At 68.5% G+C, this 110012-nt stretch carries 121 protein-coding genes, 2 tRNA genes, 1 pseudogene and 1 riboswitch (1 of these 125 running past the window's edge); of the genes and pseudogenes, 59 read left to right on the top strand and 65 right to left on the bottom strand.

Going from position 1 to position 110012, the window contains the following annotated elements; all coding sequences use genetic code 11:
• Together E0H50_RS34410 and E0H50_RS34405 are read right to left on the bottom strand one after the other, a co-directional pair.
• Positions 1-257, bottom strand: the 5' portion of a protein-coding gene (locus E0H50_RS34410; protein WP_202868463.1) for a class I SAM-dependent methyltransferase. It extends 436 nt beyond the left edge of the window; 257 of the gene's 693 nt are visible here — the first part of the coding sequence; the start codon lies at positions 255-257; its stop codon lies off the left edge, out of view.
• A complete protein-coding gene (locus E0H50_RS34405; protein WP_131295185.1) occupies positions 254-1456 on the bottom strand; it encodes a 3,4-dihydroxy-2-butanone-4-phosphate synthase in 1203 nt (400 codons plus the stop codon). Before E0H50_RS34405 ends, E0H50_RS34410 begins: the two co-directional genes overlap by 4 nt.
• A gap of 268 nt (positions 1457-1724) precedes the next feature.
• Here E0H50_RS34405 and E0H50_RS34400 point away from each other — a divergent pair, with 268 nt between their 5' ends.
• Positions 1725-3284, top strand: coding sequence for a DUF4185 domain-containing protein (locus E0H50_RS34400; RefSeq protein WP_131295184.1), 1560 nt, complete (start codon positions 1725-1727; stop codon positions 3282-3284).
• On the opposite strand, the gene E0H50_RS34395 is transcribed toward E0H50_RS34400, so the two are convergent.
• From E0H50_RS34395 to E0H50_RS44575, 4 genes and pseudogenes are all read right to left on the bottom strand, one after another.
• Entirely contained in the window at positions 3281-4624 is a 1344-nt protein-coding gene (locus E0H50_RS34395; protein ID WP_131295183.1) for a threonine/serine exporter family protein, read from the bottom strand. The two genes, E0H50_RS34400 and E0H50_RS34395, sit on opposite strands and share 4 nt — an antisense overlap.
• The gene (locus E0H50_RS34390; RefSeq protein ID WP_202868462.1) at positions 4625-5599 is read right to left on the bottom strand and encodes a sugar-binding transcriptional regulator; all 975 of its coding nucleotides are present in this window, start codon (positions 5597-5599) and stop codon (positions 4625-4627) included.
• 30 nt (positions 5600-5629) lie between these two features.
• Complete coding sequence (locus tag E0H50_RS44315; RefSeq protein WP_202868461.1) at positions 5630-6103, bottom strand: apiosidase-like domain-containing protein; 474 nt, start codon at positions 6101-6103, stop codon at positions 5630-5632.
• A gap of 76 nt (positions 6104-6179) precedes the next feature.
• A pseudogene (locus E0H50_RS44575) lies at positions 6180-6824 on the bottom strand (apiosidase-like domain-containing protein); the annotation flags it as partial.
• Positions 6825-7129: 305 nt separating this feature from the next.
• Positions 7130-7263, top strand: a riboswitch (FMN riboswitch).
• An 83-nt stretch (positions 7264-7346) separates the two neighbouring features.
• On the opposite strand from E0H50_RS44575, the gene ribB reads away from it, so the two are divergent.
• A complete protein-coding gene (gene ribB, locus E0H50_RS34380) occupies positions 7347-7961 on the top strand; it encodes a 3,4-dihydroxy-2-butanone-4-phosphate synthase (protein WP_131295182.1) in 615 nt (204 codons plus the stop codon).
• Here the strand turns inward: ribB and E0H50_RS34375 are convergent.
• From E0H50_RS34375 to E0H50_RS34345, 7 genes are read right to left on the bottom strand one after another with little or no spacing between them, the layout of a single operon-like run.
• On the bottom strand, positions 7945-8913 hold the full coding sequence (locus E0H50_RS34375) for a transketolase family protein (RefSeq protein WP_131295181.1): 969 nt from the start codon (positions 8911-8913) through the stop codon (positions 7945-7947). The genes ribB and E0H50_RS34375 overlap by 17 nt on opposite strands.
• Positions 8910-9788 (bottom strand): transketolase, encoded by an 879-nt coding sequence (locus E0H50_RS34370; RefSeq protein WP_131295180.1) that lies wholly within the window; start codon positions 9786-9788, stop codon positions 8910-8912. The genes E0H50_RS34375 and E0H50_RS34370 overlap by 4 nt, the downstream gene beginning before the upstream one ends.
• The gene (locus E0H50_RS34365) at positions 9785-10780 is read right to left on the bottom strand and encodes a sugar phosphate isomerase/epimerase family protein (protein ID WP_131295179.1); all 996 of its coding nucleotides are present in this window, start codon (positions 10778-10780) and stop codon (positions 9785-9787) included. The genes E0H50_RS34370 and E0H50_RS34365 overlap by 4 nt, the downstream gene beginning before the upstream one ends.
• A 9-nt stretch (positions 10781-10789) precedes the next feature.
• Positions 10790-11680: a carbohydrate ABC transporter permease gene (locus tag E0H50_RS34360; protein ID WP_131295178.1), complete on the bottom strand. Its 891-nt coding sequence runs from the start codon at positions 11678-11680 to the stop codon at positions 10790-10792.
• Entirely contained in the window at positions 11677-12576 is a 900-nt protein-coding gene (locus tag E0H50_RS34355; RefSeq protein WP_131295177.1) for a carbohydrate ABC transporter permease, read from the bottom strand. The genes E0H50_RS34360 and E0H50_RS34355 overlap by 4 nt, the downstream gene beginning before the upstream one ends.
• Before the next feature lie 3 nt (positions 12577-12579).
• Positions 12580-13875 carry an ABC transporter substrate-binding protein gene (locus tag E0H50_RS34350; protein ID WP_131295176.1) on the bottom strand — a complete coding sequence of 432 codons (1296 nt, stop codon included), beginning with the start codon at positions 13873-13875 and terminating at the stop codon, positions 12580-12582.
• On the bottom strand, positions 13872-14765 hold the full coding sequence (locus tag E0H50_RS34345) for a nucleoside hydrolase (RefSeq protein WP_202868460.1): 894 nt from the start codon (positions 14763-14765) through the stop codon (positions 13872-13874). The genes E0H50_RS34350 and E0H50_RS34345 overlap by 4 nt, the downstream gene beginning before the upstream one ends.
• Before the next feature lie 118 nt (positions 14766-14883).
• Here E0H50_RS34345 and E0H50_RS34340 point away from each other — a divergent pair, with 118 nt between their 5' ends.
• Positions 14884-16293, top strand: coding sequence for an FGGY family carbohydrate kinase (locus tag E0H50_RS34340; RefSeq protein ID WP_131295174.1), 1410 nt, complete (start codon positions 14884-14886; stop codon positions 16291-16293).
• Here the strand turns inward: E0H50_RS34340 and E0H50_RS34335 are convergent.
• Positions 16280-17110, bottom strand: a complete 831-nt coding sequence (locus E0H50_RS34335; RefSeq protein WP_131295173.1) for a hypothetical protein — start codon at positions 17108-17110, stop codon at positions 16280-16282. The two genes, E0H50_RS34340 and E0H50_RS34335, sit on opposite strands and share 14 nt — an antisense overlap.
• Positions 17111-17311: 201 nt before the next feature.
• Between E0H50_RS34335 and E0H50_RS34330 the strand changes: the two genes are divergently transcribed.
• From E0H50_RS34330 to E0H50_RS43580, 7 genes are all read left to right on the top strand, one after another.
• Complete coding sequence (locus E0H50_RS34330) at positions 17312-18061, top strand: cupin domain-containing protein (protein WP_131295172.1); 750 nt, start codon at positions 17312-17314, stop codon at positions 18059-18061.
• Complete coding sequence (locus E0H50_RS34325; protein ID WP_131295171.1) at positions 18058-19218, top strand: Gfo/Idh/MocA family protein; 1161 nt, start codon at positions 18058-18060, stop codon at positions 19216-19218. Before E0H50_RS34330 ends, E0H50_RS34325 begins: the two co-directional genes overlap by 4 nt.
• Complete coding sequence (locus E0H50_RS34320) at positions 19218-20366, top strand: dihydrodipicolinate synthase family protein (protein ID WP_131295170.1); 1149 nt, start codon at positions 19218-19220, stop codon at positions 20364-20366. Before E0H50_RS34325 ends, E0H50_RS34320 begins: the two co-directional genes overlap by 1 nt.
• Complete coding sequence (locus tag E0H50_RS34315; protein ID WP_131295169.1) at positions 20363-21178, top strand: sugar phosphate isomerase/epimerase family protein; 816 nt, start codon at positions 20363-20365, stop codon at positions 21176-21178. Before E0H50_RS34320 ends, E0H50_RS34315 begins: the two co-directional genes overlap by 4 nt.
• Positions 21179-21193: 15 nt before the next feature.
• Entirely contained in the window at positions 21194-21949 is a 756-nt protein-coding gene (locus E0H50_RS34310) for a sugar phosphate isomerase/epimerase family protein (RefSeq protein ID WP_131295168.1), read from the top strand.
• An 83-nt stretch (positions 21950-22032) separates the two neighbouring features.
• The gene (locus E0H50_RS34305; protein WP_131295167.1) at positions 22033-23472 is read left to right on the top strand and encodes a diguanylate cyclase domain-containing protein; all 1440 of its coding nucleotides are present in this window, start codon (positions 22033-22035) and stop codon (positions 23470-23472) included.
• A gap of 64 nt (positions 23473-23536) precedes the next feature.
• Entirely contained in the window at positions 23537-24610 is a 1074-nt protein-coding gene (locus E0H50_RS43580) for a hypothetical protein (RefSeq protein ID WP_202868459.1), read from the top strand.
• A gap of 208 nt (positions 24611-24818) precedes the next feature.
• Here E0H50_RS43580 and E0H50_RS34295 read toward each other — a convergent pair whose 3' ends face one another.
• The 3 genes from E0H50_RS34295 to E0H50_RS34285 are packed head-to-tail and all read right to left on the bottom strand — an operon-like array spanning position 24819 to position 26394.
• Complete coding sequence (locus tag E0H50_RS34295; protein WP_131295166.1) at positions 24819-25301, bottom strand: GNAT family N-acetyltransferase; 483 nt, start codon at positions 25299-25301, stop codon at positions 24819-24821.
• Positions 25302-25345: 44 nt separating this feature from the next.
• The gene (locus E0H50_RS34290; RefSeq protein ID WP_131295165.1) at positions 25346-26167 is read right to left on the bottom strand and encodes a Fic/DOC family protein; all 822 of its coding nucleotides are present in this window, start codon (positions 26165-26167) and stop codon (positions 25346-25348) included.
• Positions 26164-26394 carry an antitoxin VbhA family protein gene (locus E0H50_RS34285; RefSeq protein ID WP_131295164.1) on the bottom strand — a complete coding sequence of 77 codons (231 nt, stop codon included), beginning with the start codon at positions 26392-26394 and terminating at the stop codon, positions 26164-26166. Before E0H50_RS34285 ends, E0H50_RS34290 begins: the two co-directional genes overlap by 4 nt.
• A gap of 175 nt (positions 26395-26569) precedes the next feature.
• On the opposite strand from E0H50_RS34285, the gene E0H50_RS34280 reads away from it, so the two are divergent.
• The gene (locus tag E0H50_RS34280) at positions 26570-28150 is read left to right on the top strand and encodes an alkaline phosphatase D family protein (RefSeq protein ID WP_131295163.1); all 1581 of its coding nucleotides are present in this window, start codon (positions 26570-26572) and stop codon (positions 28148-28150) included.
• Here the strand turns inward: E0H50_RS34280 and E0H50_RS34275 are convergent, their stop codons facing one another.
• On the bottom strand, positions 28151-28897 hold the full coding sequence (locus E0H50_RS34275) for an SDR family NAD(P)-dependent oxidoreductase (protein ID WP_131295162.1): 747 nt from the start codon (positions 28895-28897) through the stop codon (positions 28151-28153).
• Between the two features lie 86 nt (positions 28898-28983).
• Between E0H50_RS34275 and E0H50_RS34270 the strand changes: the two genes are divergently transcribed.
• A complete protein-coding gene (locus E0H50_RS34270) occupies positions 28984-29826 on the top strand; it encodes a helix-turn-helix transcriptional regulator (protein ID WP_131295161.1) in 843 nt (280 codons plus the stop codon).
• Here the strand turns inward: E0H50_RS34270 and E0H50_RS34265 are convergent, their stop codons facing one another.
• Entirely contained in the window at positions 29827-30633 is an 807-nt protein-coding gene (locus E0H50_RS34265) for a polysaccharide lyase family protein (protein ID WP_131295160.1), read from the bottom strand.
• Complete coding sequence (locus E0H50_RS34260; protein ID WP_131295159.1) at positions 30633-32156, bottom strand: alkaline phosphatase D family protein; 1524 nt, start codon at positions 32154-32156, stop codon at positions 30633-30635. The genes E0H50_RS34265 and E0H50_RS34260 overlap by 1 nt, the downstream gene beginning before the upstream one ends.
• 151 nt (positions 32157-32307) lie before the next feature.
• Here E0H50_RS34260 and E0H50_RS34255 point away from each other — a divergent pair, with 151 nt between their 5' ends.
• From E0H50_RS34255 to E0H50_RS34240, 4 genes are all read left to right on the top strand, one after another.
• Complete coding sequence (locus E0H50_RS34255) at positions 32308-33183, top strand: aldo/keto reductase (protein ID WP_131295158.1); 876 nt, start codon at positions 32308-32310, stop codon at positions 33181-33183.
• A 39-nt stretch (positions 33184-33222) separates the two neighbouring features.
• Complete coding sequence (locus E0H50_RS34250; protein WP_131295157.1) at positions 33223-33567, top strand: tetratricopeptide repeat protein; 345 nt, start codon at positions 33223-33225, stop codon at positions 33565-33567.
• Between the two features lie 112 nt (positions 33568-33679).
• The gene (locus E0H50_RS34245) at positions 33680-34792 is read left to right on the top strand and encodes an LLM class flavin-dependent oxidoreductase (RefSeq protein WP_131295156.1); all 1113 of its coding nucleotides are present in this window, start codon (positions 33680-33682) and stop codon (positions 34790-34792) included.
• Positions 34789-35391, top strand: a complete 603-nt coding sequence (locus E0H50_RS34240; RefSeq protein ID WP_131295155.1) for an FMN reductase — start codon at positions 34789-34791, stop codon at positions 35389-35391. The genes E0H50_RS34245 and E0H50_RS34240 overlap by 4 nt, the downstream gene beginning before the upstream one ends.
• Here E0H50_RS34240 and E0H50_RS34235 read toward each other — a convergent pair.
• Positions 35377-36150, bottom strand: a complete 774-nt coding sequence (locus tag E0H50_RS34235) for a TetR/AcrR family transcriptional regulator (RefSeq protein ID WP_202868458.1) — start codon at positions 36148-36150, stop codon at positions 35377-35379. The genes E0H50_RS34240 and E0H50_RS34235 overlap by 15 nt on opposite strands.
• A gap of 96 nt (positions 36151-36246) precedes the next feature.
• Between E0H50_RS34235 and E0H50_RS34230 the strand changes: the two genes are divergently transcribed.
• Together E0H50_RS34230 and E0H50_RS34225 are read left to right on the top strand one after the other, a co-directional pair.
• Positions 36247-37188 (top strand): ATP-binding cassette domain-containing protein, encoded by a 942-nt coding sequence (locus E0H50_RS34230; protein ID WP_202868457.1) that lies wholly within the window; start codon positions 36247-36249, stop codon positions 37186-37188.
• Positions 37185-37979, top strand: a complete 795-nt coding sequence (locus E0H50_RS34225; protein ID WP_131295153.1) for an ABC transporter permease — start codon at positions 37185-37187, stop codon at positions 37977-37979. The genes E0H50_RS34230 and E0H50_RS34225 overlap by 4 nt, the downstream gene beginning before the upstream one ends.
• Before the next feature lie 72 nt (positions 37980-38051).
• Here E0H50_RS34225 and E0H50_RS34220 read toward each other — a convergent pair whose 3' ends face one another.
• Complete coding sequence (locus tag E0H50_RS34220) at positions 38052-38819, bottom strand: SDR family NAD(P)-dependent oxidoreductase (RefSeq protein WP_131295152.1); 768 nt, start codon at positions 38817-38819, stop codon at positions 38052-38054.
• Between the two features lie 80 nt (positions 38820-38899).
• On the opposite strand from E0H50_RS34220, the gene E0H50_RS34215 reads away from it, so the two are divergent.
• Positions 38900-39439 carry a GNAT family N-acetyltransferase gene (locus E0H50_RS34215; RefSeq protein WP_131295151.1) on the top strand — a complete coding sequence of 180 codons (540 nt, stop codon included), beginning with the start codon at positions 38900-38902 and terminating at the stop codon, positions 39437-39439.
• 27 nt (positions 39440-39466) lie between these two features.
• Here the strand turns inward: E0H50_RS34215 and E0H50_RS34210 are convergent, their stop codons facing one another.
• Genes E0H50_RS34210 through E0H50_RS34185 form a run of 6 tightly spaced genes read right to left on the bottom strand, consistent with a single transcriptional unit; the run spans position 39467 to position 46235 of the window.
• Complete coding sequence (locus E0H50_RS34210; protein WP_131295150.1) at positions 39467-40282, bottom strand: bifunctional allantoicase/(S)-ureidoglycine aminohydrolase; 816 nt, start codon at positions 40280-40282, stop codon at positions 39467-39469.
• Complete coding sequence (allB, locus tag E0H50_RS34205; RefSeq protein WP_202868456.1) at positions 40279-41619, bottom strand: allantoinase AllB; 1341 nt, start codon at positions 41617-41619, stop codon at positions 40279-40281. Before allB ends, E0H50_RS34210 begins: the two co-directional genes overlap by 4 nt.
• A complete protein-coding gene (locus tag E0H50_RS34200; protein ID WP_131295149.1) occupies positions 41616-42749 on the bottom strand; it encodes a glycerate kinase in 1134 nt (377 codons plus the stop codon). The genes allB and E0H50_RS34200 overlap by 4 nt, the downstream gene beginning before the upstream one ends.
• The gene (gene gcl, locus E0H50_RS34195) at positions 42749-44518 is read right to left on the bottom strand and encodes a glyoxylate carboligase (protein WP_131295148.1); all 1770 of its coding nucleotides are present in this window, start codon (positions 44516-44518) and stop codon (positions 42749-42751) included. Before gcl ends, E0H50_RS34200 begins: the two co-directional genes overlap by 1 nt.
• Entirely contained in the window at positions 44518-45402 is an 885-nt protein-coding gene (locus E0H50_RS34190) for a 2-hydroxy-3-oxopropionate reductase (RefSeq protein WP_131295147.1), read from the bottom strand. Before E0H50_RS34190 ends, gcl begins: the two co-directional genes overlap by 1 nt.
• A 20-nt stretch (positions 45403-45422) precedes the next feature.
• Positions 45423-46235 (bottom strand): hydroxypyruvate isomerase family protein, encoded by an 813-nt coding sequence (locus E0H50_RS34185; protein ID WP_131295146.1) that lies wholly within the window; start codon positions 46233-46235, stop codon positions 45423-45425.
• 167 nt (positions 46236-46402) lie between these two features.
• Between E0H50_RS34185 and E0H50_RS34180 the strand changes: the two genes are divergently transcribed.
• From E0H50_RS34180 to guaD, 6 genes are all read left to right on the top strand, one after another.
• A complete protein-coding gene (locus tag E0H50_RS34180; RefSeq protein WP_131295145.1) occupies positions 46403-47935 on the top strand; it encodes a PucR family transcriptional regulator in 1533 nt (510 codons plus the stop codon).
• Positions 47936-48074: 139 nt separating this feature from the next.
• The gene (gene uraD / locus E0H50_RS34175; RefSeq protein ID WP_131295144.1) at positions 48075-50000 is read left to right on the top strand and encodes a 2-oxo-4-hydroxy-4-carboxy-5-ureidoimidazoline decarboxylase; all 1926 of its coding nucleotides are present in this window, start codon (positions 48075-48077) and stop codon (positions 49998-50000) included.
• Positions 49997-51433 (top strand): xanthine dehydrogenase small subunit, encoded by a 1437-nt coding sequence (locus tag E0H50_RS34170; RefSeq protein ID WP_131295143.1) that lies wholly within the window; start codon positions 49997-49999, stop codon positions 51431-51433. The genes uraD (E0H50_RS34175) and E0H50_RS34170 overlap by 4 nt, the downstream gene beginning before the upstream one ends.
• Positions 51430-53769, top strand: a complete 2340-nt coding sequence (xdhB, locus tag E0H50_RS34165) for a xanthine dehydrogenase molybdopterin binding subunit (RefSeq protein ID WP_131295142.1) — start codon at positions 51430-51432, stop codon at positions 53767-53769. Before E0H50_RS34170 ends, xdhB begins: the two co-directional genes overlap by 4 nt.
• Positions 53766-54650 carry a xanthine dehydrogenase accessory protein XdhC gene (gene xdhC, locus E0H50_RS34160; RefSeq protein ID WP_165547400.1) on the top strand — a complete coding sequence of 295 codons (885 nt, stop codon included), beginning with the start codon at positions 53766-53768 and terminating at the stop codon, positions 54648-54650. The genes xdhB and xdhC overlap by 4 nt, the downstream gene beginning before the upstream one ends.
• Positions 54647-55924 carry a guanine deaminase gene (guaD, locus tag E0H50_RS34155; RefSeq protein WP_131295140.1) on the top strand — a complete coding sequence of 426 codons (1278 nt, stop codon included), beginning with the start codon at positions 54647-54649 and terminating at the stop codon, positions 55922-55924. The genes xdhC and guaD overlap by 4 nt, the downstream gene beginning before the upstream one ends.
• Here the strand turns inward: guaD and E0H50_RS34150 are convergent, their stop codons facing one another.
• The 8 genes from E0H50_RS34150 to E0H50_RS34115 form a co-directional block, all read right to left on the bottom strand.
• Positions 55925-56899, bottom strand: coding sequence for a type IV toxin-antitoxin system AbiEi family antitoxin domain-containing protein (locus tag E0H50_RS34150; protein ID WP_131295139.1), 975 nt, complete (start codon positions 56897-56899; stop codon positions 55925-55927).
• Positions 56900-57016: 117 nt separating this feature from the next.
• Positions 57017-58345, bottom strand: a complete 1329-nt coding sequence (locus tag E0H50_RS34145; RefSeq protein WP_131295138.1) for an 8-oxoguanine deaminase — start codon at positions 58343-58345, stop codon at positions 57017-57019.
• 2 nt (positions 58346-58347) lie between these two features.
• Entirely contained in the window at positions 58348-59268 is a 921-nt protein-coding gene (pucL, locus tag E0H50_RS34140) for a factor-independent urate hydroxylase (protein WP_131295137.1), read from the bottom strand.
• A gap of 6 nt (positions 59269-59274) precedes the next feature.
• Positions 59275-59592 (bottom strand): hydroxyisourate hydrolase, encoded by a 318-nt coding sequence (uraH, locus tag E0H50_RS34135; protein WP_131295136.1) that lies wholly within the window; start codon positions 59590-59592, stop codon positions 59275-59277.
• The gene (gene uraD, locus E0H50_RS34130; RefSeq protein WP_131295135.1) at positions 59589-60080 is read right to left on the bottom strand and encodes a 2-oxo-4-hydroxy-4-carboxy-5-ureidoimidazoline decarboxylase; all 492 of its coding nucleotides are present in this window, start codon (positions 60078-60080) and stop codon (positions 59589-59591) included. Before uraD (E0H50_RS34130) ends, uraH begins: the two co-directional genes overlap by 4 nt.
• Before the next feature lie 86 nt (positions 60081-60166).
• A complete protein-coding gene (locus E0H50_RS34125; protein ID WP_131295134.1) occupies positions 60167-60547 on the bottom strand; it encodes a helix-turn-helix domain-containing protein in 381 nt (126 codons plus the stop codon).
• Positions 60540-60779 (bottom strand): thiamine-binding protein, encoded by a 240-nt coding sequence (locus tag E0H50_RS34120; RefSeq protein ID WP_131295133.1) that lies wholly within the window; start codon positions 60777-60779, stop codon positions 60540-60542. Before E0H50_RS34120 ends, E0H50_RS34125 begins: the two co-directional genes overlap by 8 nt.
• Before the next feature lie 9 nt (positions 60780-60788).
• The gene (locus tag E0H50_RS34115; RefSeq protein ID WP_238151561.1) at positions 60789-61988 is read right to left on the bottom strand and encodes a DUF6986 family protein; all 1200 of its coding nucleotides are present in this window, start codon (positions 61986-61988) and stop codon (positions 60789-60791) included.
• A 112-nt stretch (positions 61989-62100) separates the two neighbouring features.
• Between E0H50_RS34115 and E0H50_RS34110 the strand changes: the two genes are divergently transcribed.
• Positions 62101-62865: an IclR family transcriptional regulator gene (locus E0H50_RS34110; RefSeq protein WP_131295131.1), complete on the top strand. Its 765-nt coding sequence runs from the start codon at positions 62101-62103 to the stop codon at positions 62863-62865.
• 37 nt (positions 62866-62902) lie between these two features.
• Here the strand turns inward: E0H50_RS34110 and E0H50_RS34105 are convergent, their stop codons facing one another.
• Genes E0H50_RS34105 through fgd form a run of 3 tightly spaced genes read right to left on the bottom strand, consistent with a single transcriptional unit; the run spans position 62903 to position 64895 of the window.
• Positions 62903-63283 carry a VOC family protein gene (locus tag E0H50_RS34105; protein ID WP_131295130.1) on the bottom strand — a complete coding sequence of 127 codons (381 nt, stop codon included), beginning with the start codon at positions 63281-63283 and terminating at the stop codon, positions 62903-62905.
• A gap of 21 nt (positions 63284-63304) precedes the next feature.
• Positions 63305-63880: a GNAT family N-acetyltransferase gene (locus E0H50_RS34100; protein WP_131295129.1), complete on the bottom strand. Its 576-nt coding sequence runs from the start codon at positions 63878-63880 to the stop codon at positions 63305-63307.
• 10 nt (positions 63881-63890) lie between these two features.
• The gene (gene fgd, locus E0H50_RS34095) at positions 63891-64895 is read right to left on the bottom strand and encodes a glucose-6-phosphate dehydrogenase (coenzyme-F420) (RefSeq protein WP_131295128.1); all 1005 of its coding nucleotides are present in this window, start codon (positions 64893-64895) and stop codon (positions 63891-63893) included.
• A 92-nt stretch (positions 64896-64987) separates the two neighbouring features.
• Here fgd and E0H50_RS34090 point away from each other — a divergent pair, with 92 nt between their 5' ends.
• From E0H50_RS34090 to E0H50_RS44305, 3 genes are all read left to right on the top strand, one after another.
• Entirely contained in the window at positions 64988-65311 is a 324-nt protein-coding gene (locus tag E0H50_RS34090) for a hypothetical protein (protein ID WP_131295127.1), read from the top strand.
• A gap of 315 nt (positions 65312-65626) precedes the next feature.
• A complete protein-coding gene (locus E0H50_RS34085) occupies positions 65627-66466 on the top strand; it encodes a carbon-nitrogen hydrolase family protein (protein ID WP_131295126.1) in 840 nt (279 codons plus the stop codon).
• Positions 66467-66502: 36 nt separating this feature from the next.
• Positions 66503-67006, top strand: coding sequence for a methylated-DNA--[protein]-cysteine S-methyltransferase (locus E0H50_RS44305; RefSeq protein WP_131295125.1), 504 nt, complete (start codon positions 66503-66505; stop codon positions 67004-67006).
• A gap of 11 nt (positions 67007-67017) precedes the next feature.
• Here the strand turns inward: E0H50_RS44305 and E0H50_RS34075 are convergent, their stop codons facing one another.
• Together E0H50_RS34075 and E0H50_RS34070 are read right to left on the bottom strand one after the other, a co-directional pair.
• Positions 67018-67473, bottom strand: a complete 456-nt coding sequence (locus E0H50_RS34075; protein ID WP_131295124.1) for a hypothetical protein — start codon at positions 67471-67473, stop codon at positions 67018-67020.
• Positions 67474-67492: 19 nt separating this feature from the next.
• A complete protein-coding gene (locus E0H50_RS34070; protein ID WP_131295123.1) occupies positions 67493-68335 on the bottom strand; it encodes a DUF72 domain-containing protein in 843 nt (280 codons plus the stop codon).
• A gap of 20 nt (positions 68336-68355) precedes the next feature.
• Between E0H50_RS34070 and E0H50_RS34065 the strand changes: the two genes are divergently transcribed.
• Complete coding sequence (locus E0H50_RS34065) at positions 68356-69294, top strand: phosphotransferase (protein WP_131295122.1); 939 nt, start codon at positions 68356-68358, stop codon at positions 69292-69294.
• A gap of 4 nt (positions 69295-69298) precedes the next feature.
• Here the strand turns inward: E0H50_RS34065 and E0H50_RS34060 are convergent, their stop codons facing one another.
• The 3 genes from E0H50_RS34060 to E0H50_RS34050 are packed head-to-tail and all read right to left on the bottom strand — an operon-like array spanning position 69299 to position 70335.
• On the bottom strand, positions 69299-69673 hold the full coding sequence (locus tag E0H50_RS34060) for a hypothetical protein (protein ID WP_131295121.1): 375 nt from the start codon (positions 69671-69673) through the stop codon (positions 69299-69301).
• 32 nt (positions 69674-69705) lie between these two features.
• Positions 69706-69915 carry a hypothetical protein gene (locus tag E0H50_RS34055; protein ID WP_131295120.1) on the bottom strand — a complete coding sequence of 70 codons (210 nt, stop codon included), beginning with the start codon at positions 69913-69915 and terminating at the stop codon, positions 69706-69708.
• A 3-nt stretch (positions 69916-69918) separates the two neighbouring features.
• Positions 69919-70335 (bottom strand): hypothetical protein, encoded by a 417-nt coding sequence (locus tag E0H50_RS34050; RefSeq protein WP_202868455.1) that lies wholly within the window; start codon positions 70333-70335, stop codon positions 69919-69921.
• A gap of 85 nt (positions 70336-70420) precedes the next feature.
• On the opposite strand from E0H50_RS34050, the gene E0H50_RS34045 reads away from it, so the two are divergent.
• Both E0H50_RS34045 and E0H50_RS34040 read left to right on the top strand, forming a co-directional pair.
• Positions 70421-70765 (top strand): ClpX C4-type zinc finger protein, encoded by a 345-nt coding sequence (locus E0H50_RS34045; protein WP_131295118.1) that lies wholly within the window; start codon positions 70421-70423, stop codon positions 70763-70765.
• A gap of 13 nt (positions 70766-70778) precedes the next feature.
• Complete coding sequence (locus E0H50_RS34040; protein WP_238151564.1) at positions 70779-71354, top strand: histidine phosphatase family protein; 576 nt, start codon at positions 70779-70781, stop codon at positions 71352-71354.
• Here the strand turns inward: E0H50_RS34040 and E0H50_RS34035 are convergent.
• Entirely contained in the window at positions 71342-72184 is an 843-nt protein-coding gene (locus tag E0H50_RS34035; protein ID WP_165547396.1) for an alpha/beta fold hydrolase, read from the bottom strand. The genes E0H50_RS34040 and E0H50_RS34035 overlap by 13 nt on opposite strands.
• Positions 72185-72245: 61 nt before the next feature.
• Here E0H50_RS34035 and E0H50_RS34030 point away from each other — a divergent pair, with 61 nt between their 5' ends.
• Positions 72246-72644 (top strand): cytidine deaminase family protein, encoded by a 399-nt coding sequence (locus tag E0H50_RS34030; RefSeq protein WP_131295115.1) that lies wholly within the window; start codon positions 72246-72248, stop codon positions 72642-72644.
• Here the strand turns inward: E0H50_RS34030 and E0H50_RS43220 are convergent.
• Together E0H50_RS43220 and E0H50_RS34025 are read right to left on the bottom strand one after the other, a co-directional pair.
• Positions 72641-72805 carry a hypothetical protein gene (locus tag E0H50_RS43220; protein WP_165547395.1) on the bottom strand — a complete coding sequence of 55 codons (165 nt, stop codon included), beginning with the start codon at positions 72803-72805 and terminating at the stop codon, positions 72641-72643. The genes E0H50_RS34030 and E0H50_RS43220 overlap by 4 nt on opposite strands.
• A 143-nt stretch (positions 72806-72948) precedes the next feature.
• A complete protein-coding gene (locus E0H50_RS34025; protein ID WP_202868454.1) occupies positions 72949-73698 on the bottom strand; it encodes a phosphotransferase enzyme family protein in 750 nt (249 codons plus the stop codon).
• Positions 73699-73769: 71 nt separating this feature from the next.
• On the opposite strand from E0H50_RS34025, the gene E0H50_RS34020 reads away from it, so the two are divergent.
• Positions 73770-74204, top strand: a complete 435-nt coding sequence (locus tag E0H50_RS34020) for a VOC family protein (protein WP_131295113.1) — start codon at positions 73770-73772, stop codon at positions 74202-74204.
• 21 nt (positions 74205-74225) lie between these two features.
• On the opposite strand, the gene E0H50_RS44570 is transcribed toward E0H50_RS34020, so the two are convergent.
• Positions 74226-74675 carry a nucleotidyltransferase domain-containing protein gene (locus tag E0H50_RS44570; protein WP_420323269.1) on the bottom strand — a complete coding sequence of 150 codons (450 nt, stop codon included), beginning with the start codon at positions 74673-74675 and terminating at the stop codon, positions 74226-74228.
• Positions 74676-74772: 97 nt separating this feature from the next.
• On the opposite strand from E0H50_RS44570, the gene E0H50_RS34010 reads away from it, so the two are divergent.
• Positions 74773-75354: a helix-turn-helix domain-containing protein gene (locus tag E0H50_RS34010; protein ID WP_131295111.1), complete on the top strand. Its 582-nt coding sequence runs from the start codon at positions 74773-74775 to the stop codon at positions 75352-75354.
• Entirely contained in the window at positions 75351-76013 is a 663-nt protein-coding gene (locus E0H50_RS34005; protein ID WP_131295110.1) for a DUF6036 family nucleotidyltransferase, read from the top strand. Before E0H50_RS34010 ends, E0H50_RS34005 begins: the two co-directional genes overlap by 4 nt.
• Before the next feature lie 11 nt (positions 76014-76024).
• On the opposite strand, the gene E0H50_RS34000 is transcribed toward E0H50_RS34005, so the two are convergent.
• Positions 76025-76690, bottom strand: a complete 666-nt coding sequence (locus E0H50_RS34000) for a Type 1 glutamine amidotransferase-like domain-containing protein (protein ID WP_131295109.1) — start codon at positions 76688-76690, stop codon at positions 76025-76027.
• 141 nt (positions 76691-76831) lie between these two features.
• Between E0H50_RS34000 and E0H50_RS33995 the strand changes: the two genes are divergently transcribed.
• The 3 genes from E0H50_RS33995 to E0H50_RS33985 are packed head-to-tail and all read left to right on the top strand — an operon-like array spanning position 76832 to position 79377.
• On the top strand, positions 76832-77866 hold the full coding sequence (locus E0H50_RS33995) for a hypothetical protein (RefSeq protein ID WP_131295108.1): 1035 nt from the start codon (positions 76832-76834) through the stop codon (positions 77864-77866).
• A 29-nt stretch (positions 77867-77895) separates the two neighbouring features.
• The gene (locus tag E0H50_RS33990) at positions 77896-78783 is read left to right on the top strand and encodes an aminoglycoside phosphotransferase family protein (RefSeq protein ID WP_131295107.1); all 888 of its coding nucleotides are present in this window, start codon (positions 77896-77898) and stop codon (positions 78781-78783) included.
• 15 nt (positions 78784-78798) lie between these two features.
• Positions 78799-79377: a DinB family protein gene (locus E0H50_RS33985; protein WP_131295106.1), complete on the top strand. Its 579-nt coding sequence runs from the start codon at positions 78799-78801 to the stop codon at positions 79375-79377.
• Here E0H50_RS33985 and E0H50_RS33980 read toward each other — a convergent pair.
• A complete protein-coding gene (locus tag E0H50_RS33980; protein WP_131295105.1) occupies positions 79374-79691 on the bottom strand; it encodes a hypothetical protein in 318 nt (105 codons plus the stop codon). The two genes, E0H50_RS33985 and E0H50_RS33980, sit on opposite strands and share 4 nt — an antisense overlap.
• A 332-nt stretch (positions 79692-80023) precedes the next feature.
• Between E0H50_RS33980 and E0H50_RS33975 the strand changes: the two genes are divergently transcribed.
• Positions 80024-80839 carry a bacteriocin fulvocin C-related protein gene (locus E0H50_RS33975; RefSeq protein WP_131295104.1) on the top strand — a complete coding sequence of 272 codons (816 nt, stop codon included), beginning with the start codon at positions 80024-80026 and terminating at the stop codon, positions 80837-80839.
• 105 nt (positions 80840-80944) lie between these two features.
• Here E0H50_RS33975 and E0H50_RS33970 read toward each other — a convergent pair.
• Positions 80945-81017: transfer RNA gene (locus E0H50_RS33970), tRNA-Arg, on the bottom strand.
• An 80-nt stretch (positions 81018-81097) separates the two neighbouring features.
• On the opposite strand from E0H50_RS33970, the gene E0H50_RS33965 reads away from it, so the two are divergent.
• From E0H50_RS33965 to E0H50_RS33950, 4 genes are all read left to right on the top strand, one after another.
• Positions 81098-81652, top strand: coding sequence for a hypothetical protein (locus E0H50_RS33965; protein WP_131295103.1), 555 nt, complete (start codon positions 81098-81100; stop codon positions 81650-81652).
• Positions 81653-81858: 206 nt separating this feature from the next.
• Positions 81859-82452 (top strand): hypothetical protein, encoded by a 594-nt coding sequence (locus E0H50_RS33960; protein ID WP_238151558.1) that lies wholly within the window; start codon positions 81859-81861, stop codon positions 82450-82452.
• A complete protein-coding gene (locus tag E0H50_RS33955; RefSeq protein ID WP_131295101.1) occupies positions 82452-83672 on the top strand; it encodes a hypothetical protein in 1221 nt (406 codons plus the stop codon). The genes E0H50_RS33960 and E0H50_RS33955 overlap by 1 nt, the downstream gene beginning before the upstream one ends.
• A gap of 322 nt (positions 83673-83994) precedes the next feature.
• Positions 83995-85875, top strand: a complete 1881-nt coding sequence (locus E0H50_RS33950) for a phosphoenolpyruvate carboxykinase (GTP) (RefSeq protein ID WP_131295100.1) — start codon at positions 83995-83997, stop codon at positions 85873-85875.
• Positions 85876-85963: 88 nt separating this feature from the next.
• Here the strand turns inward: E0H50_RS33950 and E0H50_RS33945 are convergent, their stop codons facing one another.
• A complete protein-coding gene (locus tag E0H50_RS33945) occupies positions 85964-86620 on the bottom strand; it encodes a phosphoribosyltransferase (RefSeq protein WP_238151557.1) in 657 nt (218 codons plus the stop codon).
• Positions 86621-86649: 29 nt separating this feature from the next.
• On the opposite strand from E0H50_RS33945, the gene E0H50_RS33940 reads away from it, so the two are divergent.
• On the top strand, positions 86650-87549 hold the full coding sequence (locus tag E0H50_RS33940) for an LLM class flavin-dependent oxidoreductase (RefSeq protein WP_131295098.1): 900 nt from the start codon (positions 86650-86652) through the stop codon (positions 87547-87549).
• A 57-nt stretch (positions 87550-87606) separates the two neighbouring features.
• Here the strand turns inward: E0H50_RS33940 and E0H50_RS33935 are convergent.
• A tRNA-Ser gene (locus E0H50_RS33935) sits at positions 87607-87696 on the bottom strand.
• A gap of 278 nt (positions 87697-87974) precedes the next feature.
• Here E0H50_RS33935 and E0H50_RS33930 point away from each other — a divergent pair.
• From E0H50_RS33930 to E0H50_RS33900, 7 genes are all read left to right on the top strand, one after another.
• Positions 87975-89567 carry an LCP family protein gene (locus E0H50_RS33930; RefSeq protein ID WP_131295097.1) on the top strand — a complete coding sequence of 531 codons (1593 nt, stop codon included), beginning with the start codon at positions 87975-87977 and terminating at the stop codon, positions 89565-89567.
• Between the two features lie 263 nt (positions 89568-89830).
• Positions 89831-90610, top strand: a complete 780-nt coding sequence (locus tag E0H50_RS33925; RefSeq protein WP_131295096.1) for a hypothetical protein — start codon at positions 89831-89833, stop codon at positions 90608-90610.
• A gap of 34 nt (positions 90611-90644) precedes the next feature.
• Positions 90645-91103, top strand: a complete 459-nt coding sequence (locus E0H50_RS33920; protein ID WP_131295095.1) for a hypothetical protein — start codon at positions 90645-90647, stop codon at positions 91101-91103.
• Between the two features lie 4 nt (positions 91104-91107).
• Positions 91108-92067, top strand: coding sequence for an acetylxylan esterase (locus E0H50_RS33915; RefSeq protein ID WP_131295094.1), 960 nt, complete (start codon positions 91108-91110; stop codon positions 92065-92067).
• Between the two features lie 574 nt (positions 92068-92641).
• The gene (locus tag E0H50_RS33910; RefSeq protein WP_131295093.1) at positions 92642-92959 is read left to right on the top strand and encodes an ArsR/SmtB family transcription factor; all 318 of its coding nucleotides are present in this window, start codon (positions 92642-92644) and stop codon (positions 92957-92959) included.
• Positions 92956-93477: an SRPBCC domain-containing protein gene (locus tag E0H50_RS33905; protein WP_131295092.1), complete on the top strand. Its 522-nt coding sequence runs from the start codon at positions 92956-92958 to the stop codon at positions 93475-93477. Before E0H50_RS33910 ends, E0H50_RS33905 begins: the two co-directional genes overlap by 4 nt.
• Complete coding sequence (locus E0H50_RS33900; RefSeq protein ID WP_131295091.1) at positions 93470-93865, top strand: VOC family protein; 396 nt, start codon at positions 93470-93472, stop codon at positions 93863-93865. Before E0H50_RS33905 ends, E0H50_RS33900 begins: the two co-directional genes overlap by 8 nt.
• Here the strand turns inward: E0H50_RS33900 and E0H50_RS33895 are convergent.
• The 4 genes from E0H50_RS33895 to E0H50_RS33880 all read right to left on the bottom strand — a co-directional run bounded on the left by E0H50_RS33895 (position 93843) and on the right by E0H50_RS33880 (position 96056).
• Positions 93843-94244 (bottom strand): GNAT family N-acetyltransferase, encoded by a 402-nt coding sequence (locus tag E0H50_RS33895; RefSeq protein ID WP_131295090.1) that lies wholly within the window; start codon positions 94242-94244, stop codon positions 93843-93845. The genes E0H50_RS33900 and E0H50_RS33895 overlap by 23 nt on opposite strands.
• Positions 94245-94823, bottom strand: coding sequence for a class I SAM-dependent methyltransferase (locus E0H50_RS33890; protein WP_131295089.1), 579 nt, complete (start codon positions 94821-94823; stop codon positions 94245-94247).
• The gene (locus E0H50_RS33885; protein ID WP_131295088.1) at positions 94820-95050 is read right to left on the bottom strand and encodes a hypothetical protein; all 231 of its coding nucleotides are present in this window, start codon (positions 95048-95050) and stop codon (positions 94820-94822) included. The genes E0H50_RS33890 and E0H50_RS33885 overlap by 4 nt, the downstream gene beginning before the upstream one ends.
• A 139-nt stretch (positions 95051-95189) precedes the next feature.
• Positions 95190-96056, bottom strand: coding sequence for an HIRAN domain-containing protein (locus E0H50_RS33880; RefSeq protein WP_131295087.1), 867 nt, complete (start codon positions 96054-96056; stop codon positions 95190-95192).
• A gap of 230 nt (positions 96057-96286) precedes the next feature.
• On the opposite strand from E0H50_RS33880, the gene ilvA reads away from it, so the two are divergent.
• Complete coding sequence (gene ilvA, locus E0H50_RS33875; protein ID WP_131295086.1) at positions 96287-97558, top strand: threonine ammonia-lyase IlvA; 1272 nt, start codon at positions 96287-96289, stop codon at positions 97556-97558.
• 6 nt (positions 97559-97564) lie between these two features.
• Here ilvA and E0H50_RS33870 read toward each other — a convergent pair whose 3' ends face one another.
• The 7 genes from E0H50_RS33870 to E0H50_RS33840 all read right to left on the bottom strand — a co-directional run bounded on the left by E0H50_RS33870 (position 97565) and on the right by E0H50_RS33840 (position 103533).
• On the bottom strand, positions 97565-98008 hold the full coding sequence (locus E0H50_RS33870) for a hypothetical protein (protein WP_131295085.1): 444 nt from the start codon (positions 98006-98008) through the stop codon (positions 97565-97567).
• Between the two features lie 76 nt (positions 98009-98084).
• Positions 98085-98327 carry a helix-turn-helix domain-containing protein gene (locus E0H50_RS33865; protein ID WP_130386717.1) on the bottom strand — a complete coding sequence of 81 codons (243 nt, stop codon included), beginning with the start codon at positions 98325-98327 and terminating at the stop codon, positions 98085-98087.
• A gap of 5 nt (positions 98328-98332) precedes the next feature.
• The gene (locus E0H50_RS33860; RefSeq protein ID WP_131295084.1) at positions 98333-99754 is read right to left on the bottom strand and encodes a rhamnulokinase; all 1422 of its coding nucleotides are present in this window, start codon (positions 99752-99754) and stop codon (positions 98333-98335) included.
• 8 nt (positions 99755-99762) lie between these two features.
• Positions 99763-101802, bottom strand: a complete 2040-nt coding sequence (locus E0H50_RS33855) for a bifunctional aldolase/short-chain dehydrogenase (protein ID WP_131295083.1) — start codon at positions 101800-101802, stop codon at positions 99763-99765.
• Positions 101799-102962, bottom strand: coding sequence for an L-rhamnose isomerase (gene rhaI / locus E0H50_RS33850; RefSeq protein WP_131295082.1), 1164 nt, complete (start codon positions 102960-102962; stop codon positions 101799-101801). The genes E0H50_RS33855 and rhaI overlap by 4 nt, the downstream gene beginning before the upstream one ends.
• A 3-nt stretch (positions 102963-102965) precedes the next feature.
• The gene (locus E0H50_RS33845) at positions 102966-103292 is read right to left on the bottom strand and encodes an L-rhamnose mutarotase (protein WP_131295081.1); all 327 of its coding nucleotides are present in this window, start codon (positions 103290-103292) and stop codon (positions 102966-102968) included.
• Positions 103293-103302: 10 nt separating this feature from the next.
• Complete coding sequence (locus E0H50_RS33840; RefSeq protein ID WP_238151556.1) at positions 103303-103533, bottom strand: hypothetical protein; 231 nt, start codon at positions 103531-103533, stop codon at positions 103303-103305.
• 236 nt (positions 103534-103769) lie between these two features.
• Here E0H50_RS33840 and E0H50_RS33835 point away from each other — a divergent pair, with 236 nt between their 5' ends.
• Positions 103770-104846, top strand: coding sequence for a LacI family DNA-binding transcriptional regulator (locus E0H50_RS33835; RefSeq protein ID WP_238151555.1), 1077 nt, complete (start codon positions 103770-103772; stop codon positions 104844-104846).
• Here the strand turns inward: E0H50_RS33835 and E0H50_RS33830 are convergent.
• Positions 104843-105487, bottom strand: coding sequence for a TetR/AcrR family transcriptional regulator (locus E0H50_RS33830; protein ID WP_131295080.1), 645 nt, complete (start codon positions 105485-105487; stop codon positions 104843-104845). The genes E0H50_RS33835 and E0H50_RS33830 overlap by 4 nt on opposite strands.
• Positions 105488-105565: 78 nt before the next feature.
• Between E0H50_RS33830 and E0H50_RS33825 the strand changes: the two genes are divergently transcribed.
• The 5 genes from E0H50_RS33825 to E0H50_RS33805 all read left to right on the top strand — a co-directional run.
• A complete protein-coding gene (locus tag E0H50_RS33825) occupies positions 105566-106384 on the top strand; it encodes an alpha/beta fold hydrolase (protein ID WP_202868453.1) in 819 nt (272 codons plus the stop codon).
• Positions 106385-106413: 29 nt separating this feature from the next.
• Positions 106414-107358, top strand: a complete 945-nt coding sequence (locus tag E0H50_RS33820; protein ID WP_202868452.1) for an aldo/keto reductase — start codon at positions 106414-106416, stop codon at positions 107356-107358.
• A 127-nt stretch (positions 107359-107485) separates the two neighbouring features.
• A complete protein-coding gene (locus E0H50_RS33815; protein ID WP_202868451.1) occupies positions 107486-108973 on the top strand; it encodes a hypothetical protein in 1488 nt (495 codons plus the stop codon).
• A gap of 56 nt (positions 108974-109029) precedes the next feature.
• Entirely contained in the window at positions 109030-109581 is a 552-nt protein-coding gene (locus E0H50_RS33810) for a DUF4240 domain-containing protein (RefSeq protein ID WP_131295077.1), read from the top strand.
• A 107-nt stretch (positions 109582-109688) separates the two neighbouring features.
• Positions 109689-110012 (top strand): hypothetical protein (locus E0H50_RS33805; RefSeq protein ID WP_131295076.1); only part of this gene is annotated, 324 nt, incomplete at its 3' end.

Here is a 110012-nt window from a genome sequence, read left to right as displayed (position 1 = left end):
ACCGCGGGGTGCAGCCGCGCCGCCGCGAGCATCTGTTCCGACACATCCACAGCCAGGACCTCAGCCGCGCCGGCCTCGGCCAGCCGAACAGCCAGACCACCTTCACCACAACCGAGATCCACCACCCGCGCTCCGGCGACCGGTGGGAGCGCCGCGTTCATCGCGGGGATCTCCAGCGGCTCGTTGAGCGCCTGCCCTGACTGGCGCAAGCGCCGGTAGCCGTCGAGGAACTCCGGATCGTCGTAGAGCGCGTTCACAGCCAGCGCTCCAGGTCGTGGATGTCGATCATCGGAAGCTCCCAGCGGAGAGCGAACTGTTCGAGGTCCGCGGCGCCGGCCATCACGCCGTCCGCGCGCATCACCTCGCAGCAGACGCCGACCGGGGCGAGACCGGCCGCCTTGCACAGGGCAACGGTCGCCTCGGTGTGGCCTTGACGTTCGGCCAGCAGCCCTGGACGCGCCGCGAGCGGGAACACGTGGCCCGGACGGAGGAAGTCCTCAGGTACCGCATCCGGCGCCGCGAGCCGTCGTACGGTCGCCGCTCGCTCCGCTGCGGACACACCGGTCCCGGGTGCCGACGCGAGGTCGATGGGCACGTGCATCGCCGTGCCCTGCCGGTCGCCCGCGCCGGGGATCGGATCGATCTTCAGCCGGCGCAGTACGTCGGCGTCGCACGGGATCGTGGTGTGGCCGCAGGCCTGGGTCAGCAGGAAGCGCATGGCCTCCGGGCGGAAGCGTTCGCCGGCGAAGACCACGTCGCCTTCGCCTTCCGCGGTCGGATCCCAGACGACGACCCCGCCGCCGGCGGCGATCTGCGCGACCACCTTCTGTACGCCGATCTCGCCGCTGAGCTGCCTCGCCCACGGCAGCCGTGCCACCGCGCGCATCAACTCGGGCCCGTTCCCGTCGCGAGCCATCCGCACCAGCAGGTCGCTCTCGAGGTTGACCCGATCCCCGGCCGCCAGGGCACCCAGCGTCGTCTTCACCAGCGTGTTCGGCACGAGCACGACGGAGAACCGGTCCTTGAGCACCTCTGCGACCGTGATGCTCACGCCGTCGATCGCGACCGACGTCTTCGCCACCAACCGCGCCAGCAACCGCTCCGGCGGCTTGATCCAGACCCGGTGCCCGGCCGGCTCCACGTCGACCCGCAGCACCTTGCCGACGCCCTCGACGTGGCCCTGGATCAGGTGCCCGTCGATCCGGTCGCCGATCGCCACCGGCAGCTCGACGTGCAGCGTCGTACCGACGGCGACCCGGTCCAGCGTCGTACGGCGCCTGGTCTCGTCGGTCACCACCACGCGGATCTCACCGGGCGGACCCGTTTCCGCGGTGAACCTGATCCCGTCGAGACACACCGCGCCACCCGGCGCGACCGCCACGTCCGAGGTCACCCGCAGCAACTCGCCGGGAACCTCCGCGACGGTGCCTACGTGCTCGATACGTCCTGTGAACATGCTTCGCTCTCCACCACTAGCTGATGGCCAGGGACACTCAGTCCGAGCTGAAGCGGGGTATCACCGCGTGGCCCCGGTCGCACCGGGTCACTCCGCCTTCCGGCAGAGCCGACGGGCCTGGCTCAACGTCCAACCGTCACACCGTGGAATCGCACCACTCGGCAGTAAACCACACGCCACCCGTTGACCGTCCCGACAGCCCGCGGTTACGGTCGTTCGGCAATCGATTTCTCGACCCAGCTCTCTGCAACCGCCCGAGGAGCCCCTGATGCGGAAACGATGGTTGCTCGTCCTGCCTGCCCTGATCGGAGCGGCCATCGTGCCTGCCGACCAGTCCCAACCCGCCCGAGCTGTGCCATCACTGACCCCACGCCACCACCCCGGTCAGGCAGCCGTACCGTCGGCCGTCGAGCGGATCGCCAAACTCACCGGTCCGGAGTCGATCAACGACACCGAGGCGCGTTTCGCCCTGAAGGCGACCGATCTCGGCATCCTCTGGGACAACGGATCCGGCGAGATCCTGACCGCGTTCGGCGACAGCTACGGCAGCGGCTGGACCGGACCGGGCGGCGGCGCGGGCGATCAGGCGACGATCGACTGGCGGTGCAACCTGCTGTTCCGCAGCAAGGACCGCGACCTGGCCGACGGGATGACGCTCGACTCGGCCGCCGAGGACCGGCCCGGTCACGCCAAGGAGTTCCTGCCCTGCAAGAAGATCGACCGCGACGAGCACACGGTGATCCCGACCGCGGGCATCTCGGTCGGCAACCGCCAGTACGTGCAGTACATGTCGGTCAACTACTGGGGTCCGGCCGGCAGCTGGTACACGAACTACTCCGGCTTCGCGTACTCCGACGACAACGGCGAGAACTGGACCAAGGATCCGAACGCCCGCTGGCAGAACACGAAGGCCTGGGGCGAAGACTTCCAGATGGTTGCCCTGGTCAAGGACAAGGGCTACGTCTACATGATCGGTACGCCGAACGGCCGGTTCGGCAACGCGCACCTGGCCAGGGTCCCCGAGCAGCAGGTACTGCAGAAGAAGGCCTGGCGGTACTGGGACGGCCGGATCTGGTCACCGCAGGAGTCGGCCGCCGTACCGGTCGCGGCCGGTCCGATCAGCGAGGTGTCGGTGCAGTGGAACGCGTACACCGGCAAGTGGTTGATGATGTACCTCGACGAACGCCGTGCCGCGATCGTGCTGCGCTCCGCGAAGGACCTCACCGGCCCGTGGAGCGGTGAACAGGTCGTTGTCAAAGGCACCGAATACCCGGGCCTGTACGGAGCGTTCATACATCCCTGGTCGTCCGGCCAGGATCTGTACTTCACGATGTCGCAGTGGGATCCGTACAACGTCTACCTGATGCGCACCAAGCTCACCGAGGACGGCCAGACCACCAACCTGGTCACGGATCCCGGCTTCGAGAGCCAAACCAGCGGTACGCCGTCCGCGCCCTGGCAACTGAGCGGCACCGGCGGCATCGACCGCACGAATCTCGGCCACACCGGCACCAACAACGCCTTCGTCCGGGACTCGATCGGCACCCACCAACTGCAGCAAACCGTTGCCGTACGCCCCAACCACCGGTACCGCCTGTCCGCCTGGATCCGGACGGCGGAGTACAACTCCGAAACGATGCTCGGCGTCCGCACGTTGCGCGGGCGCACGATCGCGCAACACACCGGCGGCGCGCACCCGCAGTACACGAAGGTCAGCGTCGACTTCGACTCCGGTCGGGAGTCGTTGATCCAGCTGTACGGCGGATTCTTCGGTCATGGTCACGACGTGTGGCTGCAGCTCGACGACGTCGTACTGGAAGAGCTTTAGGCGGCGCGGCGTCGGCGACGGGTGCGTGTCGTACGGCGCCGTACCGGGCGGCGAGGGCCGACGAGACGAGGGCCGGCCAGGCGGTCCTCGAGACGGCGGGCCTCGCGGCGGATGGGCTGGGCGACGTACTCGCCGAGGATCAGGCCCGAGGCGAGTGCGACGCCGATCGCGACCGCGGTCGTGAGGCTGACGATGCCGATCAGCTGTCCGCCGGCCGTCAGTTCGTAGAGCCCCTTGTAGATCGTCAGACCAGGCAGCAGCGGGATCGAACCGGCGACAACCACGACCAGCGGCGGTACGCCGGTCCGCCGGCCGCTGGAGTAGCCGCACAGACCGACGACGAAGGCAGCGGCAGCCGTTGACCAGGCCGGCCCGAAGGACGCCCTGGTCATCAACGTGAAGATCAGCGAGGCCAGTGCACCCATGACAGCGACCGGCAGCAACGCGCGGAGCGGCGCATACGACGCGTAGGCGAACGCGACGGCCATCACCGCACCGGAGATCACCATGATCGGGAGGTTCGCCAGCTGGATCGTCTGGGGTTCGATGCCGACCTTCAGACCGAACCTCAGACCGAGCCCGAGCCCGAGCGAGACACCGGCGATGATCCCGCCGGTGAGCAGCATCGCCTCCAGGCTCCGCGCGGCGGCGGTCACGTAGTAGCCGGTGATCGCGTCCTGCACGGCACCGGTGAGTGCGATCCCGGCCAGCAGCATGATGATGCCCGCGGCAACGACCAGCGACGGTTTCACCGGCGCGTGCACGGCGTACAGGACCAGGGCGACCGCGGTCGCCACGAACGCTCCGGCGACCTGCTGGTAGAACGCGGGCAGTCGCTGCCGGTTGAACCACCGGTTGTTCAGGTCGATCACGATCGCGGTCAGCACCGCCACCAACGTGATCAGCCAGCCGCCGCCGAGCAGCAGCGTCGCGCCACCGGCCATCACGCCCCAGGCGAGGACCGCGGTCCAGCGCGGGTACGGCGGACCGGCGGACGTCAGCCGGGCGAGTTCCCGGGACGCCTCCTCGCGGGTCACATCGCCGCGGGCGAACCGTCGTACCAGCCGGTCGACGTCGGTCAGCCGGGAGAAGTCCTGGGACCGGTAGCGGACCAGCCGGATGTGCGTCTCGGGCGCGACGTCCGGTGCGGCCTGGTACGAGACCGCCATCGACGTGAACGTGATGTCGACCTCGCAGCCGCGCAGTCCGCCGGCCGCGGTGACACCGAGGATCGTCGCGGTCGCGTCCGCCGTACCGGCGCCGCTGGACAGCAGCACCTCACCGACCCGCAAGGCCAGGTCGATGGTGGCGTAGACCTCCCGCTGCTCGTCAGGCTCCATCTACTGCTCGAGCAGCCGGTGGGCCATCGCGAGGTCGGTGATCAGGATGTTGACCCAGCCGCCGAGCATCGCGGCGCGGATCGCGGAGTACTTGCGGTCGCCGCCGGCCACCCCGATCCGGCGCGGCACCGCCAGCAACTCCTTCGCGGTCACCCCGATGACCCGCTGGTCGAACGTCGAGCGCACGAGCTTTCCCTCTTCGTCGAAGAACCGGAAACACACGTCCCCGACGGCACCGAGCCGGCGCAGCTCGTCCTGGTCGGCCTCCGCGACCGCGTTCCCACTGCGCTGCAGCAGCGGGGAGGGCTCGAGGCTGCCGATCCCGACCAGGGCGTCGGTGAGTTGTCCCCACGTGCCCAGAACGTCCCGAACCGACACGTCGTTCATCATCGCCCGGCGGACGGCGGGCGTCCCGACCAGCCCGGGAGCAGGCAGGTAGACCGGCATCCCACCGGTCAGCTCGGCGAACCGCGCGGTCAGCCGGGTCGCCTGCATCTGCACCGCCGCGTCGCCCAGACCGCCGACGATCTGGACCACCTTGTCCACCACCGGAACGCTCTTGCGCGGCATCCGGTCGACCGCGCTGATCAGCGTCTCGCTCCAGGACGAGATCCCGACCACGTGCCCGCCGGTGAGCGTCATGTCGAGGTACGCCGCCGCGCCGGAGCCCAGCGCGGGCAGTACGTCGTCCCCGACGCCGAGGGTGTCGACGACGACCGCGTCCCGCAGCCCGTACCGGCCCTGCAGCTCGTCCTCGAGGTCGCTGTGCACGCCGCTCGGCATGGTCACCACGGTGTGCACGATGCCGACCTCGACGGCCTGCTTCAGCATCCGGGAGACCCGCGCCTGGGACAGGTTCAGCTCGGCGGCGATCTGCGGCTGGCGGATGCCCTTCTCGTGGTACATCCGCGCCACCTTCGCGAGCAGCCGCAGCTCGTCCAGCCCCGGCTGGCGCACCGCGCGGTTGCTGTTCACGACACCACCTCTCGAGACGATCAAACTGGACTATAGGCAGATGTAGACCCTCGGTGCGCCACCGGCCTCAGGCAATGGACTCTCCGGCGTGTCCCGAGTGCCGGTGGCGACCACCGAGCCGTCCCGCGGGTCGACGATCGTGTACGCCAGCGAGACGGTCTCGTCGAACACCATCACCGGCCCGCCGTTCTCGCGGTACACGATCAGGCCGCCGCCGGTCGTGCTCAGCGCCCGCCCCGAGATCGTCCGGGTCCAGTCCGGCGCCATGTCGGTGGTCGGCAACCCGTTCAGGATCTTCCCGAGCATCCCGACGTACGTCGACCCTTCGAAGCCGATCGCCTCGCGCCAGCCCGCGCCCGGCGCAAGGAAGAACTCGGAGTGCCCCGGCTCCTCCGCGTGCAGTCGCCACTGCCACAGGCTGCCCGCGCCGTAGACCACGCCCATCGTGCCGCCCGCGCACAGGTTGCTCCACGCCTCGTGACCCTGCCACCAGCCCTCGGCCACGCCGGTCCGGCCGGTGTGCTCGTACGTACGTCGGTTCGCCGTTCGCGACTGCCTTGACCGGGTCGTTGCGCCACATGTCCGCGACCCGTTCCGGTACGTGCTCCCCGGTGTGCCCGGTCTGGCACCACTGGAAGTCCAGCCAGTCCGCGTCCTGATGGGCGTTCGCGCGGATGTGCGGGCGGTAGTGGATGCCGGTCGGCTGCTCGTAACAGTCCACGTCGTGCACCTCCGCGCCGCCCGCTGCGGTCTGTGCTTCGGTGCCGGATCCGTCGCCGCCGACCAGGTAGATCGCCGGCCGGGCGCCGTACCGCGCGACGAGATAGCGGCAGTAGGCGGCGTACTCCGGCTCCGGAACCACCGTGCCCGCGACATCCAGGCCTTTCCAGCCGAACCCTTGGAAGACGGGTTGCAGCACCGGGACGATCCCGTGCTCGACAAGAATCGTCAGCAGCTCGTCGAGGTACTGGAAGTACTCGTCGTTCAGCTGATTGAGATGGCCGTCCGGCAGGTCTTCGAACCCGACGTCGAAGCCCTCGTCCTGCGTGCGGTCCCGCGGGCCGACCGCGCGCATGTCCGGTTGCACCGTCATCAGCAGGACCGCGTTGAAACCCTTGGACTGTCTGTCCAGGGCGTACTCACGTACTTGCTCGGGGGTGGCGCGCCAGGGCAGAGCCCAGGCGGTGTCGGCCACCAGTACCGCAGGTGTGCCGTCGGCGTGCATGAGGCTGCGGCCGCCGGGGGACATCCGCCAGAAGCCGTGCGCGTAGAACGGATTGACCTCGTCCGCAGCCACGGGCTGTACGTCGAACTCTCCCTCCGCCCACTGCCACCGCCCAGCCAAAGGCGCCGCAAACCGCACCTTTCGGACCTGCCCATCCCGGAACGTTGGCCGGCGGAGTGCGAGACCGCTCTCGTGCTCGAATTCGACCCATTCGCCGGTCGCCGGCAGTTCGAGTTCTCGCCAGACGGATGAGATGGACATGACACTCCCGGGGTGCTGGTTGCCGTTAAGCTACTGGTGAGAACACACGTGCTCTGGGGTCGGTGAAATTCCGAGCCGGCGGTGACAGTCCGCGACCCGTGACTCCACAAGGAGGAGCGGTTGACCTGGTGGAACTCCGGGACCGACGGTGAAAGTCCGGATGGGAAGACGCACGTGGCAGCTGCACGTCCCTGCGAAGGGGCGTGGAGCTTGTCGTTGCCCCGGAGTGCTCACGAATGCATTTCCGAGAGGACAACGATCGTGAACACCGTGACCAGCCTGGACACCATCGACCACGCGGTCGCCGAGCTCGCCGCCGGACGGCCGGTCGTGGTCGTCGACGACGAGGACCGCGAGAACGAAGGCGACCTGACCTTCGCCGCGAGCCTCGCGACCCCCGAACTGATGGCTCTGCTCGTTCGTCACACCAGCGGCTACGTCTGCGCGCCCGCGGCAGCGGAGATCCTGGACCAGCTCGAGCTGCCGTTGATGGTCCCGAACAACCAGGACAGCCTGCGGACGGCGTACACCGTGTCGGTGGACGCGGCGACCGGTGTCGGGACCGGCATCTCGGCCGCGGACCGGGCGCGGACCGTCCGCGTGCTGGCCGATCCCTCGGCGCAGCCCGCGGACCTGATCCGGCCCGGTCACATCCTGCCGTTGCGCGCCGTCGACGGCGGAGTGCGGCAGCGACCCGGTCACACCGAGGCCACCGTCGAACTCGTCCGGCTGGCCGGACTGCCGCCGGTCGGCGTGATCGGCGAACTCATGAACGACGACGGCACACTCATGGCCGGTGCCGACCTGCGCGCGTTCGCCGACGCTCATGGCTTCGCGATGATCTCGATCGCCGACCTGGTCACTTACCTGTCGTGATGAGCTTGCGGGCGGCGTCGGCGATGCCCTCCGCGGACAGGCCGTACCGGTCCAGGAGGTAGCCGGCCGACCCCGTGGGCGCGAACTCGGGGAAGCCGAGGATTTTCACCCGCGCCGGATGGTGCTGGACGACGGTCTCGGCGACGGCACCGCCGAGGCCGCCGCCGGACACCGCCTCCTCGGCGGTCACGATGCCGGCCGTCTCCCGCGCGGCCGCGACCACGGCTTCGGTGTCCAGCGGCTTCACCGTCGGCATCGACAGCACCCGCGCCGAGATCCCGTCCTCGGCGAGCCGTTCGGCGGCGGCCAGCGCCCGCCACAGCACGGTCCCGTTGCTGATCACCGTGACGTCGTTGCCCTCGCGGACCGTGATCGCCTTGCCGAGCTCAAAGGAGTAGTCGTCGGCGTACACCTTCGGCACGCTCATCCGGCTGACCCGGATGAACACCGGTCCCTCCGAGGCGGCGGCCCAGCGCAGGGCAGCCGCGGTCTCGATCGGGTCGGCGGGCACGATCACCGTCATGTTGGCGATGGCCCGCAGCCAGGCGATGTCCTCGATCGAGTGGTGTGTCGGCCCGAGTTCGCCGTACGCGACGCCGGGGCTCATCCCGCAGAGCTTCACGTTGGTGTTGGAGTACGCGACGTCGGCCTTGATCTGCTCGAGCGCGCGGCCGGTGAGGAAGCAGGACGCCGCCGACACGAACGGGATCCGGCCGCCGTTGGCCAGCCCGGACGCGACGCCGACCATGTCCTGCTCGGCGATCCCGACGTTGATCAGCCGGTCCGGGAACGCCTTCCGGAAGCTGTTCAGCTTGCTCGACCCGACCGAGTCGTTGACAACGCCAACGATCCGGTGATCGGCCTCGGCCAGCTCGGCGAGTGTCTCGACGTACGCGTCCCGGCAGTCGTACCGCGGCTGGTCCGCGATCGAACGGGTCTCGAGCACTGTCATGCCAGCTCCTTCAGGGCTTGCTGGTACTCCGCGGCGTCGGGCACCCGGTGGTGCCAGGCGACGTTGTTGCTCATGAACGAGATCGGGTGCCCCTTGTGCGTGTGGGCGATCACGAACGTCGGCTTGCCCGGCCGGAACGGTACGGCGGACAGGACGTCGAGCAGCTCGCCGTGATCGTGACCGTTCACCTCGACCACCGCGAACCCGAACGCGGCCGCCTTCTCCGGCAACGGGTCCAGGTCGTTGGTCTCCTTGGTGGTCGCGCCCTGCTGCAGCCGGTTCCGGTCGACGATCACGGTCAGCCGGTCGAGCTGGTACTGCGAGGCCGCCATCATCGCCTCCCAGTTCGAGCCTTCCTGCAGCTCGCCGTCACCGACCAGCACATAGGTACGGCGCATCGAGACGTCGAGCTTCGCCGACAGGGCATGACCGACCGCGACGGGCAGCCCGTGCCCGAGCGGACCGGTGTTGGCCTCGACGCCGGCGACCTTGTTCCGGTTCGGGTGCCCGTTCAGCGCGGACAGCGGCTTGAGGAACGTCGCGAGCTCCTCGACCGGCAGGAACCCGAACGCGGCCAGCGTGGTGTAGAGCGCGCCCGCGACATGTCCCTTGCTCAGGATGAACCGGTCTCGCTCGGGGTCGTTCACCGTCGCGGGCGTGATGTCGAGCACGGCGCCGTACAGCGTGGCCAGGATGTCGATCGCGGAGAAGTCGCCGCCGATGTGCCCGGCGCCGGCGTGGTGGACCAGCTTGAGGTCCTGGATCCGGATCTGCTTCGCGGCCTCGGCGATGTGCGCGACCTGCTCGGCGCGACTGGAGTGGATCGGTAGTCGTCCGAGCACCGGCATCGTGGCGTGCTCGACTGTGAGCGTCATACGATCTCCGCCATCGAACTCAGCAGCACCTTCTGGACCAGCTTCTGCGCGGCGAGCGCGTCGTGCGAGGCCTGAGCGGCGGCCAGGGCGTCCTCGTCCAGTACGTCGAGCGCGTGGTGGATCGCCTTGAGGAAGGTGATCGCCTGCTTCGCGGCCTGGACGCTGTCCTCGCGGAACGGGAACTGGTCGAGCTGCCAGACGCCTTCCCAGTTGTTCTTGCGCAGGGTGTGGAAGAACTCGAACGTCTCCACCAGGTGCACCGAGCCGACGACCATGTCGTCGTCCCAGCCGCGCAGGTTGTCGTTGACGTCGATCGCGAAGAGCCGGCCGTAGTCGATCGCCAGCTGCGCCGCGTCGGCCGGGGTCTCCTGGCCGTACAGCGAGTGGCCGAAGTCGAGCAGGATGCCCAGGTTGGGCAGGCCGATCTTCTCGATCCCGAGCAACGTGCGGGCGACGTTCGGGAAGATGATCTTCACCCGCGGCTCACGCGGCTTGTACTCGATCACGAAGTTGATGTCCGGGTGCGCGGACACCAGTTCCTTCAGGCCGTCCAGCGCCAGGTTCCAGATGTCGTGGTAGTTCACCTGGAACGGGTAGTCCCAGCCGTCCTGCCCCGGCCACAGCTTCACGTACGAACAGCCCAGGTCCTTGGCGAGCTCGGTTGCCTGGTGCAACAGCTCCAGCGCCTGTTTGCGGACGGCCGGGTCGGGGTTCGTCAGCGATCCCTTGACGAAGTCGCGGGTGTAGATCTCCGGCGTGATCGCGATCGCCTTGAGGTTGTTCCGCTGCAGCGCGTCCTTGACCTCGTCGAGCGTCCCGTCGTACCCGGCGAACGGCCAGTTCAGGTCGACGACGGACAGGTCGCCGACCGCTCCGGCGCGGTCGATCTGTTCGAGCAGTCCGACCGGTTCGCCGTACCCGTCCGTCGCGTAACGGTCCTTGTAGGTGGCGAAGTGCCAGATACCCGCGCCGAAGACCGGCATGTCAGTCATATGGGATTCCTATCCTTTGAGCGAGCCGGCGGTGAGGCCGCCGACGATCCAGCGCTGCAGCAGCGTGTAGGCGATGAGAATCGGCACCACGGCAATCAGGATGCCTGCCGCGAGACCGGTGTTGTTGTTGGCGAACTGGCCCTGGAAGTTCAGCAGACCGACCGGGATGGTCTTGTGCGCGTCCGAGTTCAGCAGGATCAGCGCGAACAGGAACTCGTTCCAGGTCGCGACCGCGTCCAGGATCGCCACGGTCACCAGGGCCGGGACCGAGAGCGGCAGGATCATCGTGAAGAACACCCGCCAGTCGCCGGCGCCGTCCACCCGGGCGGCTTCGATGATCTCGTCCGGGAGCTGCCGGAAGAACGACTGCAGCACCAGGACCTCGAACGGGATGCCGAACGCCAGGTACGGCCCGATCAGCCCGAAGATGCTGTCGGTCGCACCGGCCGATCGCATCATGATGAAGACCGGGACGATCGTGATGTAGATCGGGATGGTCAGCCCGAGGAACACGGTGAACATCACCGTCCGGCGGAACTTCATCCGCAGCTTGGCCAGCGCGAACCCGAGCATCGCCGACACCAGCACCCCGAGCGGCACCTTGATCAGGGCCAGGATCGCGCTGTTCTTGTACGTCGTGGCGAAGTTGCCGATCCCCCACGCGTCCTTGAAGTTGGTCCACGTCAGCTGGTCGGGCCAGGAGAGCGGACCGTTGCCGACGAAGTCCGCGAGCGGGCGTACGGCGGTGATCACCAGGAGCGCCAGCGGTGAGATCCAGAACAGGGCGATCACCGCCAGAACCAGCGTCATCACCAGGCCGCGACGCCCCTTGGGTCCAGGACTCTCGGATGGAGTGGACTCGAGCGGCAGCTCTACCGGGGCTTGGGCGGTGAGGGTCATGAGGCCTCCCTGGTCTGGGAGCGGACGTACGGGATGCCGACCGCGATGGCGACGAGCGTGATCACGACGGCGATCGCGGTGCCGTAACCTGCCTGGTAGTACTGGAAGACGTTGAAGTACATCCACGTCCCCATCACCTGCGTCGACGTACCGGGACCGCCGTACGTCATCGCGTAGATCATGTCGAAGACCTTGAACGAATCGATCAGCGACAGCGCCAGCACGATGTAGTGCGCCGGCCGCAGGCTCGGCATCGTCACGTGCCAGAACTGCTGCCACTTCGTCGCGCCGTCGACGGTCGCCGCCTCGTACAGCTCGTTCGGGATGCCCTGCAGCGCGGCCAGGTAGAGCAGCATCGGGAATCCGGTCCGCAACCAGATCGCCGGCACCATCACGGCCCACAGGGCGGTCGAGTCCTGCCCGAGCCAGGCCTGGGCCAGTCCGTCCAGCCCGATCATCCGCAGGAACGAGTTGATCGCGCCGTACTGCGGGTTGTAGAGCCAGCCCCAGATGCTCGCGATCGACACCAGCGGCAGGACGGCGGGCGTGTAGAAGATCAGCCGCAGGATCGGCTTGCCGTGCACCTTCCCGTTCAGCGCGATCGCCAGCAGCAGACCGATGACGGTCGGTACGGCGATCGTCACCACGGTCCAGATCAGGTTGTTCCGGACCGCCTCCACCACGACCGGGTCCTGAGGCAGCTTGAAGTAGTTGTCCAGGCCAACGAACTTGTACGTCGCGCTCAGGCCGTCCCAGTTGGTCAGGCTGAACCACAGTGACGACAACGCCGGGTACACCAGGAACCCGACGTACACCGCCAGCGCGGGGATGGCGAACAACCACGGGGACCAACGGCCGCCACGCTTGGGTTTGACCAGTGTTGCTGTCGTTGCCATCCGCTAGCTCTTCGCCCAGGCGGAGACGATCTCCTGCATCTTCTTCGCGGCGGCGTCCGGGGCGACCTTGCCCTGCAGCAGGTCGCTCTGCACGCTGAAGTACTGGTCGGCCTGCTTCTTCGGGAACGCCTGGTCCTGGATCGTGTAGAACGGGTTGCTGCCGTACTTCTGCGCCCACTCGGCCGCCAGCGGCAGCGTCTTCGGGTCGGGCTCCGCGCCCTTGACCGTGGAGGCGGTGACCTGCAGCGCCTTCTGGGTCGCCGGCTGGACGATGAAGTCGATCAGCGCCGCGGCCTTGTCCGCGTTCCCGGACTTCGCGTTGATCATGTAGCCCTCGACGAAACCGGAGTGCCGGGCCGGGGTCTTGTCGGTCGGCAGCTCGAAGTTGCCGAACGCGGACGAGCTCTTCTTGGCCGACAGGATCGCCGCCGCCTCGGTCCAGGGCCCGGTGATCGTGTACGCCGTCTTGCCCTGGACGTACGCCGGCTCGATATCGGCCGGGTCGAGGCCGAGCGCACCCTGCGGCAGCCACTTCTTGTCCTGCCACTTCTTGAACAGGGAAAACGCCTCGACCACCTCGGGCCGGTCCCAGCTCTCGGCCCCGGTCAGCAGCTTGTCGTGCAGCTCGGGTCCCGCGGTGTGCTCCAGCAGGTACTCGAACAGGCGCATGATGTCCCAGCCGTACTTCCCACCGAGACCGGCCGGCGTCACGCCGACCGCGACCAGCTTGTCGTTGATCGCCTCCAGCTCGGCATAGGTCTTCGGCGGAGCGCTCACGCCGGCCTTCGCGAACAGGGACTTGTTGTACCAGGCACCGATTCCGAGGGACACGAACGGCACCCCGGCCTTCATCCCCTCGAACGTCATCCCGCCGATCGCCTGGGTGTTGATCTTCGCGTCCCAGCCGTACTTCGAGTAGTACGGCGACAGGTCCAGCGCCTGCTTCGCCTTCGCGAACGGTGCTCCGATCTGGCCGCCCCAGATCCGCCAGACATCCGGGCCCTTGCCGCCGAGCAGCTCGGTGCGCAGCTTGTCCGGGTACACCGCGGCCCCCGAACCGGGCAGGCTGTCGACGGTGGTCGTCGTACCGTTCTGCTCGTCGAACTTCTTGACCTGTGCCTTCAGCAGCCCGATCGTCTCGTCCCCCTCGTAGGTGAACAGGCGGAGGTTGTTCGACGCCGCCTGAGTGGCTCCCCCGCCGCTCGACGCACCGCCGCCGGTACAGGCGGACAGACCGGCGCCGAGTGCGGCGGCGGACGTGAGACCGAGAAATCCCCGGCGGGTGTACGACGTGCTCATGAGGTGCTCCTTTGGCGGGCAAAACGGCGGATCTTGGCGAACATGTCCTCCAGCAGGAAGCGGACGTCGACCTGCTCGCAGACCTGGATGGGGTTGTCGGTGCCGGGCAGGTACCAGCCGTCGACACCGAAGCGCGGCGCCGGACGGGTCCGGAAGTTGCCGCTGTGCGGGTAGAGCATCAGGGAGATGGCAGGCGAGTCGCCGAGGGAGCGGGACTCGATCGGCTCGCCGTGGTACGTCGCGTTCCACTCGATCAGCTGCTCGATGAGGTACTTCCCCAGCGGACCGGCGTCGCCGATCTTCTCCTCGAGCTCGGCGTAGCTGACCGAGACCTTCGTGTAGACGTCGCTCGGGACCTGCCAGACGGTGATCCCGGAGCCGAACACCACGTTGGCGGCGTGGATGTCGTTGGACAGGTTGAACTCCAGCCGGTGATCGGCCGCGTAGCCGTTGTAGCCGCGACCGCCGATCCAGACCACGATCACCTCGCGGTCGACGATCTCCGGGTCGAGCAGGATCGCCGACGCCATGTCGGTGAGCGGGCCGAGGAAGCTGACGAACAGCGGGTCGCCCTTCGACGCGAGCTTGGACTCCTGGACGATCAGCTGCGCGCCCGGGGAGTCCAGCGGCGTCTGCTCGTCGGCGATTCCGGTGGGCGCGCCGTTCGCGACCGGGACCTTCCCGGTCAGGTCGAGGAGGTCCAGCAGCAGGTCGATCTCCTCGCGGGACTCCTCCATGCTGCGCTCCGACCGGTGGGTGCCGAAGTGCGCGGGGATCAGGCCGCGGACGTCGAAGGTCGGCGACAGCAGCCCGTGCACGATCGCGAACTGGTCGTCCGCCTCGTTCTTGGCATCGGTGTTGATGATCACCCGGCGTCTACTCGGCCTCACGCGCGCTCCTCGATCCCTTGATGTTTGAATAGATATTCAGTAGTGCATAGCCTGTCGCCACGAGTGTCACCACGCGGCTAGAGTCACGTCAAGAGCTCAGTTGAAACTTGGAGGGGCGATGGTCCAGGCGGTACTCGCGATCGACCAGGGCACGACCAACTCCAAAGCCGCCCTGGTCACCGCCGGAGGAGACCTCCTCGCCACCGGCTCCGCCCCCGTCGGCCTCTCCACCCCGCACCCCGGCTGGGTCGAACAGGACCCCGAAAACCTCTGGCAGAGCGTCTTGCACGCGATCTCCACAGCAACCTCGTTCGAGGGCGGTCGCGTGGAGGTGGTCGGGATCGCACTTTCCACCCAACGGGAGTCCGTCGTGGGCTGGAACCGGTCGGGCGAACCCGTCGGACCCGTCCTCGGCTGGCAGGACGTGCGGACCGCCGAATGGTGCGCGCAGCTCCCGTCGTACGTCGACGACCTGGTACGCCGACGTACCGGCCTCCGCGTCGACGCGATGTTCTCCGCCCCGAAGATGCGCTGGCTCCTCGACCGATCCGACGCGTACGTCGGCACCGTCGACGCCTGGCTGATCCATCGCCTGACCGGTTGCCAAGAGCACCTGACCGAAGCCGGCAACGCGTCCCGCACGCTGCTCTACGACACCGTCGCCCTCGACTGGTCGCCAGAACTACTCGAAGCGTTCGACATCCCCCGAGCCGCACTCCCCGACGTACGACCGTCGAACGCCGGCTTCGGAGTCACGAAAGATGTACCAGGACTCGCCGACGGCATCCCCATCGTCGCCGTACTGGCCGACTCACATGCCGCGATGTACGGCCAGGGCTGCACGCAGGCGGGGACGGCGAAGGCGACGTACGGGACCGGATCGTCGGTGATGACGCCGATCGCCGGTTTCGAGCCGAGCGGATGCACGCTCGCCTGGCTGACCGACCGCCCGATGTACGCACTGGAAGGCAACATCGTGTCGTCCGGGGCCGCGCTCGCCTGGACGGCCAACCTCCTCGGCCTGCCGGATGTCGGCGCATTGACGACGCTCGCGGCGACCGTCGAGTCGGCCGAAGACGTCGTACTCGTACCGGCTTTCGCAGGGCTCGGAGCACCGCACTGGGACCGTGAAGCGCGGGCGGCGCTGACCGGGATGAGCAGCTCGACCACGCGGGCGCACATCGCCCGGGCGGCGGTCGACGCGGTCGCTCACCAGATCTGCGACATCACGGACACCATCCCGGGCACGCTCAGCAGCCTCCGCGCGGACGGCGGCGCGACGGTGTCCGGCCTGCTCATGCAGACGCAGGCGGATCTGCTCGGTCATCCGGTCGAGGCTGCCGACGTACCGGAGATCTCCGCGTTGGGTGTGGCCGAGCTGGCCTGGACCACACTCGGGGAGACGACCGACTGGGCCGGCAAGCGGTCCTTCCGGACCTTCGATCCCGGTATCGACGCCGGCGATCGTGACCGGCGGCGCGCCGAATGGGCCCAGGCGGTCGCCTCGGTACGGGTCAGGCCAGCTTGATCCGGAACACGGCCAGCCGCGCGTCGTGGCCGTCGACGTTCATCGGGATCGCCTTCGTCCCGACGAGGTCCAGGCGGACCGTACCGTCGCCGGGCAGCCAGTTGATCCGGTCGATGCCCTTGGCAAACACCTTGCGCTCGGCGTTCTGGCCGGTCGCGCGGTCGTAGCCGGGGTTGTTGGTGTCGGCGGTCCAGATCACCAGGTGACCGTTGTTGTGGTGGGCCATCACGCGTTCGCGGTGGAGCTTCTTGTGCAGCTGCCATTCGTCGCGCAGGTTCGGGTTGTCGTTGCCGTTGTAGGCGCCGGCGATGTAGTGCGAGTTGATCAGCGCGAACTTCAGCCCCGGGTGCGCGGTGTGCTCGACCACGACCTCGTTGATGAAGCGCGGCGGGGTCACGTGAGCGATACCGCCGTGCACGAACGTCCGCTTGGAGTTCACGATCTTCCACGGCACCGGCACCGAGATCGGCACCCGGAAGGACTTGGGGTCGCGCAGGAACGCGTTGTGGTACTTGGGCCCGAAGTGCCGCGTGATCATCGGCGGCTCACCCGAGTCCCCCTCACTGATCTCCTGCCAGCCGACGAACGGCCGGTGCCCCGGATCGCCGCCGCGGACGGCCCGGATCGCCGCCTCGCGGGCTCCGAGGCGCTTCCGTCCGATGTTGGCGGTCACCACCGGTAGCCGGAACCACCCGGTCGCCGACTCCCGGGCCGCTTCGTTCGGTAGTGCCGCCTGGGCTGCACCCGCGGTGCCGAGCGCGGCCAGCGCTCCACCTCCGAGCACCAGCACCTGTCGCCGGCTGAATCTGTCGACCATGAACACCTCCACAAGAGTCCGGCCGAGCGGGCCGGAGGGCGAATGTCTTGCTGACGGGCTACGACGTAGCCAACCTCACAGCCGTTCCACCAGAGTGTTGGAGATCGCTTTCCGTTACAGGTTGACGTGGGGTTTTCGCCCACCTATGGTTACGGTCACAAGCTCTGGAAAGCCCTTTCCCAGGCTCGGAGGGAGGTGTACATGTGTGAGTTCGAGCCCGGATCGGCGGTGGCGCTGCCCGGCGGTATCGGCATCTCGAAGCTGGCGGTGTACGACATCGAGGCTCCCGACGGCCTGGTCGGCGGTACGCCGCACGTGCACCTGGCCTGCTCCGAGGGGTACTACGTGGTCGCCGGCACCGGCGCCGTACAGACCCTGAACACGAAGGGTTACGCCGAGACCCCGCTGCAGGCCGGCGCCGTGGTCTGGTTCGACCCGGGCACGATCCACCGGCTGGTCAACGGCGGCGATCTGCAGATCCTCACCCTGATGTCGAACTCGGGACTCCCCGAGGCCGGCGACGCCGTCCTGACGTTGCCGCCCGAGCACCTCACCGACCGCGAGACCTACCAGCGAGCGACCGCCCTCACCGGCGAGGGCGAGGACCGTACGGCGTCCGCGATGGCCCGGCGCGACCTCGCACTGCAGGGGTACGCCGTACTGCGGGAGCGGTACGAAGCCGAAGGCCCCGCGGCGCTGGACGACTTCTTCGCGGCGGCGATCCGGATCGTGCGGCCGCAGCTCGCGGACTGGCGCGAACGCTGGGAACAGGGCGCCCGCCGGCTCGCGGACGAGACCGGCGCCGCGCTCGACGCACTCGAGGCCGGCACCGCGCCGCACCTGCAGTCCGCCGAGCTCCACCGACTCTCCACCCCCACCGAGTCCGGCCGGCACGGCATGTGCGGCCGCCTCGACGTTTATGACACTCAAGCGCGAGAGGTACGACTGTGAACGAGCGACGCATCGGCATCGTGATGAACGGCGTCACCGGCCGGATGGGCCTGCGCCAGCACCTCGAGCGCTCCATCGTGGCGATCCGGGAGCAGGGCGGAATCCCCGCCGCCGACGGCACCATGATCATCCCCGAACCGATCCTGGTCGGCCGCAACGAGCTGAAGCTGCGCCGGATCGCCGAGCAGTACGGCCTGGAGCGGTACACCACCGACCTGGCCGAGGCGCTGGCCGCGCCGGACGTGGAGATCTACTTCGACTCGCAGCTCACCCAGCTGCGCGAGAAGGGCGTCCGGGCCGCGGTCGAGGCCGGCAAGGCGATCTACTGCGAGAAGCCGATCGCCGAGAGCCTGGACGCGGCCGTCGACCTGGCCAGGCTGGTCGTCGACTCCGGCCTGAAGAACGGCGTCGTGATGGACAAGCTGTCGCTGCCCGGCCTGCGGAAGCTGAAGCGGCTGGTCGACGGCGGGTTCTTCGGCCGGATCCTGTCGGTGCGCGGCGAGTTCGGCTACTGGGTCTTCGAAGGCGACTGGCAGGAGGCGCAGCGGCCGTCCTGGAACTACAAGTCCGAAGAGGGCGGCGGCATCATCCTGGACATGTTCTGCCACTGGCGGTACGTGCTCGACCAGACGTTCGGTGCGGTGAAGTCCGTGTACTGCCAGGGCGCGACGCACATCCCGACCCGGGTCGACGAGAACGGTGACTCGTACACCGCGACGGCGGACGACGCGGCGTACGGCGTGTTCGAGCTCGAGGGCGGGATCGTCGCGCAGCTGAACTCGTCCTGGGCCACGCGGGTGTTCCGCGACGAACTGGTCGAGTTCCACGTCGACGGGACCGAGGGGTCGGCGGTCGCCGGTCTGCGGAACTGCCGCGCCCAGCACCGGTCCGCGACACCGAAGCCGGTGTGGAACCCGGACCTGCCGGTCACCGAGAAGTTCCGCGACCAGTGGGCGACGGTGCCGGACAACGAGCCGATGGACAACGGGTTCAAGGTCCAGTGGGAGATGTTCCTGCGGCACGTGGTCGACGACACCCCGTTCACCTGGGACTTCGTCGAGGCCGCCAAGGGCGTCCAGCTGGCCGAACTCGGCCTCAAGTCCTGGCACGAGGGGCGCAAGCTCGACGTACCCGCGCTCGATCTCGGGGCCAAGTGATGGACCTGAAGCTTCCTGCCGAGGGTGGGCTGGAGAGCTATCGGCTGGTTGGCGAACCGGTTGCTCAGGGCACCTACTCTCCGGCGAGTTCGCGGTTGGCGTTCGCGGCCGCGCATGTTGTCGCGGATCCGTTGGGAGACAACTCGCCGGGCGCGCCCGCGGTGATCGACTGGGAGCACACGCTGGAGTTCCGGCGGCACCTGTGGTCGCTCGGCCTGTCGGTCGCTGAGGCGATGGACACCGCACAGCGCGGCATGGGCCTCGACTGGCAGGCCACCCAGGAACTGATCCGCCGCTCAGCAGCAGAAGCCCCCGACGGCCGAATCGCCGTCGGCGTAGGCACCGACCAACTCACCGGGGGTGGTTCCTCGCTCGACGTGGTGATTGCGGCCTACGAAGAGCAGCTGGCTGTGGCCGAGGACGTCGGCGCGCAGCCGATCATGATGGCCAGCCGGGCGTTGTGTGCCGCGGCGCAGTCCCCCGACGACTACCGGAAGGTGTACGACCGACTGCTGAGCCAGTCGTCCCGCCCGGTCATCCTGCACTGGCTCGGCCCCATGTTCGACCCAGCCCTGGAAGGCTACTGGGGCAGCGGATCGTTCGACTCCGCCGTGGACACCGTCGTCGAACTGATCAACGACAACGTGGACCACGTCGACGGCATCAAGATCTCGCTCCTCGACGCCTCGAAGGAAGTTGCCCTGCGCAACCGCCTCCCCGAGGGTGTCCGGCTCTACACCGGCGACGACTTCAACTACCCGGAACTGATCCGCGGTGACGGCGAACGGCACAGCGACGCGCTGCTCGGGATCTTCGCCGCGATCGCTCCGGCGGCAGCAGCCGCACTGAGCGCCCTGGACCGCGGTGACTTGGACGAATACGAACGCGTGTTCGCGCCCACGGTTCCGTTGGCTCGGCAGATCTTCTCCGCGCCGACGTACTACTACAAGACCGGTATCGCCTTCCTGGCCTGGCTGAACGGGTTCCAGCCCGGGTTCACGATGGTCGGCGGCCTGCAGACCGGACGGTCGCTGCCGCATCTCGCGGACACATTCCGGCTCGCGGACCAGGCCGGCGTACTGACGAACCCCGAGCTGGCCGTCGACCGGTTCCGGCAACTGTTGCGCGTCGGCGGGATCGACGCGTGAACAGGTACAGCCTCAACCAGGCGACCACGAAGTACTGGCCGCTCGAGGACGTCGTCGGGGCGAGCGCGAACGCCGGCCTCGAGTGGATCGGGCTGTGGCGCGAGCCGATCCAGGAGTACGGCGTGGAGAAGGCTGCTCGTCTCGTCGCGGACGCCGGCCTGAAGGTCTCGTCCTTGTGCCGCAGCGGGTTCTTCACCGCGGCCGACCCGGCCGAACGGAAAGCGAAGATCGAGGACAACCGGCGCGCGATCGACGAGGCCGCCACGGTCGGTACGTCGGTCCTCGTCCTGGTCAGCGGCGGGCTCCCGGCCGGATCGCGTGATCTCGACGGGGCCCGCGGCATGGTGCGCGACGGGCTCGCCGAGCTGGCGCCGTACGCCTCCGAACGCGGTGTGAAGCTTGCGGTCGAGGCGCTGCACCCGATGTTCTGCTCGGACCGGTGCGTGGTGTCGTCGCTCGGCGGTGCGCTCGATCTGGCCGAGCAGTTCCCGGCGTCGCAGGTCGGCGTGATCGTCGACGCGTACCACCTGTGGTGGGACGCGGACGTGTACCAGCAGATCGAGCGGGCCGGCGAACGGATCCTGTCGTACCAGGTCAGCGACTGGGTGGTCCCGCTGCCCGCGGACACACTGCTCGGGCGCGGGATGATGGGCGACGGTTCGATCGAGCTGCGCCGGCTGCGCGCGGCCTGCGACGCGGCCGGGTACGCCGGGCCGATCGAGGTCGAGATCTTCAACCAGCAACTGTGGGACGCGCCGGGACAGGAGGTTTTCGACCTGGCGCTGGCGAGGTATCAGGAACACGTTCTCTGACAAGGAGCTACCTGTATGACTGACCGGACCATTCCTGCCGACGGAATCGGCATGCACCTCTACACGATGCGGGACGTGCTGGCCGAGGACTACCCGGGGACGCTGAAGCGGCTCGCGGGGATCGGGTACCGCACGGTGGGGGTGAGTGGGCGGTTCGGCCACAGTGCGCCGGAGATCCGGGGGTTCGCGGACGACGCGGGGCTGTCGATCGTGCTGGAGCATGTCGGGTACGCGCGGATGAGCGACGACTGGGCGGGCGCGCTGGCCGACGTACAGACGCTCGGGGCGCAGTGGGCCGTCGTACCGTCGATTCCTTCCGAACTGCACTCGGTCGAGGGGTTCAAGACCGCCGCGGCCGCGTTCACCGAGGCCGGGAAGGCGGCGCGGGACGCCGGGCTGAAGCTGCTGTTCCACAACCACGGCCGGGACTTCGACGAGGTCGACGGGCAGGTGCTGTACGACATTCTGCTCGACGTGGACCCGGAGTTGCTTGGCTTCGAGCTGGACCTGTACTGGGCGGTCGACGGCGGGCACGACCCGGCGAAGCTGTTCCAGGAGCACCCGGGCAGGTTCCCGGCACTGCACGTCAAGGACATGGCCGAGGACGGGTCCTGGGAGGACGTCGGGGCCGGGAAACTCGATTTCGGCGCGATGTTCGCGCACGCGGAGTCGGGTGGCGTGGAGCAGTACCTGGTCGAGCACGACAAGCCCACGGACGCCTGGCACTCGGCCGAGCGCAGCTACCGGGGCCTGACCGAGCTCAGGTACTGATTTCGCTGTGACAACAAACGCTTAACCGGGTCAGCTGTGGATACGACTGCTCACGCCTGGTGAAATCGGCCTATTCTCAACGGGTGCAGAACGAGCCCGCGGTCCGGCTGTCCGCCGTCCGTCGCCTGTACGAGGTGAGTGCGCGGATGGGCGCCGGGCGCAGCCTTGCCGAGACGCTGCAGGCGGTCGTCGACGGTGTCGTGAACGGGCTCGGATTCGGGATCGCCGTCCTGAACCTGCGGCACCCGGACGGGAAGTTCGAGGTGATCGCGGTCGCCGGGTCGCCGGAGGCCCGGGCGGCGCTGCTCGGGAAGGTGAGCGCGTCCGACCTGTTCGACGCCGAGTTCGCGATCGCGGACGCCTGGGGCAAGCTCCGGTTCGTGCCGCACGAGCGGCTCCCCGAGGGCGAGGTGACCGGCTGGGTGCCCGACGTACCGGTGTCCGACGCACCGGACGCCTGGCACCCGCTGGACGCGTTGTTCGCGCCGCTGTACTCCTCCGACGGCGACCTGGTCGGGATGCTGTCGGTCGACCTGCCGGAGGACCAGCGGCGGCCCGGTCCGATCCACCGGGAGCTGCTGGAGATCTTCGCGACCCAGGCCGGGCTGGCGATCGACAAGGCGCGGCTCACGGATCGGCTGCTGGCCGAGAAGACCCGGCTGGAGGCGAGCGAGGCGACGTTCCGGCTGGTCTTCGAGGGCGCCGGGAACGGGATGGCGACGGTCGCGTTCGACGGACCCGAGCTGGGCCGGATCCTGCGCGTGAACGACGCGTTCTGCCGGATCACCGGCTACCCGCCGGATCAGCTGCTCGGGACGCGGCTGGTGACCTTCCTGCGGGACGAGGAGCCGGAGCAGACCCGGGCCGAACTGGAAGAGGTTGCTGCCAGCAACGGTACGTACCGGTTCGAGAGGGTGTTCACCCAGCCCACCGGCAACGCGATCTGGCTCGCCGGTACGGCGGCGCTCGTCACCCAAGGCGCCGGGCTGCCGCGGATCCTGCTGGTCCAGATCGACGACGTGACCGCCCGCAAGGACGCCGAACGCGAACTCCGGCACCACGCCGCGCACGACCCACTCACCGGCCTGCCGAACCGCCGCCTCCTGCAGCACCGGTTCACGAAAGTCCTCGAGCAGACCCGCGCCACCGGCCGCCCCGGCGCCCTGCTGTTCTGCGACCTCAACCACTTCAAACTCGTCAACGACAGCTACGGGCACGAGGCCGGCGACCGCGCCCTCCGCGAGATCGCCACCCGCCTGAGCACAGCAGTCCGCCACGGCGACACCGTCGCGAGGCTAGGCGGCGACGAGTTCGCCGTACTGGCCGAAGACATCGCCGGCGACGACCTCACCACCCTCATAACCCGCCTCGAAACCGCCGTCAGCCGCCCCCTCCCCAACATCGCCGTCCAAGTCACCACCAGCGTCGGCACAGTCCCCATCACCCCCACCACCACAGACCTGGACACCCTCCTCCACGAAGCCGACCAAGCCATGTACACCGCCAAGAACCGCCGCATGTAGGCCCCCGCGTCTAATGTGATCGAAGGTCGCAGTCGTACTACCTGGGGGCATCATGCGAACGGTTATGACGGGACGGGCGTGGGTCGCGTACGGCCAGATTTATGTGGAGAGCGCGGAGAACTACGCCGACCTCGGGGAGTGTTTCGCCGGGCAGCGGAATGGGCTGTGCGGGGCGGCCGTGGCAGGGAAGTTGTTTCTGATCACCGGGCTGCATACCGGCAAGGTCGGTTTTACGGTCGAGGTGCACGAGAGGATGCCCTCGGTCGAGTACAGCGCGGAGGACGTTGTCGAAGCGGCGTACCGGCCGATCGGTGACGCGGCCTTGGTCACCTGGGGAGGAGACGGCGGATCGTGGCCGCTGGAGCTTGAGCCCGGGGTGGACTACCGCGTGCGGTACTCCGCTTGGAACATGGACGCTGGCCACCAGGCCGGTCCGCCGATGGACGGCGAGCCGCTCGTCGACCGTTATCTGTTGCAGTTCTGGCCGGCTCGGCCTGCGCCGGATCGGGTGGTGAAGGAGACCAGCAAGCAGGCGGCGTACTGGCACAAGTTCGCGCGTGAGCAGCCGACACCTGCCCAGTTCGCCGAGATGAAGCTGGAGAAGGCGCGGCAGGCCGAGGAGCAACGACGCGCAGAGCGCGCGGCGGCTTGGGGTGGGGCTATGCCGAGCGAGCGGATGGAGCGCGCGCCATTCTGCCGGGAGTTGGCGGCGCTCGACCGAGCCTTGGTGGATGCGCTCGAACAAACTGACCCGCAGACCTTACGCGCGATCGCGCGGTGGGCAGCGCGTCGCGCGTGCGAGGAAGCGGGGTACGGCGGCGACGAGCGGATCTCCGGCGTCCTCGATCGCATGGACCGCGGCGCCGGCTGGCTCGAAACCCTCAACGGGCCGCCACCGCAGATCCAGCCCGGGGCGGCGGCGGTCCCGATCGTCCATCAGCTCGTCGCCCGCGTTCATGGGTGGTTCGACCACCGCGCCCCCTTCGAGAACGCCGAGACGGTCGTCACCGCCACGTTCAATGAGGACCCGTTCCACGCAGCAGTCGGAACGGTCTGGCTGTCCACAGGCCCGTTCGCCGACAAAAGCCGGTTGCCGGGCGAGCTGCGTGAGGTGTTCCTCAGCAGCTCAGCTTCGTGAGCGGTTGGTCGAACCCCCGCTGCGGGGCCCGTGAGACAGGTTCTGGTGGGGTAGGACCCGATATAACCTGTCCGCCGCCCCCGGCGGGTGTCGCTTCCCCCGACAACCGGCCGACCGCGCGGCGCATGCGCCGAACCGGGGCGGTCGGCTCGCCCGGGATGGTGCGCCTAGTGCGGGGAAGCAGTTCGGGGTGGTTGGGAGCGTCTTGTTATGAGCCCAGGTTTTTCAGGGGTTGATCCGTCAGGCGGTAGACGGTCCATTCTTCTTGGGGGTTGGCGCCTAGGGACTTGTAGAAGTCGATGGCGGGGGTGTTCCAGTTGAGGACGGACCACTCGAGGCGTTCGTAGTTGTTGTTGACGCATTCCTGGGCGAGTGCGGTGAGGAGGGCTTTGCCTAGGCCGGTGCCGCGGGTTTCGGGGCGGACGAAGAGGTCTTCGAGGTAGATGCCGTGGACGCCGCGCCAGGTGGAGAAGCTCAGGAACCAGAGGGCGCAGCCGGCTACCTGGCCTTCGTGTTCGGCGACGTGGCAGAAGAGCGCGGGTTTGTCTCCGAAGAGGGCGGTCTGCAGCTGGTCGGCGGTCAGGTGGCACTCTTCGCGGGCCCGTTCGTACTCCGCGAGGGCGTACACCAGCTCCACGATCGCTGGTACGTCGTCCGGCCGGGCACGGCGAATCCGTTCGTCGGTGTGCATACGGCCTATCCTGCACCGACGACCGGATCCGTCCGCCCGAGAGGTCAGTTCTGGTGCTGTTCGGCTTCCGCCTCGGATTCCAGTTCGACGGCGTGGGTGCCTGGGCGTTTGTCGTCGATGTCGATGTGCTCGGACTCTTCGACGCCGGCGTACGTCGAGTTCTGGAGTGCGAGGGCGGCCGCGAGTTCCGGGTCGGCGCGCAGTACGGCGCCGCGTTCGACGGTCATCTTGTCGAAGACGGCGTACATCTGGCGCGGGTCCGGGTCGGTGCTCTTCTCCAGGTCCGGCGGGTACGACGCGCTCGACGCCGCGTTCCACTCGTCCCGCTCGACGCGGTCGAAGTCGAGGCGGTACGGCGACATCTCGGACACGTGGCTGATGAACTGCTTGGCGGTCGCGCCGTTTCCTTCGCGGAACGGGTGGGTGAGGTTCTGGTAGCTGTACACCTCGGCGATGCTCTGCACGAACTCCTCGCGCGACATCGTCGACCAGTCCTTCTCGTTGACCTTCGCGCTGACCTTGCCGGTCCACTTGTCCAGGTGTTCAGGAGGTACGAACGGGTTGCCCTGCTTGGAGATGTTGACGTCCCGGAACTTCCCGGCCCAGTCGTACACGTCCTGGAACATGTGCTTGTGGATCGCCTGCAGGTGCGCCTTGTCGTACGTGCGCGGGATGTCGACCTCACCGCGGTCCATCTCGCCCTGCCGGACGGCGCGCAGACTGTACTCCGCGAAGTGCAGCTCGATCGGGTTCTTGATGTCGAGCTTGTTCTTCAGGCAGCTGCCGGGTTCCCACAGGTAGGCGTTCCAGCGCTCTTTCCGCGCGGCGGCCTCGGCGGCTTCCTCCGGAGAGACCTCCTCGGTCACGCGGGTCCGCCGCCGGTCACCTTCGACAGGGTCCGGCGGATGTACTCCGCGGTGTCGATCCGGCCCAGTTCGCGATCGATCAGATCGGCGACGTCGTCCCGCCCGGGCTCCCAGCCCTCGAGGCGGTTGTTCGCCAGCGCGTCACTGACCCGCTGCTTCTGCTCGTCGTCGAGTTGGTCGAACAGGTCCGGCCACCGGCGCGCGTAGCGGCACGGTTCGTACGGCATCTGTCAGCTCCCCGTGTAGTCGGCAATTCGGGCCAGCCTAGCGAAGCCCCGGATCGTACCGTTCGCTCTCGTTAATTTACCGAGCATGACCGTTAACCTCCGCGACAAGCGACCGCCACCCACCGGCTGAACACTGACAAGCGCTCCGAACCCGCCCTTCCCCTGGAGGAATCACATGCCTGTCTCCCGCCGTCGCTTCCTCGGGTACGGGGGTGCGGGCGCCGGCGCCGTACTGCTCGGCACCGGGGCCTGGGACGCCTCGACCACGTACGCGGCGCCGTCCGGCACCGGCAACCCGTTCACGCTCGGGGTCGCCTCGGGCGATCCGCAGTACGACGGGGTCGTGCTGTGGACCCGTCTGGCCACCGATCCGTACGCCGTCGACGGGAAGGGCGGCATGCCCGCGCGCCCGGTCCGGGTCGAGTACGAGGTCGCGTACGACGAGAACTTCCGCCACGTGGTACGTCGCTCCAGCGTCGTCGCGACCCCCGAACTCGGGCACAGCGTCCACCCCGAGGTCCGCGGCCTGCTGCCGGACCACGTGTACTACTACCGCTTCCGCACCGGTCACGAGGTCTCGCCGACCGGCCGGACCCGGACCGCGCCGCACCCGCTGGCGAACCCGCGCGAGCTGCGGTTCGCGTTCGCGTCCTGCAACGCCTGGCAGGACGGGTACTTCACGGCGTACGACCACCTGGCGAACGAGGACCTCGACCTGGTCGTGCACCTCGGCGACTACCTGTACGAGTCCGGCGTGAAGACGAACAAGCGCGGCGTGACCACCGACCCGCGGTTCCACACCGAGACGTTCGACCTGGCGCGGTACCGGCTGCAGTACTCGCTGTACAAGACCGAGGCCCCGCTGCAGGCGGCGCACGCCGCGCACCCGTGGATCCACACGTTCGACGACCACGAGGTGGAGAACAACTGGGCCGGCGACATCTCCCAGATCGACACCGAGCCGGACCAGGACCCGGCCGTCTTCCGGGCCCGCCGCGCCCAGGCGTTCCAGGCGATGTACGAGAACCTGCCGGTGCGGCACGAGCAGATGCCGTCCGGACCCGAGATCCGTTACCACCGCCGGCTCCCGTACGGCCGGCTCGCGGACTTCACGATCCTCGACACCCGTCAGTACCGCAGTGACCAGCCGTGCGGCGACGGCGACTCGTCCACCTGCGACGACCGGTTCGACCCGGACAACACGATGCTCGGCGGCAAACAGCGTGCCTGGCTGCTGGACGGGTTCCGCCGGTCGAAGGCGCGCTGGCAGGTGATCGGCAACCAGACTCCGATGGGACAGACCGACTGGACGCCGGGCCCGGAGACGCACGTGTGGCTGGACCCGTGGGACGGGTACGTCGCCGAACGCAACAAGGTACTCGCGGCCGCGCAGGACAGCGGCGTCCGCAACCTGGTGGTGATCACCGGCGACCGGCACCAGAACTACGCGCTCGAGCTGAAGCGCGACTTCGCGAACCCGGACTCCGCGACGGTCGGCACCGAGTTCGTCGGTACGTCGATCACCAGCGGCGGCAACGGCGCCGACACGACGGACCAGGGTCAGCAGTTCCTGGCCGCGAACCCGCACCTGAAGTTCTTCAACTCCCAGCGCGGGTACTCGCGCGTCACGATCAACCAGCACGAGTGGCGCAACGACTTCCGGGTCGTGCCGTACGTCGAGACCCCAGGCGCCACGATCAGCACGCGCGCGACGTACGTCGTCGAGGACCGCCGCCCGCACGTCCACTCGGCCTGACTACACCCCCAGGCCGCCGTCCACGCGCAGCACAGCACCGGTCACGTACGACGCCCGGTCGCTGAGCAGCCAGGCGGCGGCCTCGGCAACCTCGACGGGCTGTGCGCCCCGGCCGAGCGGCGTGCGCGCGTTCAGGGCGTCGATCACGCCGGGCGTCGCCCGATCCCAGTCCTGCAGCATCTCGGTCAGCGTCGTACCGGGAGCGATCGCGTTCACCCGGATGTTCTCGGGACCGTAGGTGATCGCGGCGGACTCGGTCAGGCTGTTCAGAGCCCGCTTCATCGCACCGTACGCCGGGAGTGCCGGGTTGCCGGCGAAGCTGCCGACACTCGATGTGTTGACGATGCTGCCGTGTCCGGCGGTGGCACGGATCGCGGCGACCTCTGCCACGATCGCGGACCACGGGCCGCGCAGATTCACGGCGTACACCTGGTCGAAGGCTTCCTGGCTGAGCCCGTCCATCGGACCGGGCGGCTGGCCGATCGCGCCGTTGTTGAAGGCGGCGTCGAGGCGTCCGTACTCCGCTACGGTCCGGTCGACCGCGGCGTGGACCGAGTCGGGGTCGGCCAGGTCGCAGACGACGTACCGCGCGCCGGTCTCCTGCGCGACGGCGGCGAGTTCGGATTCGGTGCGGGCGGTGAGCATCAGCCGAGCGCCCTCGGCGGCGAACAGCCGCGCGGCCGCGGCGCCGATCCCGCGACCCGCACCGGTGATGAAGACGACCTTGTCGTCGAGCAGTTTGTCCATGTCTTCGAGCCTTGGCGCTGCGCGGATCGGTAACCAGGCATCGGTAGTACCTGGTTACCCCGGCGCAGCGAGGCAGACTGGATGACGTGGACAAGCCAGAACTGGCGGCATTCCTGCGCAGCCGACGGGAGCGGGTGACCCCGTCGGACGTCGGTCTGCCGGCCGGGCGACGCCGCCGTACGCCGGGTCTGCGCCGCGAGGAGGTCGCACAACTGGCGTACATCTCCACCGAGTACTACACCCGCCTCGAGCAGGCCCGCGCACCGCATCCGTCGAGCGAGGTTCTGGCCGGGCTGGCCCGGGCGCTCCGGATGACCGATGCTGAGCGCAACTATCTGCACCATCTGGCCGGGGTTCCGCCGGTGCGGCCGACCGGACCGCCGCGGGAGGTGCGGCAGAGCATCCTCGACCTCCTCGACCGGCTGCCGAACGCGGCCGCGATCGTCCTGTCGGCGTCGTACGAGGTGATCGCCTGGAACCACCTGGCCACCGCGCTGATGGAGGACTTCTCGGTCCGCTCCCGCCGCGACCGGAACCTGATCCGGCGCGCCTTCCTCACCGAGGATCAGCACGTGTACTCCGTCGTGGACGGCCGCCGCTTCGCCCGGAGCTCGGTCAACCAGCTGCGGGCGACCGCGGCCCGCTACCCAGACGATCCGGAGATCAAGGAGCTGATCGCCGACCTGCTGGCCGGAAGTACGGCGTTCGCCGAGCTGTGGGAGGCCCGCGACATCGCGGCCGAGCCGACCCTGTGCAAGTCGTTCCAGCACCCATTGGTCGGCCTCGTCACGGTGACCTGCGATGCGCTCGCGATCCCGGACTGCGACCAGCAGGTGATCATCTACACCGCGACTCCCGGCTCCCCGTCGGAGGAAGCGCTCAAGCTCCTGTCCGTGGTCGGCACGCAGCGCCTCGACCTTCCTGGTTGATCACCGACCGAAGACGCCGAGCGCGTCGTAGGCGATCCAGGAACCTTGGTCCTTGAAGAGTTCCAGGACGTTCTGACCGGCACGGAAGAGGGCCTTCGGCAACGGCACCTCCAGGTACGACGGTTTGAGCGGCGACCCCGGATAGGTGCTGTCGGCAATGGTCGATCCCTTGGTGGCGCCGTTCGCGAACGTCAGGCGGCCGAACTCGGTGCCGTTGACCGTCAGGAGCGCCGACGCCGCGAGGCTGGCGTGGCTGTCGATCAGCCACAGCGCGAGGTCGAGATCCTGCTCGGGTACGGCGGGCAGGTCGAAGCGGAACGTGGCGCGGTGGTTCTTGGTGCCGGCCCACTTGTCCGCGGGACCGGGCAGCAGATAGGACCAGTCCGCGGCCGGCGTCGACGTACCGTACGTGTAGTCGACGCCAGCCGGGAAGCGGGTCGGGTACTCGGCGTACCCCTTCGGCGAGAGGGCGAGCTCGGAGCCCTTGCCGTCGAACGTGCCGACCGTCGCGATCGGCGTACCGGAGATCGTGACGGACGTCAGGTTCGCGACGGCCGCGGGGCTCGACTGCGCGGATCGGTTGCCTGCGGCATCGACCGTGACGACCGAGTAGGACCTGGTCACGCCGGTGAAGCCGAGGCCGCGGTGCACGAAGTGCGGGTAGACGGTCTTGCCGATCAGGGCGCCGTCGGCGTACACGGCGTAGTGGTCGACGACGGTCGCCCACGAGACCGGCTTCCAGTCGAGCGTCACGATTCTGATGCCGCCGGCGCCGTGCAGGCCGGTGATGGCTGGTGGTCGACGCATCACAGTGCCTCCAGGCGGGGATCGACGACGGGCGTGCGGAAGCGGGCGACGACGTTCGGTTGGGCGTCAGCGTCGGCCTGGATGTACGGGAAGTTCACGAACTCGGTGGTCAGCTCGGAGCGGGTCATCGTGCTGTGCACGTAGCCGCGCCGGGCGTTGTAGAGCTTCATGTACGGGTGCTGCAGCCAATCCTTCGCGTACGCGTCGGTGTCGGTGCCGTCGCCGTTAGAGCCCACCGACGAGCAGACCAGCTCGACCCCGACCGTCCGCGAGGCGGGATCGGCGAAGTCGAGTTTGAGCTCCGACGCGACGTGGCGGTGGATGTCGCCGGTGAGCATCACCGACGTCCCGGCTCCGCCCATCGCCTCGAGCACGCGGCGGCGGTTGGCCGGATAGCCGTCCCATTGCTCGGTGCGGTCGTCGGTGACGGCGCTGAGTACGACGCCGCCCGCGACGATGTTCCACGGTGCGCGCGAGCGGCGAAGCCCGTCGTACAGCCAGGCCTCCTGCTCGGCGCCCATGATCGTGCGCTGCTCCGAGACGCGATCGGCCTCGTCGACCGGGAGCGGATCGCGGTACTGGCGGGTGTCGAGGAGGTGGACCCGGGCCAGGGAGCCGATGTCGTACCGGCGGTAGACGCGGCTGCTCGGCCCCTGCGGGAGGCTGTCGAGAGCGAGCGGGGCGTTCTCGTAGTACGCGCGGTACGCGACGGCCCGGCGATGGACGAAGAGCTCGGGCGGTACGCCGTACAGCGAGTTGGCCGCACCGTAGTTGTTCTGCACCTCGTGGTCGTCCCAGACCAGGAACCACGGCGCGACGGCATGGGCCGCCTGGAGATCGGGGTCGCTCTTGAACAGGCTGTAGCGCAGGCGGTACTGCTCCAGCGTCTCGATCTCGACGCCGTGCTCGGGTCCGACCGTGACGCCCGCGCGCCAAAGGTTGTCACCGGCAACGATTCCGTATTCGTAGATGTAGTCGCCGAGGAAGAACACCGCGTCGGGAGCGCGGCGGGCGATGTCGCGATGCGCGGCGAAGTAGCCGTGGTACCAGGCCTGACAAGACGCGGTCGCGAAGGTGAACTGGTCGCCGTACGCCGGCAGGGTCTTGGTGCGGCCGATCGGACTGACCTGCGTGCCGACGCGGAAGCGGTAGAAGTACTCACGGCCCGGCCGGAGACCACGTACCTCCGGGTGGACGGCGTGCGCGAGGTCGGGTGAGGCGATCGCCAGTCCCCGCCGCACGACGTGCCGGAAGCGGCTGTCCTCGGCGACCTCCCACTGCACCGGAACCTGACTGGCCGGCATACCGCCGTGGCCGTCGACGGCGAGCGGGGTGGGTGCGAGCCGGGTCCACAGCACGAACCCGTCGGGTCGCGGATCACCGGACGCGACACCGAGCGCGAACGCACCGTCCGGGATCGGCCGCGCCGGGGTGGCGTCGGCCGTGGTCGGCGCGGCGATGCCGAGCGTGACCGAGGCCGCGCTCAGGCCGGTGAGCTGGAGAAAGGTACGACGGGACGGCACTGGCGGCTCCGTTCCTCGGGCGAGTTCCGCCACATTCTTACGTAACCTCTCTCCAATTTGTAAGCCCCTGACTACATTGACCACTCGGAGCACTGAATCCCTGCGGAGATTCCTGTTGGATTTCGCAGTCAGGGCGCGGGAGGTTAGGTGTATGGCAGCTGACACGAACAAGACCCGCCGGATCGGTGACGTCGCGGTGTCCGCGATCGGGCTCGGCGCGATGCCGATGTCGATCGAGGGACGGCCCGACGAGGACCGGTCGATCGCGACCATCCACGCCGCGCTGGACGCCGGCATCACGCTGATCGACACCGCCGACGCGTACCACCTGACCGCGACCGACGACGGTCACAACGAGAGCCTGATCGCCAAGGCGCTGGCGTCGTACGGCGGTGACACCTCGGACGTCCTGGTGGCGACGAAGGGCGGGCACCTCCGGCCCGGCGACGGGAGCTGGACGCTGGACGGGTCTCCGAAGTACATCGCCGCGGCAGCCGAGGCGTCGCTGAAGCGGCTCGGTGTCGAGGCGATCGGGCTGTACCAGTTCCACCGGCCCGACCCGAAGACGCCGTACGAGGACTCGGTCGGCGCGATCCGCGACCTGCTCGACGCGGGCAAGATCCGGATGGCCGGCATCTCGAACGCGAACCCCGCGCAGATCAAGCAGGCCCAGGAGATCCTCGGCGGCCGCCTGGTGTCGGTGCAGAACCAGTTCTCGCCCGCGTTCCGGTCCAGCGAGCCCGAGCTCGAGCTGTGCGACGAGCTGGGGATCGCCTTCCTCCCGTGGTCGCCGCTCGGCGGCATCACCCGCGCCGGGGACCTCGGAGCGAAGCACCCGGCCTTCCACACGCTGGCCGAGGAGCTCGGCGTCTCCCCACAGCGCCTGACGCTGGCGTGGATGCTCGCGAAGTCGCCGTACGTGATCCCGATCCCGGGCTCCAGCCGCCCGGAAACCATCCGCGACTCGTACGCCGCGGTCGACCTGGAGCTGACCGCGGACCAGGTCGCGCTCCTGGATGCCGCCTGACCTGGGCATATTCGCCGCGCTGCCGCTGTTGAGCTGCGCATGGAAGACATGCGCGCACTCAGCTACGGCCTCGGACAGCAGTACTTCGAGGAACGTGACTACCGCGGCGCGATCCGCGCGCTGCAGCCGGTGGTCGACGACACGCCCGACGACGTCGGCACCCGGCTGCTGTTGGCGCGGGCGTACTACCACGCCGCCCTCCTCAAGCCCGCCGAGGAGCAACTCCTCGCGGTCATCGAACGCGAACCCACCGAGTACTACGCGCACTTGATGATGGCTCGCACGCTCGAACGGCAGTCCCGTCCGGACGAGGCCGGCAAACATCGCCGGATCGCCGCCGCCCTCACCGGCGACGACGAGCTGCTGAAGCCCCACTCGCTGTGATCTCGCGAAGGCCTGCGATCGCCCGATCGCAGGCCTTCGCCGTCTCCGGAATGAGTTGCCGCCGACCGGCGTTCTAATGGTTTAATAGTTAACTACCTACCGAGGAGGACGGATGCAGTTCGGCGTGTTCAGCGTGGGGGACGTGACCACGGACCCGACGACGGGGACCACGGTCAGCGAGGGCGAGCGGATCAAGGCGATGGTCCGGATCGCGCTGAAGGCCGAAGAGGTCGGTTTGGACGTATTCGCGCAGGGTGAGCACCACAACCCGCCGTTCGTGCCGTCGTCGCCGACGACCCAGCTCGGATTCATCGCGGCCCGGACGTCGAAGATCATCCTGTCCACCTCGACGACCCTGATCACCACCAACGACCCGGTGAAGATCGCCGAGGACTACGCGATGCTGCAGCACCTGGCCGACGGCCGGGTCGACCTGATGATGGGGCGCGGCAACACCGGCCCGGTGTACCCGTGGTTCGGGCAGGACATCCGCAACGGCATCCAGCTCGCTGTCGAGAACTACGCGCTGCTGCGCCGGTTGTGGCGCGAGGACGTCGTCGACTGGGAAGGCAAGTTCCGTACGCCGTTGCAGGGCTTCACGTCGACGCCCCGGCCGCTCGACGACGTACCGCCGTTCGTCTGGCACGGCTCGATCCGGTCACCCGAGATCGCCGAACAGGCGGCGTACTACGGTGACGGGTTCTTCCACAACAACATCTTCTGGCCGATGAGCCACACCAAGCGAATGATCGAGCTCTACCGCACGCGCTTCGAGCACTACGGGCACGGCGCCGCGGACCAGGCGATCGTCGGACTCGGTGGTCAGGTGTTCATGCGCAAGAACTCTCAGGACGCGGTCCGCGAGTTCCGGCCGTACTTCGACAACGCGCCGGTGTACGGGCACGGGCCGTCACTCGAGGACTTCAGCCGGGAGACGCCGTTGACCGTGGGCAGCCCGCAGGAAGTGATCGAGCGGACACTGAGCTTCCGGGAGAGCGTCGGCGACTACCAGCGGCAGTTGTTCCTGATGGACCACGCCGGGTTGCCCCTCAAGACGGTACTGGAGCAGCTGGACATCCTCGGCGAAGAGGTGGTTCCGGTGTTGCGGAAGGAGTTCGCCGCGCTGAAGCCGGCGCATGTCCCGGACGCACCGACGCATGCTTCCCTGAAGGCCGCGGCCGAGCGGGCGCGGGACCTGGAGACGATCGAGGAGCCGATCCGATGAACGAGAAAGTCATCGCCGTGGTGACGGCCGGGCTGACGACGCCGTCGTCGTCCCGGCTGCTCGCGGACCAACTGGCGGACGCGGTCCGCGACGAGTTGTCCGGTCGCGGCATCGGGACCCGGATCGAGCTGATCGAGGTCCGCGATCACGCGCACGAGCTGACCGACAACCTGCTCACCGGGTTCCCGCCGGCGAAGCTCCGCGAGGTCCTCGAGACCGTGACGGGCGCCGACGCGCTGATCGTGGTCAGTCCGACGTTCAGTGCGTCGTACTCGGGCCTGTTCAAGATGTTCTTCGACGTACTCGACGACCAGGCGCTGGCCGGCAAGCCCGTCCTCCTGGCCGCGACCGGCGGCACCGAGCGCCACTCGCTGGTCCTGGAGTTCGCGCTCCGTCCGCTGTTTGCCTACCTCAAGGCGCTCCCTGTGCCCACGGGCGTGTACGCCGCCTCCACCGACTGGGGCCCGAACGCCGCAGGCCTCCGCCCCCGGATCGCCCAGGCCGCCGGCGAACTCGTCTCGGCCCTCCACCACGAGACCCCCACCCAGGCCGACCCGTTCGAGAACCCGACCCCGTTCGAGGACCTACTGAACAGCTGATCGCGACGTGATCAGTGGGGTGAGGCCGTCGAGGATCGTGGTCAGGCCGAAGGTGAGGGCGTGGGCAGGGTCCATGGCGGACTGGAAGTGTTCGCCTACCGAGGTGCCCACGCGACCGGCCGTGGGGAAGTGGGTGCCGGACATGACTGTGGTGAGGGTCGGGGAGATCTGACGCCACCATTCCTCGTCCGAGAGGCCGGAGTCGCGCTGGGTGCGGAGTTGTTCGGCGCCGGCGCGGGCGGTGCCCTGGACGTGGGTGAGGACGAGGGTCAGGGCCGAGTCCATCTCGACGTCGGTCAGGCCCAGGCCGTCCAGCGGACGTAGCTCGGTCTCGTACTTCAGCGTGATGTTCGGCCCGAGCGCCGTCCGCATCGTCGGGACCTCGTGGATCCACGGGTGCGCGGTCAGCAGGTCCCAGTTGCGGTGGGCGATGAACTCGAGGGCGCCGCGCCAGCCGCCGGGCTGGTTCAACGGTTCATCAGGGTCGGCGTACAGGTCGCCGTACACCTGGTCGAACATCAGGTCGGTCAGCTCACCCTTGCCGGGGACGTGCGTGTAGAGCGACATCGTGCCGACCTTCAGCCGCTCGGCGACGGTCCGCATCGAGAGCGCCTCGAGCCCGGACACGTCCGCGAGCGCGATCGCCGCGTCGACGATCGCGCGCACCGTCAGACCGGAGCGGCCAGGCTTGGTGTGACTCCCCCAGAGCAGCGCCAGACTGCGCGCCGGATCGGGCGCAGCCGCCTTCCTACCCGCCACCCGGAACCTTCTTCCGCCGCTCGTCGTTGGGTTCATCGTACCTGAGCCGTACAATGTACGGTACACTCTACGGTCCAACCAGCGGAGAGGTGGGAAGTGACGACGGAGCGAGTGATCGAGGCCGCCGGCGTACGGAAGAACTACAAGGGCGGTACTGATGGTGCGGGGCTGAACGGCTTCGACCTGGAGGTCACGGCCGGCACGGTGACGGGCCTGCTCGGCCCGAACGGCGCCGGTAAGACGACAGCGGTGCGGATCCTGTCCACGCTGCTGGAGCTGGATTCCGGGACGGCGACGATCGCGGGATTCGACGTTCGACGGCAAGGGGCGGAGGTACGGCGGCGGATCGGTCTGGTCGGGCAGTACGCCGCGGTGGACGAGGTGCTCACCGGGCGGCAGAACCTGGTGATGTTCGGACGGCTGAATCACCTGAGGAATCACAAGAGCAGGGCGGACGAACTGCTGGAGCGGTTCAGCCTCACGGAGGCGGCGGATCAGGCGGTGAGCAAGTACTCCGGCGGGATGCGGCGGCGGCTCGACCTGGCCGCGAGCCTGATCGTGGCGCCGCGGGTGCTGTTCGTGGACGAGCCGACGACGGGCCTCGACCCGGCCGGGCGGATGGAGGTGTGGTCCGCCGTACGGCAACTGGTCGACGGCGGTACGACGGTGTTGCTGACGACGCAGTACCTGGAGGAGGCGGATCAGCTGGCGAACCGGATCTCGATGCTGAAGGAGGGGAAGGTCGTCGCGGAAGGGACACCGGACGAGTTGAAGACGCAGTTGGGGTCGGACTGGCTGGACCTGGTCCTCACGGACCCGGCCGACGTACCGCGGGTCGTGGAGCTGGCCGGGCCGCTCGCGGACGGGGAGATCCGGGTGCAGGACGTCCGGGTGAGTGTGCCGGTGAAGGATCGCACGAAAGCACTGGTGGCGATGGCGAACTCGTTGCATGAGGCAAAGATCGAACCGGAGGACCTGACGTTGCGGCGGCCGACCCTGGACGAGGTCTTCCTGCACCTGACCGGAGACGCCGCATGACCGGCCTCGGATGGGCGCTCGCGGACAGCTGGACGATCGCGCGGCGGACGTTGCTGCACTGGCGGATGCAGCCGGGGCTGGTGTTGTTCAACTGGTTCTTCCCGGTGCTGATGCTGCTGCTATTTGGCGGGCTGCTCGGCGGGGCGATGGAGTCCCCCGAAGGTTCGTCGTACTACGAACTGCTCGTGCCCGGGATCTTCGCGCTGTCGATGCTCTTCGGGCTGGAGGGCACGATGACCGCGGTCACGACCGATGTCTCGAAGGGGGTGACGGACCGGTTCCGGTCGCTGCCGATGAGTTCCGCGGCGGTGGTGCTCGGGCGGTGTATCGCGGACATGCTCGACTCGGTGGTGACACTGGTCGTCCTGGCCGCGACCGGGCTGGCACTCGGCTGGCGGTGGCACGAAGGGTTGCCGTCGGCGCTGGCCGCGTTCGGGCTGCTGTTGCTGCTGCGGTTCGCGTTGCTGTGGGTCGGGATCTTCATCGGTCTCACCGTGAAGAACGCGCAGAGCGTGACGATGGTGCAGGTGCTGGTCTGGCCGGTCGGGTTCCTGTCCAGCACGTTCGTCGCGACGTCGACGATGCCTGCCTGGCTGGGCACGATCGCCCAATGGAACCCACTGTCCGCCACCGCCACGGCGGCCCGCGCCCTGTTCGGCAACCCCGACCCATCAGCCACCGCAACCTGGATCGGCACCCACGCCGGCCTCGCCGCGCTGATCGCGCCCGCGGTCCTGATCGCCGTCTTCCTACCCCTCTCAGCCCACCGCTACCGCACGCTGTCCCGCTAGCAAGGCGACTTTGTGCACCGTTCGATCATTTTCGCGGCGCCGATTTTTGGTCGAACGGTGCACAAAGTGGGGTTATGGGGTCAGCTGGCCGCCGTTGATCTCGATGATCTGGCCGGTGACGTACGACGCCATCCGCTCGGAGGCGAGGAACAGGATGGTTCCGACGCACTCGTGCGGGGTGCCGGTGCGGCCCATCGGGATCGTGGTGAGCATGGCCTGCATCTGGGCGTCGCCGGTGTGGCGGTCGTGGAACAGGGTCTTGATCACACCGGGGGCGATCGCGTTCACCCGGATGCCTTCCGGCGCCAGCTCCTTGGCCAGACCGCGGGTGAACGTGCTGACCGCGCCCTTCGACGTCGCGTAGACCACCGAACCGCCGGCCCCGCCGGTCCGTCCGGCGATCGACGTGACGTTGACGATCGAGCCGCCGCCCTGCGCCCGGAACACCGGCACGATCCGCCGGGAGAGCGCGAACACCGAGGACAGGTTGACGTCCAGGATCCGGTGGAACTCCTCGTCCGATACGTCGGCGATCGCGGACCGGTTGACCAGGTCGCCGGCGTTGTTCACCAGCACGTCGATCCGCCCGTGCTGCGCGAGCACCTCCTCGACGAACGCGTCCGCGGCCTTCGGGTCGGCGAGGTCCGCCTGGTGCAAGGACGCCGTACCGCCAGCCGTCTGCACCGCGCCAACGGTGTGCTTCGCGCCCTCCTCGTTGCGGTGGTAATGCAGCGCGAGATTCGCCCCGGTCTCCGCGAAACCGACCGCCGCCGCGGCACCGATCCCACTGCTGGCCCCGGTCACCACCACAACCTGATCCCTGAAATCCAGATATGCCATACGGCCTATCCTCTCCCGCCGCCGGCGTGAACGCGCCGGACGGCCGGATGGCGGGAGTCGGGCGGGGGTATTTTCGAGGGATGGGATACGCGCTCGGGGAGCTGGGGCTCCGGCGGTGGCGGACTGGTGATGCGCTGCGGCTGGTGGTTGCCCATGACGATCCGGAGATGGTGAATCAGGGTGGGATCGTGGACCGGGCGTCCGCGGTCGACTGGATCGGGCGGGTCGCGGACCTGGACAACGGGCACGTGTACGCCGTTGCGGACGCCGACGACCATCCGATCGGGTGCGTGGGGGTGACGAACATCGACCGGCACCGGGTCGGCTGGACCTGGTACTGGACGCTCGCGGACGTCCGCGGCCAGGGCGTCGCCCGGGACTCGCTGCGCGCCCTCGCGGACTGGGCCCACCACGACGCCGGCCTCTACCGCCTCGAACTAGGCCACCGCCTCAACAACCCGGCCTCCTGCGCGGTCGCCGCCGGCGCCGGCTTCCTCTCCGAAGGCGTCGAACGCCAACGCCTCACCTACGACGGCACCCGCTACGACGTAGAACGCCACGCCCGCCTGATCACCGACCCCCTCCCCGCCCCCCAACGCCCGGTGAGCGTCAGAGCGTGAGCTTCGTCCCTCTCCCCTCAACCCCCCTCAGAGCGTGAGCTTCGGGTGCCGGTTGACGTCCTTGTAGAGGAGGTAGCGGAAGCGGCCGGGGCCGCCCGCGTAGCAGGCTTGCGGACAGAAGGCCCGCAGCCACATGAAGTCGCCCTCCTGGACCTCCACCCAGTCCTTGTTCAGTAGGTAGACCGCCTTACCTTCAAGCACGTACAACCCGTGCTCCATCACATGCGTCTCCGGGAACGGAATCACCCCGCCCGGCTCGAACGACACGATGTTGACGTGCATGTCGTGCCGTACGTCGTCCGGGTCCACGAACCGCTGCGTCCTCCAGCGCCCCTCGGTGCCCGGCATCTCCCGGCCCTCGACGTCCACCTCGTTCGTGACCAGCGCCGGCGGTACGTCGATCCCGTCGATCCGCTCGTACGCCTTCCGCACCAGGTGGAACGTCACGGCCGCGTCGCTGGTGTTCCGCACCGTCCAGTCGCCGCCCGGCGGCAGGTACGCGTACCCACCCTCGACCAGCGTGTGCTTCTCCCCCGCGACCGTCAGCACAAGGTTGCCGGAGACAACGAACAGCACGGCCTCGGCAGCCGGATCTGTCTCCGGCTTGTCACTCCCACCGCCCGGGCCGACCTCGACGATGTACTGCGAGAACGTCTCGGCGAACCCGGACAGCGGCCGCGCGATCACCCACAACCGGGTCTCGTCCCAGAACGGCAGCCGGCTGGTGACGATGTCGCGCATGGTGCCGCGCGGCAGGACGGCGTACGCCTCGGTGAAGACCGCGCGGTCGGTGGTGAGGTCGGTCTGCGGGGGCAGGCCGCCCTTCGGCGCGTAGTAGCTCATCGTTCTCCTCGGGTCAGCAGGCGGCCGCGCGGGTCGACGTCGATGTCGATGGATGCGCCGCGGAGCCAGGTGCTCCGGACGACGCCGGTCAGCGTGCGTCCGTCGTACGGCGTGATGGCGTTCTTGTGCTCGAGCTGGTGCGCGTCGACGGTGAAGGTCTCGTCAGGGGCGAGAACGCAGAAGTCGGCGTCGTACCCGACCTCGATCCCGCCCTTCGTGGTCAGACCGGTCTGCGCGGCCGGGGCGGCGGCCATCCAGCGGACGACGTCGGCCAGAGTGAAGCCGCGGCGGCGCGCCTCGGTCCAGACAGCGGGCAGGCCGAGCTGGAGCGACGCGATCCCGCCCCAGGCGGTGCCGAAGTCGCCGGTGTCGAGGTGCTTCAGGTCGATCGTGGACGGCGAGTGGTCGGACACGACCTGGTCGATCGTGCCGGCGCGCAGCCCTTCCCAGAGCAGCTCACGGTTCGCGGCCTCTCGGATCGGCGGACAGCACTTGTACTGCGTGGCGCCGTCGGGAATGTCCTCGGCGGTGAAGCTCAGGTAGTGCGGGCAGGTCTCCGCCGTGATCCGTACGCCGTCGTTGCGGGCCTGGGTGAGCAGCGGGAGGATGTCGGCGCTCGACACGTGCAGGATGTGCACGCGACAGCCGGTCTCCCGGGCGAGCTCGATGACCTGGGCGACCGCCTCGTTCTCGGCCGCGCGGGGGCGGGAGTTGAGGAAGGCCTCGTAGCTCGCGCCGTTCGGTTCGGTCGCCTCGTCGATGCGGTGGGCGTCCTCGGCGTGCACGATCAGCAGGCCGTCGAACGTGCTGAGCTCGCGCATCGCGGCCGCTAGCTGGTCCGCGTCGAGGGGTGGGAACTCGTCGACGCCGGAGTGCAGGAGGAAGCACTTGTAGCCGAACACGCCGGCGTCGTGCAGCGGGCGCAGGTCCGGGACGTTGCCCGGGATCGCGCCGCCCCAGAACCCCACGTCGACGTACGACTGGGTCTCGGCGGTCTTGCGTTTCAGCGTGAGCGCCGGGACGTCGCAGGTCGGCGGGATGCTGTTCAGCGGCATGTCGACGATCGTGGTGACGCCGCCCGCCGCGGCGGCCTTGGTCGCGGAGGTGAACCCCTCCCAGTCGGTGCGGCCGGGATCGTTCACGTGCACATGCGAGTCGACGAGACCGGGCAGCAGTACTTCGTCGTCACCCAGCCGGAGTTCCGTCGCGGCGTCGAACTCGGCGTCGTACGGCGAGATCGCGACGATCCGCCCGTCCCGCACCCCGACCGCGGCCGGCTGCTCCCCGCCCGCCCGCACCACCCGGCGGGCCCGAATCACGAGATCCAGAGCACTCATGCGAGTCCTTTCGCCGTTCGTGCCATCGTAAGGTGATCGACCGCGATCCGTTCGCCGAGCTGTTCGAGCAACGGGCGTGGCTCGGCGATACATCGCCGTACGTCGGGCTCCAGGTCGGTGAGCGCGTACGCCGCGGAGACGCCGAGTTCCTGGAGTTGCTGTGGCTCGAGGCGGTTGACGCCGCACACCGCAACCACCGGGACAGTCGAGGCTGCTGCGACGCCGGCTACAGCTTTCCCGTGGAGCGTCTGCTCGTCGAGGGCGCCTTCGCCGGTAATCACGAGATCGGCGCCGGCTGCGTGCTCGCGGAAGCGGACGAGGTCCAGGACCAGGTCGATCCCTGGGCGGAGTTCGGCGCCCAGCAGTGCTAGCGCCGCGAATCCGACCCCGCCCGCCGCACCGGCACCCGGCGCATCCCGCAGGTCCCGGCCGGTGTGCTCGGCGACCAGGTCGGCCCACGCGCTCAGCCTGCCGTCGAGCTCGACGACCTGCTCGGCCGTGGCACCCTTCTGCGGCCCGTAAACAGCAGCCGCACCCCGGGGCCCGGTCAACGGGTTGTCCACATCACACGCCACCACCACCCGCACGCCGTCGAGCCTCGCGGTGACAAGCCCCAGGGACCGAGAACAAGCAATGGCCTGTTCCCAGTCCCCGGCGGTTGTCGTCGGCGACCCCGGGGAGTGCGTCAGGGCCGCGATCAGGCCGGTGCCGCCGTCGGTGGAGGCGCTGCCGCCGATGCCGAGGATGATGCGGGTGCAGCCGGCGTCGAGGGCTGCGGCGATCAGTTCGCCGGTGCCGTACGACGTGGCGGTGAGGGGCGCTGGGATGCCGCCGGGGAGATGTACCAGGCCGGAGACGTCCGCCAGCTCGACCACTGCGGTGTCGCCCGACCTGGCGTACCCGCTCCGGACCGGCTCACCGGTGGGGCCGGAGGCAACGACCGGGACGTGGGTGTAGCCGGCGGCGACGGCGGCGCTGAGGGTGCCGTCGCCGCCGTCGGCCACCGGCACGGAGACCACGGTCGCGCCGGGGCAGACTCGTCGTACCCCGACGCGGACCGCGTCCGCGACCTCGGCGCTCGTCAAGGTGCCCTTGAACTTGTCCGAGGCAACTACCAACCGCAACACCATCAGTCCAGCAACGCGAGGGCGGTGGGCGCGTCCTCCGGCGAGATGGCCAGGTCCTCGAACTCGATGACGTTGTCGATCTCGACCCCCATCGACACGTTCGTGACCCGCTCGAGGATGATCTCGACGACGACCGGGACCTGGTGCTCGACCATCAGCTTCTTCGCCTGCTCCAGGGCCGGCAGGGTCCCGTCCGGCTCGGAGACCCGCAACGCCTTGCAGCCAAGGCCTTCCACGACCTTCACGTGGTCGACGCCGTACCCGTTGACCTCGGGGCTGTTGATGTTCTCGAAGGACAGCTGCACGCAGTAGTCCATGTCGAAGTTCCGCTGCGCCTGGCGGATCAGGCCGAGGTACGAGTTGTTCACCACCACATGGATGTACGGGATGTTGAACTGCGCCCCGACCGCCAGCTCCTCGATCAGGAACTGGAAGTCGTAGTCACCCGACAACGCGACCACCGTGCTGTCCGGATCCGCGACCGCGACCCCCAGCGTCGCCGGGACGGTCCAGCCGAGCGGCCCGGCCTGGCCGGCGTTGATCCAGTGCCGCGGCCGGTACACGTGCAGCATCTGCGCCGCCTGGATCTGCGACAGCCCGATCGTGCTGACATAGCGGACGTCCGGACCGAACGCCCGGTTCATCTCCTCGTACACCCGCTGCGGTTTGATCGGCACCGCGTCGAAGTGCGTCTTCCTTTGCAGCGTCGTACGACGCTCCCGGCACTCCGCGGCCCACGCCGTACGGTCCGGCAACGAACCGGCCTGCTCGCGCGCGACCTCGACGAAGACCTCCAGCGCGGCCCGAGCGTCCGACACCACCCCGTAGTCCGGCGCGAACACCCGCCCGATCTGCGTCGGCTCGATATCCACATGAATGAACTTGCGAGAGCCCCGATAGACATCCAGCCCGCCGGTGTGCCGGTTGGCCCACCGGTTGCCGATGCCGAGGACCAGGTCGGACGCCAGCATCGTCGCGTTCCCGTACCGGTGCGACGTCTGCAGCCCGACCATGCCCGCACTCAACGGGTGGTCGTCCGCGATCGCGCCCCAGCCCATCAGGGTCGGTACGACGGGAATCCCGGTGATCTCCGCGAACTCGACCAGCAGGTCCGCGGCGTCGGCGTTGATGATGCCGCCACCTGCCACGATCAGCGGGTGCTCGGAGGCTTTGAGCATCGACAACACCTTCTCGGCCTGCGCACGGGTGGCCGCGGGACGCGAGACCGGAAGCGGCTCGTAGGTGTCGATGTCGAAGTCGATCTCGGCCAGCTGGACGTCGATCGGCAGGTCGATGAGGACCGGACCGGGACGCCCTTCGCGCATCACCTGGAACGCCTTCTGGAAGGTGCCCGGGACCTGCGCGGCCTCCATCACCGTGACCGCCCACTTGGCGACCGGCTTGGCGATCGCGGAGATGTCGACGGCCTGGAAGTCCTCCTTGTGCAGCTTCGCGACCGGCGCCTGGCCGGTGATGCACAGGATCGGGATCGAGTCCGCGGACGCGGAGTACAGCCCGGTGATCATGTCGGTGCCGGCCGGTCCCGACGTGCCGATGCAGACGCCGATGTTGCCGGCGCGGGCCCGGGTGTACCCCTCGGCCATGTGCGACGCGGCCTCGACGTGCCGGGCGAGCACGTGCTTGATCCCGCCGTGGGCACGGATCGCGCTGTAGAACGGGTTGATCGCGGCGCCGGGCAACCCGAACGCCTGCGTCGACCCTTCCTTCTCCAGGATCAGTACGGCGGCGTCGACCGCGCGCATGCGGGCCATCAGCTGACCTTCTTTCCGGACAGCCGCTCGACGCCACGGAGCAGGGCGGAGTGGTCGAGGCCGCCGTCGCCGTTCGCCCGGGCCGACGCGACCAGCTGTGCCACCAGGGCACCCAGCGGTACGACGACGCCGGCCTCGCGCGCGGCCGCGGTGACGATGCCCATGTCCTTGTGGTGCAGGTCGATCCGGAACCCGGGCTCGAAGGTGTGCGACAGCATGTTCTGCTTCTTCTGGTTCAGCACGGTGGAGCCGGCCAGACCGCCGCCGAGCACATCGAGGGCCGCCTTGGTGTCGACGCCGTACGCCTCCAGGAAGACGACCGCCTCGGAGACGGCCTGGATGTTCGCGGCGACGATCAGCTGGTTGGCGGCCTTGACCGTCTGGCCGGATCCGCTCGGGCCGACGTGCACGACGGTCTTGCCGACCACGTCGAACAGTGGCTTGGCTTCGGCGAAGTCGTCCGCCGAGCCGCCGACCATGATCGACAGCGCGGCGTTCTTGGCGCCCGCCTCGCCACCGGAGACCGGAGCGTCGAGCAGCCGGAATCCGATCGCGCGGGCCTGCTCGGCGAGCTGCTGCGTGACGTCCGGCCGGATGCTGGAGAAGTCGATGATCAGCGCGCCGGTCTCCGCGTTCTGGAAGACGCCGCTCTCACCTTCGAGGACGTCCTGGACGTCGGGCGAGTCCGGCACCATCACGCAGATCACGTCGGCGCCCTTGACCGCGTCGCCGATCGAGGTCGCGGCCCGGCCGCCGGCGGCGATCAGGGCCTCCGCGCGCTCCGGCGAACGGTCGAGACCGGCGACGGTGTGGCCGGCGTTGGCGAGGTGGACGGCCATCGGGTTGCCCATGATGCCGAGGCCGATGAAGGCGATGTTCGTCATGTCAGTTCTCCTGGGGAAGGTCAGCGGCGCTCGTACGGCAGCCAGCCGAAGCTTGCTTCTGAGGTGGTGGACGGCTTGTACTCGAGCCCGACCCAGCCGGTGTAACCGCATCCCTCCAGGGCGGTGAGCTGGTGGTCGAGCGGGAGTGTGCCGGTGCCGGGCTCGTTGCGACCCGGGTTGTCGGCGATCTGCACGTGGGCGACCCGGTCGGTGTGCTCGGCGATCACCCGGTCGACGTCGTCGCCGTTGACCGCGAGGTGGTACAGGTCCGCGAGCAGTCCGACGTTCGGTACGTCGTACGCCGCCTGGACGTGATCGATCACGCTCAGCGCGTCGGACGCGACCTTCAGCGGGTACCGCTCGGCGCCGCTGACCGGCTCGACGAGGACCGTGGCGCCGATCCGCGCGGCGGCCTGCGCGGCGAGAGCGAGGTTCTCGACGGCGACGTCGTCCTGCTCCTGCTCGCTGCTGCCGTCGACGCGGTTCCCGTACAGGGCGTTGAAGCCCTGGGTGCCGAGCCGCTCGCCGATGCCGACGGTGACGTCGACGTTGTCGCGGAACTCGCTGGACCGCTTCGGCCAGGACACCAGGCCGCGGTCGCCGCCCGGCATGTCACCGGCGAAGAAGTTCAGGCCGGTGAGCTGGACGCCGGCGTCGGTGACCGCGGTCACGAAGGCGTCGACCTGCCGCTGCGGCGGGACGGCCTCGACGAACGGCCACCAGAACTCCACCGCGCTGAACCCCGCCCGCCGAGCGGCCGCCGGCCGCTCGAGCAGAGGCAACTCGGTGAAGAGCAAAGAACAGTTCACCGTGTACTTCAGCTGGTGACTCATCCCGACTCCAATTTCCGCATTGTGGAACTTGATTTCTGCTCTGTGAAATGACCATAAGCTCACAGCATCGGAGCGTCAAGACGCCGGCGCCCGGCCCGCGCAGACCGGGGACTGTCTTACGCGGGCGCGCGCGTTGTACGTTCCTCTAAAGGGATCGGAGGTACGTCGTGTTGCTGGCCGAGCTGCTGGATGCGCCCGAGCTCGGGCTGCGGTTGATGCACTCGGCGGGCGGGATGCTGGACCGGCCGATCGGACGGCTCGTGACGACCGACCTGCTGGAGCCGGGGCGGTACCTGAGCGGCGGCGAAGTGGTGCTGACCGGGCTGGTCTGGCGGCGGCAGGCGGCCGACAGCGAGGTGTTCGTCGCGTCGATGGCCGGCCGCGGAGCGACCACGATCCTGGCGGGAAAGGCGCAGCTCGGTGACGTGCCGGCGGATCTCCTGGAGGCGTGCCGGCGGCACGACGTGACGTTGGTCGAGGTGCCGATCGAGGTCGCCTTCGCGGATGTGACGGAGTACGTCGCGGCGGCGGGATCGGCCGAGACCGGCGCACGGTTGTCGGCCAGCCTGGTGCGCCAACGGCAACTGCTGTCGTCGATCGCGGCCGGGCGGAGTCTGGACGAGCTCGCGGCGCGGATCTCCGCCGAGATCGGGCACGACTGCCGCGTGCTGACCCCTACCGGGCGCCACGTCGTACCAGGGCCGAGCGAGCTCGACGCCGAGACGGTCGACGCGGTGACGCGACGGTTCCTGACCGCGGACCGAATGCCCGCCGTGGCGGTTGCTCCGGACAACTCGTACAGCCTGTTTCCGGTTGGGTCGGGGTTCGGGAACAGGCTGACCGCTTGGGTGCTGGTCATCGACGGGGATCACACGACCTGGTCCCGCGATCACGTCGAGGCGGTGCACGAGCTGAGCGCGATCGCCGCGCTGGACCGTGCCCGCCGCGACGAGGGCCGTCGCGCGCTGCGCCCGTTGGTGGCCGACGCCCTCGCGCTGGTCGAGTCCGGCGCCCCGCAGGCCGAGGTCGCCGCGCGGCTCCGGCAGGCGGGCGCACACGCGGAGCGGCCGATGGTCGTCGCGGTCGCCGAACTGCGCGACGACAGCCCTGGCGAGGTCGCGCTGAGCCTGCTCGAGGACGTCGCCCTCACGGTCGGACCGGCCGTCGTCGCGCCGGGCCGCGACGATCTGCTGGTCGGGTTCCTGCCCTTCACCCCCGAGCTTCCCGAGCACCTGCGCCGGGCTTTCGGGCGCCTCGGGCCGGGCCTCAACCGAGCCCGCCTGACGGTCGGGATCAGCGGGGAGACGTCGATCGACGCGCTCGCCGGTGCGCTCGAGGAGGCCCGGTTCGCGCAGCGGGCGGCCAGGGCGGCCCGGGCACCGGTCTCGGTGGTGACCTCCGACGAGGTCGCCTCACACGTCCTCCTCCTCGGCACGCTCCCGGACGACGTCCGGCGTACGTACAGCAACCGCGTCCTCGGTGCGGTCCTCGACCACGACCGCCGTACCCATGCCGACCTGCTCATGACGCTGCAGGCCTTCCTCGCCTGCTCGTGCTCCTGGACCCGTACGGCGGAGTACCTGCATCTGCATGTCAACACCGTTCGCTACCGGATCGAACGCGTTGAGCAACTGACCGGACGCGATCTGTCGACACTCGAGGACCGGGTGGACGTGTTCCTCGCCTGCAAATCGCTGTAGTTGTGTGATCACACAAAACGGAGCGTTCTCCGGGCGTTCATCTTCGGAGGTTCACGGGGTGCAATCCACCGCTCGGTGAGCCGATGCTCGGGTGCAGGTCAAATCCCCGCCGCCCCACGCAGCCGAGGAGCGTGTCCCGATGAAGGCAGTCCTGCGACCGAGCCGCCATACCAACCGCCATCCTGTCGACCAGGTGCTGCCACCTGGGAAGCTCGCGGTGTACGGCGCTCAGCACGTACTGGCGTTCTACGCCGGGGCGGTGATCGTACCGATCCTGCTCGCCAGTGCGATCGGACTCACCACCGAGCAGCTCATCCACCTGATCAACGCCGACCTCTTCACCTGCGGGATCGCGTCGATCATCCAGTCGGTCGGCTTCTGGAAGGTCGGCGTCCGGCTGCCGCTCCTGCAGGGCGTGACCTTCACCGCGGTGTCGCCGATGATCGCGATCGGTCTCGCGGCCGGTGGCGGGACCAACGGTCTGCTGGTGATCTACGGCGCCGTTCTGGTGGCCGGTCTGGCGACGTTCTTCATCGCACCGTTCTTCAGCAAGCTGATCCGGTTCTTCCCGCCGGTGGTGACCGGCTCGGTGATCACGATCATCGGTTTGGCGCTGCTGCCGGTCGCGGCCGGGGACGCGGTCGGCGGCGCCGGTCCGACCGCCGCGCCGACCAGCGGCAAGAACATGGCCTACGCACTCGGCACGCTCGCGCTGATCGTCCTGATCCAGCGCGTCTTCAAGGGCTTCATGGCGACCATCGCGGTCCTGGTCGGTCTGGTGGTCGGGACGCTGGTGGCCTGGGCCTTGGGCGACGCGCACTTCGGCGCGGTCGGCGACGCGGCCTGGGCGGGCGTGACGACGCCGTTCTACTTCGGCTGGCCGAAGTTCTCGATCGCCGCGATCATCTCGATGATCGTGGTCATGCTGATCACCGCGGTGGAGACCACCGGTGACGTGTTCGCGACCGGTGAGATCGTCGAGAAGCGGATCGGCCGCGACGACATCGCCCGGGCGCTGCGGGCCGACGGCCTGGCGACCACGATCGGCGGCGTCTTCAACTCGTTCCCGTACACCTGCTTCGCCGAGAACGTCGGGCTGGTCCGGCTGACCCGGATCCGCAGCCGGTGGGTGGTCGCGACCGCGGGAGCGATCATGATCCTGATCGGGCTGGTGCCGAAGGCCGGTGCGGTCGTGGCCGGCGTACCGCACCCGGTGCTCGGCGGCGCGGCGCTGGCGATGTTCGCGACCGTGGCCGTCGTCGGGTTCCAGACGCTCGCGAAGGTCGACTTCCACGACCACCGGAACGTGGTGATCGTGGCGACCAGCGTCGGCCTGGCGATGTACGTGACCGCGCAGCCGCAGGTCGCCCAGGCCGTCCCGGACTGGGCCGAGATCATCTTCGGCAGCGGCATCACGCTCGGCAGCCTGACCGCGATCTTCCTGAACATCCTGTTCCACCACGTCGGCAAGAACTTCGGCCCGGCGGTGGCCGGCCAGCCGGGTGACAGCGTCCGGCTGGACCAGGTGAACCAGATGACCCGCGAGGAGTTCGTCGAGACCTTCGGCAGCCTGTTCCAGGGTCCGCGCTGGGCCGTCGAGCGGGCCTGGGACATGCGCCCGTACGCCGACACGCACGCGCTCCGGCGCTCGTTCCAGGAGGCGTTGTTCTCCGGCTCCCGGGAGGAGCAGCGAGACCTGATCCAGGCGTACCCACAGCTCGGTTCGCAGGTCGTGGCCGAGGGCCGCAGCGGCGAGGCGTCGTTGCGGGACCAGTCGGACAAGGGGCTGACGTTCCTCGGCGACCCGGAGCGGGACGAGCTGACCGCGATCACTTCGGCGTACGAGGACCGCTTCGGCTTCCCCTTGGTGATCTCGGTGCGCGACGCTGAGTCGTACGAACGGATCGTCGAGCAGGGTCGTGAGCGGCTCGGCAACTGCGAGAACCAGGAGCACGCCGCCGCGCTGCTCGAGATCGCGAAGATCGCCGGCTACCGGTTCGACGACTTCGTCTCCGACGCCAACCCGATCCACAGTGCACGCACCCGATGGAGCACGAACCGATGACTACGCAAGCCCTCCGCGCCCCTGCGCTGACCGTGAACGGTGAACTCACCGCGCTTGGCGACATCTCTGTCCACACCACCGTGCTGGACTGGCTGCGGGATCGCGGCCTGACCGGCGCCAAGGAGGGCTGTGCGGAGGGCGAGTGTGGTGCCTGCTCGGTGATGGTCGCCCGCCCCGGCACCGACTCGGAGACCGAGTGGACCGCGGTGAACGCCTGCCTGCTGCCGGTGGCGTCGCTGGACGGCCAGGAGCTGGTCACGTCGGAGGGCCTGGGTTCTCCGGCTGAGCTGCACCCGGTCCAGCAGGAGATGGCGGTCCGCGGGGGCTCCCAGTGCGGGTACTGCACACCGGGCTTCATCTGCAGCATGGCAGCGGAGTACTACCGGCCAGGACGTGCTTGTGGAGAGGGTGATCATGAGCACGGGCCGAACGGGTTCGATCTGCACGCGTTGAGCGGGAACCTGTGCCGGTGCACCGGCTATCGGCCGATCCGGGACGCCGCGTACGCGTTGGACGCTCCGGCCGAGAACGACGCGTTCGCCGTACGCCGGGACGCGGCCCCGCCTGCTCCCGCGGCGACCGGGATGGTCTCGCCCGAAGGGGAGTTCATCCGGCCCGCGACGCTCGCCGAAGTCCTCAGTGTCCTGGGCGAGCGGAACGACGCGGTAGTGGTCGCCGGGTCGACCGACCTGGGTGTCCAGGTGAACATCTTCGGTTCCCGCCCACCGTTGACCATCGCGATCGACCGCTTGGAAGAGCTCCGGGAGTTCAGCTTCGGGGCGGACGAGGTTCGGTTGGGTGCGGCGCTGACGCTGACCGAGATCGAGCGGAAGCTGGCCGGCCGGGTTCCGCTGCTCGCCCAGATGTTCCCGCAGTTCGCCTCGCGGCTGATCCGGAACGGCGCGACGATCGGCGGCAATCTGGGCACCGGTTCACCGATCGGCGACACGCCACCTGCCTTGTTGGCGCTGGATGCTTCGTTGGTGCTGGCCTCCAGCCGCGGGGAGCGGACCGTGCCGCTCGCGGAGTACTTCACCGGGTACCGGGAGACCTTGAAGGCACCCGACGAGCTGATCAAGACGATCGTCCTTCCGTTGCCGTTGGCACCGATGACCGCGTTCCACAAGATCGCCAAGCGGCGCTTCGACGACATCTCGAGCGTCGCGATCGGGTACGCCGTCGAGGTGACGGACGGCGTGGTGCGCGCGGCGCGGATCGGGCTCGGCGGCGTCGCGGCGACCCCGTTGCGCGCCCGGGAGACCGAGGCCGCGCTGGTCGGCCGCCCGTGGACCGAGGAGACGGTGCGGATCGCGGCCGGGGTGATGGCCGCGGAGGGTACGCCGATGGACGATCACCGCGCGAGCTCGTCGTACCGCTCCGCGATGCTCGGCCAGTCGCTACTGCGCTTCTACTACCAGGAGGTCGGCGCATGAGCTCGTTGTCGGAACGGCCTGCTGCGGCGGTCGTTGGCGTACCGATGCCGCATGAGAGCGCGGCGCTGCACGTGACCGGGGCCGCCTTGTACACGGACGATCTGGTGATGCGTACCCGCGACGTACTGCACGCTTGGCCGGTGCAGTCGCCGCACGCCCACGCGCGCGTCACCGCGCTCCGGGTGAAGCCGGCGTACGACGTTCCGGGTGTGGTGCGTGTGCTGACGGCGGACGACGTACCGGGGGTGAACGACGCCGGCGTGAAGCACGACGAGCCGTTGTTCCCGGGTGAGGTGATGTTCAACGGGCATGCGGTGTGCTGGGTGCTCGGGGAGACGTTGGAGGCCGCGCGGCTCGGGTCGTTGGCGGTGGAGGTCGAGTACGAACCGCTGCCGTCGCTGGTGACCGTGCGCGAGGCGATCGACGCGGGAAGCTTCCAGGGCATCGGGCGGCATCTGGAGCGCGGCGATGTCTCGGCTGCTCTGGCTGGCGCGGAACACGTGTTCCGTGGCGAGTTCGAGTTCGCCGGGCAGGAGCACTTCTACCTCGAGACGCACGCGGCGCTGGCACTCGTGGACGAGTACGGGCAGATCTTCGTGCAGTCGAGTACGCAGCACCCGTCGGAAACGCAGGAAATCGTCGCACATGTGCTCGGGCTGGCCAGCCATTCGGTGACGGTGCAGTGCCTGCGGATGGGCGGCGGCTTCGGCGGCAAGGAGATGCAGCCGCACGGATTCGCCGCGATCGCCGCGCTGGGCGCGACGTTGACCGGGCGGCCGGTGCGGTTGCGGCTGAACCGGACGCAGGACATGACGATGTCGGGGAAGCGGCACGGGTTCCACAGCTCGTGGACCGTCGGGTTCGGGGCCGACGGCAAGCTTGTCGCGTTGGACGCGACCCTGACGGCCGATGGCGGGTGGAGTCTCGACCTTTCGGAGCCGGTGCTGGCGCGCGCGATATGCCATATCGACAACGCTTACGAGATTCCGCATGTCCGGGTGGACGGGCGGATCGCGCAGACCAACAAGACGTCACAGACCGCGTTCCGCGGGTTCGGCGGGCCGCAGGGGATGCTCGTGATCGAGGACATCCTCGGACGGTGCGCCCCGCTCCTCGGGTACGACGCGTTGGAGCTCCGTCGGCGGAACTTCTACCAGGCGGGCGATTCCACGCCGTACGGGCAACCGGTACGGCACGCGGACCGGCTGGAGTCGTGCTGGTCGCAGGTGCTGTCGGGTGGCGAGGTGGCTGCGCGGCTGGGGGCCATTGAGGCGTTCAACGCGTCGCACGACCACGTGAAGCGCGGGCTGGCGATGACGCCGGTGAAGTTCGGGATCTCGTTCAACCTGACCGCGTTCAACCAGGCCGGCGCGCTCGTGCACGTCTACAAGGACGGCTCGGTACTGATCAACCACGGCGGCACCGAGATGGGACAGGGCCTGCACACCAAGATGCTGCAGGTGGCGGCGACCACGCTCGGGTTGCCGTTGGCGCGGGTACGACTGGCGCCGACGCGGACCGACAAGGTGCCGAACACGTCCGCGACCGCGGCGTCGTCGGGTGCTGATCTGAACGGCGCGGCGATCAAGAACGCGTGCGAGCAGATCCGGGAACGGCTGGCGCAGGTCGCCGGCGGGCGGCTCGGGATCAGCCCGTCGGACGTGCGCTTCGTGGACGGCGTCGCCCGCGGGCTGTCCGGGGACGGGGTCGACTGGAACGAGCTGGTCAATCTCGCGTACCACCAGCGCGTGCAGCTCTGGGCAGCCGGGTTCTACCGGACCGAGGGCCTGCACTGGGACGCCAACGCGATGCGCGGCGAGCCGTTCAAGTACTTCGCGTACGGCGTTGCGGCGTCCGAGGTCGAGGTCGACGGGTTCACCGGGTCGTACACGCTGCGCCGCGTCGACATCGTGCACGACGTCGGGGACAGCCTCAGCCCGTTGATCGACATCGGCCAGATCGAGGGCGGCCTCGTGCAGGGCGCCGGGTGGCTGACGCTCGAAGACCTCCGCTGGGACGAGAGCACCGGAGACCGTCGCGGTCGGCTGTCCACGCAGGCGGCGAGCACGTACAAGCTCCCGAGCTTCTCCGAGATGCCCGAGGTCTTCAACGTCACCCTCCTCGAGAAGGCCCACGAGGAAGGCGCCGTCTACGGCTCCAAGGCCGTCGGCGAACCCCCACTCATGCTCGCCTTCTCCGTCCGAGAAGCCCTACGCCACGCAGCAGCAGCCTTCGGCCCACCCGGCACCAGCGTCGACCTCCCTTCACCCGCCACACCCGAGGCCGTCTACTGGGCGGTCGACCGAGCCCGAGGAGGTGTCTCGTGGAGTGGATGAAAGCAGTCCAACTGTTGCGATCCAGTCGCCGGCCGGGGGTTCTCGTCACCGTGATGTCCGTTCGTGGGCATGCGCCTCGGGAGGCTGGGGCGAAGATGGTTGTTGCTGCCGACAACGTCTGGTCGACTGTTGGTGGGGGCAACATGGAGGCGTTGGCGGTCGAGCGGTCGCGAGAGATGATCGCCGACGGTGCCACGACTCCTGAGGTGCTGACGGCGGCGTTGTCCGACAAAGCGACGTACCAGCACGGGGTTCAGTGTTGTGGTGGTGAGGTGAAGCTGTTGCTGGAACCGTTGCCCGTGGTGCCGTCCGTGGCGATCTTCGGAGTCGGGCATGTGGGGCTGGAGCTGGCGCGGGTTCTCGCGCGGCACGATCTCGAGCTGCATCTGATCGACTCGCGCGCCGACCAACTGACGACCGACCGGCTGGCAGTGCTGGACGACGCGATCGCGAACGTCCATGTCCACAACGTGCCGGTGCTACCGGAGCTCGTCGTCAGCGAACTGCCGCCCGGTACGCACGTTCTGATCATGACCCACGACCACGCCGAGGATGCGGCGCTCTGTGACGCCGCGATTCGCAACGCGGAGCTGGCGACCATCGGGTTGATCGGTTCCAGTGCGAAGTGGACCCGGTTCCAGCGCAAGCTCGCCGAGGACGGCAACTCCGCCGAGGCGATCGCTCGCATCACCACCCCGATCGGGCTGTCCGATCTTCCCGGCAAGGAGCCGGCCATGATCGCGGTCAGCGTCGCCGCCTGGCTCCTGCAGCAGTTCACCGCCGAGCAATCCGCTCGGGCCCAGACCGCCGAGCGGCATCCCGTGTCGGCACAGTCCGCCGAAGGTCGCCCCGCCTCGGCTCAGCGTGAGGCAAAGGCATGACTCTTTATCGTGGCACGTTCATCGACACGCCGGAGAACCCGTTCGACGGCGGCGGCCTGCGGGTCGACAGCGACGCGGGACTGCTGGTCGAGGACGGGATGATCGTTGCCCGCGGCCCGTTCGCGGAGATCCGCGAGGCGCACCCCGCCGAGCAGGTCGTGGATCTGCGCGACGGCGTCGTACTGCCCGGATTCGTCGACACCCACGTGCACTTCCCGCAGATCCGCGCGGTCGGCGGGCTCGGACTGCCGTTGCTCGAGTGGCTCGACCGGTACGCCCTCCCCGAGGAGGCGCGGATGGCGGACGTCGACTACGCGTCCGGCGTGGCCAACGAATTCGTCCGGGGACTGGCGGCGGCCGGTACGACGTCCGCGCTCGTCTTCGGCGCGCACTACGCCGACGCGGTCGATACACTCTTCGACGCCGCGTCCAAGGTCGGCCTCCGGATCACCTCCGGGCTGGTGCTGAGCGACCGCTTGCTCCGGCCGGAGCTGCTCACCACCCCGGTCCGCGCGTACGCCGAATCGCTCGCCCTCGCGAACCGCTGGCACGGCGTCGGCCGCAACCGGTACGCCGTCACGCCGCGCTTCTCGCTCTCGTGCACGGACGAACTGCTCGCGACGTGCCGCGAACTGATGGACGCGATCCCCGGCGCGCTGTTCACCTCGCACGTGAACGAGAACGAGGCCGAGATCGCTTCGGTCGCCGATCTGTTCAACGGCAGCGACTACGTGACGACGTACGACCGGCACGGCCTGGTGGACCGGCGTACCGTCCTCGCGCACAACGTCCACCCGACGGACGTCGAGCTGAAGACGCTCGCGACCAGTGGCGCGACGGTTGCTCACTGCCCCACGAGCAACGCGGCGCTCGGCAGCGGGCTGTTCCCGCTGACACGGCACCTGCAGTACGGCGTCCGCGTGGCGCTCGGATCGGATGTCGGCGCGGGCACGGGCTTCTCGCTCCTGAAGGAAGGGCTCCAGGCGTACTTCTGCCAGCAACTCCAAGGCGACCAGGGCCGCCCGCTGTCGGCAGCCCACCTGCTCTACCTAGCCACCACAGCCGGCGCCGAAGCCCTGGACCTGCCCCAGGTCGGCCACCTCTCGGTCGGCCACCACTTCGACGCCCAACTGCTCCGCCCCTCCGAAGGCTCCCCCCTGGCCGTAGGCATCACCCACGCCGAAGACACCGAGGAAGCCCTGGCCCGAATCTTCACCCTCGGCACCCCCGCCGACGTCCAGGCCGTCTGGATCAACGGCGACCTCCTGCACTGATCACCCACGCCGGGGACTGGGAACAAGCAATCGCCTGTTCCCAGTCCCCGTGGCATGTGCCGCCAACGCTCTCCTGATCCGCGCGGCAGTGTCGTGCGGGTGGTCCAGGTCGGCCCAGCCGAAACGCAGTACGCCGAAGCCGCGCTCGCGGAGACGGTCCTCCCGCCACTTCTCGCCAGTACGGCGTCTGCGTTGTCGCCGTACTTCATCGCGCCGTCGAACTCGACGATCAGGACTCCGGCGAGCAGGAAGTCGACCCGACCGATCAGGCGACCATCCGCGTCCCGGATCTCCACCCTGCAGCTCGGGCGTCGGCAGACCGTGGTTCGCAAGCAGGACGCGGAAGCGTGACTCGCCGACCGACTCGCTCCGGGCATCGGCGAACAGTACGGCGGCCTGTGCGGCCGGCAGGCCGTGCCAGTGCCGATGACGACGTACGACGGCAGCCAACCGTTCACGGGTCGTCAGCCGGCGGAGGGCGACGTCAGCCAGGACGACCCCGACCTCGTACGACGTCGTACAAGCGGTCTCCACGATCGCTCGATCGACGCTGGTGACATGGAGACCGCCCAGCTCCACGACCTCGTCCGCCGCGGGCCTGCCGCGGTGTACCTGGACCCCTCGGCCAGTGCGGGGCCGGCCGGACGCCCTGCGGGTGAAATGCGCCCTGGACAGATCGGTGCCCCAGACGGGCAAGCCGTGGAGCAGGGCAGCGGATTGGTGACTCACGACGACGTCACCGAGCCGTTCGCTGGCCATCCGCACGTGCAGTAGGTGGAGCCTCGCTGCCCGCTCCCAGGGCGGCTCATCCGGCCAGGCCCGCGGGTCGACGTACGAGTTGAAGCTCATCCTGAGCCACTGCCCGCTGCGCACGCGTTGCCGCAGCTCACTGTCGCTGTACCCGGCGGCGTGCGCGTCCGGTCGCGTGAACCACCCGCCCCGGCCGGCCGCGATCACTTCCAATCGTCTGTTCATGCCCAAGAAGGTGCACGTGTCACGCGCCGCGCGGACAGGCGATCGCTCAACTGTGGATAACCCCGGGGACTGGGAACAGGCCATTGCGTGTTCCCAGTGCCCGGGGGTTGTCGCAAGTCAGCTGAGGAGGGCGGCTTGGGTGGCGAGAGTGTCGGTGTCGGCGGTTTGGAGTACGTCGTGTTCGACCACGGGGCGGCCGTTGGCCAGGAGGAGGGTCAGGGGTGGGGGTGTGGAGAGGGTGAGGGCTGCGATCGGGTCGGGGATGCCGGCGTGTGGGAGGGTGGTCAGGTTCCACACCGCCAGGTCGGCTTGTTTGCCGGGTTCGAGTGAGCCGATGTCATTGGAGCGGCCAAGGATGCGGGCGCCGTCCAGGGTCGCCATCTCCAGGGCGGCGCGGACGGTCAGGGCTTGCGGGCCGCCGCGGGCGCGGGCGAAGAGCAGGGCGTGGCGGAGCTCCTCCACCAGGCTCCCGGATTCGTTGCTCGCGGCACCGTCCACACCCAGTCCGACCGGCGAACCGGCGGCCCGGAGATCCGCCGTACGGGCGATGCCGGCGCCGAGGCGGGCGTTCGAGCTGGGACAGTGCGCGACGCCGGTGCCGGTACTGCCCAGGTGCTTGATCTCCGCGTCGTCGAAATGGATCCCGTGCGCGAACCACACGTCCGGACCCGTCCAGCCGAGACGGTCGGCGTACTCGAGCGGCGTGCAGTTGAACGTCTCCCGGCACCAGTCCGTCTCGTCCGTGGTCTCGGCGAGATGCGTGTGCATCCGTACGCCGCGACGCCGCGCGAGCTCGGCCGACTCGCGCATCAGCTCACCGCTCACGCTGAACGGCGAACACGGCGCGACCACGATCTGCAGCATCGAATCCGGCGCCGGATCGTGCCAGCGGTCGATCGCGGCCTCGGTCGCGGCGAGGATCTCGTCCCGGTTCTCGACCACGGAATCAGGCGGCAGCCCGCCGTCCTTCTGACCGCGATCCATCGACCCGCGGGCCGGATGGAACCGCAGTCCGATCTCACTCGCCGCGGCGATCTCCGCCGCGAGCAGGTCGCCACCGTCGCGGGGGAACACGTAGTGGTGGTCGGCGACCGTCGTGCATCCGGTCCGCGCGAGCTGGGCGAGCGCCGCCCGCGCCGCGACGTACACGGTCTCCTCGGAGATCCGCGCCCACACCGGGTACAGGGTCGTCAGCCACTCGAAGAGGGTCGCGTCCGCGGCGAGACCGCGCGTGACCCACTGGTACAGGTGCTGGTGCGTGTTCACGAACCCCGGCGTGACGAGGCAGCCGCGTCCGTCCACGACCCGAGCATCGTCGTACGCCGGAGCGGGTCCGGGCCCGACCGCTGTCAGGCGATTGCCCTCGGCAACCACGTGCCCGCCGAACTCGCGCCGGGCCGGATCGAGGGTCGCCACGTAGGCGCCCTCGATCACGATCTTCGACATGATCAGCAGAATCCGGGGACGGCGTGCCAGGCGCTGCCGGCGTCGCTCGCGTCGTCGCGCGTGACGGTCGCCTCGATCAGGCCGTACGGGCGATCGGCGGCGATGAAGACCTCGCCCGGGTTCTCGGTGCCGAACGGCGACAGGTCGACGAGGAAGTGGTGCTTGTTCGGCGCGGAGAACTTGATCTCGGCGACCTCCGGGTGCTGCTCCAGCACCGCCGACCCCATCCCGTACAGCGTCTGCTGCAACGCGAGACTGTGGATCGTGGCGAAGCGCGAGAGCAGCAGTCCCTTGATCTCGTCGTACGACTTGTCCCAGTCGACCGAGCCATCTCCGGTTCGTCTGGTGTCGTAGCGCCACCGTGCGACCAGTGACGTGGCCAGGATCCGGTCGTTCGTCTCCGGCAGGGTCGTGTACTCGTCCTTCAGGAACCCGTGGAACTCCGACCCGGTCGACTTCAGGACGACGAGATCGCTGATCCCCGACACGACGTACGTCTTCCGCTCGGCACCCCGGCCCTCCACGTTGACGACCGTGTTCCGTACGCCGCCGCCGGTCCGGACGAACGAGTGGTCGTGGCCCTGTCCGTCGACCTGGATCCGGTCCCAGGCGTACTCCTCGACCTCGATCCGGGCGCCCTGCGCGGCCGGCGACGCGTCCAGGAAGTGCGCGCCGAGCGTCAGCGCGTAGTCCTCGATCGCCCCGATCCCCTTCTCCTTGGCGAAGGCGAACGCGGTGTTCTTCTGCGTGTCGGTCGGCAGCACGTCGGACTGGTCGCCGGTCGTGTGCGCGTCCTCGAAGTCGCCGCGGAGTGCGGTCGACACGTTCAGGTCGCGGATCTGGTGGCGGGGCGTGTCGCGGTAGATGCGGACCACGCGGTTCTCGGCTTTGCCGTACTGGTTGGCTCCCAGGTGGATCGCCATCTGAGATCAGCTCCCTCGGTAGGTGGAAAACGCGAACGGGCTGAGCAGCAACGGGACGTGGTAATGCCGCTCGTCGGCGACCGTGAAGGTCACGGAGACCTCGGGAAAGAAGATGTCCTGGCCGGTTTCGGCGGCGTACGACGCGACGTCGAACCAGAGCCGGTACGTGCCGTGCTCGAGCTCGGGCTGCAGCTCGGCGATGCGGCCGTCGGCGTCCGTCGTACCGGTGGCTTCGACAACGTCACCGCGGTAGAGCCGGACCTGGACGTTCTGCGCCGGGCGGCCCAGCGCGGTGTCGAGAACGTGCGTGCTGAGCGAACTCATGCGACCACCTTCCCCAGGCGGAGCAGCGCGATCTTGCGCAGCTCCTCGTGTACGACGGTTGCCTCGGTTGCGTCGTCGTGGGTGAGACGGGTTCGCAGGTTGTCGAGCATCTGCGCCGCCGACAGTCCCGTGGCGCAGATCAGGAACACCCGGCCGAACCGGTTCTCGTACTGACGGTTGCCCTCGGCAAGCTCCTGCCGAACCCGGGCGTCGTCGCCGACCCCCGACTGCTCGGTGCGCGACCAGGCGGCCTCGGTACTCGCGCCCTGCGGCCGGTCACCGATCCGCGGGTGCGCCTGCAGTGCACGATCGACCTCGCTGTCGTCGAGCTCCCGGAGCATCTGGTCGGCATACGCGGTCAGTGCCGCGAGATCGCCGTACGGCCGCTTGGCCGCGATCGCGTCGACCCAGCGGGGCACGTCACAGCAGGCCGCCAGTGCCGGCCGCAGCCGGTCGGTCGGAGCGGAGTTGAACTCCTCCAGGTCCACGGATCACACCTTCTCGAATCCCGAAATCGACTTTCCGTATGACGAGAGTGGCAGGTGGGCGGCTTGCCGTCAACAGTTTGTTGAAATCAGCGGGCGCGGTTCAGGTAGTTGTAGACGGTGAAGCGCGTGACACCGAGCGCCTCGGCGACGATCTCGGCCGACTTGCGGTACTCGAAGGCGCCGCGCGCCTCCAGCAGCAGCACGGCCTGCTGCTTGTCGTGCCGCGACAGGTCGCGCAACGAACCACCCAACTCCTCGGCAACACCGGCCAGCAGACTCTGCACGCCGCCTTCAGGCGCGGGCTTTTCAGGAGCGCTGGTTGGGGGCAGGCGTACGGCAACCACGGGCTTGCCGTCCCAGGCGAGCGTCACGTCGTCCGCGCGAGCCTGCGCCGCGTCGACGAGCTCGGCGTTCAGCCGCTCGACGAGTGGCGCGATCGCCTGCACCAGCGGGTGCTGCTCAGGCATCGCGTCGTACCTGCAGGGTCACCTGGCTCGCGCCGCCGGCGAGCGCGGCTTCGAGCACCTTCGGCAGGGCGGACAGCAGGAGGTGCTGCTCACCGCTGACCTGAGTACCGAGGGGGCCGAACTCGCAGTCGAGCCCGGCCGCCTCCGCCGCACGCAACGCCTCGGTGGCGTGCGCGGGCGGTCGACCTTCCACGTCGAAGGGCTCGGTGGTGAACTCCGCAACCAGTCGCATGGTGCGAGGCTAACCCTCGGGCACTGCCCGGCGCGCCAGCCTGGCGAGGTCGCCGTTGTCGAACTCCGACGTCTCGATCGCGCCACACTCGATGCCGCGCAGTACGAAACCGGCGAGCGCGGCGGCTGTCGCGGGCTCGTCGAGGTAGCCGGACTCGCCGTCACCCAGGTACGCGCGGAGGCGTTGGGCGGCCTGGTCGAAGCCTTCCCGATAGAACAGGTACGTCGCGGCGAACCGCGTCGGGAGCTGCGCGGGGTGCATGTCCCAGCCCTGGTAGATGCCGCGGGCGAGCGAACGACGTACCAGGCGGAAATGCAGGCGCCAGGCGTCGTGGACCGCGTCGCCGACCGGGAGAACGTTGGTCGAACCATCGGATACGAACACGCCGGTGCCGGCGGCGGCCAGCTGCATGACGTCCTTGGCGTGATCGGCGACCGGATGCTCCATGCTCTGGTACGCCGCCGCGACACCGAGCGAGGCGGAGTAGTCGTAGGTGCCGTAGTGCAGACCGGTGACGCGCGCCCCGCCGGCCTTGATCATCCGGGCGATCAGCGCGCTGCCGTCCGCGCCGAGGATCGCCTGCGGGGTCTCGACCTGGATCTCGAACTTCAGCGGCGGTTTGCCGTGCTTGCGCTCGAGCGTCTCGAGGACGAACACCATCGCCTCGACCTGTTCGACCGACGTCACCTTCGGGAGCGTGATGACGAAGCCGTCGCCGATCGCCCCCAGATGCTCGAGGAAGAGGTCGAGCGTCCGCACCGCACGACGTCGCGTCGGCGCTTCGAGGGACTTGATCCGCAACCCTTGGTACGGGGTCGGCACGCCGGCCGCGAAGGCCTGGGCGACAGCGATCGCCGCGGCGTCCTCTTCGTCGTCCGGCCGGTTGCCGTAGCCGTCCTCGAAGTCGACGCGGAGGTCCTCGATCGGCTCCCGCTCGAGTTTGGCCCGGACCCGGTCGTACACGTCGTCCCCGACCTCGACGTTCAGGATCTTCGCGAGATCCGCAGCCGATCCGGCGTACTCGTCGAGGGCCGCGCGCGCCCGCGCACCCCAGTCCGCCACCGTGCGTACGTCGTACCGATCGGCCGGAACGTACACGGTGTGGACCGGTTGCCGGACTCCGCGATCGCCGCGATAGTCCGCGGTCAGCGCCGCATCCGCGGCCGCCAGCCGCCGGTCCAGCTCGGTCACCAGGTCATCCAGGCTCACTGCGACCTCCTTTTCCGTATTGTGGAGACTAATATCTACCTTGCGGAAGACACAACCATTCGAGCTTCCGAGATCTGGCGCTAAACTTCCGTGATCCGGAAAGGTGGTTGTCATGACGGAGCCGAACGGCAAAGGACGCACCGGCAGCGTGCAGTCCATCGAGCGGGCCTTCGGGCTGCTCGAGACGATGGCCGACGCGGGCGGGATGATGGGCCTGTCCCAGCTGGCCGCCGCCTCCGGCCTGCCGCTGCCGACGATCCACCGGCTGGTTCGCACCCTGGTCGACCTCGGCTACCTGCGTCAAGAGCCGTCGCGGCAGTACGTGCTCGGACCGAAACTGATCCGGCTCGGGGAGAGTTCGTCGCACATGCTGAGTGTGTTCGCCCGGCCGCACCTCGCCCGGCTCGTCGACGAACTCGGCGAGTCCGCCAACATGGCGATGCTCGACGGCGACCAGATCGTGTACCTCGCGCAGGTCCAGTCGCGGCACTCGATGCGCATGTTCACCGAAGTCGGCCGCCGCGTCCTCCCACACTGCACCGCGGTCGGCAAGGCGATCCTCGCCCAGTTCCCCGAGTCCGAGGTCCGCGACCTCCTGCACCGCACCGGCATGCCGAAACACACCGACAACACGATCGTCACCCCCGACGCCTTCACCACCCAACTCCGCCACGCCTCCGACGCCGGCTACGCCACCGACGAAGGCGAACAGGAAGTCGGCGTCCGCTGCGTCGCCGTAGCCGTCCCCGACGCCCCCACCCCCTTAGCCATCTCCATCTCCGGCCCCGCCGGCCGCATGACCGAATCCCTCGTAGAACAAGCCATCCCCCTCCTGACCCACGCCGCCAAGTCCCTGTCTGAAGACCTCAGGGTGTGATCAGCGGCCGCTGACGGTTGTCCGGTCACAGCGCTCGCTAGCGAGACGGCGGCTGCAGAACGCAGAACTCGTTCCCGTCCGGATCAGCCAGCACGTGCCACACCCACCCCGCCTCAACCACCGGCTCCTCGGTCAACCGGCTGGCGCCCAATGCCTCGACTCGAGCGACCTCGGCGTCCAAGTCGGCCGTCCGCAGGTCCAGATGAACCCGGTTCTTACCGTGCTTCCGATCATCCACCTTCTGCAGCAGCACCTCGACGCCAACCCCGTCAGCCGGCACGAGACTCAGATACACGCCCGGCTCACCCACACGCTCATACCCGAGCACCCCGCCCCAGAACGCAGCCGCCCGCTCCAAATCCCCCACATCAACCACCACGACCAACTCACCACGCATATACCGCTGAGGCGTCCGCATACCCCGACCGTACGACGTCTCTTACGGCGCGTACGTGCGCCACTGCTCCGTGAGCTCGTACCCAAGGGACTGGTTGGCCTGGAGGCTGGCTTGGTTGGCGGCGGCTCCGCCGGTGCTGAAGCGGGTGATGCCGATGTCGAGGAAGGCGAGGATGGAGGCGGCTTTGACGGCCTGGGCGACGCCGCGGCGGCGGTGGGTGACGAGGACGGAGGTGAAGGCGGTGTCGCCGAAGCCGTCGCGTTCGCGCATCACCGTTGCGCCGACCAGGCGGTTGCCGTCGAAGGCGCCGAAGACCCGGTTCTCCGGCCACAGCCGGGCGACGTCGGCGAGTTCCCCGACGACGTGGTGCGTCGCGGGGGTGTACGGGTAGTCCGACTCGTTCGTCTTCTCCAGCGCGTACAGGTCCTTGGCCGACTCGGCGCCGAGTTCGCGGAGCGTGAGTCCGCCGGCGGTCACCCGGCGTACGGCGGCCTCCAGCAGTTCACGGTCGGGGTTGAACAGCCGCACCGCCCAGGACTCGGCGACCACGCGGTACCCGGCTGCTTCCAGCTCGGCGCACCGCGGGTCGCCTTCCTGAACGATCTCGTATTCGGCCACGGAGAGATTGTCAGCCCAGTTTGCGCAGCAGCGGAAGGACATCCTCGGTGAACTGGGTGAGGAAGCGCTCCTGGTCGTTCCCCGGACCGTGGACGACGAAGTGGTTGAAGCCGGCGTCGAGGTACGGCTGGAACTGCTTCACGACCTCGTCGGGGTCGGACGCCACGATCCACCGTTTCGCGACCTGCTCGATCGGCAGCTCGTCGGCGAGCCGTTCCATCTCGGTCGCGCTGGTGACGCTGTGCTTCTGCTCCGGAGTGAGCGACAACGGCGCCCAGAACCGGGTGTTCTCCAGCGCCTGCTCCGGGTCGCGGTCGTACGACACCTTGACCTCGAGCATCCGGTCGATGTCCTCGAACTTCTTCCCGGCCTTCTCGGCGCCCTCCTTCACCGCGGGGATCAGCTTGTCCGTGTAGAGCTCCATGCCCTTCCCAGACGTCGCGATGAATCCGTCACCCACGCGACCGGCGTACTTCGCCACGAGCGGTCCGCCCGCGGCGACGTACACCTTCAGCGGGGTCTCCGGACGGTCGTAGATGAACGCGTCCACGGTCTTGTAGAACGGCCCCTCGGAGCTGACGCCGTCCTTCGTCCACAGGTCGCGGATCAGCTGGACGGCCTCCCGCAGCCGCGCGAACCGCTCCTTGAACTCGGGCCACTCGCGCCCCGACACCGCGATCTCGTTCAGCGCCTCGCCGGTGCCGACACCGAGCATGACGCGCCCGGGGTACAGCTCGCCGAGCGTCGCGAACGCCTGCGCGATCACCGCCGGGTTGTACCGGAACGTCGGCGTCAGCACCGACGTACCGAGCAGCACCCGGTTGGTCCGCTCGCCGACCGCCGCCAGCCAGGCGAGCGCGAACGGCGCGTGGCCGCCCTCGTGCCGCCACGGCAGGAAGTGGTCCGAAACGGTCACACTGTCGAGCCCGAGCTCCTCGGCCCGAACGGAGTACTCCACCAGATCCCGCGGCCCGAACTGCTCCGCCGAAGCCTTGTACCCGACCCGAATGCTCACCCTCTGCTCCCAACGTCGTCTGCGCGTACTCCGGAAGACAACCGCGCCCGGGTCCGACTTTATGCCGCCCGAGGTCGCTAGCATCCAGAATCGTGAACGCAAGCGAAGCACGGGTGCTCGGTCTGATCGGTACGACGTTCCGCGCGGCGCAGCTGCCGGCGATCCGCGTCACGGTGCCGGCCGCGCTCGCCGAGCGGGCTGTCGCCGCGTGGCAGCGGGACGCCGAGGACGCCGTACCGGAGCTGGAGCGTCCGGAAGATCGGGTACGTCGCCAACGGGCCGGCACGCTCGCACTGATCGGTCTCACGATCGCCAAACGCGGGCAGGTCGACGCCGACGGGAACACTGTCGTCGACCTCAGTCCCGAACTGGTCGGGGTCGCGATGGACGCGGCCGACGACGTCCATCTGCGCTGACCCGGAGAGCCTGATTGACTCCGGCCGCGGGGCTCGGAGAGGATATGGGTCCCGGCGCGGCCCGCGCCTCACCTTCGTCGACCGGCCCCAGCGCGGTCACATCCGAGAAGGCAAAGGGACTTCCTGTCTCGGGCCGCTCGTCCTGGTCATTCGCCTCGACGGGATCGCTGGGGGATCGCGTGCGAGTGCGTGGAAGGCCAGATGACAGCGCACAGGAACTTCAAGCAACGGGTCCGAGCCCGCGCCGCGAAAACCGGCGAGTCCTACACCACTGCCCTCCGGCACTTCCGTCCGACTCCACAAGGAGAACCAGACATGCCGGAACAAACCACACTGCGGTTCGCGGTCGTCCAGTCGTCGATGCGCCACGACCCGACAAACGCCGACGAGCTGCGCGCGGGCGGCGCCGAACTCCGCGACTTCATCAGGCAGGCGGCCGCGGCCGGCGCCCGCCTGGTGCATTTCACCGAGGGCGCGATCTGCTGGCCGAGCAAGCGGATCATGTCGTCGCTCGGCCCGGACGAGGTGGGCGCCTCCGACTGGACCAAGGCGCAGTGGTCGGTGTTGCAGTCCGAACTCGACCAGATCAACGCACTCGCGCGGGAGCTGGGGATCTGGGTCGTGATCCCGTCGGTGCACCAGCAGCCGGAGGGACGCCCGTACAACAGCATGTACGTCGTGTCCGACCAGGGAAAGGTTGTCGCCCGCTACGACGAGCGCACGCTGTCGACGACCAAGGTCAAGTGGATGTACACGCCGGGGAAGCAGCCGGTGACGTTCGACGTGGACGGCTTCCGGTTCGGGCTCGCGCTCGGGCTGGACGTGCTGTTCCCGGAGCTGTTCGTCGAGTACGACGAGCTCGGCGCCGACGGCGTACTGGTGTCGTACGCGACGCACCGCGTGTCGGGACATGAGCACATCGCGGTGCAGGCGCGCGGGTGCGCGGTGAACAACACGTCCTGGATCAGCCTCGCCGTGCCGGCGAACCCCGACGACGGGCTGGCGTCGGGTGTCGTCGACCCACGTGGTGAGTGGGTCGCGCAGGCCCCGATCGACGGCTCTCCGGCGGTGGTGGTCGCCGAGGTGCATCACCACGAGACGACACAGATCGGTCGCGAGTTCCGGCGGCGGACGCGGGAGCGCATCGGTTCGTAGCCCTCACAGGTTCGGGTGCCGGCGCGTTCTGTCTGTATGAACAGGCATGCGGTGGTCAGCACCCGGATCGGGGAGCTTGCGGTGGTGGTGTCGGAGGAGGACGTGCTGGTCGGCGTCTACTTCCCGCACCACTGGGTGCAGCCGACGGCGGAGACGCTGGGTGAGCGGGTCGAGGCGTCCGACCCGCTCATCGCGGTCGTCGTCGAGCAGTTGGAGGAGTACTTCGACGGCTCGCGGGTCTCGTTCGACCTGCCGACCCGGCTGGAGGGCGATGCGTTCCAGCGCCGGGTCTGGTCGGTGCTCGAGGAGATCCCGTACGGCGAGACGACGACGTACGGCGAGATCGCGGCGCGGCTCGGCGAACCGGTCCACGCGGCGCAGGCGGTGGGGAAGGCGGTCGGGCAGAACCCGTTGTCGATCGTCGTCCCGTGCCACCGGGTGATCGGCAAGAACGGGTCACTGACCGGGTACGCGGGCGGGCTCAAGCGCAAGCAGTTCCTGCTCGACCTGGAGGAGCCGGTCGGCGCTCGATTGTTCTAGTTACAGTGCAACTAGTTCAGTTGTAACTCGCCCACCTGTGCCGCGTACCAGTCGAGTTCGGTGAGGTGTTCGGCGATCTGGCGGAGCGTCCAGTTGGGGGCGCGATCCTTGTCCCATTCGGCCGGGTCGAGGGCGGCGTACCGCAGCGCGAAGGTCCGTCCGAGGCGATGCAGTCGCTGCTCGGCCTCGCGGACGTCCGCTTCGGTGAACGGCGCGAGGTCCGCAGCATTCGTCAGCGCACTCGCCTGCCACTCGTCGGGCTGCGTCGGTACGCCGGCCAGCAGCGCCTCGACCTCGGCCAGGTGATCGATCAGGTGGTCGGCGATCCGGCGAACCGCCTTGTGCGGTGTGAAGATGCGGTCGTCGTCGGACGTCCGCGGTACGCCGTCCCAGGCAGGCCAGGTCACGACCAGCTTGAGGCAACGCTCGACGGCCTGCTCGACGAGCTCTCCGGGGTTCTGTGTCATACGGCCGACGCTAAGGCCGTCATACTTCGTCGGCGGCCGAACTGATCCCGAGGCGGTCGGCCAGCCGCTCGGCGTCGTACGGCGCGTGCACCTTCGCGTCGTTGTCGAAGTACACGTAGGTCGAGCACTTCCAGGAGCGGATCTTCCGCGCCCAGCGGTCGAGCGACTTGTCGTCGTACCCGCTGACGTACAGCTCCTCGGCGCCGTGCAGCCGGACGTACGCGAAGCCGGCCGTGACGTCGTCGAACATCGGCCACTTGCCCGCGGTGTCCGCACAGACCACCGCGATGTCGTGCTCCCGGCAGAGCTCGACGAATTCCTTCGTCTTGAAGCTGTCGTGCCGTACTTCGATCGCGTACCGGAGCGGCCCGTCGACAGCGGCCTCGAGCAGCGCGCGACCCTCCATCCGTTCATCGTGACGCTTGGCGTGCTCGGCCGCGTCCGCCGTGGTCCGCGGCAACTGGGCGAAGAAGTCCGCGCAGCGCTCCGCGTCGTAGCGGAAGTTCGGCGGCAGCTGCCAGAGCACCGGCCCGAGTTTGTTGCCTAGTGCAAGCACTCCGGACGCGAAGAAGTTCGCCAGCGGCGCGTCCACGTCGGCCAGCCGCTTGAGGTGCGTGACGAACCGCGGCCCCTTGACCGAGAAGACGAACCCGTCGGGCGTCTCGGCGTACCAGCGCTGGTACGACTCCGGGCGTTGCAGGGCGTAGAACGAGCCGTTGAGCTCGATCGAGTTCAACCGGGACGAGGCGTACTCGAGTTCGGCGCGCTGCGGCAGCCCGTCGGGGTAGTAGACCTTCCGCCACGGCGGGTAGCGCCAGCCCGAGATCCCTACTCGGTACGGGGAGTCCGGCCAGCGCGTCATCCCTCGATTATGGTCCCGGCATGGACATCAACCGCGGCGCGTATCCGGACGCGTTGACGCCCTGGGAGGATCCGTCGTGGCGTACGGCGGCGCTCGGTTGGCTGGATGCGCGACTCGACGCGCTCGGCGTCCGCGAGACCGGACCGCGGCAGATTCGGGTCCGGCCGTGGTCGGTGCTGGTCCGGGTCGAGGCGGTGGACCCGGTGTGGTTCAAGGCGGCTTCGCCCGGAAGCGCGTTCGAGGCCGGACTGGGCGAGGCGTTGTCCCGATGGACCCCCGAGCACGTCCTCACGCCGTACGCCGTCGACGCCCCGCGCGGGTGGTCGCTGCTGCCATCCGGCGGGCCGGTGCTCCGCGGCCTGGGGGCGGGGCCGCGCGAGTGGGAGGACGCGTTGACGCAGTACGCCGACCTGCAGCGGGCACTCGTACCGCGGGCCGAGGAGTTGCTGCGTCTCGGCGTACCGGATGCTCGGGTCGGCGGACTGCCGGCTGTGTTCGACGAGGCCGTCGCCGGGAACGAGACGCTGGATGCAGCGGATCGTGAACGGCTGCGGCTGTTCCGGCCGCGATTGGTCGCGTGGTGCGAGGAACTGGCCGCGATCGGCGTACCGGATTCGCTGGATCACGCCGATCTGCACGACGGGCAGATCCTGGTGGCGGGGAGCGGGCGGTACACGTTCTTCGATTGGGGGGATGCCAACGTCGGGCATCCGTTCTGCAGTCTGCTGGTCGCGCTCGAGCGGGTCGCGGAGGAGCATGGTCGGGAGGTGGTCGCTCGGCTGGAGGACGCGTACCTCGAGGGATGGACAGGGCACAGCGTGGCCGAGCTCCGGCGCGCGGCCGAGCTCGCCCGCCGGCTCAGTCAGCTGACTCGCGCCGGCTCGTGGGCCCGTCTGTTCCCGACGGCCGCGCACATCGGCGACCCCGAACGCGCTGCCGCTTTGCTCCGGTTGCTCTGACAGGTCAGGTCGGGATCCAGGTCGGCCACCACGGCGGGACGTTGCCGGGGCAGGTGCCGGGTGCGGTGGCCGGCGTGCCTTGCCAGGAGAACAGCGCGAGGTCGGCGATCGTGATCGCGACAGCGGCGGCGATCAGCGAGAACAGGAACGCCTTCCCGGCGTACCGGAAGACGACGTTGAACAGGACGAGGTTGACGATCAGGGCGATCGGTACGCCGAGGAACAGCAGCGTCAGCCCGTTCGGCACACTGCCGGTGACGTCCACCTGACATGCCTTCCACGCCCGCGACGTCAGCACCACCAACCCGAACGCCGCCCCGCCACCCACCACCACCGCAAGGAACGACTCCCCCTTGCTCCCCTTCGCACCAAACGCCATGAGGATCACGGTAAGTGATCCACCAGCCCACTTCACCCCACCGCGTCGTCCAAGGGGTGCAGGTCGACGGGGGTGAGGACCCAGCGGAAGCCGTACTTCGGGGTTGCGGCGCGATCGACCTTGTCGGGAGCGAAGTACTCCCCGACGAGACTCAGCAACCGCTCGTGGAACTCCGCCACGCGGTCACCCGGTACACGTCCGGCGTGCTCACCGCTGTCCTGCACGAACACTCTCCCAGTCATCCGTCATACCCGACAACGTAGCCACAGCATCGAGGTGAAGTTGGGGTCCTCTTGGGGAATGACGACTACCTGGTGCTCGTCCTCGTAGAGCACTCGGCCTGGTGTGGGCGACTCGTAGCGTTCGCAGGGGACGTTGTGGGTCGCGAGGATCGCCAGGTAGCCGGGGATCGGGTCCATCAAGTGTGCTGCCGACGGCTTGAACCACGCGGCCGCCAACGGATTGTCCGCGTAGACGGTCGGGTCGACGGTCGCCGGGTTCGTGTACGTCGCGTCGTACCAGTCGTTCGTCGTACGCCGGAACCGTTCCTCCTCCGCACTCAGATACCCCCGGTTCCCGAGCATGTTCACCAACCCGAAGATCCCGATCCGCCGCCCGGGCCGATCCGGCACCGGACTCTGATACCGCACGAACACATCCACCCCGCAGATTCTCCTTGACCCGTCGCATTGTCAGGTCTAGCCTGACAAGCATGTCAGGGAAACCCTGACAGACAGGAGGATTGGGATGCCGGACAACGTGTTGCGGTGTTCGTTCTGCGGGAAGACCAAGGACGAGATCCAGCAGCTGATCGCGGGGCCGGGGGTGTTCATCTGCAACGAGTGCGTGGACCTGTCGGTGCGGGTCATCAACGAGCAGCCGATCCCGTCGTTCCCGCCGCTGGACGGGAAGAGCGACGAGGAGCTGCTGGCGGACATGGTGCGGCTCGACAAGTCGCGCGGGCAGGTCGAGGCCGCCGTACAGGATCGGGTACTGCGCCTGCGCTCCCGCTCGGTGACCTGGGCCCGGATCGGCGAGGCCCTCGGCATCAGCCGGCAGTCCGCCTGGGAACGCTTCTCGGGCGAGGAGTAGGCGATTGACTCGGGTGTTGCTCGTTCGGCACGGCGAGGTCGACGGCAGTCAGCTGAACGCGGAGGGCTGGTGGGGCCCGGCGCGCGATCTCTCGCCGTTGTCCGCGCGGGGTGTCGAGCAGGCGAAGGCGGCCGGGCGACGGCTGCGCGACTGCGGGGCGCGGCGCATCGTCGCCTCGCCGATGACGAGAGCGATGCAGACCGCGAGCCTGATCGCGGCGGAGACCCGGCTCCCGTTGACGGCGGTCGAGTTCGATCTTCGCGAGTGGCTTCCGGACGCGACGCTCTCGTGGCGTTCGGCGGAGGCGATCGCGGCGACCGAGGATTTCCACCGCCACGGCGGCGAGTGGCCGCCGGGCGAGACGCGGATGTGGGAGCCAAAGTCCTCGGTACGCCGACGCGCACTCGGAGCGCTCCGCCGCCAGGCCGCCGTCGACGCCGAACCGTTCGTTGCCGTGTGCCACAGCATGGTGATCGAAGCACTCACGGATGCCCGCCGCGTCGAGTTCTGTGGCGTCCACGAGCTCAACCTCCAGGACGCCGTACCGCCCGGTCCTGCTGAACCGTTCCTGCCGCGTCAGTCCGTGTGAAGGAACGCCGCGATCTCGGCGACGTACCGCTCGGGCTCCTCGACGTTCGGAAAGTGTGCGCTCTCGTCGAAGACGCGGAGTCGCGCGCCCGGCAGGCGGGTGGCCAGATCGCGGCACGCGTCGACGCCGGCGTTGCGATCCCAGAAACCGATCAGCACCAGGACCGGTACGTCGAGCGCGGCGAGCTCGTCGACGAGCGGCACCGATCGCGGAGGCTCCTTCGCCAGCGCGGCCGCCATCTCGCCGGTGTTGATCAGGCCGCTCTCCGCCCACAGTTCGCGGACCCGCCTGGCAGCCGCGGGCTGGTGGAACAGGAAACGATCGACGGTCGGCCGGTCGACGACGTCCCAAACGGCACCCGGCCCCTCGTCCGCAACCGCAGTACGAATCGCGGCCCGCATCTCGTCGCTCGCGGCGACCGCCTCGAACCCGGCTCCCCACGGCGACGGGGTGAGCGGGCCGGCCAGCGCAGTGCCCTGGAGGATCAGCCGGTCGACGCGATCCGGGTGCGCGACGGTGTACTCGGCCGCGAGGTCCCCGCCGAACGAGATGCCGAGCAGCGTGATCCGCGGTAGGCCGAGATGGCGCCGCAGCTGTTCCAGATCGTCGACCAGCAGCGGTACGGCGTACCTCTCGGCGGGATCGCTGCGGCCTGATCCACGTTGTTCGTAGTACACAACCGGGCCGAGCTGCTCGAGCGCCGGTCCCGTCAACCGCTCGAAGTCGTAGATGTACCCGCCGGGTCCGCCGTGCACGACGACGATCGGCGTACCCGCCCGTGGATCACCGACCACGCGCACCCAGTGCCGTACCCCGTTGAGCACCATCATCACCGCAGTCTCACACGCAAATCCGGTGGTTTCAGCTGGGCGAGCGTTGCTAGGTTCCGGGATGATCAACGACGAACTCATCGATGCGGCCGCCGCCGTGCTGCATCCGTATCACGTCGACGATCGGCTCTTCGGCGACGTGGCGTCGGCACTGCTCACTGAGGCCGGCAACGTGTACGTCGGGGTGTGCATCGACACTGCTTCCGGTACGGGCTTCTGCGCCGAGCACGCCGCCATCGCCGCGATGGTGACCGCACGCGAGTACAAGATCGCGAAGATCGTCGCCGTGTGGCGCGACAACGGCCCGCTGCACGTACTGGCACCGTGCGGCCGCTGCCGAGAGTTCATCCGCCAGATCGACCCGTCGAACCTCGACACCGAGGTCATCCTGGGCAGGCGCCGCACAACGCCCCTCCGCACCCTCCTCCCCGAAACCGACTGGCCGTCACCCGTCGACTAAGCGCTGCTCCGGTCTTGCCGCGGCCAGAGTGCGACGGCGATCGCGAAGAGCGCCACGGCTGCGACGAGGTCGTACAGGTTGCCCCGGCGAACGGCCGAGACCGTGCCTCCCAGCCCGGCGAGAACGAAGAACGCAGCAAGCAACATTCGCAGCACAGTCATTCCCCCACCCCCTACCCGCTAGATCGGCAAACGCCCACGGAGCGTTACGGCGGACGCGCACCACTCACCAACCGTGGCCTGAGGTGCAAGTGCACGCGGGGCGGGTGGGTCGGGAGCGAGGTTGGTGAGTGGTGCAGGTCCGCCTACAGGAGTGCCTTGACCCAGTCGTCGTGGTGGGCCTCGATGTACTCGGCTGTCGGGCCCCAGTGCTCAGCGTGGCCCTCGTCGTACAACCGGGCCCAGGGCTGCTCGCCCGTTTGATGACCGCGCACCAATAGGTCGTACATGCCCCGCGTATGAGCCGCGATCTGCGCCGGGAACGCCCGCCGCTGCTCCGGATCGAGCCCGTACGCATCCACGAGCGCACGCAACCGCCGCCCATCCACCTCGACACTGCCCCTCGCCGTGAACGGTACGAACCCGTGAGCGACGTACCCCAGGTCCCACAACCGCGTCGCCGGCCCCGCGTTGTCCCAGTCGATGAACACCCAGCGTTCACCGTCGCGCACCAGATTCCACGGAGCGAGATCGTTGTGGCAGATCAGGTCGCCGCCGCTCGGGTCCGGGACCGCGACGTCCCACACCGTGCCGGCCGGCGGCTGAAAGCTCTCCATCGCGTCATGCAGCTCCCGAACCATCCGACCGACGCGAGCCAACTCGTCCAGCGAGAACGATGGCGGGACATCGACCAGCTCGCCAGGGATGTACTCGAGAACGTGCCGCCCCTCCTCGTCCCGCCCCAGCGTGCGAGGCGCTCCGTCGAAGTCGGCGAGATGGGTGAGCACCGCCTCGACGCCGGCCGTCTGAACGAGCGCGGGTTTCCGCACCGTCGCGCCGACCCGCACGACCCGATCCGAGACGTTCCCTCCGGTCAGGACCTCTTCGGCTTCCACGCCCGTCATCATGCCCGCCCGGTCGCGTTATCTCGACAGACATTTGCCCGCCGCACCTTTACGGTGGTCGCATGGCAACGGTCAGGCAGTTTCAGGTCACTTTCGACTGCGCGGATCCTGAGCGCGTCGCTCGTTTCTGGTGCGAGGTGCTGGGGTACGTCGTACCGCCGCCACCGCCCGGGTTCGCGAGCTGGGACGAGTTCGACCGCGCGCAGCCGGCCGACCGTCAGGGGTCCGCGTTCGCGTGCGTCGACCCCACAGGTGTCGGCCCGCGGCTGTTCTTCCAGCGCGTCCCCGAAGGCAAGGTCGTGAAGAACCGGGTACACCTAGACGTACGCGTCGGCACCGGCCTCCGAGGCGAAGAACGCCTGGCAGCTCTCGAAGCCGAATGCGCCCGTCTCCTCCCCCTCGGCGCAGTCCGCGGCCAACTACTCCTCGCCGACGAGTTCAACGAGTCCTGCCTCAACATGCAGGACGTCGAAGGCAACGAGTTCTGCCTCGACTGAGCCGACAGGGCCGTACGACAACTAACCGCGCTGCAGCTTCGCCTGTAGCTCGTCCCACCCTGCCCGATACCCGTTCACGGCAGTCGCGCTGGCCACTCGAAGGCCGTCGGCTTCAACCTCGAAGACGTCCGCGGGCCACTCATGCCGCGCAACACCCCAGAAGTCGGTGAACGAGCCGGCCCCGTCGGCCTGCACCAGGAACAGCTCGACCATGACCCCGTCGACCTCGAACGCCCGCTTGTGCGGGAACCGCTTCGCGGCAATCTCCTGTACGTCGTCACGCCCAAGAAACTCATCCACAACCGCGAACCCGTCACCCGGATACAACAGATCAACGTCCCGATGCGCCCGCGGAGCACTCAACCCGAGCAGTTCCGCCGCCCATCCCCCGAACACCCAGGCCCTAACCCCAGCCGCCTCAAGCCACCCAACGACGTACCGCACAAACTCCAGATCATTCCGCCCAACCATCCCCGAACCGTAAGCACCAGACCCGGTCTTCTTGACCTTGGCCCTGGCAGACGGCCAGACTATTATCTGATTAGATAACGAGTCGAGGAGTGCTGACGTGGACAAGGACAGTCAGGCGGTCAGCGAGCAACTGACCCATGCTCTCGCCGAGAGTGGGCTGTCTCAGGCTGCGTTCGCCACTGCTCTCGGTACGTCCGCTTCCCGCTTCTCCACTTACCGCTCAGGAAGGACCAAGCCGACGGCGCAGTTCTTCCTGCGGGCCGGGCGGATTGCGCATGCCCTGCACGCGGCGCGTGAGTATCGGATCATGACGGCCCCGGCTACCGCGACGGCCATCCGCGAGGCGAACGACGAAGACTGGGCGTGGCGAATGCTGCTCCAGGGCCGCGACCACCTGCGCCTGCTGCTCCGTCGTCACGACGGTTCCGAAGCCGCCTGGGAGGCAGCGCCAGGCACGACCGGCCACGCAGGCTTCGACACGCTCCTCGCCGTCCTGACAGCGCACGAATTCGAGGCAGCCGGCGAGGACCCGCCCGACTGGACCAAGGTCGATCCACTCCCCGAGCGCTGGATCCCTGAACATCCGTTCATGGACCGCGACGAGATCATCCAGCGAACCCCCGACTACTTGGCTCAAGCCAACATCTTCATCCCCGCCCGCGACCTGGCAACCGCATGACCGACGCCCGCAACGAATTCAGAGCAGGCGAAATCGTCGACCTCCTCTCCGAACTCGACAACCGCCTGAAAGCACGTGGCATCTCCGCATCGATCTTCGTCGTCGGAGGCGCTGCGATCGCCGTCACCTCGAACGACGATCCACGCCGTACCGAAGATATCGACGCCATCACCCGCGACCAGGCCGTGGTCGACGAAGCCCGCGCGATGGCAAGCCAACACAGACTCCCCGAAGACTGGCTCAACACCCGAGCCGGCGCGTGGATGCCACCTTTGCCGGAAGGTGCGTTGCAACGCAGCGATGCGCCCGGTCTGCACATTACGTACGCCACCGACGAGTTCCTGTTGGCGACCAAGCTGGTTGCCCAGCGCCGCAAGGACGCCAGCGATATCGTTGCTCTCGCCAGGCGCCTCGACCTGGCAGATGCGTCGGCCGCCGACCTCGAACAGGTGATTCGCCGCTACTACACCGACGAGGATGCGCTCGAATTCATCCTGGACGGCAATGACGTCGATCGCGAAATCCATCTCCTCGCCGTGCGGGCCGAGCGGTTGCTGACGAACAGCACGGCCGACTTCGCTCCCGCGATCCCGACCGATCGCGCGGAGACTTCAGCCGTACGTCACCTTGATCGACCGACGTCCCGCGAGCGGAGCTAGCGGCACGGTGGCTAGGCGGGGAAGGCTTTCCAGTGGCCTTCGGAGATGATTTTGGTGGTGCCGTTGGTGACCTGGATCGCGGTTTGGTCGTCGATGGCGTAGGAGGGGCCTTCGATGCCGGCGGCCCAGGTTTCGGCGTTGGCGAGGGTGTTGTTCGGCATGCTCTCGTGGTCGAGGTGCGGGTAGATCGAGAAGTCCACGACGCCCAATGTGCGGTCGTCGGGTGCGGCCGCCCACGAGACGAAGTCGTCGCCGATGCGCGGTGTCATCACCATGCTGCCGGCGCTCACCCCCACCCAGACTGTGTCGGGGAGCGACGGCATGAGGTCGTACAGGCCCGACTCCCGGATCCAGTGGCACAGGTACGTCGCGTCGCCGCCGTCCACCAGCAGTACGTCGGCCTCTCGCACCCACGGCACCCACCGCTCCTCGCCGATGGTGGGCAACGCGGTGAGTTCGAGTACGCCGACGGACGCCCAACCCAGGCGCGGCATGTGCCAAGGCGGCTCGCCGGTGACGGAGCCGCGCACCGCGACAGGCCCGAGCATCGAATGCCCCCACATGGCCGTCGGGATGCAGAGCGCACTGGCCTCGGAGATCGGCTTACCCAGCAGCTCGACGAGCGCGTCATTGATGCTCGGGTTGGTAATTCCTCCGGAGGTGAGAAGCAGACGCATACCTGACTCCTTGTCTCGGCGTCCTCGGCCGGCCGCCGTTCATCTGTTCTACGAACGCCACGTCCCAGATCCGACACCCTGCCAGAAGCACGCCTTCAGATGTACGCCGGAACTGTCGGAGCCGGGCGTTAGCGTCACCGGATGCTGCCCGCGAGACCGCTAGGACCGGATGCCCGAGGCCAGTGGGTCCAGCGCTGGACGTCGCCGGAGTGGACGCAGGCCGCGGACGACTGGGTGCGTTGCCGGCTGGCCGAGTACGGTCGCCGGATCAGCGGCGTACCGGTCACCTACCGGGCCCGTTTCTGGTCTGTCGTGCGGTGCTATCCGACCGTCGAAGGCCTGGTCTGGTTGAAGGAGAACAATCCGGGGCATCGGTTCGAGGCCGGTCTCGTCGCGGTGTTGGCACAGCTCGCGCCGGACGACGTGATCGTCCCGATCGCAGTGGACCGCGAGCGCAGCCGGATGCTGTCCGACGATCAAGGGTCGACGCTGACACGTCCGGACGTTGCCGATCAGGCCACGCGACGCACCGTCGTGCAGGCCCTGGCCCGCCTTCAGTGCACGCTCCTCGGCCGCGTCGACACCGCCGAGCATCCGGGCATCATCGAGCTGGCGCCCATCACGGCCGGCGACCGCGTGCGTGCCGTGGTCCACGAGTGGGCGGCACTACAGCCCGACCATCCGCTGCGACCCGAGCCCGCCCTACTCAGACGAGCTGCGCGCGCCGCCGACGTACTCGATCGCCGAACCGCGTCCCTCAGCAACGCCGCTCCGCTCGACCTGGAGATCAACGACGTGTACCCGGCGAACATCTTCGCGGACCGTTCAACCGGCGTACTGCGGCTCCGGTTCTTCGACTTCGGCAACGCGGTCCGGGGTCATCCGTTCGTCTCGCTGCACGGTTTCCTCGACTCGGTCGTCGAGTGGACCGGCGCGTCGTTGTCGCACGCGCACCGCGAGGCGTTGTACGAGGCCTATCTGGCCGTATGGCGTGATCGCCTGGACGCGGACCCGTACGTCCTCCGGCAGGACCTCGCCACAACCGAGGCGCTGGTCGGCGTCCACAGGCTCGTCTCGTGGCTGCGCCTCGTCCCGTACGCCGATTCGCTCGAGCTGCAGGCCCGCGCCGAGATCCCCCACCAGTACCTGGCCACCGTCGCGGAAATTGCCGGGTAGCCCGTGTTCGCTCGTCCTAGGGTGGCGGTGTGAGCCTCGACATTCCTGAGCAGGTCCGCAAGACGGTCATCGCCGACGGCAACGAAGCTTGGCTGGACGAACTGCCGGGCATCGTCGACTCGCTGGCCAAGGAGTGGTCTCTGACGATCGGGCGCAGTCTGGAGGGTGGTCACGTCGCCCTGGTCGTCGAGGTGACGCTGGATGACGGAACTCCGGCCGTCCTCAAGATCGGTGTGCCAGGCCTGGACATCGGGCCGGAGGCCATGGCGTTGCGCCTGGCCAACGGCGAGGGATGCGCCAGGCTGTTGGGCGAGGACCTGGCTCGGCGAGCCCTTCTGCTGGAGCGGCTCGGGGCTCCGATGTACGACATCGTGGCCGACCCCGCGACCCGCCATACCTTGCTGTGCGACGTGGCGGTTCGCCTGTGGCGTCCGATCAGTCCCGACGTCGACCTTCCAACCGGCGCGACGTTGGCTGAGCTGTACGCCGAGCGGCTGCCGGAACTGTGGGAGCAGGCGGGCCGACCGTGCTCACCGGCCACTGTGGCGGACGCGCTGGAATGCATGAATCATCGTCGCCTTGCACATGATGACCGGTCCGCGGTCCTCGTCCACGGTGATGTGCACGAGATGAACGCGCTGCAGGCGAGTGACGGCAGCTACAAACTCATCGATCCAGGCGGGCTCCGGGCCGAACCGGCGTGCGACCTCGGCACCATCGTGCGCTGCAACCCCGACCTCGGCGACGACCTCCGAACCCGGACCGAGAAACTCGCTGCACGCACCGACGTGGACGCCACCGCCATCTGGGAATGGGGCACCATCCACCGAGTCTTCAGCGGCGTCTACGCCTACACCATCAACTTCCAGCCCTTCGGCCGTTTGCTCCTCGCCGAAGCCGACCGCCTCACGGCCTAAGACAGGGTGATAGGGATGGATCTGAAGTCCCGGCTGCACGACTCCCTCCGCGGGGCGAGAAAGACCACTCTCAGCAAGTTCGAAGGACTGACGGAGTACGACCTGCGCCGGCCGCTGACCCCGACGGGAAGCAACCTTCTGGGGATTCTCAGGCACCTCGGCGGTATCGAACACGCGTACCTCTGCGAGACCTTCGGCCGCCCCCTTCCGCCACCGCCCTTACCGGACGACTGGGACGAAGAGCTCTGGCACAACGGCGACATGTGGGTTCGCTCCACGGAGTCGAGCGAAGCGGTCCTGGCCTGGTACCACGCGGCGTGTGAGCAGGCCGATCAAACCATCCAGGACCTCGATTTCGACTCACCCGGCGAAGTACCCCACTGGGACGAGAACCACAGGTCGACGACTCTCGGCGACATGATCGTGATCGTGCTCGGCGAGGAATGCCGCCATGGGGGTCACATCGACGTCGTCCGGGAGTTGGTCGACGGGCGAGCAGGCTCCGACTACGGCGACTTCGGTGACCCGGCCAGATGGGAGGCGTACGTCGCCAGGGTTCAGGCGGCGGCCGACCACTACCGGGGAATCGGCTAGCTGTCCGGTTCGAGGTACGTCACGCGTTTGCCCAAGGTGGTGGCGTATCCGATCTCGCGGCGGGTGGCCGCTCCGATATAGCCCCCGGGATTCACGATGCGCACCTCGTCCGAGAGGTCGATCCTGCGCAGATGCAGCTCGCCCAACGCCCGCACGAGCGAAGGGTCCGGCACCGGCACGTCAGCGGCCTCCGGGGCCAGGACGATCGCCAGCTCGAGCGTCAAGCGCTTGCGCTCGGCCGCAAACTCCCGTCCGAAGCGCAGCGAACCGCACAGACAAACGACCCTCGGACGATCGACCGGCACGCCAGACATTCTTCCAGAGACGACCCCCGGACACAGCGAATCCCGAGTTCATCGGCGCAATCCGGCCCCGCCTCATGCCCAGTACCGGGAGCAGCCGCTTGACCACAACGCGTGACCTCCGGCCCTTGTAGCGTGATCGATCACGCTGGTCTTCCAGCATGATCGGCTGAGAAGGGATGCCTATGGTTCAGCAGTGGATTCTTGCGTTCGACGCATCGTGCGGAACGTGCACCAGTGTGTCCGATGCGGTTGCGGAAGCATGCGGACCGGGCCTGGAGATCAGACCGCTGGGGGACGCCGACGTACAAACCCTTCGGGTTCGGGCGTTGGGCCCTGACCCGGTGTGGGCACCGACCCTGCTGCGGGTAGACGGCGATCGGGTCCGGGCCTGGACCGGGCGTGCGATCGCGCTGCCACTCGCCCGTCGACTCGGGCCGGCCGCGAGCGCCCGGGTCATCCAGGCACTGGGGAGGCTTCGCCGCCGCGCTGACGGCCGGGCCGATGAACTACCGGGTGCCCCGACCGGTGCGGTGCAGTTGAGCCGAGCGCGCTTCCTGCGACTGTCGGGTGGGGTCGGCGTCCTGGCAGGTATGGCCCTGACCGGCACGATGCCTGCCTTTGCCGACATCGAGAAGCAATCGGCCCGTGACTGGGTCGCGGCAAACCCGCTGCCCGATACTTACGACACCTTCGCAAAGTATCCGCTGACCTTCCGTCGGGAGATCTTCGCCGCTTCCGCGCCCGAGGTCCGCAGCCGGCTGTGGACAGCCCATCTCGACCAGTTCCGCGCCGCCCGGCCCAGCCTTACTCCCGAGCAGCACAAAGTCCTCGACGAGGCCCGTGCCCTCGTCACCCGGCACGAGATCTGGGAACCGGAGCAGGCCGGGCGGTCCGCCGTCACGGCGAGACTCCGCGCCCTGAGGAACGCGGCGATCGAAGCATTCAGCAAGCCAGAGGCGTACGCCGCGATCGCGACGCTCGGCCCCGCCCCTGCCTCGCTGACCCAGACCGCGAGAACCGGCACCGCGGACACCTGCCCCTGCGCTACCACCGATGCTTGGTGTGGAGACCTGCACTGCTACCCCGGAAACTGTGACTACCGCCCGAGCGGCTGCGGCACCGCCTGGGTCGAACCGTGCGACGGAACCTGCAGCTGAACCATCTACCCAGGGAGGGCGGCCGAGCGGTTGGGCCGCCCTTCCGGTACGTCCCGGGAAATACAAAAGCCCAGGTCAGCGGACTGATCCTGGGCTTCAAAGTTGCGCGCTCGGAGGGATTCGAACCCCCAACCTTCTGATCCGTAGTCAGATGCTCTATCCGTTGAGCTACGAGCGCTGGACAACGTCGAGTAACGATACATGGCGCGGGCGGATGTTTGCCAATCGGGTCCGGGGAGGGGTGTTTACGATCCGCGCATGGGTATTGAGGACTTGCTCGGTGGGCGGGATCTGGGGGATGTGAAGAAGGCGGTCGGGTTCGTGATGGAGAACTCGGACGACTTCCAGAAGGTGCTGAATCTGGTGCGCGGGTTGCCGGATGACGCGCTCGGGCTCATCGGGAAGCTGCCGGAGCTGCTGAAGACGATCGGGTCGGGGCTGGCGGAGGCCGGTGAGCAGGCGGCGAAGGCGGCCGGGGCGCTGGTCGGGGACGACGGCGAAGGCGGCGCGCGGAAGGCGCTGGCCGGGAGCGCCGGGACGATGAACGCGGCCAAGGACAAGCTGCACGACGCGGCCGGGATGCTGGCAGGGCTCGCGGGTGAGCTGGACAAGATCCCCGGGATCGGCGACGCGGCGGCGAAGAAGCTGAACGACGGGAGTGGGCAGATCGGCGGGGTCGCGACCGAGATCGAGGCGCTGGCCGGGAATCTGCAGGACCTCTCCGGCATCCTCGCCACGGTGGGCGAGGCGCTGAACGGGCTCGGTACGAAGCTCACCGAGTCCGGCGGCTCGGTAAAGACGCTCCTCAGCTGACACGGCAGGCAACTCCGGTACGCCGACCCGCTCGCTGGGCCGGGCCGGGTTTGGGGGCGTGACCACGCCCGCGGTGGCTGTGGACAGGTTATTTGCTGTTCACAGCCACCACTTCCTGTTCACAGTCACCATTTCTTGTTCACAGTCGGCGCGCGGCGCGGAGGTTGGGGGCGGCGGAGGACCTTCGCGTGGTTAGGGTCGCGGGCATGGGTAGTCGACTGGTGCGGGGTACGGCGATCGGGTGTGGTGTGGCCGCGCTGGTGGGGGGTGGGGTGGGGTTCGCGGTCGGGGAGCCGGTGACGCCGAAGGACATCCTGCCGGCGCGGGCGCTGCCGGCGGATCTGTGTGCGCGGATCGGGGACGTGGCGAACCTGTTGCCCAAGGCATCGTCCGGTCCGGTGACGATGACGCAGAGCGGTACGTCGACGGTCAGCTGTACGGCGGCCGCCTCGGGCCAGAAGATCCGGGCGTACACGTCGGCGAGCCTGAAGGTCACGATCACGGCGTACGGCGGTCTGGACGCCGGCGCGGGGAATGCGCCGTTCTCGCCGACCCAGGTCGCGGAGCGGACGTTCAGCCGGTCGACGATGACGAAGTACGAGGAGGCCCGCCCGTACCCGACCAAGGTCAGCCGGACCGCGAGCGGGCTGGCCGGTGAGTCGTGGGCCGTCCACACGCTGGTGCAACGCGCGGACATCGTCGTACAGGTGGACTACAAGGCCAACCCTGTGGACGCGGACACGGCGCAGAAGGCGGCGCTGGCCCTCGCGGACCGGGCGATCTGGGAAAGCAAACAGTGATGACGAACAGCACGCCGGAGATCCCGGGCTACCAGTTCGATCAGCGGATCCTGCTGCACCCGCTGGCGGAGATGTGGCACGGCCGCACGTTCACCGGGACGGACGTGATCGCGCTCGTCCTCAGTGAGGAGGGCGCCCGGAACCCGACCGTGGTCGACCGCCTGACCCGGGCGAGCCGGGGCGCCGCGCTCGAACCCGGCCGGCAGGAAACCCCGCTCTGGGCGGCCAACTTCGCCTCGGGCCGTCCGTACGCGATCACGCAGCTCGTCCACGGCGAGACCGGCGCCGAGCGCCTGGTCGACCCGCTCGACGGCGTACTCGGGAACGACGACGAGTCGCTGGAGGCGGTCCGCAACCAGCTCGTCGGCTTCGGCGCGACGCCGCCGGTCCTCGTGCCCGGCGACAACACCCAGCGCGGCAGCATCCCGTCGTACGTCGATCGCCCCGAGCAGCCGGCACCGGAACAGGTAGAAGAGCAGCAGGCGCAGACGAAGATCGAGATCGCCCGCCAGTACCGGCGCAAGATCGGGGCCTGGATCTACGGCGTCGTCGCGGTCGCCGTGCTGATCGTGTTCAGCATCGCCTACTCGATCGGCACCGCGATCGGCGGCAGCGTCAAGGAGGAGCCGGCCGAGGCCGCCCCGCCGCCGGCCGTCAATCCGGAGCCGATCGCCTCGAGTGTCCTGATCCCGCCGATCCACCGGGTGACGACCGCGCCGTACAAGCGCTCCGACGGATCGCCGGGCGTCTTCGGCGCGACGTACCCCGCCGGTGCCGACGTCCAGGTCGTCGCGAACGCCGAGCTACCGTTCGCGATCGGCTGGCCGCGGCCGCCGCAGGTGGACTTCCTGGGCGAGTCGTCGCAGCTGATCCTGCGGCGGATCGTGACCTCGACCGAGTACGACCAGGGCGGTCTGAAGAACGCGTTCCGCGCGCAGCTCGCGCTGCATCCGTGCGCGAGCCTGGCCAAGTGCCTGTCCGACCGGACGACGTTCGACCAGCAGTGGACGCAGATCTACAAGACCACCGCGCCGGCGGCCGCGAAGGACGCGCGTACCTGGCTGACGGTGTCGACGAAGGCGCCGTACACGATCACGATGACGCGCGCGTTCCAGAGCGGCGGCCAGTGGTGGCTGGTCGGGGCGATGGTCTACGGCCAGCCCGGTGAGGCCGCGGACATCCAGCGGCTGGTGAACGACATCTGGCGGCAGACCGCCTGACAGACCGGAAAATCTCCTGGAACGGCCCGCGCGAACAGCGCGGGCCGTTCTCATTTTCACAAGCCGAACCGGAAAGCGATTGTCGCGAAAACTTTGTGACCGGGTTCACGTTCTAGGGGTTCTCAGCACTCGCGTCGATCCCGTACCGTAGTACCACTTGCACACTGGTATACGTCCACTGGACGCACTGGTCTGCGACAGATCACACCGCCAGCCAGCTGAATCGAACCGCCGGAGACCCCGGCGGCCGGAGCCGTACCCCCTCAGCGTCGAGGGGCCGCACGGTTGCCGGCGCCGACAGCCGAGAGGGAATGAGCCGCCGATGACGACCACCGCCAGCCCGACCCATACCGAGACCGCTACCTCAGCAGCCGCAACGGAACCCCTCCCGGCAGCGCCGTACGACCTGACCGACGCACCGACCCGCCATGCCGGCCTGCTGGCCTGGGTGGCCGAGGTCGCCGAACTCACGCAGCCCGACCGGATCCACTGGGTCGACGGGTCGGACGCGGAGTACGCGAAGCTCACCGACGAACTGATCGCGGCCGGCACCATGGTCCGGCTGAACGACGAGAAGAAGCCGAACTCGTTCTGGGTCCGCACCGACCCGTCGGACGTCGCCCGGGTCGAGCAGCGCACGTTCATCTGCTCCGCCGAGGAGAAGGACGCGGGTCCGACCAACAACTGGATGGACCCGGCGCAGATGAAGGCGCTGATGACCGAGCTGTACCGCGGCAGCATGAAGGGCCGGACGATGTACGTCGTCCCGTTCTGTATGGGTCCGTTGACGGCGGAGAAGCCGATGTTCGGCGTCGAGATCACCGACTCGGCGTACGTCGTCGCGTCGATGCGGATCATGTGCCGCACCGGCGCCGACGTCCTCGAGAAGCTCGGCGACACGGCGTCGTACGTCCCTTGCCTGCACTCGGTCGGCGCGCCGCTCGCACCCGGCCGGCAGGACGTGCCGTGGCCGTGCAACGACGAGAAGTACATCGTCCAGTTCCCCGAGGAGCGGACGATCTGGTCCTACGGCTCCGGGTACGGCGGCAACTCGCTGCTCGGCAAGAAGTGCTACTCGCTGCGGATCGCGAGCGCGATGGCGCGCGACGAGGGCTGGCTGGCCGAGCACATGCTGATCCTGAAACTGATCTCGCCGGAGAAGAAGGTCCACTACATCGCGGCCGCCTTCCCGAGCGCGTGCGGCAAGACGAACCTGGCGATGCTCGACCCGACCCTGGAGGGGTGGGAGGTCGAGACGCTGGGCGACGACATCGCCTGGATGCGCTTCGGGAAGGACGGCCGGCTGTACGCCGTGAACCCGGAGTTCGGCCTGTTCGGCGTGGCCCCGGGCACCGGCTGGAAGACCAACCCGAACGCGATGCGCACCATCGAGAAGGGCAACTCGGTCTTCACCAACGTCGCACTCACCGACGACGGTGACGTCTGGTGGGAGGGCTACTCGCCGACTCCGCCGGACCACCTGACCGACTGGAAGGGTCGCGAGTGGACGCCGGCCTCGGGCGAGCTGTCCAGCCACCCGAACAGCCGGTTCTGCACGCCGATCAAGCAGTGCCCGATCATCGCCGACGAGTACGACGACCCGAACGGCGTACCGATCTCCGCGATCATCTTCGGCGGCCGCCGCGCCACCACGGTCCCGCTGGTGACCGAGTCGCGGGACTGGGCGCACGGCGTGTTCATGGGCGCGACGCTGTCCTCGGAGACCACCGCCGCGGCGGTCGGCGAGGTGGGCGTCGTACGGCGGGACCCGATGGCGATGCTGCCGTTCCTCGGGTACGACGCCGGCCAGTACTTCGACCACTGGCTGACCGTCGGCAAGCAGCACGACGCGGCGCAGCTGCCGAAGATCTTCTACGTGAACTGGTTCCGCAAGGACGCGGCCGGCAAGTTCGTCTGGCCGGGCTTCGGTGAGAACAGCCGCGTGCTGAAGTGGGTCATCGAGCGGATCGAGGGCCAGGCGGACGCGGTCGAGACGCCGATCGGCCGGGTGCCGGCCGCGGACGCGCTCGACGTCGCCGGGCTGGACATGACGGCGCAGGACCTGGAGATCGCGCTCGACGTTGACGTCGAGCAGTGGAAGGCCGAGATCCCGCTGATCGAGGAATGGTTCGCCAAGCTCGGCGACACCGTTCCGACCGAGCTCAAGGTCGAGCTCGACCACCTGAAGGCCCGGCTGGCCTGACGAGCACCGGCCGCCGAGTCGGAAGCCGGCGGCCGGGCCAGGCCCCGTCTGGTGATCCAGACAGGGCCTTACAGCGCGGCGCCCTGGATCATCCGCCGGGGCGCCGCGCTGTGTTGTCCGCGAGCACCCGCCGGACCTCGTCGTCGCTCACCGACGAGAAGTCGCGGTACGCCTGCCCGACCGCGGTGAAGTACCGCGGGATCCAGGCGCACACCACCTGATCCGCGACCCGCGACAGCCGCCGGCAGCTCTCGATGCCGCCCACGGGTACGGCGACTATCACGCGCGCCGGCCGATGGCGTCGTACTGCCTCGACCGCGGCACGCATCGTCGCACCGGTCGCGAGGCCGTCGTCAATCAGGATGACCACGCGGTCCCGTACGTCGATCGGCGGCCGGTCCCCGCGGTACGCCTGCTCGCGCCGGCGCAGCTCCCGGACCTCCTGCCGGCGTACGGCCTCCAGCGTCTCCGGGTCGACCTCCGCAGCGATCGACTCGTTGCGGACCACGTGCAGTTCCTCGCCGACGCCGGCGATCGCGCCCATCGCCAGCTCCGGCTGGCCGGGCAGCCCCAGCTTGCGCACGATCAGTACGTCGAGCTCCGCGTCCAGGGCGTCCGCGACCGGACCCGCGACGGGTACGCCGCCCCGCGCCAGCCCGAGGACCAGGACGGAACCGCCGACCGATCCGAGCTCGTCGGCGAGCACGCGGCCCGCGGCCGCCCGATCCGGGTACGGCCTCCTCATAGCGCCCATGATCCACGTACGTTGACCGCATGCGAACCGTGGACATGAAGATCGGTGTGATGCTTCCGCTCGGAGCCGGGGACGGGCCCGATGGCGGGATGCCCGGGTGGAAGGACGTGCGGGCGGCTGCGGAGGCGGCCGACGAGGGCGGGGTGGACTCGGTCTGGCTCGCGGACCATTTCCTCTACCGGGATCCGGAGGGCCAGATCTTCGGCATGCACGACAGTTGGACCCTGCTGAGCGCGATCGCCGCGGTGACGTCCCGGGTCGAGCTCGGCAACATGGTGCTCTGCGCGTCGTTCCGCGACCCCGGCCTGACCGCGAAGATGGCCGCCACGCTGGACGAGGTCTCCGGCGGCCGCCTGACGCTAGGCGTCGGCGCGGGCTGGCACGACCCGGAGTACGAGGCGTTCGGCCTTCCCACAGACCACCGAGTGGGCCGCTTCGCCGAATGGCTCGAGATCGTGGCGCGCCTGGTCCGTGGCGAGACGGTCACCTACGAAGGCAAGTACTACAAGGTGCGCGAAGCCAACCTTGACCCAGCCCCACCCCACCAGATCCCGATCCTGGTGGCCGGCCACCGGCCCCGGATGATGCAGCTGATCGCCCAGTGGGCCGACGCCTGGAACACCGCCTGGTACGGCGCCCCGAACCTGCAGGTGGAGGAGCGCCTGGAAACCCTCCGCCAAGCCCTCCAAACCGCCAACCGCCCCGCAGAGGCAGTAGCCCGCACCGCAGGCATCATCGTCCGCGACCCGGACCAGCAAGCCCCCGACCCCAACCCCAACGCCATCCCGGTACAAGCCCTCCCCGAAACCGCCGAGGCGTACCAGAAGCTAGGCGTCAACCACCTGATCGTCTCCCCAGAACCCATGACCCCCCGCTCGATAGAGCGCATAGCGGAAGCCAAACGAGAGCTGACCAGCTAACGGTGAAAAGAAGGAGCTCCCTGGTCTGCGCTTCCGCAGACAGGGAGCTCCAAGGAGCGGAGGCGGCGGGATTTGAACCCGCGAGAGGGGGTAACCCTCAACCCGCTTAGCAGGCGGGCGCCATCGACCGGACTAGGCGACGCCTCCTCCGACGGTCCACTCAGGGAGCGGACACGACGACGGCCAAGAGTATCCGCTCGACCGGTCCGGGAGCAAAGCGGGTCGCCGGGCACGCTGGGTCGCTGACACGGCACGTTGCGGTAGTAGCCCACAGCCCCTGTACCCTGACGAACATCGACGGGGGTCGCCAGCATCACGTCAACCAACGCGTCAACCAACTGGGTGTCGTGGGCGTCTGAAGTACCGTGGGCTGCCTGGCGCGGCCGACGGAAGGGTCGTGACGTCGTCGATCAGGGAACGGAGCCATGTCGCGGAGTACTCGCGCAGCCGGTCGGAGGGCAGCGCCTCGTGCCAGCCGGTCCCGGGCCCGAACGCACCGTGCCCGGACGGCGTCGAAGGCGATCAGCCTGACCCTGCTCAGCGCCCTGGTCCCCGGCTCGGGCCTGCTGATGGGCGGCCGGAAGAAGCTCGGCGCGTTCGTCCTGACGATCAGCATCGGCCTGCTGCTGATCGGCGCGTACGTCGGTCTCACGCACCGCGACTCCGTCCTCGCCCTGCTCGTCTCCCCGCGTCAGCTGCTGGTCGCGACCGGTGCCGTCGTCCTGCTCGGGATCGGCTGGATCTGGACCGTGGTCGCGTCGCACAAGCTGCTCCGCCCGGTCAGCATGACCTACACCGGCCGGCTGGCGGGCTCGATGTTCGTCGGGCTGCTGTGTTTCGCGATCGCCGTACCGACGACTGTCGCGGCGCAGACCGTGATGGCGCAGCGTGACCTGATCGGCAGCGTGTTCCAGTCCGAGGGCAACTCGAAGAGCGCGACCCGGCCGAAGGTCGCGAACGCGAGCGACCCGTGGGCGAAGATCCCGCGGCTGAACCTGCTGCTGCTCGGCGCCGACGACGGCGTCGGCCGCGAGGGCACCCGTACGGACACCGTGATCGTGGCGAGTATCGACACCAAGACCGGTGACACCGCGCTGATCTCGCTGAGCCGGAACTGGATGCGGATGCCGTTCCCGGAGAACTCGCCACTGCACAAGGCGTACCCGGACGGCTTCTGGGACCCGAACCTGGGCAACGTCGAGCAGCCGGAGTACTACCTGGACGCGATGTACGAGAACGTCCCGAAGGCGCACCCGGGGATCCTCGGCCAGACCGACAACGAGGGCGCGGACGTGGTCAAGCTGGCCGCGAGCGCCGCGCTCGGCCTGGACATCGACTACTACATGCAGGTCAACCTGGCCGGTTTCCGGCAGATGATCGACGCGCTCGGCGGCATCACCGTGAACGTCAACTACCGGGTGCCGATCGGCGGCGACTACGGCGCCGGCCCTGGGTCGAACAGCGAGAAGAAGCCGAGCGGGTACATCGAGAAGGGCCCGAACCAGAAGCTGGACGGGTACCACGCACTGTGGTTCGCGCGCGGCCGCTACGGCCTCAGCGACCCGTCCCGGCAGGAGCGGCAGCGCTGCACGATCCACGCGCTGGTGAACAGCGCGAGCCCGCAGGCGCTCGTCACGTCGTACCAGCAGATCGCGAAGGCCGGGAAGCAGCTGCTGCGGACGGACATCCCGCAGGAGATCCTGCCGGCGTTCATCCAGCTCGGGCTGAAGGTGAAGAACGCGAAGGTCGCGAACATCGACCTGGACAAGGACAAGAACTTCCCGAGCGGCAAGAACCCGGACTACGAGGCGATGCGGGAGATCATCCAGAAGGCGATCTCCCCGAAGACCGCCCCGGTCGCGTCGACGCCGACGGCGACCAAGAAGCCGACCACGGCGCCGACCTCCGGCAGCACGAAGCGGCCGACGACTCCGCCGAAGACGACCGCCACCCCGGGCGCCGCGCAGAACCTGAACGACGCCTGCGCGTACAACCCGAGCCAGACCGGAACCAACTGATCCGGATTTGGTGAACCTCTCCCAGGGAAGTATTGGACCAAAGTGAAGATTGGTCACACCTGGGGGTGACTGTGAGGCGTTCGGTAGCGGTTGTGGTCGGAGTTGCGGCTCTGCTCTGCGCAGGCTGCAGCAGCAACGCGGACAGTGCGGACGCGCCCTCGGCAGGGGGTACGACGACCAGCTCCAGCCCGCCACCGCCTTCGTCAGCGGCACCCAAGCCGGTCCCCAAGCCGACACCGACTCCCGTCGCGCTTTCGGTGCCGATGTACCAGCGGGCACTGACCAATGTCGAGAAGGTCCTCAAGCCGTACGTCGCGCGCGTGATGAACGCGCAGACGGTCGCCGCGTTCGACGCGTCCCGTGCCCAGCTCGCCGGCGCCGTCGTACTCGAACGCCGTGAGCTCGTGAAGATCACGCCGCCGCGCGGCCTGGTGTCCGCGCATCCCCAGGTCCTCGACGCCTTCGACGCGTACGCCGGGAACGTGGCGACCGAGCTGACCAAGGCCGGGGAGACGAAGACCAGCTGCGGTCTGCCGAAGGCGCTGGACGTCCGGCTGTACGAGGCGAAGAGCGGCGTACGGCTCGCCTACGCCCAGCTCGCGCAGGGTGTGCAGACGTCGATCGGCAAGGGTGTGAAGTTCGGTGGGCTGTCGGTGCCCGCGAAGCTGGCGCAGCCGGCCGTGTTCGGCGGCCGGGGCGAGAACGGCGACGTCTTCCAGCGGTCCGGCTCGCGCGGCTCCGGCTCGCTCCGGATCATCAACGCCGGCTCGGACATCGTGGTCGTGGTCACGGCGAGCAATCCGCGCAAGCCACAGGCGTCGATCTACGTCCGGGCGAACAAGTCCGCGACGCTGAACGGGATCCGCGGCGACTACTGGGTCTATTACAAGACCGGGACGAACTGGGACGCGAGGAACAACCGGTTCACCGAGAACTGTTCGTACTCCAAGCTCGAGCGGTTCCTGGACGGGTCGTTCTCGTGGACGCTGACGCTCAAGTCGATTGCCGGCAACACCCAGGCGTCCGAGACGGAAGCCTTCTGATCCGGTCGCCCCGGCCGGATGAGATCCTGTGGCGATGCGTACGACGTACCGGATGCGGGCCGGACGATTCCTCGGGATCCTGGCCGCTGGACTGATCATTCTCGGGGTGGCCGCGGTGCTCTGGGCACTGGGGCTGCCGGGTGTGGCCGTCTCGGTGTTCGTCACGCTCGGCGGGATGATCGCGCTGGCCGGCCTGTGGATCCTGGTTCGGCCGCCGAAGGTCGCGCGGCTCCGCGACGGCGACCTCGAGGTCCGCGGCCTGCGCACGCCCTGGACCGACATCACCGAGGTCGGCCGGGTCGAGACCACGCACGGCGAGGCGATCGTGCTGCGTACCAAGAACCCCGACCACCCGGTCCTGCTGCCGGTGTCGTGGCTGGCGCCCGGGAAGGCCGAGAGCCTGGAGACCGCGCTGCGGGACAAGCTGAACGCGGCCCACGGGTACACGATCTGGGACGGGACTGCCCCGGAGGACACCGGCAGCGCAGAATGATGCGGTGCTTTCCTTCGAGCTGTCGTACGACGAACTCCTCACGTACCAGGGCACGAACCCGCGGCCCGCGGACTTCGACGCGTTCTGGGACAAGGCGCTACTAGATCTCGACTCGGTGCCGGCCGAGGCGGAGTTCGTCGACGCCGTCGACTTCCCGCTGACGACGGCGACCGCGCAGCACCTCTACTTCACCGGGACCGGCGGGTACCGCGTGCACGCGAAGGTCCTGCGACCCGCCGAGCCGACCGGGCCGGCCGTGCTGCTCTTCCACGGGTACGGCGGTGAACAGCCGGCCTGGGTCGACCTCCTGCCGTACGCCGCCCGCGGGTTCACGGTCGCGGCGCTCGATGTGCGCGAGCAGGTCGGGTTCCGTACGTCGTCGCAGGCCTCGAACAGCTTCTCGCTGCATCACCACCTGGTGCACGGGCTCGACGACGGGCCGGACGGGCTGCTCTACAAGCACGTCTTCCTGGACACGCGGCGCCTGGCGGACCTCATCGGCGAACTGCCGGAGGTCGACGCGTCCCGGATCGCGACGACCGGATGGAGCCAGGGCGGTGGACTGTCGCTGGTTGCGGCGGCGCTGACGCCGTCGATCAAGTACGTCGCGAGTGTGTTCCCCTTCCTGTCCGACTATCAGCGGACGTGGGACCTGAACCTGGAAACGTCGCCGTACGACGAGATCGTCACGTGGTTCCGCAAACGCGACCCGCGGCACCTCCGGCAGGAGGAGGTCTTCACGACCCTCGGCTACATCGACATCCAGCACCTGGCGCCCCGAATCCAGGCCGAGCTCACCCTCTTCACCGGCCTCGAGGACCAGATCTGCCCACCGTCGACCCAGTTCGCCGCCTACAACAAGGTGACCTCCCCCAAAGAGCTCCGCACCTACCCAGACTTCGGCCACGACGACCTACCAGGCGCCCGAGACGACATCTACCAACTGATCGGCACCAAACTCTGAGCACCGCGGTTGGGACCAGCCCATCCGTTCAAAGGGAGATCCGGCTCTCCTGCCGTGTGTGTGGGTGTCTGAGCGCGGCGCGGCGCGGGCGGTGTGCGCCCCCCCACGCCGCGCTGTGAGTTGTCGGGCCATGAGACAGGTTCTGGTGGGCTGGGACACGGTATTTCGTGTCCACTGCGCCTTGACGCTGTCCGCGCCCCCGGCATTAAACTCCGGGCCCAGACCACCGGCCACCTGGTGACTCCCGACTCAGCCCTGCCGACCCACACATGCGCCACAAGAGCCGGATATCCGGCCTTGTGTTGGATGTGTGGGCGAGGATGCCGGGTTAGGGCTCGGGTGGGTTGTGCTGCGGGTTGTGCAGGTCGACAGTACGTATACGTCCACTGTCCGGCGATCCGGCCTGCCGTCCGGTGCGGACGGGCGGGCAGTAGATGCATACGTCCTGTCGAGCTGCCGTTTTCGGCGCCGGATATCCGCGCGATGGCAGGGTTCTCCTGAGCTGCGCCTCGAGCCCGCACATTGACCATATGTACCCTTGCGGTTACGTACCCAATTGGGTACATTCGACGTCATGGATGTGGTGTTGCAGGCGTTGGCGGATGGGAGTCGGCGGACGGTGTTGGGGATCTTGCGGGATCATCCGGCGACGGCCGGGGAGTTGGCGGATGCGTTGCCGATTGCGCGGCCGGGGGTGTCGCGGCATCTTCGGGTGTTGCGGGAGGCCGGGCTGGTCGACGTACGGCAGGAGGCGCAGCGGCGGATCTACAGCCTGCGGCCGGAGGCGCTCGTCGAGGTGGACGAGTGGCTGGAGGGGTACCGCGCGCTGTGGCGGAACCGGCTGGATGCGCTGCACACAGAGGTCGCTCGCGGAAAGAAGGCACGGTCATGAAGATCCTGGGGACGATGCGGGCGCTCGACGAAACGCGTGGTGCGGTGCGCGTCGAGGATGTGTACGACACGGATATCGAGGACCTGTGGGCGGCTTGCACAACGCCCGAGCGACTCGAGCGCTGGCTCGCGCAGGTGTCCGGCACGCTGCAGGAAGGCGGGACGGTCGATGCCGTCTTCACCAGCACGTGGAGCGGTCCGGTGCGGATCGAGGTCTGCGAGGCGCCGCACCATCTCCTGCTCACGACGGAGCCGGGCACTGAGGACGAAGGCCAACTCGAGGCCTGGCTCACCCCGGTGGGCTCGCGAACCAAACTGGTGGTTGAGGAGCGCGGGCTGCCGGTCGGCTCGCTGCACTTCCACGGCGCCGGCTGGCAGGTCCACCTGGAGGACCTCGGCCGTTCGCTGGCGAACGACGGTCCCGCGCACGACAGCCGGTGGTCGGCGGAGACGCCCGCCCCGGCCTGGCACGCACGCTGGACCGAACTCACCCCGGCGTACCGGCAGACCGATGTCTGACCGCATCAAGCTGGAGGGCACCACGGTGAACGCGCCCGACGCCCTCGAGCTCGCCCACTTCTACGCCGAGATCACCGGCGGAACCGCCAGCGGCACGTCACACTGGGCGTCCGTCACGGGTCCCAACGGGGTGCTGTCGTTCCAGCAGGTCGAGGATTTCCGGCCGCCAGAGTGGCCCGGCAACGACGTACCCATGCAGATGCACCTCGACTTCCTCGTCGACGACCTCACCGCAACGGGCGCTCGCGTCATCGCAGCCGGCGCCAAACTCCTCGACTACCAACCCAACTCCGACCACTGCTACGTGTACGCCGACCCCGCCGGCCACCCGTTCTGCCTCTCCACCTGGGACACCGAAACAGCAGCTAGAGGAGGAACCAGTAGTTGACCGTCGCCCCCTGAGTGGCAAGCCCACCACCGAGCGAGTCGTACAGAGCCCGCGCAGGAGCATTCTCGGCCCCGGTCGTGAGAAACATCTTCCCCGCCCCAGCGGCCCGTCCCGCGGCCATGAACGCACCCATCAGAGCCCGCCCGATGCCCCGCCCACGATGGGATTCAACGACCTCCAACTGGTGCAGATAGAGCATGCAAGCGCCGTCGGGCCGAGCGAGCTGGTAGCCCCAGCACCAGCCGGTGATGTCGTCGGCAGCGGTGGCCACGAAGGTCAGAGTCCCTGGTGTTTCCAGGTAGTCGGCGTCGGCGTCCGCGTTCATGAAGGTCCGCATGGCGCGTGCGAGCAGCTCGGCGTCCGGCGTGACAACGGTCATTCATTTCCGCCAAGTGATCGAGTAGCGAAAGAGGAGGTGGCGACGGTAGGTCGAGCCGGGGAGGAGTTCCGCGGCGAGGGCGCGCATGTCGTGGAACGTGACGGGTGGCGGCCACACCGTCGGGGACGGATGCTCCCAGTGGCCCTTCGTCGCTCGGTGCGCGCACGCCGCGGTGACGGCAGCTGCCGCGTACGGGAGGTCGCGCGGCGTCGTACGCGCCAGACCGACTACCACCAACGCCCCTCCCGGACGGACGAGCTCACGCATCCGAAGCAGCCCTGCGCGGGCGTCGACGTGGTGCAGCGTGGCGACCGACGCGACCAGGTCGTACGACTCGGGCTCGAACGGATGCTGCAGGAAGTCGCCGTGCACGTACTCGATCTCGTCCCCGCGGGCGGACGCCAGCTCGAGGCTGGGTGTGTCGAGGTCGATCCCGGTGACCTTCGGGACGACGCGGCGCAGCTTCCGGGCGAGCATGCCTTCGCCGCAGCCGATGTCCAGCGCCCGTTCAGCGCCGTGCGGGACGGCTTTGAGGATCTGCGGGTGGTAGTGAATGTTGTGGTTCCACGGCTGCTTCATCCGCGGTGCAGCGCGGCGTCGATCGCGGCGGACAGCACCTGGTCGTCGTCTGCCTGCCAGGTGTGGTCCTGCGCGCACGTCCAGTTGTCGGGTTCGGCTGGGATCACGCAGCCGAACAACCGGACCCGACCGGCCGCGGCGGCTTCCCGTGCGACAGGCGTGGGCAGACCGTAGAGGATCGGAATTCCGCGCTCTCCGCACACCGGGCAGACCGGAACGTTCGCCATACCGCCAAGGTACGTCACGCCCCGGCCACCAAACACGGAGAACGCCGGGCAGCTCTCCGAGGAGAGGTGCCCGGCGTCGTGAAACCAAGTAGCTCCGCAGTGCCGGCCTGGTGAGGCATGGTCAGTACTGCGCAGCCGCCTAATTGGCCTCTTTTGTTGCCCAGTAGTGCCATTGCGGGGAAGCGACTGGGGAGCGGGCCAGCCCGTCCGGCCAGGTGGCCGGCAGGTCGTGACTCCGCGCCGCGTAGAGGATCACCTCCGATGCGCAACGGTCACCACGGACGGCGACCCGGGCGGCGGTCTCGGCCCGCATGTCGGCGAGGTAATGGATGGCGGGCAGGAACTCGGCGCTCAGTCGCGGGCTGAGCCGGCCGACGGGTTCGTCGTCGAGCCGGATCTCGGCCACGATCCGGTGCCGGTCCTGAAAACTGTCCTCCTCCTCGATCGCGTGCATGGTGGCGTACGCCCAGCACTCGCCCTCCGCGCGGAAGAACGGCGCCAGTACGTCGGGATGCACCTCGCTACCCGGTACGACGATGCCGCTGCCGGGCGGGAGCAGGTGAAAACTGCCTGGCGGGGGCAGGTTCACCGGCATGAGCATGTGCGGCTGCCCGAGGGCGACCGCGACACTGGCGTGGAACTCGGTGCCCTGGGTGCCCTTACCGTCCCAGTCCGCCGGCTCCCACTCGCTGACCCACAGGTGGCAAGGGACCTGCGGTTGCAGGCCTTGTGCCACCAGATCTGACAGCACCGGGTGGTACCGGTGCGCGTCGTCCCTCGGCAGATAGCCGACAACCTTGCCCTGCACCCGGACGGCGATCGACCGCGGGTCGAAACGGTTGTGCGGTTCCGGGACGAGGTCCGCCTCGGTGTCCAGATCTGCGCCGCGCGCGGGGATGGGGTCCGGGAACAGGCTTCGGATCGCCTGCTCGTGCGGGGCCTCCCGCACGACTTCCTGACCGCACCACAATGCGTCGCCCCACAGACTGAACGGAATCAGTTCCATGTGCCCTCCAGTCCTCACTGACCGGCTTTACACGGCTCATCCCTTTCAAGGCCCTGGCCGTTACACCGAGTGAGCGTATGAAAACTAGACTGCCCAGTGAAGAGCCGTTTCACGCATGGTGCAAGAGTCTGATACGCAATGGGTATCCGCCGGTCCGGACTGTGGACGCGAATCGTCTTGTGCAGCGAGCGAATCGGCGAAGATCGTGCAAATGCACGGGAAGGAACGTCATGCACGGCAGTGGTTCAGGCACTCGGTCAACGGTTGACGCCGAAGCGATCGAGGCCGCCATCAAGCGCTTGGACGGCGTCGCAGTCCGTACACCGTTGCAGCGCAATCTCCGTCTCTCGGAGCGCACCGGCGCCCAGGTCTGGCTGAAGCGGGAGGACCTGCAGATCGGCCGTTCCTACAAGCTGCGCGGCGCGTACAACCTGATCGCGCAGCTCGACGACGCGGCCAAGGCCGCCGGCGTGGTGTGCGCGAGCGCCGGCAACCACGGCCAGGGGCTGGCGTACTCGTGCCACATTCTCGGTGTCCAGGGCAAGGTGTACGTGCCGCGGACCACGCCGCGCCAGAAGCGGGACCGGATCGGGGCGCTCGGCGGCAAGCAGATCCAGGTGATCGTCACCGGCGACACGTACGACGACGCTGCCGCCGCAGCGATCGCGGAAAGCACCGCGACCGGGGCGACGATGGTGCCGGCATTCGACGATCCGAGAACCGTTGCGGGGCAAGGGACCGTGGCGATCGAGTTGGTGGAGCAGCTCGGCCACGCTCCCGACGTACTCGTGGTTCCGGTCGGCGGCGGCGGTCTCGTTGCAGGGGTTGCAACCTGGATCGCCGAGCGGCATCCCGGCGTACGCATCGTCGGGGTGGAGCCGGGTGGCGCTGCAAGTATGGCGGCGGCGATCGCGGCCGGCGAACCGGTGACGTTGCCGCAGCTGGACAGTTTCGTCGACGGTGCCGCCGTACGCCGGGTCGGTGACGCGACCCTGCCGCTCGTGCAGCAGGCCGGCGTCGAGCTGATGTCCGTGCCCGAAGGGCTGGTGTGCTCGGAGATGCTCGCGCTCTACCAGACCGACGGCCTGATCGCGGAACCGGCGGGCGCTTTGTCGACAAGTGCCCTGGGCAACGGTCTCGACGTGCGTCCGGGTGAGACCGTGGTCTGTCTGCTGTCCGGCGGGAACAACGATGTCAGCCGGTACGGCGAGATTCTCGAGCGCTCGCTGGTGTACGAAGGCCTCAAGCACTACTTCCTGGTGACGTTCCCGCAGGAACCCGGCGCCCTGCGCGCGTTCCTCGACGAGACGCTCGGCCCCGACGACGACATCACGCTGTTCGAGTACGTCAAGCGCAACAACCGCGAGACCGGCGTCGCCCTGGTCGGGATCGAGATCAGTGCCCGGGACGACCTCCCGCTGCTGCTGTCCCGCATGGAGGCCGCCCCGCTCGACATCGAACGCATCAACCCGAACTCACCAGAATTCAGGTACCTGATCTGACGTTGCTCAACCCCGCGTGTGCTTCGGGTTCCGCGGGTCGTGCGGATGCCGGCCGTCGTCCCAGTCCGGGTCGACCGGCTGGCCCTCGCGGTTCTGGGAGCCGTCGTCCGGCCAGAGGTTCTGGGCCTGACTGCGGTGCTCGTCCGATTCCGCGCGGGCGTTCTCGGCGGCATCGCGGCGTTCGGTCGCTCCCGCCGACAGCCGGCGCGCCTCGGCCGTCTTCTCGTCGGCGGCGGCCTGCGCCTTGCGGGCCCGCGCGTCCACCTCGTCGGCGACCGCACGCTGCTTCTCGGCGTGGGTTGCGCTGGCTCGCGCCTGCTGTTCGTGCTCGTACGCCTGCTGCTCGGCCCGATGCTGCGACTTGCGCGACATCGCGCTCGCGATCAGTGCGACCACGATGACCAGTACGGCGATCGCGACGACGATCCAGACAATGGTCATTCCGTCCATCGGTCCTCCTCGGCTTGATGATCAGAACCCCCGGTACCCGGAGCCGTCGCCGCCTAACTCCTCCTCGGACGCCCCCTCACACCAGGCCGCGGCGGGCGGCCCAGACGATGGCTTCGATGGCGGTGCTGAAGCCGAGGCGGTCGCAGATCAGCCGGGTGCGCCGGCGGACGGTGCGTTCGGACAGATCGAGGCGCCGGGCGACGCCGTCGACCGGGAGGCCGGTGGCGAGCAATCGGAGGAGTTGCAGGTCGTCGTGGCTGATCTCGCGCGGCGGCACCCGTCGCGCGAGCGGTCGAAGTTCCTGGGGGAGGACGGTCATGCTGATCACCTTGTTCCGAACACCCGGGACTCGGCGGCGTCCCAGTCGGCCGGTTTTCCCTGCGGGTCGTAGCGCCGCGGAGAGTGTGTGGATCGGACCAGGGCGCGCATCGCGCTCAGGTCCGGGAAGGGCTCGCCGAGGGCGCGAGCTTGGACGAGGACATTGCCCAGCGCGGAGGCCTCGACGGGCCCGGCGAGGACGGGTACGCCGCAGGCGTCGGCGGTGAGCTGACAGAGCAACTCGTTCTGTGAGCCACCACCGATCACATGCAGTACGTCGACCTCTCGGTCCGCGATCGTCTGCGCGGCCCGCAACGTCCGGCGGTACGCGAGCGCGAGGCTCTCCAGGATGCAGCGCACCGCCGAGCCACGGTTCCGCGGTGGCTCCTGCCCCGTCCGGAGGCACTGTTCGTCGATCCGGGCCGGCATGTTGCCGGGTGCAAGGAATTCGGGTGCGTCGGGATCGATCAGGACGGCGAACGGCGGGGCATCGGCGCCCGCGCGGAGCAGATCGTCGAGGTCGGCGCCCCAGACCCGTTGGCATTCCTGGAGGATCCACAGCCCCATCACGTTCCGCAGGAACCGGGTCCGTCCGTCGACACCGCCTTCGTTGGTGAAGTTCGCCTCGCGAGCGTCGTCGGTCAGCACGGGCGCGTCGAGTTCGAGTCCGACGAGCGACCAGGTACCGGAGGAGATGTACGCGAACCGCTCACCGACAGCGGGTACGGCGACCACAGCCGACGCCGTGTCATGCGATCCGACAGCAATCACCGGAGTCCCCGCCGCCAGCCCGGTCTCATCGGGCAGCACACTGCCGATCACCTCGCCGGGCTCGCGCAGTGCAGGAAACACCGGCCGCGGCAGCCCGGCTCGCCCGATCAACTCATCACTCCAGTCGCGGGCCAGCACGTCGTACAGCTGGGTGGTGGAGGCGTTGGTCCGCTCCACACCGATCTCGCCCGTCAGCCAGTAGGCCAGGAGGTCAGGGATCATCAGCAAGGTGATGGCGTCAGCCGGCAGTTTCTCGGCGGCAAGCTGGTAGATCGTGTTGAAGGGCAGTTGCTGGAGACCCGTGACGGCGTACAGCTCGGTCGTGGGGATCGTCGACAGGACGCGTTCCATCACGCCGTCGGTGCGGGAGTCGCGGTAGTGGACGGGGTTGCCGAGCAAACGGCCGGCGTCGTCGAGCAGTCCGTAGTCGACGGCCCAGGAGTCGATGCCGATGCTGTCGATCGGGCCGGCCACGGCGAGACCTTCGAGGATCGAACGGTAGAGGTGCAGGACGTCCCAGTGCAGCCGGCCGCCCACGCGCACCGGACCGTTCCAGAAGCGGTTCAGCTCACGCAGCTTGAGTACGTCGGCGCCAACCTCGCTGAGCATCACCCGCCCGCTCGAGGCCCCGAGATCCACCGCCGCGACGCGCTTCATACCGATACCTAGCGGAGGAAGGCGGCGGCCACGCCGGCGTCGACGGGGATGTGCAGGCCGGTCGTGTGCGTCAGGTCCCCACCGGTCAGCGCGAACACCGCGGCTGCGACGTTCTCCGGCAGCACCTCACGCTTCAGCAGGGTCCGCTGCGCGTAGTACGCACCGAGCTCCTCCTCCGGTACGCCGTACACCGCGGCCCGCTTCGCGCCCCAGCCGCCGGCGAAGATGCCTGATCCGCGAACGACGCCGTCGGGGTTCACGCCGTTGACCCGGACGCCGTACTCGCCGAGCTCGGCCGCAAGCAGCCGAACCTGGTGCGCCTGGTCGGCCTTGGCGGATCCGTACGCGACGTTGTTCGGGCCGGCGAACACGGCATTCTTGCTGGAGATGTAGACGATGTCGCCGCCCATACCCTGGTCGATGAGCACCTTCGCGGCCGCCCGCGAGACTAGGAACGAGCCTTTCGCCATCACGTCGTGCTGCAGGTCCCAGTCGCGATCCGTTGTCTCCAGCAACGACTTCGAGATCGACAGCCCGGCGTTGTTGACGATCAGGTCGACACCGCCGAACGCCAGCACCGCCTCGCGCAACGCGGCCTCGACCGCCGCCGCCGACGACACGTCCGCACCGACCGCGACGGCCACGTCGGTGGATCCGATCTCCTTCGCCACCGCCTCGGCCGCGGCCTGGTCGAGGTCCGCGACGACAACGCACGCACCCTCGGCGGCCAGCCGTTGCGCGATCGCCTTGCCGATCCCGGACCCGCCACCGGTCACGAAGGCGACGCGGGTCGCGAGCGGCTTCGGCTTGGGCATCCGCTGCAGCTTCGCCTCCTCCAGCGCCCAGTACTCGATCCGGAACTTCTCCCGCTCGTCGATCGGCGCGTACGTCGACACCGCCTCGGCGCCCCGCATCACGTTGATCGCGTTCACGTAGAACTCGCCGGCCACCCGCGCGGTCTGCTTGTCCTTCCCGAAGCTGAACATCCCGACGCCCGGGACGAGCACGATCGCCGGGTCGGCGCCCCGCATCGCCGGGCTGTCCGGCTCGGCGTGCCGGTTGTAGTACGCCGCGTACTCCTCGCGGTAGGCCTCGTGCAGTTCCTTGAGCCGCGCCACCGCGTCCTCCACCGAGGCCGACGGCGGCAGGTCCAGCACCAGCGGACGTACCTTGGTACGGAGGAAGTGGTCCGGGCAGGACGTGCCCAGCGCGGCCAGCTCGGTCAGCTTCTCCCGAGCGGTGAACTCGAGCACCACGTCGGAGTCGTTGAAGTGCCCGACCTGCGGCTTGTCCGTCGATGCGAGACCGCGGATCACCGGGGCAAGCGCGGCCGCTCGCTCCCGGCGTTCGTCGGCCGGCAGCGCCTCGAAGCCTTCGACGACCGCGCCGAACGGCTCGGCCTTACCGTTCTCGGCGAGGAAGCGTTCCGCCGTGCGGATGATCTCGAGCGAGTTGGCCTCGCACTCCTCGGACGTGTTGCCCCATGCGGTGATCCCGTGGCCACCGAGCACGCAGCCGATCGCGGCAGGGTTCTCTCGCTTGACCGCAGCGATGTCCAGCCCGAGCTGGAACCCGGGCCGCCGCCACGGGACCCACACCACGCGGTCGCCGAAACATTCCGCGGTCAGCTTCTCGCCGTCCGCCGCGGTCGCCAACGCGATCCCGGAGTCCGGGTGCAGATGGTCGACATGAGGGGCATCAACCAGTCCGTGCATCGCGGTGTCGATCGACGGCGCCGCACCGCCCTTCCCGTGCAGGCAGTAGTCGAACGCGGCGACCATCTCGTCCTCACGGTCCACGCCCGGATAGGAGTCGACCAGTGCGTTCAACCGGTCGAGCCGCAGTACTGCGAGACCCTTGGACGTGAGCGTGCCGAGGTCGCCGCCGGACCCCTTCACCCACAGCAGTTCGACGGGCTGCCGGGTGACCGGATCGGTCTCCGTGCCCTTCGCCGAGGTGTTGCCGCCGGCGTAGTTCGTGTTGCGTGGATCGGCACCGAGTCGGTTGCTCCGCGCAACGAGTTCGGCTGCGGTGTCGCTCACTGTCATGCTCCCCATCCGGCTTGCTGACCGTCGGCGCGGTCCTTGGTGATCTGTTCGAAGTAGCCGCTGCGCCTGTACGCCGCGACCGGGTCCGCGTCCAGGCCCTGCGACTCGCGCAACTCGGCGAGCAGTGGGCGGACGTCGGTGTTGTAGGCATCCATCAACGCCGCGTTCGCGCCGAGGACGTCACCCGACTGCTGCGCGGCCCGCAGTACGTCGCGGTCGACCAGCAGCGCCTTCGCGGTGGCCTCCTGGACGTTCATCACCGAGCGGATGATCGCAGGGATCTTCTCCTCGATGTTGTGGCACTGGTCGAGCATGAACGCGATCCCGCGGTCCGGGTCCAGCGCGTCGCCGCGGACGATCTCGTTCATGATCCGGAACAGCTGGAACGGGTCCGCGGCCCCGACCATCAGGTCGTCGTCGGCGTAGAACCGGCTGTTGAAGTCGAACGCGCCGAGCTTCTTGGTCCGGAGCAGGAACGCCACGATGAACTCGATGTTCGTCCCCGGCGCATGGTGCCCGGTGTCGATACAGACCGTTGCCTTCGGCCCCAGTTCGAGACAGTGCGCGTACGACGTACCCCAGTCCGGCACGTCCGTGGTGTAGAAGGCCGGTTCGAACAGCTTGTACTCGAGCAGCATCCGCTGGTCGTCGCCGAGCCGGTCGTAGACCTCTTTCAGCGCGGTCGCGAGCCGGTCCTGCCGGTCCTGGATGTCGTCCTGGCCCGGGTAGTTGGTGCCGTCGGAGAACCACAGCTTCAGATCGCGGGACCCGGTCGCGTCCATGATGTCGACACACTCGAGCAGGTGGTCGGTGGCCTTCCGGCGGACCGCGGGATCCGGGTTCGTGACGCTGCCCAGCTTGTAGTCGTCGTCCTGGAACACGTTGCTGTTGATCGCCCCGAGCCGGACGCCCTGCTCCTTCGCGTACGCCGCCAGCGCCGCATAGTCGTCGACCTTGTCCCAGGGGATGTGCAGCGCGACGCTCGGCGCGACGCCGGTGTACTTGTGGACGACGGCCGCATCGGCGATCTTCTCCTCCGGCGACCGCGGCACCCCGGGCTGGCTGAACACCTTGAACCGGGTGCCGGAGTTCCCGAACGCCCACGAGGGCAGCTCGATCTCCTGGCGGCTGAGGGCGGCCTTCACGGCTTCGGTCGTCATGCTTCAGTCCTCTTTCAAGTGGAAGATCTCGGGCAGGAGCAGGAACGACTCGTCCGGCGGCCTGCCGTCTGTGCCGGTGAAGAATTCGGTCATCTGGGCTTGCCAGCGGGTGTTGACGTCGGTCGCCGCCATCGCCTTCTGCGCCGCCTCCAGGTCCGCGGACTCGACGTACCCGATCAGCAGGCCGTCGTCGCGGAGGAAGAGCGAGTAGTTGTGCCAGCCCGAGTCCCGCAGCGCGGCCTGCATGTCGGGCCAGACGTCGCGGTGCCGTTCGACGTACTCGTCGAGGCGGTCCGGACGGACCTGGAGGCAGAAGCAGTAGCGATTCACGAAGGAGCCCTCAGAAGTTGAACTGGTCGATGTCGGCGGCGGTGAACTCGATCGACACGCCGAGGCGACCGAACCTCTGGTCGGCGCGGTGGACCATCGCGGTCCGGTCGATGGTGTTGAAACGACCCAGCGGATGGCTGCCCGTCGCGATGTTCTCGGCCACGGACAGGTCCGGGACCGCGACCGCTCCGAAGGACTTCGACACCTCTCGCACCCGCAAGATCGGGGAACCGTCGGGCATGGTCACCTCCGTCCCGGGCCAGGAGTTTGGATGAAAGGTTTCAAGAGAGTGCACTGACGCTAAGCTCGCACCCCAGGGGCCGTCAAGAGCCCGCCCAGGTTTTGCGGCCGATCCTGGACTCGTGCTGCGGAGAATCCGCGCGGAGCGGGTATTCTGCGGCCGCTAAGACGTTTCAAGTGCTGTCAGTGTGCTGCCGGTGTGCTGTCAGTGTGCTTCAGGTGCGGAGGGAGGTTCTCGTGTCGGTCGACGATGCGGAGGCCCTGCCCGAGCGCACCCGGCGGCGCCGTACGCCGAAGCCGCACGCGGCCGGGGTGAAGGCGGTCGCGGCGGCCGCCGGCGTCTCGCTGGGGACCGTGTCGAACGTCCTGAACCGTCCCGAGGTGGTCAGCCCGCTGACCCGGGCGAAGGTCGAGGCGGCGATGGCCTCACTCGGCTTCGTCCGCAACGAGTCGGCGCGCCAGCTGCGGGCCGGCTCCAGCCGGATCCTCGCGTACGTGATGCTCGACGCCGGCAACCCGTTCTTCACCGATGTCGCGAAGGGTGTCGAGGAGGCGGCGCAGGCGGCCGGCCTGTCGGTGTTCCTCTGTACCAGCAGCGAGGACGCCGACCGCGAGGCGGCGTACCTCGATCTGCTCGAGCAGCAACGCGTCCAGGGCATCCTGATCACGCCGATCGACCAGAACTCGTCCCGGCTGCGCAAACTGCCCTCCCGCGGTACGCCGGTGGTCGTGGTCGACCGGGCACTCGACGACGCCTCGCACTGCTCGGTCGCGGTGAACGACATCCTCGGCGGTGAGCTCGCGATCTCGCATCTGCTGGAGCTCGGCCACGAGCGGATCGCGTACGTCGGCGGACCGAACACGATCGGGCAGGTCATCGACCGCCGCGACGGCGCCCGGCGCGCACTGCGCACCGCGGGGAAGCCGACGGCGGATCTGATCGAGTTGACCACCGGCGCGCTCACGGTCGCCGAAGGTAGGGGCGCAGGGCAACGACTTGCGGGGCTCCCGGCGGATCGCCGGCCGACGGCCGCGTTCTGCGCGAACGACCTACTGGCGTTGGGGTTGCTGCAGCAGTGCGTGAGCCTCGGGCTGCGGGTACCGGAGGATCTCGCGATCGTCGGGTACGACGACATCGAGTTCGCGGAGGCGGCCGCCGTACCGCTGACCTCGGTGCGTCAGCCGCGGCAGCTGCTCGGCCGGACGGCCGCCGAGTTGTTGCTGGACGAGTCGTCGAACCCGGACCACGAGCACCAGCGCGTGACGTTCACACCGGAGCTGGTGGTCCGCACGTCAACGCGCGGGACTCTCTAGCGCGCGGGACTCTCTAGTCCGTACGCCGCCAAGAAGACGTCGACCGCACGGTCGGCGAGATCTTCCAGCTCACCGGGCTTCGGGCGCTGTCTGGTGCCCGCGAACATCGCGCGGTTCATCGGCTTGTACATGACCAGACCGGCGAACTGGTACGCGGCCAGCGTCGGGTCGTCGAGCTGCTTCAACAGACCGCGGTCGCTCAGGCGGGTCAGCGCCTGCCCGAGTGCGTCGAGGGACTTCTCGAAGCCGCTGGTGAACCAGGCCCCGCAGACTTCGGGGAACCGATCCGCCTCGGCGATCACGAGCCGGCGGAGCTGCAGGACGCTGTCGGCGGTGAGGCTCTGGAGCAGGCGATGCGCCAACGCACGCAGGGCTTCGCGCGCGTCGACGGCTCCTTCGAGCGTGTCGACGTACGCCTGGTGGAGGCCGTCCAGCAGCTGGTCGCTGGTGCCGAGGACGATCTCGGCGAACAGGCGCTCCTTGTTCTCGAACTGCTTGTAGACGGTTTGTTTGGAGACGCCGGCCTTGGCCGCGACCTCGTCCATGCTCGCGCCGAGGTACCCGTGACTGAGGAAGACCTCGGTCGCCGCGGCCAGGATCGCGCGGCGCTTGCGGGGCGTCCGGCCCTCTTCCGGTTCCATGCCGAAAATCATACTAGACAGTCCAGTTCTCTGCCTAGTACTGTACGGTCCAGTTCCCATCCAGTGAGGAGAATGACCATGAGCACCGTGACTTCGGCCGACGGCACCACCATCGACTTCGACGCGTACGGCGAGGGCAGACCGCTGATCCTGATCGACGGTGCGACCGCGCACCGCGCCGTGAACCCGTTGAACGGCGAGGTCGGCGAGCTGCTGACGGACAGCTTCCGGACGTACGCGTACGACCGGCGGGGCCGCGGCGCGAGCACCGACACCGCGCCGTACGCGATCCAGCGGGAGATCGAGGACCTCGCCGCCCTGATCGAGACTGCATCGGTTGAGAGTGGCGGCCAGCCGGCCATCCTCTTCGGCTGGTCGTCGGGTTGCCTGCTGGCTCTGGACGCCGCGGCCGCGGGGCTACCGGTCGCCGGGCTGGTGTTGTTCGAGCCGCCGGTCGTCGTGGACGACGTACGGCCGCCACTGCCGTCCGACTACGTCGAGCAGTTGGATGCGTTCGTCGCCGAGGGGCGTCGCGACAAGGCCGCTGAGCTGTTCATGACCGCGGCCGCCATGATGCCCGCCGAAGCGATCCCGGGGATGAAGCAGTCGCCGTACTGGGCGCCGGTCGAGGAGGTCGCGCACACGATCGCGTACGACGGCCGCATCATGGGGACCACGATGTCGGGCAACCCGCTGCCCGCGGACCGCTGGGCCGACGTGAAGGTACCCGTCCTGGTGCTGTACGGCGACAAGACCTGGCCCGCGCTCTCCGCCGGCGCCACGGCCGTGGCCGAGCACCTACCGACTGCGACGCTGCGGGCGATCCCGGGCGAGAACCACGGGACCGAGGCGGCGACGCTGGCTCCGGTACTGCGGGAGTTCGCGGACTTGACCTAGAGCGCACTCCAGATTGTTGGATCGTGCGCATGCTGAATCTTGCGCTGGGCGCGATGGAGTACGGGACGCGGATCGACGAAGAGACCTCGTTCCGGTTGCTGGATGCGTATGTGGACGCCGGCGGGGAGTGGATCGACACCGCGAACTGCTACGCGTTCTGGCAGGACCCGAGCGGACACGGTGGACAGAGCGAGGAGCTGCTCGGGAGGTGGTTCGCGCAGCGGCCCGGCGTACGAGACCGGGTCAAGCTGGCGACCAAGGTCGGGTGCGAGCCGCTCTGGCCCGGCAGCTACCCCGAGCACGCGGAAGGCCTTGGCGCGAAGGCGATCGACGCCGCCCTCGAGACCTCGCTCCGTCGTCTCGGTGTCGACCACATCGACCTCTACTGGGCACACCGCGACGACAGGTCCACTCCGCAGGAGGAGACGGTCGCCGCGTTCGGCAAGCACGCCGCGGCCGGCACCATCGGGCGCCTCGGGCTGTCGAACTACGCACTGTGGCGTGCCGAGCGGATGCGCGGTCTGGCGGGTGAGCTGGGTGTGATGGCGCCGAGTGCGCTGCAGTTGCGCTACTCGTACCTGCAGCCGCGGCCGTTCGTCCGCGACCACGCCCACGACCACCGCTTCGGCTGGATCACCGACGAGGTCCTCGACTACGCACAGAACAACCCGGAGCAGCAACTGTTCGCCTACAGCCCGCTGATGTCCGGCGCCTACGAGAACCGCGCCGACCGCCCCATCGACCCAGCCTTCGACCACCCCGGCACCACCCGCCGCCTGGAAGCCCTCACCGACCTGGCCACCACCCTCAACACCACCCGCTCCGCAGTAGTCCTCGCCTGGCTCACCGCAGGCACCCCCGCCATCACCCCCATCGTCGGCATCAGCACCCCCACCTACCTCACCACCGCCCTCTCCGCCGCCCACCTCACCCTCACCCCGGAACAACACCGCCAACTCGACGAGGTCTGGTAGAGACCAGATTCCACGTCACCTCTTCACGTTGCGTGACGACAGGCGTAGGGTGCCGTGCTCAACGGGGTGATCACGGTGATGCGGGCCTGTGGGGGGTCTGCCGTGACGAGTTCGTGGGGGATGGCAAATGGCAGAGGAAAGCTGGCATCAGGCACGCCTGATACCGACCTCAGGAATCAACGGTGCCGACGAACAGGAGCGCCGGGCGACCTCCGCTCTGCTCGCCGTGATGTCGTCGGTGCGCGAGTTCGGCCGGGTTCTGACCCAGCCGTTGGGGGCACCAGCAGGGCAGCTGGAGACCTACATCGAGGTGCCGTTCTACCTAGGCGAGCGGCGCCTGTACCCGGACGGACTTCTGCGGTCGCGGCGCGGCCAGAAGGAATGGACGGCGCTCGTCGAGGTGAAGACAGGCGTCAATGCACTGGACGCGGAACAACTCGAGGCCTACCTCGATATCGCCCGTGAGCAGGGATTCGATGCCGTCATCACGATCTCGAACGAGATTCCGGCCGTCGCCGGGCTGCATCCGACCACGGTCGACAAGCGGAAGCTCAAACGGGTCGCCTTGCACCATTGGTCCTGGTCGATGGTTCTCGCAGAGGCCGTGCTGCAGAAGGAACATCGGGGCGTCGCCGACCCTGACCAGGCTTGGATCCTCGGTGAGCTGATCCGCTACCTCGAGCATCCGCGGTCAGGAGCGCTCCAGTTCGACGACATGGGCCCCTCGTGGGTGACAACCCGGGAAGCCGTTGCCTCCGGCACACTCCGCCCGGGCGACAAGTGCGCACCCGAGGTTGCCGCTCGGTTCGATGCGCTCCTCACGTACGTCAGCCTTCAACTCGGCCGGAAGCTCGGTGACGATGTCACGCCGTCGTTGTCCCGAAAGGAGCTGGCCGATCCCGTACTGCGCTCACAGTCATTGGTGCAGTCGATGAGTACTCACGGGACCCTTCAAGGTGCGATCAACATCCCGAACGCGGTGGGGCCGCTGATGGTCACCACGGACCTGCGGGCAGGAATTGTCACCTGTCACGTCGACATCGCCGCACCGCGGGATGGCCGGGCCACAACCCGGGTCAACTGGCTGCTGCGCCAGCTCAGGCACGCACCTGACTCGACGAGACTCGAAGCGTTCGTGATGCATGGTCGCGGGGCCGGTACGGCGGAGTTGCTGCGTGCTGTCCGTGACCAACCGGCATTGCTCATCGAGGACCCGAAGAAGGACCTCCGCTCATTCCGGATCGCGCTCGGATCACCGCTCGGCAGTAAGCGTGGGCGAGGTCGCGGCTCGTTCATCGACTCGGTGGAGAACGCGATCAACTCCTTCTACGGCGACATCGTGCAGGACCTGCGGGCGTGGACGGCCGTGCCGCCGCGACTGCGCGAGGTACCGGAGACATCGGACGAACGACCGTCGCTGACATCCACCGCGTTGTCGTCACAGGACGGAGCCGAATTGTCGTCTGAGGCCGCGGCCGCATCCGACGAGATACTTCGGCAGCCCGAGAACGGTCAGGTGCTCGGCCCGGACGCGCCACCGAACACGGACGGTGCCGGGCCTTCCGCACCGAGTCTGCCCAGTAGCTGGCCTGGAACGCCTGAACCATCTCTCTGAAGATCATCCTCAATCAACGCTCCCGTTCGACCCGGGATCGGTGAGATGGTTTATGGGTGGACAGGGATTCGTTCTGGGGTCTGGTCGAGGATGCGCGGGCCTCGGTGGATGACACCGTGGCTGATCCGGACGGGGTTGCGGACGCGCTGACCAAGGTGCTGGGTACGGCGGAAGCCGAGGAGATCGTCGGGTTCGGGACCGAGCTCGCGCGGTTGCAGGTCGAGTCGTACCGCTGGGATCTGTGGGCGGCGGCGTACCTGATCAACTCCGGCGCTTCGGAAGACGGGTTCGACTCGTTCCGGGGCTGGCTGCTCGCCCAAGGCCGGGAGGTGTGGGAAGCGGCGCTGGCCGAACCGGACTCGCTCGCCGACGTGGTGGACGAGGACCGGCCGGAGGGGTTCGAAGGCTTCGACGGGGAAGGCATGCTGCACGTCGGCAGTCACGCCTACAAGAATCTGACGGGCGACGAGCCGGCGTACTGGAAGGCCGTCGACCGCGATGCCCCGGACACCCCGGATCTTCCGGCCGGCAAAGAGATCGACTTCGACGACGAAGAAGATCTGCAGACGCTCCTGCCGCGGCTCGCCGCGCTGTATCTCGACGCCTGACGCCGGCATTGCTTAAGGCAACGGCATCTCCGGATGCCTTGCCTCACAACGGAATCGCGGCGGCTTTGCGATTTGTCGTGTTCGAACATTTGTTCTAATATAGACGCATGACAGCGGTTGGCGTGGCACAGGAGCAGTGGCCTTCGTGGCTCACGCCCGAGCTGGCCGCCCGGATGACCGCTGAGTTGTCGGCGGAGACGGCTGCGATGGAGGCCACGGGCTCGCTGGTTCGACCCGATGACCTCTACGACCCCGAGGATCCGGACTGTGCGAGTGGTCCGCGGTTCTTGGATGAAGAGGATCTGTACGACGACCTGCCGCCGATGTCACGGGTGGACGGGCTGGAGTGGGAGTTGTGGGCCGGGGCCGAACAGGACGAGGCCGAACGCGAGATGCTGCGGCTGAAGGCGCCGGCGTGGGCGTTCCTTCCG

It is taken from the genome of Kribbella sindirgiensis, assembly GCF_004331435.1.
Classification (GTDB): domain Bacteria; phylum Actinomycetota; class Actinomycetes; order Propionibacteriales; family Kribbellaceae; genus Kribbella; species Kribbella sindirgiensis.
Note: the sequence above shows the minus strand (reverse complement) of the source record. Positions and strands in the feature narration are given on the sequence as shown.

Coding starts and splice junctions, on each gene's coding strand:
- E0H50_RS34310 (WP_131295168.1), top strand. CDS start 21,194: ATGACTGACCGGACCATTCCTGCCGACGGAATCGGCATGCACCTCTAC.
- E0H50_RS34275 (WP_131295162.1), bottom strand. CDS start 28,897: ATGGACAAACTGCTCGACGACAAGGTCGTCTTCATCACCGGTGCGGGT.
- E0H50_RS34170 (WP_131295143.1), top strand. CDS start 49,997: ATGACTACGCAAGCCCTCCGCGCCCCTGCGCTGACCGTGAACGGTGAA.
- E0H50_RS34045 (WP_131295118.1), top strand. CDS start 70,421: ATGCCGGACAACGTGTTGCGGTGTTCGTTCTGCGGGAAGACCAAGGAC.
- E0H50_RS44570 (WP_420323269.1), bottom strand. CDS start 74,675: ATGGTTGGGCGGAATGATCTGGAGTTTGTGCGGTACGTCGTTGGGTGG.
- E0H50_RS34245 (WP_131295156.1), top strand. CDS start 33,680: ATGCAGTTCGGCGTGTTCAGCGTGGGGGACGTGACCACGGACCCGACG.
- E0H50_RS34250 (WP_131295157.1), top strand. CDS start 33,223: ATGGAAGACATGCGCGCACTCAGCTACGGCCTCGGACAGCAGTACTTC.
- E0H50_RS34110 (WP_131295131.1), top strand. CDS start 62,101: ATGACGGAGCCGAACGGCAAAGGACGCACCGGCAGCGTGCAGTCCATC.
- E0H50_RS34340 (WP_131295174.1), top strand. CDS start 14,884: ATGGTCCAGGCGGTACTCGCGATCGACCAGGGCACGACCAACTCCAAA.
- E0H50_RS33815 (WP_202868451.1), top strand. CDS start 107,486: ATGGCAGAGGAAAGCTGGCATCAGGCACGCCTGATACCGACCTCAGGA.
- E0H50_RS33955 (WP_131295101.1), top strand. CDS start 82,452: ATGACGAACAGCACGCCGGAGATCCCGGGCTACCAGTTCGATCAGCGG.
- E0H50_RS33830 (WP_131295080.1), bottom strand. CDS start 105,487: ATGGAACCGGAAGAGGGCCGGACGCCCCGCAAGCGCCGCGCGATCCTG.
- E0H50_RS34370 (WP_131295180.1), bottom strand. CDS start 9,788: ATGACGCTCACAGTCGAGCACGCCACGATGCCGGTGCTCGGACGACTA.
- E0H50_RS43220 (WP_165547395.1), bottom strand. CDS start 72,805: ATGACTGTGCTGCGAATGTTGCTTGCTGCGTTCTTCGTTCTCGCCGGG.
- E0H50_RS34255 (WP_131295158.1), top strand. CDS start 32,308: ATGGCAGCTGACACGAACAAGACCCGCCGGATCGGTGACGTCGCGGTG.
- E0H50_RS44305 (WP_131295125.1), top strand. CDS start 66,503: ATGAACAGGCATGCGGTGGTCAGCACCCGGATCGGGGAGCTTGCGGTG.
- gcl (WP_131295148.1), bottom strand. CDS start 44,518: ATGGCCCGCATGCGCGCGGTCGACGCCGCCGTACTGATCCTGGAGAAG.
- E0H50_RS34330 (WP_131295172.1), top strand. CDS start 17,312: ATGTGTGAGTTCGAGCCCGGATCGGCGGTGGCGCTGCCCGGCGGTATC.
- E0H50_RS34030 (WP_131295115.1), top strand. CDS start 72,246: ATGATCAACGACGAACTCATCGATGCGGCCGCCGCCGTGCTGCATCCG.
- E0H50_RS34220 (WP_131295152.1), bottom strand. CDS start 38,819: ATGGCATATCTGGATTTCAGGGATCAGGTTGTGGTGGTGACCGGGGCC.
- E0H50_RS34280 (WP_131295163.1), top strand. CDS start 26,570: ATGCCTGTCTCCCGCCGTCGCTTCCTCGGGTACGGGGGTGCGGGCGCC.
- E0H50_RS34240 (WP_131295155.1), top strand. CDS start 34,789: ATGAACGAGAAAGTCATCGCCGTGGTGACGGCCGGGCTGACGACGCCG.
- E0H50_RS33945 (WP_238151557.1), bottom strand. CDS start 86,620: ATGAGGAGGCCGTACCCGGATCGGGCGGCCGCGGGCCGCGTGCTCGCC.
- E0H50_RS34350 (WP_131295176.1), bottom strand. CDS start 13,875: ATGAGCACGTCGTACACCCGCCGGGGATTTCTCGGTCTCACGTCCGCC.
- E0H50_RS33840 (WP_238151556.1), bottom strand. CDS start 103,533: ATGCCCGACGGTTCCCCGATCTTGCGGGTGCGAGAGGTGTCGAAGTCC.
- E0H50_RS33825 (WP_202868453.1), top strand. CDS start 105,566: ATGAGCACCGTGACTTCGGCCGACGGCACCACCATCGACTTCGACGCG.
- ilvA (WP_131295086.1), top strand. CDS start 96,287: ATGCACGGCAGTGGTTCAGGCACTCGGTCAACGGTTGACGCCGAAGCG.
- E0H50_RS34265 (WP_131295160.1), bottom strand. CDS start 30,633: ATGCGTCGACCACCAGCCATCACCGGCCTGCACGGCGCCGGCGGCATC.
- E0H50_RS34125 (WP_131295134.1), bottom strand. CDS start 60,547: ATGCCTGAGCAGCACCCGCTGGTGCAGGCGATCGCGCCACTCGTCGAG.
- E0H50_RS34355 (WP_131295177.1), bottom strand. CDS start 12,576: ATGGCAACGACAGCAACACTGGTCAAACCCAAGCGTGGCGGCCGTTGG.
- E0H50_RS33925 (WP_131295096.1), top strand. CDS start 89,831: ATGTACCAGCGGGCACTGACCAATGTCGAGAAGGTCCTCAAGCCGTAC.
- E0H50_RS33960 (WP_238151558.1), top strand. CDS start 81,859: ATGGGTAGTCGACTGGTGCGGGGTACGGCGATCGGGTGTGGTGTGGCC.
- E0H50_RS33930 (WP_131295097.1), top strand. CDS start 87,975: ATGTCGCGGAGTACTCGCGCAGCCGGTCGGAGGGCAGCGCCTCGTGCC.
- E0H50_RS34075 (WP_131295124.1), bottom strand. CDS start 67,473: ATGACACAGAACCCCGGAGAGCTCGTCGAGCAGGCCGTCGAGCGTTGC.
- E0H50_RS33860 (WP_131295084.1), bottom strand. CDS start 99,754: ATGAAGCGCGTCGCGGCGGTGGATCTCGGGGCCTCGAGCGGGCGGGTG.
- E0H50_RS34035 (WP_165547396.1), bottom strand. CDS start 72,184: ATGATGGTGCTCAACGGGGTACGGCACTGGGTGCGCGTGGTCGGTGAT.
- E0H50_RS33910 (WP_131295093.1), top strand. CDS start 92,642: ATGGATGTGGTGTTGCAGGCGTTGGCGGATGGGAGTCGGCGGACGGTG.
- E0H50_RS34105 (WP_131295130.1), bottom strand. CDS start 63,283: ATGCGGACGCCTCAGCGGTATATGCGTGGTGAGTTGGTCGTGGTGGTT.
- E0H50_RS33965 (WP_131295103.1), top strand. CDS start 81,098: ATGGGTATTGAGGACTTGCTCGGTGGGCGGGATCTGGGGGATGTGAAG.
- E0H50_RS33880 (WP_131295087.1), bottom strand. CDS start 96,056: ATGGAACTGATTCCGTTCAGTCTGTGGGGCGACGCATTGTGGTGCGGT.
- E0H50_RS34295 (WP_131295166.1), bottom strand. CDS start 25,301: ATGCACACCGACGAACGGATTCGCCGTGCCCGGCCGGACGACGTACCA.
- E0H50_RS34395 (WP_131295183.1), bottom strand. CDS start 4,624: ATGGAGCCTGACGAGCAGCGGGAGGTCTACGCCACCATCGACCTGGCC.
- E0H50_RS33980 (WP_131295105.1), bottom strand. CDS start 79,691: ATGTCTGGCGTGCCGGTCGATCGTCCGAGGGTCGTTTGTCTGTGCGGT.
- E0H50_RS34215 (WP_131295151.1), top strand. CDS start 38,900: ATGGGATACGCGCTCGGGGAGCTGGGGCTCCGGCGGTGGCGGACTGGT.
- E0H50_RS34085 (WP_131295126.1), top strand. CDS start 65,627: ATGCCGGAACAAACCACACTGCGGTTCGCGGTCGTCCAGTCGTCGATG.
- rhaI (WP_131295082.1), bottom strand. CDS start 102,962: ATGACGACCGAAGCCGTGAAGGCCGCCCTCAGCCGCCAGGAGATCGAG.
- E0H50_RS34225 (WP_131295153.1), top strand. CDS start 37,185: ATGACCGGCCTCGGATGGGCGCTCGCGGACAGCTGGACGATCGCGCGG.
- E0H50_RS34320 (WP_131295170.1), top strand. CDS start 19,218: ATGGACCTGAAGCTTCCTGCCGAGGGTGGGCTGGAGAGCTATCGGCTG.
- xdhB (WP_131295142.1), top strand. CDS start 51,430: ATGAGCTCGTTGTCGGAACGGCCTGCTGCGGCGGTCGTTGGCGTACCG.
- pucL (WP_131295137.1), bottom strand. CDS start 59,268: ATGGCGATCCACCTGGGAGCCAACCAGTACGGCAAAGCCGAGAACCGC.
- uraD (WP_131295144.1), top strand. CDS start 48,075: ATGAAGGCAGTCCTGCGACCGAGCCGCCATACCAACCGCCATCCTGTC.
- E0H50_RS34120 (WP_131295133.1), bottom strand. CDS start 60,779: ATGCGACTGGTTGCGGAGTTCACCACCGAGCCCTTCGACGTGGAAGGT.
- E0H50_RS34210 (WP_131295150.1), bottom strand. CDS start 40,282: ATGAGCTACTACGCGCCGAAGGGCGGCCTGCCCCCGCAGACCGACCTC.
- E0H50_RS33820 (WP_202868452.1), top strand. CDS start 106,414: ATGCTGAATCTTGCGCTGGGCGCGATGGAGTACGGGACGCGGATCGAC.
- E0H50_RS33900 (WP_131295091.1), top strand. CDS start 93,470: ATGTCTGACCGCATCAAGCTGGAGGGCACCACGGTGAACGCGCCCGAC.
- E0H50_RS33905 (WP_131295092.1), top strand. CDS start 92,956: ATGAAGATCCTGGGGACGATGCGGGCGCTCGACGAAACGCGTGGTGCG.
- E0H50_RS34145 (WP_131295138.1), bottom strand. CDS start 58,345: ATGTCGAAGATCGTGATCGAGGGCGCCTACGTGGCGACCCTCGATCCG.
- E0H50_RS34000 (WP_131295109.1), bottom strand. CDS start 76,690: ATGCGTCTGCTTCTCACCTCCGGAGGAATTACCAACCCGAGCATCAAT.
- E0H50_RS34335 (WP_131295173.1), bottom strand. CDS start 17,110: ATGGTCGACAGATTCAGCCGGCGACAGGTGCTGGTGCTCGGAGGTGGA.
- E0H50_RS34365 (WP_131295179.1), bottom strand. CDS start 10,780: ATGACTGACATGCCGGTCTTCGGCGCGGGTATCTGGCACTTCGCCACC.
- E0H50_RS34070 (WP_131295123.1), bottom strand. CDS start 68,335: ATGACGCGCTGGCCGGACTCCCCGTACCGAGTAGGGATCTCGGGCTGG.
- E0H50_RS33985 (WP_131295106.1), top strand. CDS start 78,799: ATGGATCTGAAGTCCCGGCTGCACGACTCCCTCCGCGGGGCGAGAAAG.
- E0H50_RS33940 (WP_131295098.1), top strand. CDS start 86,650: ATGCGAACCGTGGACATGAAGATCGGTGTGATGCTTCCGCTCGGAGCC.
- E0H50_RS34200 (WP_131295149.1), bottom strand. CDS start 42,749: ATGGTGTTGCGGTTGGTAGTTGCCTCGGACAAGTTCAAGGGCACCTTG.
- E0H50_RS34360 (WP_131295178.1), bottom strand. CDS start 11,680: ATGACCCTCACCGCCCAAGCCCCGGTAGAGCTGCCGCTCGAGTCCACT.
- E0H50_RS33895 (WP_131295090.1), bottom strand. CDS start 94,244: ATGACCGTTGTCACGCCGGACGCCGAGCTGCTCGCACGCGCCATGCGG.
- E0H50_RS34400 (WP_131295184.1), top strand. CDS start 1,725: ATGCGGAAACGATGGTTGCTCGTCCTGCCTGCCCTGATCGGAGCGGCC.
- E0H50_RS34375 (WP_131295181.1), bottom strand. CDS start 8,913: ATGACAGTGCTCGAGACCCGTTCGATCGCGGACCAGCCGCGGTACGAC.
- E0H50_RS33855 (WP_131295083.1), bottom strand. CDS start 101,802: ATGACAGTGAGCGACACCGCAGCCGAACTCGTTGCGCGGAGCAACCGA.
- E0H50_RS34405 (WP_131295185.1), bottom strand. CDS start 1,456: ATGTTCACAGGACGTATCGAGCACGTAGGCACCGTCGCGGAGGTTCCC.
- E0H50_RS33920 (WP_131295095.1), top strand. CDS start 90,645: ATGCGTACGACGTACCGGATGCGGGCCGGACGATTCCTCGGGATCCTG.
- guaD (WP_131295140.1), top strand. CDS start 54,647: ATGACTCTTTATCGTGGCACGTTCATCGACACGCCGGAGAACCCGTTC.
- E0H50_RS33950 (WP_131295100.1), top strand. CDS start 83,995: ATGACGACCACCGCCAGCCCGACCCATACCGAGACCGCTACCTCAGCA.
- allB (WP_202868456.1), bottom strand. CDS start 41,619: ATGAGTGCTCTGGATCTCGTGATTCGGGCCCGCCGGGTGGTGCGGGCG.
- E0H50_RS34060 (WP_131295121.1), bottom strand. CDS start 69,673: ATGGCGTTTGGTGCGAAGGGGAGCAAGGGGGAGTCGTTCCTTGCGGTG.
- E0H50_RS34150 (WP_131295139.1), bottom strand. CDS start 56,899: ATGAACAGACGATTGGAAGTGATCGCGGCCGGCCGGGGCGGGTGGTTC.
- uraH (WP_131295136.1), bottom strand. CDS start 59,592: ATGAGTTCGCTCAGCACGCACGTTCTCGACACCGCGCTGGGCCGCCCG.
- E0H50_RS33890 (WP_131295089.1), bottom strand. CDS start 94,823: ATGAAGCAGCCGTGGAACCACAACATTCACTACCACCCGCAGATCCTC.
- E0H50_RS34190 (WP_131295147.1), bottom strand. CDS start 45,402: ATGACGAACATCGCCTTCATCGGCCTCGGCATCATGGGCAACCCGATG.
- E0H50_RS34005 (WP_131295110.1), top strand. CDS start 75,351: ATGACCGACGCCCGCAACGAATTCAGAGCAGGCGAAATCGTCGACCTC.
- E0H50_RS34055 (WP_131295120.1), bottom strand. CDS start 69,915: ATGACTGGGAGAGTGTTCGTGCAGGACAGCGGTGAGCACGCCGGACGT.
- E0H50_RS33995 (WP_131295108.1), top strand. CDS start 76,832: ATGCTGCCCGCGAGACCGCTAGGACCGGATGCCCGAGGCCAGTGGGTC.
- E0H50_RS43580 (WP_202868459.1), top strand. CDS start 23,537: ATGACGGGACGGGCGTGGGTCGCGTACGGCCAGATTTATGTGGAGAGC.
- E0H50_RS34285 (WP_131295164.1), bottom strand. CDS start 26,394: ATGCCGTACGAACCGTGCCGCTACGCGCGCCGGTGGCCGGACCTGTTC.
- E0H50_RS34065 (WP_131295122.1), top strand. CDS start 68,356: ATGGACATCAACCGCGGCGCGTATCCGGACGCGTTGACGCCCTGGGAG.
- E0H50_RS33885 (WP_131295088.1), bottom strand. CDS start 95,050: ATGGCGAACGTTCCGGTCTGCCCGGTGTGCGGAGAGCGCGGAATTCCG.
- E0H50_RS33865 (WP_130386717.1), bottom strand. CDS start 98,327: ATGACCGTCCTCCCCCAGGAACTTCGACCGCTCGCGCGACGGGTGCCG.
- E0H50_RS33870 (WP_131295085.1), bottom strand. CDS start 98,008: ATGGACGGAATGACCATTGTCTGGATCGTCGTCGCGATCGCCGTACTG.
- E0H50_RS34185 (WP_131295146.1), bottom strand. CDS start 46,235: ATGAGTCACCAGCTGAAGTACACGGTGAACTGTTCTTTGCTCTTCACC.
- xdhC (WP_165547400.1), top strand. CDS start 53,766: ATGAAAGCAGTCCAACTGTTGCGATCCAGTCGCCGGCCGGGGGTTCTC.
- E0H50_RS34020 (WP_131295113.1), top strand. CDS start 73,770: ATGGCAACGGTCAGGCAGTTTCAGGTCACTTTCGACTGCGCGGATCCT.